The organism is Achromobacter sp. HZ01, from assembly GCF_003267925.1.
Classification (GTDB): Bacteria; Pseudomonadota; Gammaproteobacteria; order Burkholderiales; family Burkholderiaceae_B; genus Achromobacter; species Achromobacter pulmonis_A.
Genome location: NZ_LWKV01000001.1, coordinates 1,349,870 through 1,459,294 on the forward strand (window position 1 = coordinate 1,349,870; position 109,425 = coordinate 1,459,294).

113 protein-coding genes (2 of these 113 only partly in view) are annotated in these 109,425 nt (G+C 68.4%); 52 read left to right on the forward strand and 61 right to left on the reverse strand.

Features of this window, described 5'->3' with window-relative positions; genetic code table 11:
• The 3 genes in view from A6B37_RS06265 to A6B37_RS06275 are tightly spaced (at most 43 nt apart) and all read left to right on the forward strand, a layout consistent with a single transcriptional unit that may run on beyond the window.
• A protein-coding gene (locus A6B37_RS06265) for a cytochrome b/b6 domain-containing protein (RefSeq protein WP_210405776.1) crosses the window boundary here: on the forward strand, nt 1-260 show its 3' end. Its footprint begins 358 nt before the window's first position; the window shows 260 of its 618 coding nt (coding positions 359-618); the start codon falls outside the window, past its left edge; the stop codon is at nt 258-260.
• A 21-nt stretch (nt 261-281) separates the two neighbouring features.
• Nucleotides 282-1,085, forward strand: coding sequence for a molybdopterin-dependent oxidoreductase (locus A6B37_RS06270; protein ID WP_111825237.1), 804 nt, complete (start codon nt 282-284; stop codon nt 1,083-1,085).
• 43 nt (nt 1,086-1,128) lie between these two features.
• A complete protein-coding gene (locus tag A6B37_RS06275) occupies nt 1,129-1,443 on the forward strand; it encodes a pentapeptide MXKDX repeat protein (protein ID WP_102771024.1) in 315 nt (104 codons plus the stop codon).
• A 27-nt stretch (nt 1,444-1,470) separates the two neighbouring features.
• Here A6B37_RS06275 and A6B37_RS26200 read toward each other — a convergent pair whose 3' ends face one another.
• On the reverse strand, nt 1,471-2,415 hold the full coding sequence (locus A6B37_RS26200; RefSeq protein WP_246842387.1) for an AraC family transcriptional regulator: 945 nt from the start codon (nt 2,413-2,415) through the stop codon (nt 1,471-1,473).
• A 179-nt stretch (nt 2,416-2,594) separates the two neighbouring features.
• Here A6B37_RS26200 and A6B37_RS06285 point away from each other — a divergent pair, with 179 nt between their 5' ends.
• Entirely contained in the window at nt 2,595-4,775 is a 2,181-nt protein-coding gene (locus A6B37_RS06285; RefSeq protein ID WP_111825238.1) for a FepA family TonB-dependent siderophore receptor, read from the forward strand.
• 46 nt (nt 4,776-4,821) lie between these two features.
• Here the strand turns inward: A6B37_RS06285 and A6B37_RS06290 are convergent, their stop codons facing one another.
• Nucleotides 4,822-5,034: a YbdD/YjiX family protein gene (locus A6B37_RS06290; protein ID WP_102771022.1), complete on the reverse strand. Its 213-nt coding sequence runs from the start codon at nt 5,032-5,034 to the stop codon at nt 4,822-4,824.
• Between the two features lie 13 nt (nt 5,035-5,047).
• Nucleotides 5,048-7,129 carry a carbon starvation CstA family protein gene (locus A6B37_RS06295; RefSeq protein ID WP_102771021.1) on the reverse strand — a complete coding sequence of 694 codons (2,082 nt, stop codon included), beginning with the start codon at nt 7,127-7,129 and terminating at the stop codon, nt 5,048-5,050.
• A gap of 315 nt (nt 7,130-7,444) precedes the next feature.
• On the opposite strand from A6B37_RS06295, the gene A6B37_RS06300 reads away from it, so the two are divergent.
• From A6B37_RS06300 to folE, 3 genes are all read left to right on the forward strand, one after another.
• Nucleotides 7,445-8,863, forward strand: coding sequence for a cache domain-containing protein (locus tag A6B37_RS06300; protein WP_102771020.1), 1,419 nt, complete (start codon nt 7,445-7,447; stop codon nt 8,861-8,863).
• On the forward strand, nt 8,860-9,516 hold the full coding sequence (locus A6B37_RS06305) for a response regulator transcription factor (protein ID WP_102771019.1): 657 nt from the start codon (nt 8,860-8,862) through the stop codon (nt 9,514-9,516). The genes A6B37_RS06300 and A6B37_RS06305 overlap by 4 nt, the downstream gene beginning before the upstream one ends.
• 61 nt (nt 9,517-9,577) lie before the next feature.
• Nucleotides 9,578-10,123: a GTP cyclohydrolase I FolE gene (folE, locus tag A6B37_RS06310; protein WP_209166149.1), complete on the forward strand. Its 546-nt coding sequence runs from the start codon at nt 9,578-9,580 to the stop codon at nt 10,121-10,123.
• 80 nt (nt 10,124-10,203) lie between these two features.
• Here the strand turns inward: folE and A6B37_RS06315 are convergent, their stop codons facing one another.
• Complete coding sequence (locus A6B37_RS06315) at nt 10,204-11,307, reverse strand: mandelate racemase/muconate lactonizing enzyme family protein (protein WP_111825239.1); 1,104 nt, start codon at nt 11,305-11,307, stop codon at nt 10,204-10,206.
• Nucleotides 11,308-11,341: 34 nt separating this feature from the next.
• Entirely contained in the window at nt 11,342-12,235 is an 894-nt protein-coding gene (locus A6B37_RS06320) for an EamA family transporter (RefSeq protein WP_111825240.1), read from the reverse strand.
• Between the two features lie 129 nt (nt 12,236-12,364).
• Here A6B37_RS06320 and A6B37_RS06325 point away from each other — a divergent pair, with 129 nt between their 5' ends.
• The 5 genes from A6B37_RS06325 (at nt 12,365) to A6B37_RS06345 (ending at nt 17,781) form a co-directional block, all read left to right on the forward strand.
• Nucleotides 12,365-13,255, forward strand: coding sequence for a LysR family transcriptional regulator (locus tag A6B37_RS06325; protein ID WP_111825241.1), 891 nt, complete (start codon nt 12,365-12,367; stop codon nt 13,253-13,255).
• A gap of 139 nt (nt 13,256-13,394) precedes the next feature.
• Complete coding sequence (gene tauA, locus A6B37_RS06330; RefSeq protein ID WP_111825242.1) at nt 13,395-14,423, forward strand: taurine ABC transporter substrate-binding protein; 1,029 nt, start codon at nt 13,395-13,397, stop codon at nt 14,421-14,423.
• A gap of 29 nt (nt 14,424-14,452) precedes the next feature.
• A complete protein-coding gene (locus tag A6B37_RS06335) occupies nt 14,453-15,289 on the forward strand; it encodes a taurine ABC transporter ATP-binding protein (protein ID WP_111825243.1) in 837 nt (278 codons plus the stop codon).
• Entirely contained in the window at nt 15,282-16,100 is an 819-nt protein-coding gene (locus tag A6B37_RS06340; RefSeq protein ID WP_111825244.1) for an ABC transporter permease subunit, read from the forward strand. The genes A6B37_RS06335 and A6B37_RS06340 overlap by 8 nt, the downstream gene beginning before the upstream one ends.
• 109 nt (nt 16,101-16,209) lie before the next feature.
• A complete protein-coding gene (locus A6B37_RS06345; protein WP_102771011.1) occupies nt 16,210-17,781 on the forward strand; it encodes a PLP-dependent aminotransferase family protein in 1,572 nt (523 codons plus the stop codon).
• Here A6B37_RS06345 and A6B37_RS06350 read toward each other — a convergent pair.
• The 11 genes from A6B37_RS06350 to xsc form a co-directional block, all read right to left on the reverse strand.
• Nucleotides 17,761-19,164 carry an FAD-binding oxidoreductase gene (locus A6B37_RS06350; protein WP_246842388.1) on the reverse strand — a complete coding sequence of 468 codons (1,404 nt, stop codon included), beginning with the start codon at nt 19,162-19,164 and terminating at the stop codon, nt 17,761-17,763. The genes A6B37_RS06345 and A6B37_RS06350 overlap by 21 nt on opposite strands.
• Nucleotides 19,165-19,226: 62 nt before the next feature.
• Nucleotides 19,227-19,619 (reverse strand): nuclear transport factor 2 family protein, encoded by a 393-nt coding sequence (locus A6B37_RS06355; RefSeq protein WP_102771009.1) that lies wholly within the window; start codon nt 19,617-19,619, stop codon nt 19,227-19,229.
• A gap of 263 nt (nt 19,620-19,882) precedes the next feature.
• A complete protein-coding gene (locus A6B37_RS06360) occupies nt 19,883-20,839 on the reverse strand; it encodes a CobW family GTP-binding protein (RefSeq protein ID WP_111825245.1) in 957 nt (318 codons plus the stop codon).
• Nucleotides 20,839-22,479, reverse strand: a complete 1,641-nt coding sequence (locus tag A6B37_RS06365; protein ID WP_102771007.1) for an amidohydrolase — start codon at nt 22,477-22,479, stop codon at nt 20,839-20,841. The genes A6B37_RS06360 and A6B37_RS06365 overlap by 1 nt, the downstream gene beginning before the upstream one ends.
• A gap of 27 nt (nt 22,480-22,506) precedes the next feature.
• Nucleotides 22,507-23,529, reverse strand: a complete 1,023-nt coding sequence (locus A6B37_RS06370) for an oligopeptide/dipeptide ABC transporter ATP-binding protein (RefSeq protein WP_111825246.1) — start codon at nt 23,527-23,529, stop codon at nt 22,507-22,509.
• Complete coding sequence (locus A6B37_RS06375) at nt 23,526-24,527, reverse strand: ABC transporter ATP-binding protein (RefSeq protein WP_111825247.1); 1,002 nt, start codon at nt 24,525-24,527, stop codon at nt 23,526-23,528. The genes A6B37_RS06370 and A6B37_RS06375 overlap by 4 nt, the downstream gene beginning before the upstream one ends.
• The gene (locus A6B37_RS06380; protein ID WP_102771004.1) at nt 24,524-25,429 is read right to left on the reverse strand and encodes an ABC transporter permease; all 906 of its coding nucleotides are present in this window, start codon (nt 25,427-25,429) and stop codon (nt 24,524-24,526) included. Before A6B37_RS06380 ends, A6B37_RS06375 begins: the two co-directional genes overlap by 4 nt.
• Nucleotides 25,426-26,394, reverse strand: coding sequence for an ABC transporter permease (locus tag A6B37_RS06385; RefSeq protein ID WP_102771003.1), 969 nt, complete (start codon nt 26,392-26,394; stop codon nt 25,426-25,428). The genes A6B37_RS06380 and A6B37_RS06385 overlap by 4 nt, the downstream gene beginning before the upstream one ends.
• Nucleotides 26,395-26,404: 10 nt before the next feature.
• Nucleotides 26,405-27,982, reverse strand: a complete 1,578-nt coding sequence (locus tag A6B37_RS06390) for an ABC transporter substrate-binding protein (protein WP_102771002.1) — start codon at nt 27,980-27,982, stop codon at nt 26,405-26,407.
• A 136-nt stretch (nt 27,983-28,118) separates the two neighbouring features.
• Nucleotides 28,119-29,042 (reverse strand): bifunctional enoyl-CoA hydratase/phosphate acetyltransferase, encoded by a 924-nt coding sequence (locus tag A6B37_RS06395; RefSeq protein ID WP_111825248.1) that lies wholly within the window; start codon nt 29,040-29,042, stop codon nt 28,119-28,121.
• Between the two features lie 57 nt (nt 29,043-29,099).
• Complete coding sequence (xsc, locus tag A6B37_RS06400) at nt 29,100-30,911, reverse strand: sulfoacetaldehyde acetyltransferase (RefSeq protein ID WP_111825249.1); 1,812 nt, start codon at nt 30,909-30,911, stop codon at nt 29,100-29,102.
• 161 nt (nt 30,912-31,072) lie between these two features.
• On the opposite strand from xsc, the gene A6B37_RS06405 reads away from it, so the two are divergent.
• From A6B37_RS06405 to A6B37_RS06425, 6 genes are all read left to right on the forward strand, one after another.
• Nucleotides 31,073-31,831 (forward strand): IclR family transcriptional regulator, encoded by a 759-nt coding sequence (locus tag A6B37_RS06405; RefSeq protein ID WP_102770999.1) that lies wholly within the window; start codon nt 31,073-31,075, stop codon nt 31,829-31,831.
• A gap of 59 nt (nt 31,832-31,890) precedes the next feature.
• Complete coding sequence (gene dbpA / locus A6B37_RS06410) at nt 31,891-33,279, forward strand: ATP-dependent RNA helicase DbpA (RefSeq protein WP_102770998.1); 1,389 nt, start codon at nt 31,891-31,893, stop codon at nt 33,277-33,279.
• Nucleotides 33,280-33,452: 173 nt separating this feature from the next.
• Nucleotides 33,453-33,860, forward strand: a complete 408-nt coding sequence (locus A6B37_RS06415) for a DoxX family protein (protein WP_111825250.1) — start codon at nt 33,453-33,455, stop codon at nt 33,858-33,860.
• Between the two features lie 238 nt (nt 33,861-34,098).
• Complete coding sequence (locus tag A6B37_RS26040; protein WP_168202122.1) at nt 34,099-34,263, forward strand: hypothetical protein; 165 nt, start codon at nt 34,099-34,101, stop codon at nt 34,261-34,263.
• Between the two features lie 30 nt (nt 34,264-34,293).
• Nucleotides 34,294-35,586 carry a BcpO-related WXXGXW repeat protein gene (locus tag A6B37_RS06420; RefSeq protein WP_111825251.1) on the forward strand — a complete coding sequence of 431 codons (1,293 nt, stop codon included), beginning with the start codon at nt 34,294-34,296 and terminating at the stop codon, nt 35,584-35,586.
• 72 nt (nt 35,587-35,658) lie between these two features.
• Nucleotides 35,659-36,195 (forward strand): peroxiredoxin, encoded by a 537-nt coding sequence (locus A6B37_RS06425; RefSeq protein ID WP_102770995.1) that lies wholly within the window; start codon nt 35,659-35,661, stop codon nt 36,193-36,195.
• A gap of 6 nt (nt 36,196-36,201) precedes the next feature.
• On the opposite strand, the gene A6B37_RS06430 is transcribed toward A6B37_RS06425, so the two are convergent.
• Complete coding sequence (locus A6B37_RS06430) at nt 36,202-37,650, reverse strand: CoA transferase (RefSeq protein WP_102770994.1); 1,449 nt, start codon at nt 37,648-37,650, stop codon at nt 36,202-36,204.
• A 153-nt stretch (nt 37,651-37,803) separates the two neighbouring features.
• A complete protein-coding gene (locus tag A6B37_RS06435) occupies nt 37,804-38,136 on the reverse strand; it encodes a hypothetical protein (protein WP_111825252.1) in 333 nt (110 codons plus the stop codon).
• A gap of 232 nt (nt 38,137-38,368) precedes the next feature.
• Here A6B37_RS06435 and A6B37_RS06440 point away from each other — a divergent pair, with 232 nt between their 5' ends.
• The gene (locus A6B37_RS06440; RefSeq protein ID WP_111825560.1) at nt 38,369-39,571 is read left to right on the forward strand and encodes an MFS transporter; all 1,203 of its coding nucleotides are present in this window, start codon (nt 38,369-38,371) and stop codon (nt 39,569-39,571) included.
• Nucleotides 39,572-39,603: 32 nt separating this feature from the next.
• Nucleotides 39,604-40,095 (forward strand): glutathione peroxidase, encoded by a 492-nt coding sequence (locus A6B37_RS06445; protein ID WP_102770991.1) that lies wholly within the window; start codon nt 39,604-39,606, stop codon nt 40,093-40,095.
• A gap of 14 nt (nt 40,096-40,109) precedes the next feature.
• Here A6B37_RS06445 and A6B37_RS06450 read toward each other — a convergent pair whose 3' ends face one another.
• Nucleotides 40,110-40,589 carry an Lrp/AsnC family transcriptional regulator gene (locus A6B37_RS06450; protein WP_102770990.1) on the reverse strand — a complete coding sequence of 160 codons (480 nt, stop codon included), beginning with the start codon at nt 40,587-40,589 and terminating at the stop codon, nt 40,110-40,112.
• Nucleotides 40,590-40,712: 123 nt separating this feature from the next.
• Here A6B37_RS06450 and A6B37_RS06455 point away from each other — a divergent pair, with 123 nt between their 5' ends.
• From A6B37_RS06455 to A6B37_RS06480, 6 genes are all read left to right on the forward strand, one after another.
• The gene (locus A6B37_RS06455) at nt 40,713-41,618 is read left to right on the forward strand and encodes an EamA family transporter (RefSeq protein WP_102770989.1); all 906 of its coding nucleotides are present in this window, start codon (nt 40,713-40,715) and stop codon (nt 41,616-41,618) included.
• A 128-nt stretch (nt 41,619-41,746) separates the two neighbouring features.
• Nucleotides 41,747-42,448 carry a glutathione binding-like protein gene (locus A6B37_RS06460; RefSeq protein ID WP_102771808.1) on the forward strand — a complete coding sequence of 234 codons (702 nt, stop codon included), beginning with the start codon at nt 41,747-41,749 and terminating at the stop codon, nt 42,446-42,448.
• A gap of 11 nt (nt 42,449-42,459) precedes the next feature.
• On the forward strand, nt 42,460-42,924 hold the full coding sequence (locus A6B37_RS06465) for a GNAT family N-acetyltransferase (protein ID WP_111825253.1): 465 nt from the start codon (nt 42,460-42,462) through the stop codon (nt 42,922-42,924).
• A gap of 52 nt (nt 42,925-42,976) precedes the next feature.
• Nucleotides 42,977-43,252, forward strand: coding sequence for a lipoate protein ligase C-terminal domain-containing protein (locus tag A6B37_RS06470; RefSeq protein WP_102770987.1), 276 nt, complete (start codon nt 42,977-42,979; stop codon nt 43,250-43,252).
• The gene (locus tag A6B37_RS06475) at nt 43,249-44,025 is read left to right on the forward strand and encodes a biotin/lipoate A/B protein ligase family protein (protein ID WP_111825254.1); all 777 of its coding nucleotides are present in this window, start codon (nt 43,249-43,251) and stop codon (nt 44,023-44,025) included. The genes A6B37_RS06470 and A6B37_RS06475 overlap by 4 nt, the downstream gene beginning before the upstream one ends.
• Before the next feature lie 33 nt (nt 44,026-44,058).
• Nucleotides 44,059-44,877 (forward strand): RsiV family protein, encoded by an 819-nt coding sequence (locus A6B37_RS06480; RefSeq protein ID WP_102770985.1) that lies wholly within the window; start codon nt 44,059-44,061, stop codon nt 44,875-44,877.
• A gap of 182 nt (nt 44,878-45,059) precedes the next feature.
• Here A6B37_RS06480 and A6B37_RS06485 read toward each other — a convergent pair whose 3' ends face one another.
• From A6B37_RS06485 to mltG, 8 genes are all read right to left on the reverse strand, one after another.
• A complete protein-coding gene (locus A6B37_RS06485; protein WP_111825255.1) occupies nt 45,060-46,169 on the reverse strand; it encodes a porin in 1,110 nt (369 codons plus the stop codon).
• Between the two features lie 313 nt (nt 46,170-46,482).
• Nucleotides 46,483-47,772: a Glu/Leu/Phe/Val dehydrogenase gene (locus A6B37_RS06490; RefSeq protein WP_102770983.1), complete on the reverse strand. Its 1,290-nt coding sequence runs from the start codon at nt 47,770-47,772 to the stop codon at nt 46,483-46,485.
• A gap of 265 nt (nt 47,773-48,037) precedes the next feature.
• On the reverse strand, nt 48,038-48,988 hold the full coding sequence (gene hutG / locus A6B37_RS06495; protein WP_102770982.1) for a formimidoylglutamase: 951 nt from the start codon (nt 48,986-48,988) through the stop codon (nt 48,038-48,040).
• 25 nt (nt 48,989-49,013) lie between these two features.
• The gene (locus A6B37_RS06500; RefSeq protein WP_111825256.1) at nt 49,014-49,859 is read right to left on the reverse strand and encodes an ankyrin repeat domain-containing protein; all 846 of its coding nucleotides are present in this window, start codon (nt 49,857-49,859) and stop codon (nt 49,014-49,016) included.
• 38 nt (nt 49,860-49,897) lie between these two features.
• A complete protein-coding gene (locus tag A6B37_RS06505; RefSeq protein WP_111825257.1) occupies nt 49,898-50,668 on the reverse strand; it encodes a TatD family hydrolase in 771 nt (256 codons plus the stop codon).
• Between the two features lie 66 nt (nt 50,669-50,734).
• Nucleotides 50,735-51,754 carry a DNA polymerase III subunit delta' gene (holB, locus tag A6B37_RS06510; protein ID WP_111825561.1) on the reverse strand — a complete coding sequence of 340 codons (1,020 nt, stop codon included), beginning with the start codon at nt 51,752-51,754 and terminating at the stop codon, nt 50,735-50,737.
• 83 nt (nt 51,755-51,837) lie between these two features.
• Complete coding sequence (tmk, locus tag A6B37_RS06515; protein WP_102770979.1) at nt 51,838-52,461, reverse strand: dTMP kinase; 624 nt, start codon at nt 52,459-52,461, stop codon at nt 51,838-51,840.
• A complete protein-coding gene (gene mltG, locus A6B37_RS06520) occupies nt 52,458-53,552 on the reverse strand; it encodes an endolytic transglycosylase MltG (protein ID WP_111825258.1) in 1,095 nt (364 codons plus the stop codon). Before mltG ends, tmk begins: the two co-directional genes overlap by 4 nt.
• Before the next feature lie 153 nt (nt 53,553-53,705).
• Between mltG and A6B37_RS06525 the strand changes: the two genes are divergently transcribed.
• Entirely contained in the window at nt 53,706-54,701 is a 996-nt protein-coding gene (locus tag A6B37_RS06525; RefSeq protein WP_102770977.1) for a folate-binding protein YgfZ, read from the forward strand.
• Between the two features lie 159 nt (nt 54,702-54,860).
• Here the strand turns inward: A6B37_RS06525 and A6B37_RS06530 are convergent, their stop codons facing one another.
• The 7 genes from A6B37_RS06530 to A6B37_RS06560 all read right to left on the reverse strand — a co-directional run bounded on the left by A6B37_RS06530 (nt 54,861) and on the right by A6B37_RS06560 (nt 60,264).
• Nucleotides 54,861-55,550, reverse strand: a complete 690-nt coding sequence (locus A6B37_RS06530) for a VIT family protein (protein WP_111825259.1) — start codon at nt 55,548-55,550, stop codon at nt 54,861-54,863.
• Nucleotides 55,551-55,623: 73 nt separating this feature from the next.
• A complete protein-coding gene (locus tag A6B37_RS06535; protein ID WP_111825260.1) occupies nt 55,624-56,061 on the reverse strand; it encodes a PaaI family thioesterase in 438 nt (145 codons plus the stop codon).
• Nucleotide 56,062: 1 nt separating this feature from the next.
• The gene (gene mmsB / locus A6B37_RS06540; RefSeq protein ID WP_102770974.1) at nt 56,063-56,953 is read right to left on the reverse strand and encodes a 3-hydroxyisobutyrate dehydrogenase; all 891 of its coding nucleotides are present in this window, start codon (nt 56,951-56,953) and stop codon (nt 56,063-56,065) included.
• A gap of 87 nt (nt 56,954-57,040) precedes the next feature.
• Nucleotides 57,041-58,204 (reverse strand): enoyl-CoA hydratase/isomerase family protein, encoded by a 1,164-nt coding sequence (locus A6B37_RS06545; protein WP_111825261.1) that lies wholly within the window; start codon nt 58,202-58,204, stop codon nt 57,041-57,043.
• Nucleotides 58,201-59,355, reverse strand: a complete 1,155-nt coding sequence (locus A6B37_RS06550; protein WP_102770972.1) for an acyl-CoA dehydrogenase family protein — start codon at nt 59,353-59,355, stop codon at nt 58,201-58,203. The genes A6B37_RS06545 and A6B37_RS06550 overlap by 4 nt, the downstream gene beginning before the upstream one ends.
• 140 nt (nt 59,356-59,495) lie before the next feature.
• Nucleotides 59,496-59,840 carry an RnfH family protein gene (locus tag A6B37_RS06555; RefSeq protein WP_111825262.1) on the reverse strand — a complete coding sequence of 115 codons (345 nt, stop codon included), beginning with the start codon at nt 59,838-59,840 and terminating at the stop codon, nt 59,496-59,498.
• A complete protein-coding gene (locus A6B37_RS06560; RefSeq protein ID WP_102770970.1) occupies nt 59,830-60,264 on the reverse strand; it encodes a type II toxin-antitoxin system RatA family toxin in 435 nt (144 codons plus the stop codon). Before A6B37_RS06560 ends, A6B37_RS06555 begins: the two co-directional genes overlap by 11 nt.
• Before the next feature lie 102 nt (nt 60,265-60,366).
• Here A6B37_RS06560 and smpB point away from each other — a divergent pair, with 102 nt between their 5' ends.
• Nucleotides 60,367-60,840, forward strand: coding sequence for an SsrA-binding protein SmpB (smpB, locus tag A6B37_RS06565; RefSeq protein WP_102770969.1), 474 nt, complete (start codon nt 60,367-60,369; stop codon nt 60,838-60,840).
• Between the two features lies 1 nt (nt 60,841).
• Here the strand turns inward: smpB and A6B37_RS06570 are convergent, their stop codons facing one another.
• The 3 genes from A6B37_RS06570 to A6B37_RS06580 are packed head-to-tail and all read right to left on the reverse strand — an operon-like array spanning nt 60,842 to nt 63,463.
• The gene (locus tag A6B37_RS06570) at nt 60,842-62,029 is read right to left on the reverse strand and encodes a GGDEF domain-containing protein (protein ID WP_102770968.1); all 1,188 of its coding nucleotides are present in this window, start codon (nt 62,027-62,029) and stop codon (nt 60,842-60,844) included.
• Nucleotides 62,030-62,055: 26 nt separating this feature from the next.
• Complete coding sequence (locus A6B37_RS06575; protein WP_111825263.1) at nt 62,056-62,985, reverse strand: SPFH domain-containing protein; 930 nt, start codon at nt 62,983-62,985, stop codon at nt 62,056-62,058.
• A gap of 43 nt (nt 62,986-63,028) precedes the next feature.
• A complete protein-coding gene (locus A6B37_RS06580; protein ID WP_111825264.1) occupies nt 63,029-63,463 on the reverse strand; it encodes an NfeD family protein in 435 nt (144 codons plus the stop codon).
• A 179-nt stretch (nt 63,464-63,642) separates the two neighbouring features.
• On the opposite strand from A6B37_RS06580, the gene A6B37_RS06585 reads away from it, so the two are divergent.
• From A6B37_RS06585 to A6B37_RS06600, 4 genes are all read left to right on the forward strand, one after another.
• Nucleotides 63,643-64,374 carry a glutamine amidotransferase gene (locus tag A6B37_RS06585; RefSeq protein WP_111825265.1) on the forward strand — a complete coding sequence of 244 codons (732 nt, stop codon included), beginning with the start codon at nt 63,643-63,645 and terminating at the stop codon, nt 64,372-64,374.
• Nucleotides 64,375-64,468: 94 nt separating this feature from the next.
• On the forward strand, nt 64,469-65,323 hold the full coding sequence (locus A6B37_RS06590; RefSeq protein WP_102770964.1) for a methylated-DNA--[protein]-cysteine S-methyltransferase: 855 nt from the start codon (nt 64,469-64,471) through the stop codon (nt 65,321-65,323).
• 71 nt (nt 65,324-65,394) lie between these two features.
• Nucleotides 65,395-65,646, forward strand: coding sequence for an antitoxin MazE family protein (locus A6B37_RS06595; RefSeq protein ID WP_246842389.1), 252 nt, complete (start codon nt 65,395-65,397; stop codon nt 65,644-65,646).
• Nucleotides 65,646-65,972: a type II toxin-antitoxin system PemK/MazF family toxin gene (locus A6B37_RS06600; protein ID WP_111825266.1), complete on the forward strand. Its 327-nt coding sequence runs from the start codon at nt 65,646-65,648 to the stop codon at nt 65,970-65,972. Before A6B37_RS06595 ends, A6B37_RS06600 begins: the two co-directional genes overlap by 1 nt.
• 124 nt (nt 65,973-66,096) lie before the next feature.
• On the opposite strand, the gene ppsA is transcribed toward A6B37_RS06600, so the two are convergent.
• Nucleotides 66,097-68,463 carry a phosphoenolpyruvate synthase gene (gene ppsA / locus A6B37_RS06605; RefSeq protein ID WP_102770962.1) on the reverse strand — a complete coding sequence of 789 codons (2,367 nt, stop codon included), beginning with the start codon at nt 68,461-68,463 and terminating at the stop codon, nt 66,097-66,099.
• 192 nt (nt 68,464-68,655) lie between these two features.
• On the opposite strand from ppsA, the gene A6B37_RS06610 reads away from it, so the two are divergent.
• The gene (locus A6B37_RS06610) at nt 68,656-69,483 is read left to right on the forward strand and encodes a pyruvate, water dikinase regulatory protein (protein WP_102770961.1); all 828 of its coding nucleotides are present in this window, start codon (nt 68,656-68,658) and stop codon (nt 69,481-69,483) included.
• Nucleotides 69,484-69,503: 20 nt separating this feature from the next.
• Here the strand turns inward: A6B37_RS06610 and A6B37_RS06615 are convergent, their stop codons facing one another.
• The 16 genes from A6B37_RS06615 to rpsB all read right to left on the reverse strand — a co-directional run bounded on the left by A6B37_RS06615 (nt 69,504) and on the right by rpsB (nt 85,193).
• Nucleotides 69,504-70,292 (reverse strand): RNA methyltransferase, encoded by a 789-nt coding sequence (locus A6B37_RS06615; protein ID WP_102770960.1) that lies wholly within the window; start codon nt 70,290-70,292, stop codon nt 69,504-69,506.
• Nucleotides 70,289-70,897: a ribonuclease HII gene (gene rnhB, locus A6B37_RS06620; protein ID WP_102770959.1), complete on the reverse strand. Its 609-nt coding sequence runs from the start codon at nt 70,895-70,897 to the stop codon at nt 70,289-70,291. The genes A6B37_RS06615 and rnhB overlap by 4 nt, the downstream gene beginning before the upstream one ends.
• Nucleotides 70,884-72,080 carry a lipid-A-disaccharide synthase gene (lpxB, locus tag A6B37_RS06625; RefSeq protein WP_102770958.1) on the reverse strand — a complete coding sequence of 399 codons (1,197 nt, stop codon included), beginning with the start codon at nt 72,078-72,080 and terminating at the stop codon, nt 70,884-70,886. Before lpxB ends, rnhB begins: the two co-directional genes overlap by 14 nt.
• Nucleotides 72,077-72,871 carry an acyl-ACP--UDP-N-acetylglucosamine O-acyltransferase gene (gene lpxA, locus A6B37_RS06630; RefSeq protein WP_111825267.1) on the reverse strand — a complete coding sequence of 265 codons (795 nt, stop codon included), beginning with the start codon at nt 72,869-72,871 and terminating at the stop codon, nt 72,077-72,079. Before lpxA ends, lpxB begins: the two co-directional genes overlap by 4 nt.
• A complete protein-coding gene (gene fabZ, locus A6B37_RS06635) occupies nt 72,872-73,327 on the reverse strand; it encodes a 3-hydroxyacyl-ACP dehydratase FabZ (protein ID WP_102770956.1) in 456 nt (151 codons plus the stop codon).
• A gap of 66 nt (nt 73,328-73,393) precedes the next feature.
• Complete coding sequence (lpxD, locus tag A6B37_RS06640; protein ID WP_102770955.1) at nt 73,394-74,491, reverse strand: UDP-3-O-(3-hydroxymyristoyl)glucosamine N-acyltransferase; 1,098 nt, start codon at nt 74,489-74,491, stop codon at nt 73,394-73,396.
• 18 nt (nt 74,492-74,509) lie between these two features.
• Nucleotides 74,510-75,070: an OmpH family outer membrane protein gene (locus A6B37_RS06645; protein ID WP_102770954.1), complete on the reverse strand. Its 561-nt coding sequence runs from the start codon at nt 75,068-75,070 to the stop codon at nt 74,510-74,512.
• A gap of 107 nt (nt 75,071-75,177) precedes the next feature.
• Nucleotides 75,178-77,511: an outer membrane protein assembly factor BamA gene (bamA, locus tag A6B37_RS06650; protein ID WP_102770953.1), complete on the reverse strand. Its 2,334-nt coding sequence runs from the start codon at nt 77,509-77,511 to the stop codon at nt 75,178-75,180.
• Between the two features lie 53 nt (nt 77,512-77,564).
• The gene (gene rseP, locus A6B37_RS06655; protein ID WP_102770952.1) at nt 77,565-78,896 is read right to left on the reverse strand and encodes an RIP metalloprotease RseP; all 1,332 of its coding nucleotides are present in this window, start codon (nt 78,894-78,896) and stop codon (nt 77,565-77,567) included.
• Nucleotides 78,897-78,964: 68 nt separating this feature from the next.
• Nucleotides 78,965-80,164 carry a 1-deoxy-D-xylulose-5-phosphate reductoisomerase gene (locus tag A6B37_RS06660; protein WP_111825268.1) on the reverse strand — a complete coding sequence of 400 codons (1,200 nt, stop codon included), beginning with the start codon at nt 80,162-80,164 and terminating at the stop codon, nt 78,965-78,967.
• On the reverse strand, nt 80,161-81,018 hold the full coding sequence (locus tag A6B37_RS06665; RefSeq protein ID WP_102770950.1) for a phosphatidate cytidylyltransferase: 858 nt from the start codon (nt 81,016-81,018) through the stop codon (nt 80,161-80,163). The genes A6B37_RS06660 and A6B37_RS06665 overlap by 4 nt, the downstream gene beginning before the upstream one ends.
• Before the next feature lie 57 nt (nt 81,019-81,075).
• On the reverse strand, nt 81,076-81,840 hold the full coding sequence (gene uppS, locus A6B37_RS06670) for a polyprenyl diphosphate synthase (RefSeq protein ID WP_102770949.1): 765 nt from the start codon (nt 81,838-81,840) through the stop codon (nt 81,076-81,078).
• Between the two features lie 154 nt (nt 81,841-81,994).
• Nucleotides 81,995-82,555 carry a ribosome recycling factor gene (gene frr / locus A6B37_RS06675; RefSeq protein ID WP_102770948.1) on the reverse strand — a complete coding sequence of 187 codons (561 nt, stop codon included), beginning with the start codon at nt 82,553-82,555 and terminating at the stop codon, nt 81,995-81,997.
• Nucleotides 82,556-82,570: 15 nt separating this feature from the next.
• On the reverse strand, nt 82,571-83,287 hold the full coding sequence (gene pyrH / locus A6B37_RS06680) for a UMP kinase (RefSeq protein WP_102770947.1): 717 nt from the start codon (nt 83,285-83,287) through the stop codon (nt 82,571-82,573).
• Between the two features lie 94 nt (nt 83,288-83,381).
• The gene (gene tsf, locus A6B37_RS06685) at nt 83,382-84,260 is read right to left on the reverse strand and encodes a translation elongation factor Ts (RefSeq protein WP_102770946.1); all 879 of its coding nucleotides are present in this window, start codon (nt 84,258-84,260) and stop codon (nt 83,382-83,384) included.
• Between the two features lie 183 nt (nt 84,261-84,443).
• The gene (gene rpsB / locus A6B37_RS06690) at nt 84,444-85,193 is read right to left on the reverse strand and encodes a 30S ribosomal protein S2 (RefSeq protein WP_111825269.1); all 750 of its coding nucleotides are present in this window, start codon (nt 85,191-85,193) and stop codon (nt 84,444-84,446) included.
• A gap of 908 nt (nt 85,194-86,101) precedes the next feature.
• On the opposite strand from rpsB, the gene map reads away from it, so the two are divergent.
• The 6 genes from map to A6B37_RS06720 all read left to right on the forward strand — a co-directional run bounded on the left by map (nt 86,102) and on the right by A6B37_RS06720 (nt 92,009).
• Entirely contained in the window at nt 86,102-86,923 is an 822-nt protein-coding gene (gene map / locus A6B37_RS06695) for a type I methionyl aminopeptidase (RefSeq protein ID WP_111825270.1), read from the forward strand.
• Nucleotides 86,924-86,942: 19 nt separating this feature from the next.
• Nucleotides 86,943-89,549: a [protein-PII] uridylyltransferase gene (locus A6B37_RS06700; protein WP_102770944.1), complete on the forward strand. Its 2,607-nt coding sequence runs from the start codon at nt 86,943-86,945 to the stop codon at nt 89,547-89,549.
• Between the two features lie 81 nt (nt 89,550-89,630).
• The gene (locus tag A6B37_RS06705; RefSeq protein ID WP_111825271.1) at nt 89,631-90,344 is read left to right on the forward strand and encodes a MarC family protein; all 714 of its coding nucleotides are present in this window, start codon (nt 89,631-89,633) and stop codon (nt 90,342-90,344) included.
• A 33-nt stretch (nt 90,345-90,377) separates the two neighbouring features.
• A complete protein-coding gene (locus tag A6B37_RS06710; protein WP_102770942.1) occupies nt 90,378-90,860 on the forward strand; it encodes a disulfide bond formation protein B in 483 nt (160 codons plus the stop codon).
• A 19-nt stretch (nt 90,861-90,879) separates the two neighbouring features.
• Complete coding sequence (locus A6B37_RS06715; RefSeq protein WP_210405777.1) at nt 90,880-91,476, forward strand: nucleotidyltransferase family protein; 597 nt, start codon at nt 90,880-90,882, stop codon at nt 91,474-91,476.
• Nucleotides 91,473-92,009 (forward strand): YgjP-like metallopeptidase domain-containing protein, encoded by a 537-nt coding sequence (locus A6B37_RS06720; protein WP_111825272.1) that lies wholly within the window; start codon nt 91,473-91,475, stop codon nt 92,007-92,009. The genes A6B37_RS06715 and A6B37_RS06720 overlap by 4 nt, the downstream gene beginning before the upstream one ends.
• Here A6B37_RS06720 and A6B37_RS06725 read toward each other — a convergent pair.
• The 5 genes from A6B37_RS06725 to folC all read right to left on the reverse strand — a co-directional run bounded on the left by A6B37_RS06725 (nt 92,004) and on the right by folC (nt 96,946).
• Entirely contained in the window at nt 92,004-92,585 is a 582-nt protein-coding gene (locus tag A6B37_RS06725) for a TetR/AcrR family transcriptional regulator (protein ID WP_111825273.1), read from the reverse strand. The genes A6B37_RS06720 and A6B37_RS06725 overlap by 6 nt on opposite strands.
• 122 nt (nt 92,586-92,707) lie before the next feature.
• Entirely contained in the window at nt 92,708-94,228 is a 1,521-nt protein-coding gene (gene purF / locus A6B37_RS06730) for an amidophosphoribosyltransferase (RefSeq protein ID WP_111825274.1), read from the reverse strand.
• A gap of 30 nt (nt 94,229-94,258) precedes the next feature.
• Entirely contained in the window at nt 94,259-94,747 is a 489-nt protein-coding gene (locus A6B37_RS06735) for a CvpA family protein (RefSeq protein ID WP_102770938.1), read from the reverse strand.
• A complete protein-coding gene (locus tag A6B37_RS06740; RefSeq protein ID WP_102770937.1) occupies nt 94,747-95,544 on the reverse strand; it encodes an SPOR domain-containing protein in 798 nt (265 codons plus the stop codon). The genes A6B37_RS06735 and A6B37_RS06740 overlap by 1 nt, the downstream gene beginning before the upstream one ends.
• Before the next feature lie 91 nt (nt 95,545-95,635).
• Nucleotides 95,636-96,946: a bifunctional tetrahydrofolate synthase/dihydrofolate synthase gene (gene folC / locus A6B37_RS06745; RefSeq protein WP_102771806.1), complete on the reverse strand. Its 1,311-nt coding sequence runs from the start codon at nt 96,944-96,946 to the stop codon at nt 95,636-95,638.
• A gap of 174 nt (nt 96,947-97,120) precedes the next feature.
• Here folC and A6B37_RS06750 point away from each other — a divergent pair, with 174 nt between their 5' ends.
• The 4 genes from A6B37_RS06750 to A6B37_RS06765 all read left to right on the forward strand — a co-directional run bounded on the left by A6B37_RS06750 (nt 97,121) and on the right by A6B37_RS06765 (nt 100,967).
• Nucleotides 97,121-97,537, forward strand: a complete 417-nt coding sequence (locus A6B37_RS06750) for a cupin domain-containing protein (RefSeq protein WP_111825275.1) — start codon at nt 97,121-97,123, stop codon at nt 97,535-97,537.
• 69 nt (nt 97,538-97,606) lie between these two features.
• Nucleotides 97,607-98,578, forward strand: coding sequence for a tripartite tricarboxylate transporter substrate binding protein (locus A6B37_RS06755; RefSeq protein WP_181390866.1), 972 nt, complete (start codon nt 97,607-97,609; stop codon nt 98,576-98,578).
• The gene (locus A6B37_RS06760) at nt 98,575-99,801 is read left to right on the forward strand and encodes a CoA transferase (protein WP_111825276.1); all 1,227 of its coding nucleotides are present in this window, start codon (nt 98,575-98,577) and stop codon (nt 99,799-99,801) included. The genes A6B37_RS06755 and A6B37_RS06760 overlap by 4 nt, the downstream gene beginning before the upstream one ends.
• Nucleotides 99,801-100,967, forward strand: coding sequence for an acyl-CoA dehydrogenase family protein (locus A6B37_RS06765; protein ID WP_102770934.1), 1,167 nt, complete (start codon nt 99,801-99,803; stop codon nt 100,965-100,967). Before A6B37_RS06760 ends, A6B37_RS06765 begins: the two co-directional genes overlap by 1 nt.
• 10 nt (nt 100,968-100,977) lie before the next feature.
• On the opposite strand, the gene A6B37_RS06770 is transcribed toward A6B37_RS06765, so the two are convergent.
• The gene (locus A6B37_RS06770) at nt 100,978-101,715 is read right to left on the reverse strand and encodes an IclR family transcriptional regulator (RefSeq protein WP_102770933.1); all 738 of its coding nucleotides are present in this window, start codon (nt 101,713-101,715) and stop codon (nt 100,978-100,980) included.
• A 140-nt stretch (nt 101,716-101,855) separates the two neighbouring features.
• On the opposite strand from A6B37_RS06770, the gene A6B37_RS06775 reads away from it, so the two are divergent.
• The 7 genes from A6B37_RS06775 to A6B37_RS06805 all read left to right on the forward strand — a co-directional run bounded on the left by A6B37_RS06775 (nt 101,856) and on the right by A6B37_RS06805 (nt 107,060).
• The gene (locus A6B37_RS06775; protein ID WP_102770932.1) at nt 101,856-102,233 is read left to right on the forward strand and encodes a flagellar protein FlaG; all 378 of its coding nucleotides are present in this window, start codon (nt 101,856-101,858) and stop codon (nt 102,231-102,233) included.
• 142 nt (nt 102,234-102,375) lie between these two features.
• The gene (gene fliD / locus A6B37_RS06780) at nt 102,376-103,767 is read left to right on the forward strand and encodes a flagellar filament capping protein FliD (protein ID WP_111825277.1); all 1,392 of its coding nucleotides are present in this window, start codon (nt 102,376-102,378) and stop codon (nt 103,765-103,767) included.
• A gap of 18 nt (nt 103,768-103,785) precedes the next feature.
• Nucleotides 103,786-104,214, forward strand: coding sequence for a flagellar export chaperone FliS (gene fliS, locus A6B37_RS06785; protein ID WP_102770930.1), 429 nt, complete (start codon nt 103,786-103,788; stop codon nt 104,212-104,214).
• A gap of 47 nt (nt 104,215-104,261) precedes the next feature.
• Nucleotides 104,262-104,615 (forward strand): flagellar protein FliT, encoded by a 354-nt coding sequence (locus A6B37_RS06790; RefSeq protein ID WP_102770929.1) that lies wholly within the window; start codon nt 104,262-104,264, stop codon nt 104,613-104,615.
• Nucleotides 104,612-105,919 (forward strand): flagellar hook-length control protein FliK, encoded by a 1,308-nt coding sequence (locus A6B37_RS06795; RefSeq protein ID WP_111825278.1) that lies wholly within the window; start codon nt 104,612-104,614, stop codon nt 105,917-105,919. The genes A6B37_RS06790 and A6B37_RS06795 overlap by 4 nt, the downstream gene beginning before the upstream one ends.
• A complete protein-coding gene (locus A6B37_RS06800; RefSeq protein ID WP_111825279.1) occupies nt 105,919-106,239 on the forward strand; it encodes an EscU/YscU/HrcU family type III secretion system export apparatus switch protein in 321 nt (106 codons plus the stop codon). Before A6B37_RS06795 ends, A6B37_RS06800 begins: the two co-directional genes overlap by 1 nt.
• A gap of 23 nt (nt 106,240-106,262) precedes the next feature.
• A complete protein-coding gene (locus tag A6B37_RS06805) occupies nt 106,263-107,060 on the forward strand; it encodes a flagellar brake protein (protein ID WP_246842390.1) in 798 nt (265 codons plus the stop codon).
• Nucleotides 107,061-107,086: 26 nt separating this feature from the next.
• On the opposite strand, the gene fliE is transcribed toward A6B37_RS06805, so the two are convergent.
• Entirely contained in the window at nt 107,087-107,419 is a 333-nt protein-coding gene (fliE, locus tag A6B37_RS06810; protein WP_102770924.1) for a flagellar hook-basal body complex protein FliE, read from the reverse strand.
• 329 nt (nt 107,420-107,748) lie between these two features.
• On the opposite strand from fliE, the gene fliF reads away from it, so the two are divergent.
• Nucleotides 107,749-109,425, forward strand: coding sequence for a flagellar basal-body MS-ring/collar protein FliF (gene fliF, locus A6B37_RS06815; RefSeq protein WP_102770923.1), 1,677 nt, complete (start codon nt 107,749-107,751; stop codon nt 109,423-109,425).
• Nucleotides 109,415-109,425, forward strand: partial view of a flagellar motor switch protein FliG gene (fliG, locus tag A6B37_RS06820; RefSeq protein ID WP_102770922.1) — the 5' portion only. It continues 1,000 nt past the right edge of the window; 11 of the gene's 1,011 nt are visible here — the first part of the coding sequence; it begins with the start codon at nt 109,415-109,417; its stop codon lies off the right edge, out of view. Before fliF ends, fliG begins: the two co-directional genes overlap by 11 nt.

Sequence of the window (109,425 nt, forward strand, 5' to 3'; positions counted from 1 at the left end):
CCGACCCGCGCCGCTACAACCAGCTGCAGCGCCTGGCCTACCTGTTCGCGATGGCCGACATCGCGCTGCTGGTCGCCTCCGGCCTGGTGCTGTGGAAATCGGTGCAGTTCGAACTGCTGCGCGAACTGATGGGCGGATACGAAGGGGCGCGCCTGGTGCACTTCTACGCCATGGCCCTGCTCGCGGCCTTCGTCGCGGTGCACGTGCTGATGGTGGCCGTGGTGCCGCGCAGCCTGGCCGCCATGATCCGCGGGCGCTGAGCAAACGAACGGGAGCCACGAATGAATCCGCAATCCAAGCCGAAAAACCGTCTCGCCGCCGCCCGCCCGGACGCCGCGGAGATCCTGCGCGAAGCCGGCGGACTGTTGGAAAAGCGCCTGCCGCAGCCGGCGCGCCGCGCCTTCCTGCGCCGCGGGCTGACCCTGGGCGGGCTGGCCATGCTGTCGGGCTGCTCGCTGGCCGACGACGAAGGCGTGGAGCGCGCGCTGGCCGCGGTGTCGCGCTGGAACGACCGCGTCCAGGGCTGGCTGTTCGATCCGACCCAGCTGGCTCCCACTTATCCCGAATCCGTGATCGCGCGGCCGTTTCCGTTCAACGCCTATTACGGCATCGACCAGGCGCCGCGCGTGGACGAGGAATCGTTCCGGCTGGAAGTCAGCGGCCTGGTCGCCGACCGCCGCGCCTGGCGGCTCGAGGAGCTGCGCGCCATGGCCCAGGCCGAACAGGTGACCCGCCACATCTGCGTGGAAGGCTGGAGCGCCATCGGCAAATGGGGCGGCGTGCCGTTCGCGGATTTCCTCAAGCGCGTGGGCGCGGACCTGAGCGCCAGGTACGTGGGATTCAAGTGCGCCGACGACTACTACACCAGCATCGACATGCCCACCGCCCTGCATCCCCAGACCATCCTGGCGCTGACCTATGACGGCCGCACGCTGCCGCGCGAATACGGCTTTCCCATGAAGCTGCGCATGCCGACCAAGCTTGGCTACAAGAACCCCAAGCACGTCCAGGCGATCTTCGTCACCAACACCTATCCCGGCGGCTACTGGGAGGACCAGGGCTACAACTGGTTCGGCGGCAGCTAGGCCAAGATTTTTTCCCCCACCCCTGTTCTAAAAGGAACACACCATGAAGACTTACGCTACCGCAGCATTCGCTATCTGCCTGGCCTTCGGCGCCGCCACCACGGCGCTCGCGGCCGACGCCATGGACAAGAAAGCCGGCGACCACAGCGCCATGTCCAAGGACGGCATGGGCAAGGACCAGATGTCCAAGGACAAGATGGGCAAGGATGCGATGGGCAAGGACGGCATGTCCAAGGACGCCATGGGCAAGGACGCCATGGGCAAGGACCAGATGTCCAAGGACAAGATGGGCAAGGACGGCATGTCGCACGACGGCATGGCCAAGGATGGCATGTCCAAGGACGGCATGAAGCGCTGATCCCGCGCGCCGCGCCGCCCGGCTGCGTCAGCGGCGGCGCGCGCGCACCTGCCCCGGCGTCATGCCGAACCTGCGCCGGAACGCGGTGGCGAAATTGGCCGCGCTGTTATAGCCGGCCAGCCACGCCGCCTGCGTCACGCTGACGCCATCGACCTCCAGCGCCAGCCGCGCGCGCGCCAGCTTGCGCTCGCGCAGGTACTGGGCGACCGTGGTGCCCCACATCGCCCGGAAATGGCGTTGCAGCGTATTGACGCTGATGCACGCCCGGGCCGCGATCTGCGCCAGCGACAGCGCATCGGCGCCGCCCTCGTCCAGCAGTTCGCGCAGCGCCATCATGCGCAGGCGCTCGCGCTGGCCGAGTTCCGGCGTGTGTTCGGCCGCCCCGTCCTGTAGCCCTTCCAACGCGTCCACCAGAATGGCCAGCGCGCGCGACTGCTGGTAAAGACGCCACAGCGACGGCGCCATCACGGGCGGACGCAGCATCTGCTCCGCCGCCGCGACCGCCGGCCCCGAAGCCTGCCAGGTCCGCAACGCCATGTGGCGTTGCGCGAAATTGCGCAGCGCCGGCAGTCCGGCGCAAAGCCGCTGGCGGTCCATCCATTCGTGTTCCAGCCTCAGCAGCACCGTGCGCTCGATGTCGCCCAGGCACGATTCGCGCACGAAACCGTCCGGCTCCCGCACCGACAGCGCCACGCCCAGCACCTTGCCGTCGGGGCGCGGCCCCAGGGCCAGCCGCTGGCCGGCCAGCGTCACGTTCACGCGCCCGCCCACCACCAGGGCAATGTGCAGGCCCGGCCGCAGCGAGCCGCGCGCGCTCGCGCCCTGCAGATCGCGCACGTCCAGGCGCCTCAGCACCAAGCCCGGCGCCAGTTCCGTCAGGTCGGACCAGCCCTCCAGCATGGCGCGCGGACGCGCCGCGGCCGTCCGGCCATACCCGTCCGGGCGCGCCGGCAGCAGTTGCGGCCCGCCCACGCCGCCTGCTTTCTCTTGGTCCGATTCTGGGGAGTTGGCGCTGCCGCAAAGTTTTGTGGTGGCGCCGCAAACCCCGGCGCGTGTAGCCGCTGACATAATTTCGCCGAAATTCAAATAGCAATCGTTCTCAATTAAAACATGGCCGCCCGCTTCCGGGTTGCCTTTCTGCTCTTGGAGAAATGTCAGTGCACCGTCTGAACTACGCCGCCCTGCTGCTTTGCGGCCTGCATGGAACCATCGCCGCCGCGCAGGCCGTCCCGGAACTGCCGACCGTGCAGGTGCTGGGCACCGCCGAAGAAGAAGTCAAGGAAGCGCTCGGCGTCTCGGTGATCACGGCCGACGAGATCGCCCGTCGCCCGCCCGTCAACGATCTGTCGGACATCGTGCGCCGCGAACCCGGCGTGAACCTCACCGGCAACAGCGCCAGCGGCTCGCGCGGCAACAGCCGCCAGATCGACATCCGCGGCATGGGCCCCGAGAACACGCTGATCCTGATCGACGGCCGGCCCGCCACGTCGCGCAATGCGGTGCGCTACGGCTGGAACGGCGACCGCGACACCCGCGGCGACAGCAATTGGGTGCCGGCCGAGGAAGTCGAGCGCATCGAGGTGCTGCGCGGACCGGCCGCCGCGCGCTATGGCTCGGGCGCGATGGGCGGCGTGGTGAACATCGTCACCAAGCGTCCCGCGGACCGGTTCGGCGGGTCGCTCACCTACTACCTGAACCAGCCCGAGGACAGCGACGAAGGCAATACCAACCGCGTCGGCATCCGCCTGAGCGGCCCGATCAGCGACACCCTGAGCCTGCGGCTTTACGGCAACTACAACAAAACCAATCCCGACGCGCGCAACATCAACGCCGCGCGCTCGCAGCTCAACGCCGACGGCCTGGCGGAATCGGCCGGCCGCGAAGGCGTGGTCAACCAGGACCTGAACGCGCTGTTCTCGTGGCGCCCGGATGCCCGCAACACGGTGGACCTGGAGGCCGCGTTCAGCCGCCAGGGCAATCTGTACGCCGGCGACACCATGCTCAACAGCACCTCGTCCTTCTCCGACAGCCTGTACGGCAAGGAAACCAGCGCGCTCTACCGCGAAAGCCTGGGCCTGACCCACCGCGGCGTCTGGGACTGGGGCACATCGCGCGCCGCGCTGGGCTACGACTACACGCGCAATGCGCGCCAGAACGAGGGCCTGGCCGGCGGCGGCGAAGGCATGCCGGTGGACCTGGGCCGGGCCACGTCGCGGCTGCGCAACTGGAGCGCCGTGGGCGAAGTGAACCTGCCGTTCGAGCTGGGCTTCGAGCAGGTCGCCACGATAGGCGTGGAATGGCTGCGCGAATCGCTGGAAGACGCCGCCAGCCTGCGCCAGACCTATACCGGAGGCGCCATCGGCGGCGTGGCCATGGACGGCCGCGACCCGAAAACCGCCCAGAACAGCTATGCGCTCTTCCTGGAGGACAACATCCAGGCCGGCGCGCGCGCCACGCTGACGCCGGGCCTGCGGTTCGACCGCAACGACAAGTTCGGCAGCAACTGGAGCCCCAGCCTGAACGCCGCCTACGAGCTCACCGCGGCGCTGCGCCTGAAAGGCGGCGTCGCGCGCGCCTACAAGGCGCCCAACCTGTACCAGTCCAACCCCAACTACCTGATGTACAGCCGCGGCTACGGCTGCCCGGTATCGCAGGCCAACCGCAACGGCTGCTATCTCGTCGGCAACCGCGATCTGGCGCCCGAGACCAGCGTCAACAAGGAAATCGGCTTCGAGTACGACCCGGGCGGCTGGCGCGCGAGCGCGGCCTATTTCCGCAACGACTACCGCAACAAGATCGTCGCCGGCACCGACATCGCCTACCGCCTGGCCAACGGCGCGCGCGTGCTGCAATGGAGCAACGCCGGCAAGGCGGTGGTCGAGGGCGTGGAAGGCAATCTGTTCATCGCCCTGGCGCCGGACCTGGACTGGAACACCAACTTCACCTACATGATCCGCAGCGAAAGCAAGGACGACGGCCAGCCGCTGAGCGTGATCCCGAAATACACCGTCAATTCCACGCTGGACTGGTACGCCACCGAACGGCTTTCGCTGCAGGCCAACCTGACCTACTACGGCCGGCAGCAAGGCCCGACCCTGAACCCGCGCCGCGGCGAGGCGATCACGGACCGCGGGCTGCAAGGCGTCAGCCCCTACGCCCTGGTGGGCCTGAGCGCCGGCTACGCGTTCAACCGCAACCTGCGGCTGCGCGTGGGCGTGAGCAACCTGCTGGACAAGAAGCGCTACCGCGAAGGCAACGCGGTCGAGGCCGGCGCGGCCACCTACAACGAACCCGGCCGCGCCTATTACGCCAGCCTCACGGCCTCGTTCTGAGTGCCAAGAAAAAAGGCCTCGCCGGGGGTGGCGAGGCCTTTTGGCGTCAGCAGCAGCCGATGCGTTTCTTGCCGCCGTAGCGCGCGTCCTGGCGCTCGCGGAAGAACTCTTCGTAGCTCATCGGCTCCCGGTCGGGATGGGTGCGCCGCACGTGCTCGACGTAGGTCTCGTAGTCGGGCACCCCCACCATCAGCCGGAGCGTCTGCCCCAGGTAGCGGCCGGCCGCGCCGGCGGCCGAGCTCATGTTGGCGAACAGCATGCGGCTCTCCTGCTCAATCCGCGCCGGCGCCGGCGGGCAGCGTCTCGTACGGGGTTTCGCGGGCGGTGGGCTTGTTCTCGTTGCGCGCGCGCTGCACCGAACGCAGGCCGAACACCAGAATGCTCACCACGACGAAGATGAAGATACCGCACAGGCCGGCGTTGATGTAGTCGTTGAACACCACGCGGGACATCTCCGCCAGCGACTTGGCCGGGGCCAGGACCTTGCCTTCGGCGATCGCCGCGTTGTATTTGGCGGCGTGCGCCAGGAAGCTGACGCGCGGATCGGCGTCGAAGATCTTCTGCCAGCCGGCCGTCAGCGTGCACGCCAGCAGCCAGATCGTCGGCAGCACGGTGACCCACGCATAGCGGTCGCGCTTCATCTTGAACAGCACCACGGTGCCCAGCGTCAGCGCCACCGCGGCCAGCATCTGGTTGGCGATGCCGAACAGCGGCCACAGCGTGTTGATGCCGCCCAGCGGATCGACCACGCCCTGGTACAGGAAGTAGCCCCAGGCCAGTACGCACAGGCCGGTGGCGATCAGGTTGGCGGGCAGCGAGTCGGTGCGCTTGAGCGAGGGCGCGAAGGTGCCCAGCAGGTCCTGCAGCATGAAGCGGCCCGCGCGCGTGCCGGCGTCGACGGCCGTCAGGATGAACAAGGCTTCGAACAGGATGGCGAAGTGATACCAGAACGCCATCATGCTCGGGCCGCCCAGGGCCTGGTGCAGGATGTGCGCCATGCCGACGGCCAGCGTGGGCGCGCCGCCGGCGCGCGAGATGATGGTGCTTTCGCCCACGTCCTTGGCGGTCTGCACCAGGTCGGCCGGCGTCACCACGAAGCCCCAGCTCGAAACCACCTGGGCGACCTGGTCCGGCGTGGTGCCGATGACCGCGGCCGGGCTGTTCATGGCGTAGTAGATGCCCGGCTCGATCACGCAGGCCGCCACCAGGGCCATGATGGCCACGAAGGATTCCATCAGCATGCCGCCGTAGCCGATGTAGCGGGCCTGGGTTTCGTTCTCGATCAGCTTGGGCGTGGTGCCCGAGGAGATCAGGGCGTGGAAGCCCGACACGGCGCCGCAGGCGATCGTGATGAAGAGGAACGGGAACAGGTTGCCCGACCACACCGGACCGGTGCCGTCGACGAACTGCGTCAGCGCGGGCATCTTCAGTTCGGGCGCAACCACCACGATGCCGATGGCCAGGCCGACGATGGTGCCGATCTTCAGGAAGGTCGACAGGTAGTCGCGCGGCGCCAGCAGCAGCCACACCGGCAGCACCGAGGCGATGAAGCCGTAGATGATCAGGATCCAGGTCAGGCCCTTGCCGTCGAAGTCGAACATCGGGCCGATCACCGGGTGCGCGGCCACGTCCTGGCCGAAGGTGATGGCGGCCATCAGGCCCACGAAGCCGATGATGGAGACTTCGCCGATCTTGCCCGGACGGATATAGCGCAGGTACACGCCCATGAACAGCGCGATGGGGATGGTCGCGGCCACGGTGAACGTGCCCCAGGGCGAGTGCGTCAGGGCCTTGACCACGATCAGCGCCAGCACCGCCAGGATGATGACCATGATCATGAAGGCGCCGAACAGCGCGATCACGCCCGGGACCTTGCCCAGTTCGGACTTGACCAGGTCGCCCAGCGAGCGGCCGTCACGGCGGGTCGAGATGAAGAGGATGGTGAAATCCTGCACCGCGCCGGCGAACACCACGCCGGCCAGGATCCACAGCATGCCCGGCAGATAACCCATCTGCGCGGCCAGCACCGGGCCGACCAGCGGACCGGCGCCGGCGATCGCGGCGAAGTGGTGGCCGAACAGCACGTGCTTGTTGGTCGGCACGTAGTCCAGGCCGTCGTTGTACTTCCAGGCCGGGGTCATGCGCGTGGGGTCCAGCTGGAAGACCTTGTTGGCGATGAATCGGCTGTAGTAGCGATACGCGATCAGATAGACGCAGACGGCGGCGATCACCACCCATAGCGCGTTGATGGTCTCCCCTCTGGCCAGCGCCACGGTGCCCAGCGCGAACGCGCCCAGCACCGCAACCGCCAGCCAGACCAGGTGTTGACCCAGTCCTTTACTGCTGGTTTGCATAACTGCTCCTCTTGCCTCCCGCCATGCTCTTGGCGTGGAAACGCTGTTGTCGTCCCGCGGAAGGCAGACTCATTGTTGTGGGGTGGCGGACGCACGCGTCCACACTGCGCCCGGTAAGCGCGGACGCTAGTATTTCGTTTTGCCCCGGCAGCAACAAGCGCGGAACTACGCAAGCCCGCTACGTATTACTACGCAATGCGCCGCAACATAATTTTCCGGAAATCGTAAAATCTGCGGCATGCCCCGAACGTTCCTCCATCGGGGCCCACGCGATATTGCATCGCAACAAGCGAATCCGCGCTGATACAAATCCCTATGAAGCTGCGCCTGAAAATCCTGCTGCTGGCGGCCGTGCCCCTGCTGGTGGCGCTGGCCGCCATCACGGTCGCCGTCTACGTGCAGGGCCTGCAACTGGCCCAGCGCGAGAAACAGGTGGTCGAGAACGCCTGGCTGGCGAGCAAGGAAGGCGAGTTGCGCCACTACGTGAACCTGGCCTATAGCGCCATCGCCCCGCTGCAGGCCCTGTCCGACGACGAGGCCACGCGCCAGCGCGCGCTGGACCTGCTGGCGCAGATGGAATTCGGCCACGACGGCTATTTCTTCGTCTATGACCTGCACGGCCGCAACCTGATGCACCCGCGCCAGCCGGAACTGGTGGGCCAGGACCTGTGGAACCTGCGCGACACCCACGGCCAGCCCGTGATCCAGAACCTGCTGACCGCCGCCCGCCGCAGCGGCCAGGAAGGCGAGGCGGTGCGCTATCTGTGGGAAAAGCCCTCCACCCACCAGACCGAGGAAAAGCTGGGCTACGTCGTGGTGCTGGAGCGCTGGGGCTGGATGCTGGGCACCGGCATCTACCTGGACGACGTGGAACAGGCGCTGGAGCGCATCGACGCGGCGGCGCAGGCCAACATCATCAATATGTTCACCTGGGTGGCCGGCATCGCCGCCGTCTCCATCCTGGGCGTGGCCGCCTGCGGCCTGGCCCTGAACATCAGCGACCACCGCCAGTCCGACGCCAAGCTGCGCCTGATGGCGCGGCAGCTGGTGCGCACCCAGGAGGACGAACGCGCCCGCCTGTCGCGCGAGCTGCATGACGGCATCAGCCAGGTGCTGGTGTCGAGCAAGCTGTCGCTGGAAGCCGCGCGCGAACGGCTGCGCCAGTCGCTGCCGGCCGACGCCGGCGCGCTGGCCCACATCGACGGTCCGCTGGGCGGCGCGCTGGAGCGCCTGAACACCGCCGTGGGCGAAGTGCGCCGGATTTCGCACAACCTGCGCCCCACCCTGCTCGACGACCTGGGCCTGCCGGCCGCGCTCGAACACCTGGGCCGCGAGTTCGCCATCCCCAGCCCGGACGGCGCGCCGCCGCTGGCCGTGCGCCTGCACACCACCGGCCGTCCGGTCAAGCTGCCCGAAGCCTACGCCACCGCCCTGTTCCGCGTGACCCAGGAAGCGCTGACCAACGTCATCCGCCACGCCGGCGCGACCCGTGCCGACATGACCCTGGCCTATTCCGAACGCGACCTGCGCCTGACCATCGCCGACGACGGCCGCGGCTTCGACTACGACGAAGTGCAGCAGGACCCGCGCCGCGGCATCGGCCTGCGCAACATGCGCGAACGCATGAATGCGCTATCGGGTAACCTGACTTTCCGATCCACCGCCCACGGCACGATCCTGCAGGCCTGGCTGCCCCTGCCGCCTGCCGTCTCCGCTCCGGAGCCCCAAGCATGACCGCCAAGCCCGCCCCTGTCCGACTCCTGCTGATCGACGACCATCCGCTGGTGCGCGACGGACTGCGCCTGCGCCTGGAGACCGTGCCGCACCTGCGCGTGGTCGGCGAGGCCGGCAACGCCGCCGCGGCCCGCGCCTTCCTGGGCGCCTGTATGGCCGAGGACCCGCAGGGCGGCACGCTGCCGCACCTGGCGCTGATGGACCTGAACATGCCCGGCGTCGGCGGCCTGGAACTGACCGCCGAACTGCACGAGCGCTACCCGCAGATCGCCGTGCTGGTGCTGTCGATGCACGACAACCCCGAATACATGGTGCAGGCCGTCAAGGCGGGCGCGCGCGGCTATCTGCTCAAGGACGAGCCGGCGCACGAAATCGTCACCGCCATCGAGGCCGTCATGGCCGGGCGCAGCTACTTCAGCGCCGCCGTCGCGCTGCGCCTGTCCCAGGCCAGCGCGCCGGCCACCCTGCTGACCCAGCGCGAACGCGACGTGCTGCGCCACATCGCCAGCGGCCACGCCAACAAGCAGATCGCCCACGACCTCGGCCTGTCGGTGCGCACGGTGGAAACGCACCGGCTGAACATCAAGCGCAAACTCGGCATAGACGGTCAGGCCGAGCTCATCAAATACGCCGTAGAGAACCGAGGGGTCTGACCCTGAGGTAGACTTGCGTCCCAGAGCAACAGCAAAACGCCGCAGCATCCAGGAGTCCCCCATGTCATTGGAACAACACTACACCGCCATACTCGAACAGCTGGGGGAAGATCCGTCCCGCGAAGGGCTGGCCGATACGCCGGCGCGTGCCGCCAAGGCCATGCGCCACCTGTGCCGCGGCTACGGCCAGAACCTGGAAGAGATCGTCAACGGCGCGCTGTTCACCTCCGACACGCGCGAGATCGTGCTGGTCAAGAACATCGAGCTGTATTCGCTGTGCGAGCACCACATGCTGCCCTTCATCGGCAAGGCGCACGTGGCCTACCTGCCCAACGGCAAGGTGCTGGGCCTGTCCAAGGTGGCGCGCATCGTCGAGATGTACGCGCGCCGCCTGCAGATCCAGGAAAACCTCAGCCGCCAGGTGGCCGAGGCCGTACAGTCGGTCACCGGCGCCGCCGGCGTGGCCGTGGTGATCGAGGCCCAGCACATGTGCATGATGATGCGCGGGGTCGAAAAACAGAATTCGTCCATGGTCACGTCCGTGATGCTGGGCGAGTTCCACGACAACCCCTCGACCCGCGCGGAATTCCTCAGCCTGATCCGGTAGGATGGGTGCAGCGCGAGAAACCATAGGCAAGAAAGAGAACCGCGAGCGCGCGCAACCCATCGGGCGGCCCCGGCCGCCAATCACCCGTGCCGGCTGCGAGACCCCGCCAGCCGCTCGATCGCGGCCCAGTCCCACGCAATCCCCAGCCCCGGCTCCTGCGACGGCAGCGCGTGGCCGTCCTCGATCCGCAGGCGCGACTCGGTAATCAGGTCCAGCTGCGGGATGTATTCCAGCCAGCGGCTGTTGGGCACGGCGCAACACAGCGCCACGTGGATTTCCATCAGGAAGTGCGGGCAGACCGGCACGTTGTAGGCTTCGGCCAGGTGCGCCACTTTCAGCCACGGCGTAATGCCGCCGATCCGTCCCACGTCCACCTGCACCACCGAGCACGCGCCGCTATGCAGATAGTCCTTGAACTGCGACAGGCTGTAGAGCGACTCGCCCACCGCGATGGGCAGGCCGGTGGACTCCGACAGGCGCCGATGCGCGTGCACGTCGTCGGCATGTATCGGTTCTTCCAGCCAGGCCAGGTCCAGCGCTTCGAAGGCGCGCGCCCGGCGTATCGCCTCGGGCAGCGAAAAGCCCTGGTTGGCGTCCACCATTATCTCCCAGCCCTCTCCCATCGCCTCGCGCACCGCCGCGATGCGCGCCACGTCCTCGGATACGTGAGGCCGTCCGACCTTGAGCTTGGCGCCGCGCAGGCCATCGGCCCGCGCCTGCTGGCAGCCCTCGACCAGGGCCTGCGCGGGCAGGTGCAGCCAGCCGCTCTCGGTGGTGTAGAGCGCGATGCGATCCTTGGCCCCGCCGGCCAGCCGGTGCAGCGGCAGGCCGGCGCGGCGCGCCCGCAAATCCCATAGCGCGGTGTCGATGGCGGCCAGCGCGATGGAAGTCAGCGCGCCCACCGTGGTCGCATGGACCCGGTACATCAGGTCCCGCCACAGGCCTTCGATGTCTTCGGCCTCGCGGCCGGGCAGCATGGGCGCCAGGTGTTCGTCCAGCAGGCGCGCCACCGCCGAGCCGCCCGTGCCGATGGTGTAGCTGTAGCCCACTCCCACCGCGCCGTCGCTGTCGGTGATGCGCACGATTGGGGTTTCCTGCCGTTCGAAACTCTGCACGGCGTCGGTGCGCACGGTCTTGGGCGGCAGGTCGACCAGGAAAATGTCTACGGACTCGATGCGGGCCATGGGGGATGCCTCCGTTCAGTGGACGGCATCGAGCTTAACGTCGTTCCGGCTGCTGCGCAGCCATCCCTCCAGTCTGGTTCCGGACGCCGGCGCGCTGGCCGAACCAGATGCTGCCGATGACGAGGGCCACGCCGATGCGCTGAACCGGGGTCAGCGTCTGGCCCAGGAACAGCCAACCGAGCAGCACCGCGGTGACCGGGCTGAGAAAGCCCAGCGAGGACACGACGGCCGATTCCAGCCGCGCGATGCCGCGGAACCAGAGCATATAGGTCAGGGCCGCGCCGATCAGCCCCAGCCATGCCAGTCCGATCAGGTTGCGTCCGGTCGGCAGCCCCATGGACGGATCGAACAGCAGCGCCACCGGAACCAGCAGCAGGCCGCCCGCCGTCAATTGCCACGCGGTGAAGGTGAGCAGCGACACCGGCGGCCGCCACTTGCGGCTCAGCACCGTTCCGAACGCCATCGACACCGCCCCGGCCAGGCCGGCCGCGACGCCGACGGCATCGAGCGAGGCGCCCGGCGTCAGCACCAGCAGCGCCACGCCGAAGGCGCCGGCGATGGCCGCCACGACCGTTATCGCGCGCAGCGCGCTGCCCAGCAGAACGGCGGCCAGCAACACCACGATCAGCGGCTGGACCGCGCCCACGGTTGCGGCGACGCCGCCCGGAAGGCGGTACGCCGAGATGAACAGCATGCTCCAGAAGATGGAGAAATTGAGCGCGCCCAGGACGAAGATGCGCAGCCACCATATGCCGGCAGGCAGGCGCCGCACGATCAGGAGCAGCAGCAACCCGGCCGGCAGCGCGCGCAGCATGGCCACCGTCATCGGCGCAAAGCCGGGCAGGAATTCGGTCGTGACGATATACGTGCTGCCCCATATGGCGGGGGCCACGGCCGTCAGCAGCAGATCGGCGCCGCGCGTGCTCATGCGATTTCCAGGACGTCGATCATCATTTCGTTCTGCTCTTGAGGGGCTTACGGAAAAATATACATAGTTCACCCAATAAAGATAATATTCGATAATACAAATTCATTATTTACCAAAAGAATATTATCCATGGACCGCCTGACCGCCTTGCAGGTATTCCGCCAGGTGGCGGAACGCAACAGCTTCGCCGAGGCCGGGCGCCGGCTCGGACTCTCGCCCGCGGCCGTCAGCAAGAACATCGCCGAACTGGAAGCGCACGTGGGCGTGCGGCTCATCAACCGGACCACGCGGCGCATGGCCCTGACCGAAGAAGGCAGGATCTACCTGGAGCACGTGACGCGCGGGCTCGACGCGCTGGTCGAAGCGGACCAGGCCCTCTGCCCGGTCAAGGCGGCGCCCAGCGGCACGCTGCGCGTCAGCGCGCCCATGACCGTGACCCTGACGCGCCTGTCGGCCGCCATCCCCGGATTCCTGGCGCGCCATCCCGACCTCAGGCTCGACCTGCATCTGGACGACAGGCGGGTCGACCTCATCCGCGAGGGTGTCGACCTCGCCGTCCGCGGCAGCGACAAGCTCGAAGACTCCAGCCTGATCGCCAGAAAGCTGGCGGTCATGCCGCACGTGCTGTGCGCGGCGCCATCCTATTTCAAGACGCATGGAAAGCCGCAAGCGCCCGCCGACCTGAAGGCGCTGAACTGCATCCGGTTCAGCCTTTCGGGGCATGCGGACGCATGGGAGTTCAGCAAGAACGGCCACACCGAAAGCATCGCGGTCAAAGGGCAATACTCCGTGTCATCCAGCCTGGCCGTGCGCGATGCGCTGCGCGGCGGGCTGGGCCTGAGCCTGATGCCTCGTCCTTACGTCGAGGACGATTTGAAAGCGGGGCGGCTGCAGGCGGCGCTCGAAGACTGGGCCACGGTCGAAACCACGCTCTATGCGGTCTATCCGTCCAGACAGCATGTCGCCCCGAAGCTGCGCGCCTTTCTCGATTTCCTGGTCGAGCAATTCAGCCGGACCTGAACGCACCGTCTCTTTGGCACCTACTGATCTCCCCATCTGGTCCTAGCGTTCCGAATCCATCCGGGCAAACTGACATCAAACCGCAGCAACGCGGCGTAGCCGGACGCGCCGGAACGCGGTCTCACCCACGGAGATCACCATGAACGCGATATCCCGCCTCATCCGCCGCTGCGCCCTGGCCGGCCTGGCCGCCGCGCTGCTGGCCGCTCCCGCATACGCCCAGACCAAGCTCGTGGTCGGATACCAGCTGATCGTCGGCCCATTCCTGTCCGCCATCGCCGACGGCAGCTTCGACGCCGCGCTCAAGCAGGCGGGCTACCAGGTGGACTGGCGCCAGTTCACGTCCGGCGGCGACATCTCCACCGCGCTGGCCTCGGGCAACGTGCCGGTCGGCGTGCTGGGCTCGACCGGCATCACCGCGGCTTCCACGCGCGGCGTGGACATGGAGCTCTTCTGGGTGCTGGACAACATCGGCAAGTCCGAAGCGCTGGTGGCGCGCAACGGCTCCGGCATCAACGGCACGGCCGACCTGAAGGGCAAGCGCATCGCCACGCCGTTCGTCTCCACCTCGCACTTCCACCTGCTGGTGGGGCTGGAGCAGGTCTGGAAGATCAACCCGCGCGAGGTGCGCCTCTTGAACATGCAGCCGCCGCAGATCGTCGCCGCCTGGCAGCGCGGCGACATCGACGCCGCCTACGTCTGGCCGCCGGCGCTCACCGAGATCGCCAAGACCGGCAAGATCATTGCGGACTCGGAACAGATCGGCAAGGCCAGCGTGCCCACCTTCGACGGCATCGTGGCCGACCGGGCCTGGGCCGCCAAGCATCCCAAGTTCATGGCGGCGTTCACCGCCGTGCTGGCCAAGTCCTACGCCGACTATCGCGCCAACGGCGCCAAATGGACGGCCGATTCGCCGCAGGTCAAGGGCATGGTCAAGCTGATCGGCGGCAAGCCCGAAGACGTGGTCGAGGCGCTCAAGCTGCTGGTGTTTCCCACCGCGCAGGAGCAGGCTTCCAACGAGTGGCTGGGCGGCGGCAAGGAATCGGGCGCGGCGCGCGCGTTCGCGGCCAGCGCCAAGTTCCTCAAGGACCAGAAGCAGATCGACCGCAGCCTGGACGACTACAGCGCCCACGTCAACGGCCAGTACGCCAAGGCGGCGGCCAAGTAGCCATCCCCGCCGTTCAACCAGGAGCCGGCATGACCCAGCCATCCCCCAGCGCCGCGCAGCGCCTGTGCGCGGAAAGCGTCAGCGTCACCTACCCCGGCCTGCACGACAGCGGCCCGGTGATCGCGCTGCAGAACGTCAACCTCACCATCCAGCCGGGCGAGTTCGTGGTCGCGCTGGGCGCCTCCGGCTGCGGCAAGACCACCCTGCTCAGCCTGCTGGCGGGGTTTCTTTCGCCGACCGAGGGCGAGATCACGCTGGGCGGCAAGCCCATCGTCGGCCCCGGCGCGGACCGTGGCGTGGTGTTCCAGAAGCACGCCCTGCTGCCCTGGCTGAACGTGCTGGAGAACACCGAGTTCGGCCTGATGCTGCAGGGCGTGGACAAGCAGACCCGCCGCGCGCGGGCGCGCCGCAACCTGGAACTGGTCGGGCTGCAGGACTTCCACCGCCACATGATCTACCAGCTGTCCGGCGGCATGCAGCAGCGCGTGGGCATCGCGCGCGCCCTGACCTGCGACCCCGCCATGCTGCTGATGGACGAGCCCATGGCGGCGCTGGACGCGCTGACGCGCGAAACCATCCAGGAGCTGCTGCTGGACATCTGGCGTCAGACCGGCAAGATGTTCTTTTTCATCACGCACAGCGTGGAAGAGGCGCTGTTCCTGGGCTCGCGGCTGATCGTCATGTCGCCGCGCCCGGGCCGGATCACGCACACCTTTACGCCGGACTTCAACCGACGCTACCTGGAGACCCGAGATGGCCGCGGCATCAAATCCAGTCCAGACTTCATCGACATGCGCGAGCAGGTCCTCGGCATCATCTATGGCGACGAGCGCGCCGTCGCCTCGTCGCCGGGCCTCCATGCCTAAGGGCCACAAACCCGCGACGCCGGGCATGGTGTACGGCGCGCCGGGCGCGGGTTACAGCGGCCACATCAGCCTGCTGACCAGCCTGGCGCTGATCGCGCTGTGGTTCCTGGTGACGGCCGCCGGCTGGGTGCGGCCGCTGTTCCTGCCCTCGCCCCTGGCGGTCTACGACAAGTTCGTCTTCGCCATGACCGAAGGCGTGGCCAACTCCACCCTGGCCGAGCACGCGCTGGCCAGCCTGTCGCGGGTCTTCGGCGCCTTTTTCCTGGCCTGCGCCACCGCCATCCCGGTCGGCATCCTGATGGGCGTGAACCGCTACGCCCGCGGCATATTCGACCCGCCCATCGAGTTCTACCGCCCGCTGCCGCCGCTGGCCTACCTGCCGCTGATCATCATCTGGTTCGGCATCGGCGAATTCCCCAAGATCCTGCTGATCTACCTGGCCATCTTCGCGCCCATGGCGATCGCCGCGCGCGCCGGCGTGCGCTCGGTGTCCATCGAGCAGATCCACGCGGCCTACGCCATGGGCGGCTCGCGCGCGCAGATCGTCCGGCACGTGATCCTGAAGGCCGCCATGCCCGAAATCTTCACCGGCATGCGCATCGGCATCGGGGTGGGCTGGACCACGCTGGTCGCCGCCGAAATGGTGGCCGCCGATCGCGGCCTGGGCTTCATGGTGCTCAACGCCGCCCAGTTCCTGGCCAGCGACACGGTCATCATGGGCATCATCGTGATCGGGGTGTTCGCCTTCGCCTTCGACCTGCTGGTGCGCTACCTCGAAAAGTTCGCCATACCCTGGAAGGGACGGGTCTGATCGCCGCCCGGGCAATCCCTCATTCCTTCGCCAACCCCGCTCCTCTATTCTCAGTGGCAGCCCCGGGGACGCAGCGCCGTCCCCGCGGTCCACCCAAGGGGGAGCCCTCATGTCCAGCCAGGCCTCGATGCTCAAGCCCGTGTTGTGGGAGCGCCTGTTCGAACGCGAAAGCGCGCCCAACCTCAGCCTGCAAGGCTGCGTGCGCCAGATGCTAGTGTCCGCCATCCTCAGCGGCCACCTGCCGCCCGGCACGCCGGTGCCGTCCAGCCGCCATCTCGCCGACCAGTTGCGGATCGCGCGCAACACCGTCGTCTTCGCCTACCAGCAGCTGGTCAGCGAAGGCTACCTCGTCTCGCGCGAGCGCAGCGGCCATTTCGTCAGCGAGACCGTCATGCAGGGGCATTCCGGCCCCGCCTCCGATCCCGCGCCGCCGGCCGGCGGCGCGCCCGCCGTGCGCTGGAACGAACGGCTGCGCTTCCGCCCCTCGCGCCAGCGCAACATCAGCAAGCCGCGCGACTGGCAGAAGCAGCCCTACCCTTTCGTCTACGCGCAATTCGACCAGGACCTGTTCCCCACCGCCGAATGGCGCGAATGCTGCATCAAGGCCCTGTCGGTCCTGGACATCCGCAGCTGGGCGCCCGACCTCATCACCCATGACGACCCGGCGCTGATCGAGCAGATCCGCACCCAGGTGCTGCCGCGCCGCGGCGTATGGGCCGACGCCGAGGAAATCGTCATCACCGTGGGCGCGCAGCACGCGCTCTACCTGCTGGCCGACCTGCTGGTCAACGAGGACACGGTGGTCGGCATGGAAGATCCCGGCTACCCCGACGCCCGCAACATCTTCGCCAGCCACACGCGCCACCTGCTGCCCATGCCGGTGGACGAACAGGGCCTGCGCACCGGCACGCACCTGCTGGGCTGCGACTACCTGTTCGTCACGCCCGGCCACCAGTGCCCCACCACGGTCACGCTCGCGCCCGAACGCCGGCAGGCCCTGCTGGCGCTGGCGCGCCAGGCCGACAGCCTGATCATCGAGGACGACTTCGAAAGCGAGACCCGCTGGGGCGAAGGCGCCATCCCGGCGCTCAAGAGCCTGGACCGCGACGGCCGCGTGATCTACGTGGGCAGCCTGGCCAAGTCCTTCGCGCCCGGCCTGCGCATCGGCTATATCGTGGCCCCGCGCGAACTCACGGCCGAGCTGCGCGCGCTGCGCCGGCTGATGCTGCGCCACCCGTCGGCCTATATCCAGCGGGCGTTCTCGCTGTTCATCTCGCTGGGCCATCACCACGCGCTGCTGCGCCGGCAGTCCCAGGCCTACCAGAAGCGCGGCCAGGAGCTGGCGCGCGCGCTGGCGCAGCACCTGCCCGACTTCAAGGCCATCCCCATCACCGGATCGTCCTCGTGCTGGCTGCAAGGCCCGCCCTGGCTGGACGCCGCCGAGCTGTCCGAGGCGGCGCTGGCCGAAGGCGTGGTGGTCGAGCCGGGCGACGTGTTCTTCATGGACGGCGCCAGCGCGCCGCGCAACTTCCTGCGCGTGGGGTTCACGTCCATCCGCCCGGAACACATCGAGCCGGGCATCGCCAGGCTGGCCAGGGTGGTGGCCCGCTACCGCGCGCAGGCCGAAAGCCGGCAACCGGCCGGCCCCGCCCTCAGCGCCCTAGAGCAGTTCGTCTCGTAAGTAGTACCACCGGTACAGCAGCCCCTGGCCCAGCCGCCGGAACGGCGCGAACGGATGTCCCGGCAAGGGAGTGTCGTAGATGGGCAGGTTCCAGGCCTGGTCGTCATGGCCCATCATGCGCTGCGCCAGCCGCCGGCCGGCCTGCGCCGAGAACGCCACGCCATTGCCGCCATAGCCGAACGCGTAATACACCGGCTGGGCCGGATCGGGCTGCGTGACCCGCGGCATCATGTCGTGGCTGACGTCCACCCAGCCCCACCACGAATACGCCACCTCTATCCCTTTGAGCGCGGGAAACTTGCGCGCCAGCCCCTCGCGCAGCAAGGCCAGGTGGCGGGGATGCTGCGCATCCGCGCCGCGCAGCGCGCTGCGGCTGCCTATCTGCATGCGGCCGTCCGGCAGCAGGCGGTAATAGAAACGCAGCGTGCGCGTGTCGGTGATGAACACCGTGCTCTTCAGGCCGGCGGCCTCGCGCTCGGCGGGCGACAACACGCGCGTGACCAGCGAGTTCGACAGCACCGGCATGATGCGGTTGTCCAGCAGCCGGTTGACGCCCTGCGCGGTGTAGCCGCCGGTGGCGAACGCCACCCGCCGCGCGCGCACCACGCCGCCCGGCGTCTGCAGCCGCACCCGGCCGTTTTCCGCGCGCCAGCCCAGCACCGGGCTGCCCGGATGAACGCGCACGCCCAGCGCGCGCGCCTGCCGCAGATAACCGTAGGCGAGCTTGAGCGGATGCACGCCCACGCCGTCGGGCTCGTGCATGGCGCCCACCGCCTCGTGGTCGTCGATGTAGCGCTCGCGCAGTTCCGCCTTGCCCAGCATCTTCGTGTCGTAGCCGAACACTTCGCGCATCACGCGCGCCTCGTTCTGCAGGAACGCCATTTTCTTCTGGCGGTGCGCGGTGTACAGGTGCCCGCCCGGCTGCGCGTCGCAATCGACCTGCGCGACCAGGCTCTTCCAGTACTCGAAGCCGTCGCGGATCTCGGCGTCCAGGCGCTTGGCGGTGTCCAGGCCCCAGCGCGCGATCCACTGCGAGCGGTACAGCCGGCCCGAGGCGTTCTGGCCCTGGCCGCCGTTGCGGCTGGTGCAGCCCCAGACCACGCGGTTGGCCTCCAGCACCACCGCCTTGACGCCGAAGTCGCGCGCCAGCGTCAGCGCCGCGGACAGGCCCGTGAAGCCCGAACCGACGATGACCACGTCGGCCTCCATATCGCCGTCGACCGGGCCGTCGTCGGCGGGCGGCTCGCCCGCCGTCGCGACCCAGTAGGTGGGCGCGTAGTCCTGCCCGCGCCCCGGCGGCGAGACCAGCGGATCGTAGGCCGGGTTATAGGCGTTGATGGCCGCGCCGCCCGGGCGGGCCGGACCTGCGGATTCGAAGGACATTTGGGTATCCATGCTGCGGCTTCCGGTTGTTGGATGCATGGCTGACGGATGCGAGCCGACGGTCAGGAACGCGCCGGCAGGGCCGGCCGCTGCTTGCGGAACGCGTTCTTCACGCGGATCTTGCCGTCCTGGAAGGTGAAGACGTCGACCATGTCCGCCTCCACCCGCGACCCGTCGGCCGCGGTGCCGGTGAAGGTCGATTCGGACACGCCGCGATCCCCCGCGACCCAGTGCCTGCCGTTGCGCCATTGCGCGTCGGGAAAGGCGGCCCAGGCCGCGGCGAAGGCGGCGCGCACCGCCTCGCGCCCCGAATGCCGCGTGCCCCACTGCTCGGGCCCGCCCACGGTTTCGAACACGCAGTCCTCGCTCATGAAGGACATCAGGGCGTCGATATCGTGGCGGTTCCAGGCAGCCGCGAAGTCGGCCAGCATTTCCTCGGTGACGGTGTTGTGCATTGCGACCCTCCGGTATGCGCCGGCGCACGGCGCGCCAGTGCTCATGAGCCAAGGTAAGTGAGCGCCGGGACAGGGTCTAGAACCAGAAACGGAAAATCGCTTGCACCAGAATCTGGGGCGGACCGATGGGTTTCGCGCGCGCTATAGCCGAATGCTTGCGCAAGGAATCTCGCGCTGCACCCATCCGACGTTGCCGGGTCGTAGGATGGGTGCAGCGCGCGATCCCTTATGCAAGAGCTCAAATATCGAACGCGCGAAACCCATCACCTCCCCACACCCGCCGCAGCCAGCCACGCCGCCAACGCGTCCCGGTCGAGCGCCCCGCACAGCCCTATCATCACCAGCCCCTGCGGCGGCGCCTCTGTCGGCGGACTCGCCCGCGTGTCGTAGCGCACCCGGCGCCCCGCCAGCTGCACCAGCACCAGTCCGTGCCGGTCCGTGCGCACCCAGCCCTTGGCGCGCAGCAGCTGGCGCGGCGTCTGCCTGAGCCGTTCGGCCAGCCGGTCGGCGTTCAGCAAGGCCGGCGCGGGCCACAGCCAGCTTTCGAACGGATGCGCCGGGTCCTCGTGATGGTGCGCCGGATGGCTGCAGCCCGAGCCCGCGCAGGCATGGCCCTGCGCCGGCGCGGCGGCGCTATCGCCCAGCAGATAGCGCAGGTCCACGCGTCCTTCGCAGGCCTCGATGAGCGGGGCGCCGCCCGTCATGCGGTCCAGCCAGGCGCGCAGCGCCTCGCGTTCCCGCGGCGGCGCCAGGTCGGTCTTGTTCAGCACCAGCAGGTCGGCGGCGCGCAGCTGGCGTTCCAGCGTGTCTGCCAGCAGCGGATCGGCGGCCAGCGTCCGCACGTGGGCGGCGTCGGCCACCACCACCACGCTTTCGAGCTGCAGCATCGGATCGCTCATGCCGACCTGGGCGATGCGGGCCGGGTCGGACACGCCGCTGGCCTCGATCACGATCCATTCGGGCAAGGGGTCCAGCGCCAGCACGCGCGCCAGCGCGTCGTCCAGCCCGCCGGCCATCGAACAGCAGACGCAGCCGTTGGCCAGCCGGATGACCTCGTCGGCGCGCTGGGCGATCAGGCCCGCGTCGATGTCGACCGGGCCGAAGTCATTGACCAGCACCGCCGCGCGCCGGCGGCTGTCGGCCAGCACGTGGTTGAGCAGCGTGGTCTTGCCCGCGCCCAGGAAGCCGCCCACCACCGTGAGCGCGATGCGCGCGGCCATCAGCCTTCCTGCAAGGCCAGCGGCACCCCGCCAATGACGGTGCCCGCCACCTTCAGGTCCTTCAGGCCGTCGGCCGGCACGCTCAGCGGATCGTCCTCCAGCACGCAGAAATCGGCGTACTTGCCGACTTCGATCGAACCGACCAGATGATCCAGGTGCAGGGTGTAGGCCGCGCCCAGCGTCACCGCATGCAGCGCCGCGTCCACGCCGATGCGTTCGGATTCGCCCAGCACCCGGCCGGAGGCGGTCTGCCGGTTGACGGCGCACCACGCGGTGAACAGCGGCCCCAGCGGCGTGATCGGCGCGTCCGAGTGGATCGCGAACGGCACGCCGGCGCGCGCCGCGGTGGCGCAGGCGTCCATGCGGTTGGCGCGGTCCGGGCCCATGGTCAGCGCGTAGTGGGCGTCGCCCCAGTAGTAGATGTGATTGGCGAAGAGGTTGGCGCACATGCCCAGGCTGGCCATGCGCCGGAACTGCGCGGCGTCGGCCATCTGGCAGTGCTGCAGCGTGTGGCGGTGGTCGCGCCGCGGATTGCGGCGCAGCGCCCGGTCCACCGCCTCGATGGCCAGCTGCGTGGCCTCGTCGCCGTTGGTATGGATGTGCAGCTGCGCGCCGGCGTCGTGATAGGTCTGCACCAGCGCGTCCAGTTCCGCCGGCGCGGTGACCCAGATGCCATTGGGCGCGCCGTTGTAATAGCCCGGCCAGCGCACCCGGGCGGTAAAGCCCTGGATCGAGCCGTCCACCACCAGCTTGACCATGCCGAAATGCAGCTTGTCGTGGTTCTGCGCGCGCGCCCGCTCCAGCCGGGCCAGGCAGCCCGCCGGATCGCCGGCGTAGGTCAGGGCCGAGGCCGCCGGCACGATGCGCACCGGATAGTCCGGCTCCGCGGTCACGCGCGCCAGCGCCGCGGCGCCCTCCTCGGTCAGCTCGTTGACGAGGTCGGTGGCGGTGGTCACGCCGGCCCATTTCGCCACCTGGCCGAACATGCGCAGCCCCTCTTCCGACACGCCCAGCGTGCGAAACGGGCTGCCGATCAGGCGCATCACCGGGAACATGGCGGCGAATTCGCACAGCTCGCCGCTGGGCTGGCCGTCGTCCATGCGGGTGATGCCTTCGATGTCGGTGTCGCGGTCGATGCCGGCGCGCGCCAGCATGGGCGTGTTGACGTTCATCAGGTGCATGCTGGCGTGCATGACCACGACCGGCCGTTGCGCCGAAACGGCGTCCAGGTCGCGCACGTCCATGCGCCGGCCTTCGAAGAAGATGGGATCGAAGCCCCAGCCGATCAGCGTGGCGTCCGGGGCCAGCGCGCGCTCGGCCTCGCGCAGCCGCGCGGCGACCGCCTCGAAGCTCTTGAGCCCTTCCCACAGCCGACCGTCGGGCCCGCGCCGGTCATAGAAGCCGACGTAGACGAACTTCCACATGCCGCCTTCGGGCAGGTGGCAATGGCCTTCCACCAGCCCCGGCATGAGCACCTGGCCGGCATAGCGCTCGTCCAGCCGGGCCGGCCCCCAGCCGGCCAGCGACTCCTTGGTGCCCACCCCGAGGATGCGGCCGTCGCGCACGGCGACGTGGGTGGCGCGCGGCTGCGCCGGGTTCATCGTCAGGATGCTGCGTGCGGCATAGATCGTGGTGTTCATCCGGCTCTCTCCTCTGGCTATCCGGGGTCAGCCCTGCAGCGGCGAAGTCAGCACGCCGTTGCGGGTTTCGACGAAATGGCAGGCCACGCGGTGGCCCGGCGCGACCTCGCGCAGCGCCGGCTCCTGCGCGGCGCACATGGGCTGGGCGGCCGGGCAGCGCCCGGCAAAGCGGCAGCCCGGCGGCGGGTCCACCGGGCTGGGCGGGTCGCCGGCCAGCCGCACGCGGCGCGCGGCCAGCTCGCGTCCGCCCTTGACGGTAGGCACCGCCGACATCAGGGCCACGCTGTAGGGATGCAGCGGGCGCGAGAAGAACGCTTCGCGCGTGGTCTGTTCGATGATCTTGCCCAGGTACATGACCGCGATGTCGTCGCAAATGTGCTCGACCACCGCCATGTCGTGGGAAATGAACAGAAAGGACTGGCCCTGCTCGCGCTGGATGCGGCGCAGCAGGTTCAGGATCTGCGCGCGGATGGCGATGTCCAGCGCCGACACGGGTTCGTCGCAGACGATCAGGTCGGGCGCGCTGGCCAGCGCCCGCGCCACGTTCAGGCGCTGGCGCTGGCCGCCCGAGAACTGGTGCGGAAACAGCTGGCGCTGCTCGGGCCGCAGGCCGACCAGCTCGAACATGCGGGCAACGCGCGCCTCGCGCCCGCCGGGCGGATCGATGCCCATCAGGTCCAGCGGCGAACGCACGATGTCGCCCGCGCGCTGGCGCGGGTTGAGCGAGGAATACGGGTCCTGGAACACCAGCTGCAGGCGCCGCCGCATGCGCCGCAGGGCCTGGCCGCGCAAGGCCGTCAGGTCGGCGCCGTCGAAGTGGATGGAACCGGCGGTCGGGTCGGCCAGCCGCAGCACCGACAGCGCCGTGGTGGTCTTGCCCGAGCCCGACTCGCCCACGATCGCCAGCGTGCGGCCGCGCGCCAGGTCGAACGACACGCCGTCCACGGCCTTGACCACCGCGGGCCTGCCGTCGCGGCCGCGCCCGCCGATGGGAAAATGCACCGCCAGGTCGCGCACGGACAGCAAGGCGGGAGCGTGCGGCGTCGTCATGGCGCTGCCTCCGGATAGAGCCAACAGGCCACTTCATGGGCGGCGCCCACCTGGGTGAGCGGCGGAAAGGCCTCGGCGCAGCGCGCCATCGCCTGGCTGCAGCGGTCGCGGAACGGACAGCCCGCGCCGCGCTCCCAGACCGAGGGCACCACGCCGGGAATCTCCGGCAGGTCGGGCCGGATGTCGGTAGGCTGGCGGTCCAGTTCGGGCAGGCAGGCGATCAGCCCGCGGGTGTAGGGATGGCGCGGCTCGGCCAGGATTTCGCGCACGCCGCCCTGCTCCACCACGCGCCCGCCATACATCACGACCACCCGGTCGGCCATTTCCGAGACCGCGCCCATGTCGTGCGTGATCAGCAGCACGGCGGTGCCGCGGCGCGCCTGCTGCTCGCGCAGCAGGTCGAAGATCTGGGCCTGCACCGTCACGTCCAGCGCAGTGGTGGGCTCGTCGGCGATCAGCACGTCCGGGTCGCAGGCCAGCGCGATGGCGATCATGACGCGCTGGCGCATGCCGCCGGACATCTGGTGAGGATAGTCGTCCACGCGCCGCTCGGGCAGCGGAATGCCGACGGACTTCAGCATCTCGATGGCGCGCTCGCGCGCCTGGGCCTTGCTCAGGCCCTGGTGCAGGCGCAGCGGCTCGGCGATCTGGTCGCCCACGGTGTAGACCGGGTTGAGCGCCGTCATGGGTTCCTGGAAGATCATCGAGATCTTGTTGCCGCGCACCTCGCGCATGGCCGCTTCGTCGTGCGCGGCCAGGTCGGCGCCGCGCAGGCGCACGCTGCCCGCGCCGATCCGGCCCAGCGGCGGGATCAGCCGCATGATGGCCAGCGCCGTCATGCTCTTGCCGCAGCCCGACTCGCCCACCAGGCACAGCGTTTCGCCGGCGCGCATGTCGAAGCTCACCGCGCTCAGCACCTCGGCCACGCGCGAGCGCGTGCGGAATTCCAGGCTCAGGCCGTCGACTTCGAGCACCGGGGTCTGGTCGGCGGCCGTCATGCGCGCCCCCGCGAGTTGGGGTTGAGCGCGTCGTTCAACCCGTCGCCGATCAGGCTCACGGCCAGCACCGTCAGGAAAATGGCGGCGCCGGGCAGCGTCACGGCCCACCACGCGGTCAGGATGTAGGGCCGGTTGCTGCCTATCATGAGGCCCCAGCTCATCACGTTCGGATCGCCCAGGCCCAGGAACGACAGCCCGGCCTCGAACAGGATCGCCGTGCCGATGGCCAGCGTGGCCGACACGATCAGCGGCGCCAGCGCGTTGGGCAGGATCACCTTCCAGATGATGCGCGCGTCCGACGCGCCGATGACCCTCTCGGCCAGCACGTACTCGCGGCGCTTGAGCCGCAGGAACTCGCCGCGCGCCAGCCGCGCCGTGCCGGTCCAGCTGACCACGCCGATGGCCACCGCGATGGTGGCCAGCGATGGCGAGAACAGCGTCACCAGCACCATCGCGAACAGCAAGGTGGGCAGCACCTGGAAGAACTCGGTGATGCGCATCAGGATCTCGTCGATCCAGCCGCCGTAATAGCCGGCAAGCGCGCCCACCGTCAGGCCGATGGCCATGGACAGCACGGCGGCCACCAGGCCCACCAGCAAGGTGGCGCGCCCGCCGTAGACCATGCCGGTCAGCACGTCGCGTCCCAGGTAGTCGGTGCCCAAGAGCGCGTCCTCGCCCGGCGGGGTCATGGGCGCCCAGGCGATCTCGAAAGGATCGGCCTGCATGACCATCGGCCCGAAGATCGTCACGCCCAGGATGGCGGCCAGCAGCAGCGCGCCGGCCACCGCCGAGGGATTGCGCGCGAACACGCGCAGCGCTTCGTAGGAAGGCCGGGCCGGCGGACGGGCCGCCGCCGTGTCGGCGGGCGCGATAACAGGCATGGCGGAGGGAGCTTGGCTCATGTCGTCTTGATCCGGGGATCGATCAGGCGGTAGGCCAGATCGGTTAGCTGGTTCATCACCACCACCAGGAGCGATGCGAACAGCAGAATGCCCAGCAGCGTGGGATAGTCGCGCCTGAGCACGGAATCGAATGCCAGCCGCCCCAGCCCGGGCCAGTTGAATACCGTCTCGACCAGGATGGCGCCGGCCAGCACGTTGCCGAACTGCAGGCCCAGCATGGTCACCACCGGCAGCACGCCGTTGCGCAGCGCGTGCTTGTACAGCACCGAGCGCTCGGGCAGGCCCTTGGCGCGCGCGGTGCGGATGTAGTCGGCCGCCAGCGCCTCCATGACGCTGGCGCGCGCCAGCCGGCTGTACTGCGCCAGGTACACGAAGGCCAGCGTGAAGGCCGGCAGCACCAGGTGGTGCAGCACGTCCAGCACGCCCGCCCAGCCCTCCTGCGGGCCGCCCGCCGAGCGCATGTCCGACACCGGAAACAGCGGCAGCACCGAGGCGAACAGCAGGATCAGGATGATGCCGGTCCAGAACACCGGCGCCGAATAGCCCACCACCGACAGCAGCGTGATGCCCTGCGACAGCGGCCCGTTGGGCTTGCGCGCGGCCAGCGTGCCCAGCAGCGTGCCGACCAGAAAGGCGCTGAGCACCGAGGTCACCACCAGCAGCAGCGTGGCCGGCACCCGCTCCCAGATCAGCTGCGCCACCGGCACGTTGAAGAAGTACGAATAGCCGAGGTCGCCGCGCAGCACCTGCGACAGGTAGATGCCCAGCTGCGCCAGGAACGGCTTGTCCAGCCCGTACTGGGCGCGCAGCTGCGCGCTCAGTTCGGCGCTGATGCCGCCCATCGAGCCGGCGATGGTCTCGACCGGATCGCCCGGCGCGATGTGGATGAGCAGGAAATTCAGCGTCACCACCGCCAGCAGCAGCACCAGGGCATAGGCGAGACGGCGCACGAGATAGCGCATCATGGCCGCGCTCCTACTGCAGATAGGTGTCGTCCATGGGGGACATGACGCCCCAGATTCCGTTGGGCAAGGCGTGCACCTTCTTGGAAGCCAGGGTGTGGTACGGGACGACCGTCAGGAACTCGATGGGCAGGTCCTCGGTGACGATGCGCTGGAATTCGGCGTACAGCGCGCGGCGCTTGTCCACGTCGGTCTCGGTGCCGGCCTGCTCCAGCAGCGCGTCGACCTTGGGATTGGCGTAGGACTGCGTATTGGTCCAGATGATGTCGCGGATATTGGTGGACAGGTAGGTCCGGTGCACGCCGATCACCGGGTCGCCCCAGTTGAAGACAATGTCGTTGGTGAGGTCGAAATCGTGGCTGGACACGCGCTTGGCCCAGGTCGCGAAGTCGGGCGAGGCGCGCACCTGGATGGCGATGCCCACTTTCTTGAGCTGGCTGCGCAGGTACTCCGCCACGTTCTTGCCCTGCACGTCCGAGCCCGGTATGGAGTCCACCGTGAGCGTCAGGCGCACGCCGTTGGCGTCCTTCTTGAGGCCGGCCGCCTCCAGCAGTTCTTCGGACTTCTTCAGATCCAGCGGATACTTCTTGACGTCCGGAGACGCGAACGGGCTGGTGGCGACGATGGGGCCGTCGGCGGCCTTGGCGAAACCGCCATTGAGCGCCTTGGTGATGAAGCGCTTGTCGATCGCGTAGGCGATGGCCTGGCGCACGCGCACGTCGTCCAGCGGCTTGCGCGCCGTGTTGAAGGCCAGCCAGCTGAGCGCGCCTATGCCTTCATAGCCCTGGTTGGTCATGGTGAGCGCCGCGTTGTCCTTGGCGCGCCGCAGAATGGTCGGCTCGGTCATGTAGGGCAAGACGTTGATGTCGCCGCGCTCCAGCCCGATCAGCAGATTGGTGGCGTCCGGGTTGAACTTCATGACGATGCGGTCCAGGTAGGGCTTGCCCGGCAGGAAGAACTTGTCGAACTTCTCCAGCACGATTTCCTGGCCCGGCTTGAATTCCTTGAATACAAACGGCCCCGAGCCGACCACATTGGCCGAATTGCGCGGATGCGTCTTGAGGTCCTGGCCGTCGCCGTAGATGTGCTTGGGCAGCACCGGCATCAGGGCCGGCGACAGCGCCAGCAGGATCGCCGGGTGCGGCTTGCTCATGCGCAGCACCACGGTATAGGGGTCGGGCGTGTCGACGGCCTCGACCGGCGCGAACATGGTCTGGAACGGGTGGTTCTTCTTGACCGCCATGATGGAGAACGCCACGTCTTCCGAGGTGACCGGCTTGCCGTCATGGAACAGCGCGTCCTTGCGCAGGTGCATCGTCAGCGACTTGCCGTCCTCGGCCAGCTCCCAGGTTTGCGCCAGATAGGGTTGCGGCTTCCAGTCGGCGTCGTAGCGCAGCAGGCTGGCGAACAGCTGGGTGCTGGGCAGCGCGGTCGCGGTGCCGGACTGCACCGCGCCGTTCAGGTGCCGCGGCACCTGCGTCGAGCCGATGACCAGCGTGCCTCCGGATTTGGGCGCATCGGCCGCCGCGGCGGTTCCGGCCAGCGCCAGCGCGGCCAGTATGGTGGTCAGGTAGTGTCTTGCGCTGCGCATGTCGAACCCCTTTATGTTCCGGCTTATGAACCATGCATCGGATGATGGTCTTTGGGGGTAGCGTAGCCAGCATGCGGGTCCGGGCTTAGTACCAAACCGCCGGACTTGTTGGAACCAGCGCGCCCCGCCCCGGTGCTCACGAGGCGGCCAGCGCGCGCGCGTACAACACGGCCACCGCGCAGCTGTTGACGCGGGCCGGCATGGAGTCGGAACGGCTGGTCAGCAGCACCGGCACGCGCGTGCCCAGCACCAGCCCCGCGGTGCCCGCCCCGGCCAGCCAGGTGAGTTCCTTGTAAAGCATGTTGCCGGCCTCGATGTCCGGTACCAGCAGGATGTCGGCGTCCCCGGCCACGGCCGACACGATGCCTTTCTGTTCGGCCGCGGCGCGCGAGATCGCGTTGTCGAAGGCCAGCGGGCCGTCGACTTCGGCGCCGCGGATCTGCTGGCGGTCGGCCATTTTCGACAGGGCCGCCGCGTCCAGCGTGGCGGGCATGGACGGGTTGACCGATTCGGTGGCGCACAGCACCGCCAGCTTGGGACGCGCCACGCCCAGCGCGCGCGCCAGGTCGATGGCGTTCTGGGCGATATCGGCCTTTTCCTGCAGCGTGGGCGCGATGTTGACCGCCGCATCGGTCAAGATGAACAGCTTGGGATAGGCCGCCACCGCCATCACGAAGGCGTGGCTGATGCGCCGGGCGCCGCGCAGCCCGGCCTCGCGCGCAACCACGGCCGACATGAAATGATCCGTGTGCAGGCTGCCCTTCATCAGCATGCGCACGGCCCCGTCGCGCGCCAGGGCGGCGGCCGCGCCGGCCGCCAGCCTTTCGTCGTCCGGCGTGTCCACCACCTCCAGCGCGTCCTCGGCCAGCCCGGTCTCGGCCATCAGCGCGCGCAGCCGCGCCGCCGGACCCACCAGCACCGGTTCGATGAAGCCGGCCTCGCGCGCCTGCACCGCGGCGCCCAGGCTGGTGGGGCACAGCGGATAGGCCACCGCCGTGCGCAGGCGTCCGGCCTCGAGCGCGGCGCGGCGCAGCGGCTCGAACATTCGATCGCTTTCCATTCTGTGTGCTCCTGCCAGCGGGCCGGGCGCGGCGGGCGCCGCGCCGCACGGGTCGCGTCAGCTGCCGACCGGATCGATGGGCAGCGCCACCTCGCCAGGGCGGAACGGCTGGTTCACGTAGCGCTTGTACTTGTCGAGCAGGCGCACGGGTTGCTTGAGCGCGTCGCGCCGGAACGGGTCGCCCAGCTCCTGGCTGACCATCATCTCCAGCACCGTGGTCTTGCCCTCGGACTGCGCGCGGCACGCCGCGGCGAGCGCCGCGCCGACCTGGTCCTCGTGCTCGACCCGTATGCCCTCGGCGCCCATGGCCCGCGCCAGCTCGGCGAAGTTGGGATTCTTCAGGTTGCTGCCGACGAAGCGGCGCCCGTAGAAATCCACCTGGTTCTTCTTCTCCGCGCCCCACTGGCCGTTGTGGAACACCACGGCCGTCACCGGGATCTGCTCGCGCACGCAGGTCAGCAGTTCCTGGAAGCTCATGCACCAGGCGCCGTCGCCCACGTAGGCCACGGCCGGACGGTCGGGCCGGCCCAGCTTGGCGCCGATCAGCGCCGGCAAGGCGTAGCCGCAATTGCCGAAGCTCATCGCGGCCAGCATGGAGTTGGGCTCGTCGAAGCGCAGGTAGCTGTTGGACACGGAGCAGATATTGCCGATGTCGGTGGACACCATCACGTGCTTGGGCATGGCGCGCTCCAGTTCGCGCAGCATGCGGCGCGGGTGCATGCGCCCGCCCCCGCGCTCGATCACGTCCAGGCTCCAGTCGTCGCGCTCGTGCGCCCAGCTGTCGAGTTCCTTTTCCCATTCGGCCTTCTGCGCCGCGATCTGCCTGGCGCGCTCGGCCTTGGTGCGGGCGCTGGCGACTTCCCGTTGCTGCAGCCTCGCCGTGAGCGCGGCGGCGGCCGGCTTGGCGTCGCCGCAGATGCCGACCGAGACCGGCCGCACCAGACCCAGCATGCGGTGGTCGGCGTCGACCTGGATGATGCGCGCGTTCTGCGGCCAGTAGTCCAGCCCGTGCTGCGGCAAGGTGCCGAACGGGCCCAGGCGCGTGCCCAGCGCCAGCACCACGTCGGCCTGCGACAGCAGCAGCATGGCGGCCTTGGCGCCCTGGTAGCCCAGCGGCCCGCACCACAGCGGATGGCTGGCCGGGAAGGCGTCGTTGTGCAGGTAGCTGGTGACGACCGGCGCGCCCAGCAGTTCGGCCAGCGCCACGCATTCGGCCTGGCCGTCCGAAAACAGCACGCCGCCGCCGGCCACGATGACCGGAAACTTGGCCTGCGCCAGCATCGCGGCCGCCGCTTCCAGGTCCTCGTCGGAACCGGGGCCGCGGCGCACGCGGCGCGGCTCGGGGATGGCCACGTCGATCTCGCCGTAGAAGTAGTCGCGCGGGATGTTCAGCTGGCTCGGACCGCGCTCGGCCATGGCGTTGTCGAACGCCTTGGCGGTGAATTCGGCCATGCGGTCGGGCCGGTTGACGTGCGCCTGGTACTTGGTGATGCGCGAGAAGATCGGCAGCTGCTCGGTTTCCTGGAAGCCGCCCAGGCCCATGCCCGAGGTGCCGGTCTCGGGGGTGATCGCCACCACCGGGCTGTGCGCCCAGTAGGCGGCGGCCACGCCGGTCACGAAGTTGGTGATGCCGGGGCCGTTCTGCGCGATGCACACGCCGTGGCGGCCGGTCACGCGCGAATAGCCGTCGGCCATGTGCGCGGCGCCCTGCTCGTGCACGGTGGGCACGAAGCGGATGCCCGCCGCCGGGAACAGGTCCAGCGCGTCCATGAAGGCCGAGCCGACGATGCCGAATACATCCTTTACGCCCTGGGCGACCAGCGTCTCGACGAAGGCTTCGCTGGGCGTCATGTGTTGCTTGCTGCTCATGGTGTCTCTCCTGGCAGGCCGGCGCGGGTCGGGTTGCATCTAGGCCGGCGTGCCTTGATACTGCAGCAGAACGTCCGCCTATCCCAGCCCGCCGCGTTTCATTTTCTGCAAAATCCGTGCGAGCATAGGCATCACCGCGCCGAATCTTCAATTATTGAAAGATGAAAGACGAATCCTCCGCCGCGCTGCGCGCGCTGGCCTTGCTGGAACAGGTTGCGCGCGCCGCACATCCGGTGTCGCTGGCCGCGCTCACCGAGGCCACCGGCCTGCCCAAGCCTTCGGTGCTGCGCATCCTCTCGCGGCTGGTCGACGCCGGCATGCTGCTGCGCGAGCCGGCCGCCAAGAGCTACGTCAGCGGGCCGCGGCTCAGCGCGCTGGCGCGCGACACGCTGATCAATTCCCCGCTGCGCGGCGAACGCCACCGCATCCTCGACAGCCTGGTCGACGAAATCGGCGAGACCTGCAACTGCACCATGTTCGACGGCGACGAAGTCATCTACCTGGACCGCGTCGAGACCGCGTGGCCGCTGCGCGTCAACCTGCAGCCGGGCTCGCGCGTGCCGCTGCACTGCTCGGCCAGCGGCAAGCTGTTCCTGGCCCATATGCGGCGCGAGGCGCGCCAGCGCCTGCTGGCCGCCGCGCCGCTGCCGCGCTACACGCCCAACACCTTGTGCGACGTGGCGGCGCTGGAACGCGAACTGCGCGCCATCAAGGCCGAGGGCGCCAGTTTCGACCGCGAGGAATACCTGCTCGGCATCGTCTGCATGGCGGTGCCCATCCTGCACGGCAAGCGCGCCATCGCCGCCGTGGCGCTGCATGCGCCGGTGGCGCGGCTGTCCATCGACGGCGCGCGCGCGTGGCTGCCGCGCATGCAGGAGGCCGCCCGCGCGCTGGCCGGCACCTACGAAGCGCGGGCCTAGCGGTACACTCTCGGACGTAACGGACATTCCGTCCCCGCCGCGCTTTTTCCCCTGTTACCGTGACCGACAACGCCTTTACCACCCTGCCTCTTCTGCCCGCCCTGCTCGGCAACCTGCAAAGCCTGGGCTTCGAGCAGATGACGCCGATCCAGGCCCAGAGCCTGCCGCTGATCCTGGAGGGCCGCGATCTCATCGCGCAGGCCAAGACCGGCAGCGGCAAGACCGCGGCCTTCGGCCTGGGCGTGCTGCAGAAGCTGGACCCGGCCCGCCTGGCGCCGCAGGCGCTGGTGCTGTGCCCCACGCGCGAGCTGGCCGACCAGGTCGCGCAGGAACTGCGCCGCCTGGCCCGGCAGATCGCCAACGTCAAGGTGCTGACCCTGTGCGGCGGCGCCGCGGCCCGTCCCCAGGCCGAATCGCTGGCGCGCGGCGCGCACCTCGTGGTGGGCACGCCCGGCCGCATCCAGGACCATCTGGCGCGCGGCAGCCTGGACCTCTCGGGCCTGAACACGCTGGTGCTGGACGAGGCCGACCGCATGGTCGACATGGGCTTCTACGACGACATCGTCGCCATCGCCTCGCATTGCCCGCCGCGCCGGCAGACTCTTCTTTTCTCGGCCACCTATCCCGACAACATCCGCAAGCTGGCCGCGCGCTTCCTGCGCAATCCCGCCGAGGTCAAGGTGGAAACGCAGCATGACGCCAGCCGCATCGAACAGATCTTCTACGAGATCGACGAGCGCGACCGGCTGGACGCCGTGGCGCGCCTGCTGGCGCATTTCCGGCCGGCCTCCACGCTGGCCTTCTGCAACACCAAGATTCGCAGCCACGACCTGGTCGAGCGACTGCAGGCCGAAGGCATCAGCGCCCAGGCGCTCAATGGCGACCTGGAACAGCGCGAGCGCGACGAGATCCTGATCCAGTTCGCCAACCAGAGCTGCGCCGTGCTGGTCGCCACCGACGTGGCCGCGCGCGGCCTGGACATACAGAACCTGGGCGCGGTCATCAACGTGGACGTCACCAAGGACACCGAGGTGCACGTGCACCGCATCGGCCGCAGCGGCCGCGGCGAACAGAAAGGCCTGGCGCTGAGCCTGTGCTCGCCCGACGAAATGCGCTGGGCCAACCTGATCGAGCAATACCAGGGCGCGCCGCTGGTCTGGGCCGACATCAAGTCGCTGCGTCCCAAGGCGGACCGCCCGCTGCGCGCGCCCATGATCACCCTGTGCATCCAGGGCGGCAAGAAAGACAAGCTGCGTCCCGGCGACCTGCTGGGCGCGCTGACGGGCGACGGCGGCCTGGCGTTCGAGCAGGTCGGCAAGATCAATATCGGCGAATTCGCCTCCTACGTGGCGCTGGACCGCCAGATCGCCAAGCAGGCGTTCTCGCGGCTGTCCAACAGCAATATCAAGGGACGGCGTTTCCGCATGCGCTTCCTGGAAGCGTTCTGAACCGGCCTGCCTTCGTTGCAAAACGTCGCGGCGCCGCCACAAACGGTTGATGGTTTCACTACGCTCTTGCCATAATGAGTCGGTCCGTCCCCGGTTCGCGGGGCGCGGAACCAAAGGCTCGCAACCTGCTCCAACGGCCGCAGTCCCTTTCAACCATTAGAAGAGAACCCACCATGATCAAGTCCGATGACACCGGCAAACTGATCCTGCGTCTAGCCCTCGGTATCCTGATACTCCTGCACGGCTTGTTCAAACTCACCGGCGGCGGCGTCGGCGGCATCGGCGGCATGCTGTCGTCGCACGGCCTGCCCGGTTTTCTCGCCTATGGCGTCTACGTCGGCGAAATCATCGCCCCTGTCCTCCTCATCATCGGTATCTACACCCGCCTGGGCGGCCTGCTGGTCGCGATCAACATGCTCGTCGCCATCCTGCTGGCCCACACCGGGCAGATCGGCAGCCTGACCAGCAACGGCGGCTGGGCCCTGGAACTGCAAGGCATGTTCCTCTTCGCCGGCCTGGCCATCGCCTTCATGGGCGCCGGCCGCTTCAGCCTCGCCGGCAACGGCGGACGCTGGAACTGAACGCCGCGCCGCCGGCTGTTCCGCGCCATGGGGGCCGCTCGCAAGAGCGGCCCTTTTTCATGGCTTCCGGAATCATTGATACGAACGACATCAACCGTCACGCAAACGCAAACATCCGTCACCTGAAAGCTGTTTCGGAACGATTACAGTCCAGAACTGCAAGCGCCGGCCTATGGCCTAATCCTTACAAGCGCAATCGGGGCGCACGCCGCGCCTGGCGCTTGGCAGGAGTCGCACAATGAAAAAAAGTCTGTTGCTGATGCTGGCGGTGTCCAGCGCCCTTACCGGATGCGTGGTGGTGCCGGCCCGGCCGGCCCATTACCGCCCGGCCCCGGTCTACTACACGCCGCAGTACTACTACCCGGCCTACCCTGCGCCGCATTACTACTATCGTGGCCACTGATCCGCGCATCCGTCGCGTAAAGGAAAAACCATGATCGCCCCTACCCGGATTCTTACCGCGCGGCCGCTGGCCGCGGCCGTGCTGCTGGCGGCCAGCGCCGGCGCGGTCGCGCAAGTCTATGAAGCGCCGCCGCCCGCGCCCGCCGCTCCCGTGTACGAGGGCGGCGATCCGGCCGACGCCAACCTGGCGCTGGTGGACCGCAGTCCCGAGCCGCCGCCGCCCCTGCCCGTCTACACGCAGCCGCCCGCTCCGGCCGACGGTTATCTCTGGGTTCCCGGGTACTGGAGCCGCAACCACTACGGCTTTTTCTGGGTGCCGGGCGCCTGGGTGCTGGCGCCCTACGTGGGCGCGCTGTGGACGCCGGGCTACTGGGGCTTCGCCAATGGCGTGTACATCTGGACCGCCGGCTACTGGGGGCCGCACGTGGGCTTCTATGGCGGCATCAACTACGGCTTCGGCTACACCGGCATGGGCTATGTGGGCGGCTACTGGAAGCGCGACCGCTTCTACTACAACCGCTCGGTCACCAACGTCAACATCACGCGCGTGACCAACGTCTATCAGCACAACGTGGTGGTCAAGAACGTGGACCAGCGCCGCGTCAGCTACCACGGCGGACCGTCGGGCATCCAGCGCCGCGCCGATCCCCGCGAACTGGCCGCGCGCAAGGAACGCCACACGCCTCCCACCCAGATGCAGCACGGCTACGTGCGCGACGCCAGCCGCGACCGCAACCAGTCCTACGAACGCAACCGCGGCCGCCCGCCCCAGGCCTACGTCAACCACGCGTCCGACCCGCGGCGCCCGGACAATGGCGCGCGGCCCGGCAACGGGCCGGACCGTCAACGCGGCGGTCCAGACCGCGGCCAGGACGGACGCAGGGACGCGCCGCCGCCGCAACAGCAGCGCGAGCAGCAGGTGCGCCAGCAGCAGCAACGCGACCAGCAGGCCCAGCAGCAGGATCGCCAGCAACAGCAGCGCGAACAGCAGATGCGCCAGCAACAGCAGCGCGAACAGCAGATGCGCCAGCAACAGCAACGCGACCAACAGGCCCAGCAGCAGGCCCGCCAGCAACAGCAGCGCGAGCAGCAGATGCGCCAGCAACAACAGCGCGACCAACAGGCCCAGCAGCAGGCCCGCCAGCAACAGCAGCGCGAGCAGCAGATGCGCCAGCAACAACAACGCGACCAACAGGCCCAGCAGCAGGCCCGCCAGCAACAGCAGCGCGAGCAGCAGGCTCGTCCGCAGGGCGGCGGCCGCGACCAACCGCGGGGCGAAGGCAACGGCAATGGCAATGGCCGCGGCCAGTCGGGGCGCGACTAGCCGGCCTGGACCCCGGCCCGGCGCGGGACTACAGTAGTAGACCCACCGACGCCCCGACCGAAGGAGATTCCGATGAAACGCACCGCCACCTGCCTGTTGCTATGCGGCCTGCTGGCCGGCGGGTCCGCCCAGGCCGCGCTCACGGTCGGCGCCCCCGCGCCCGACTTCAACGCCCAGGCTTCGCTGGGCGGCGACGTGTTCACGTTCAAGCTCGCCGAGGCGCTCAAGCAGGGTCCGGTCGTGCTGTATTTCTTTCCGGCGGCCTTCACCCAGGGCTGCACCATAGAGGCGCGCAATTTCGCCGAAGCCACGGATGAATACAAATCGCTGGGCGCCACAGTGATCGGCGTCTCGACCGACGACATCGGCACGTTGAAGAAATTCTCGGTCAGCGAATGCCGCAGCAAGTTCGCGGTGGCCGCCGACAGCGACGGCAAGATCATGAAGGCCTATGACGCGGTGCACGACAAGCGCCCGGAATACGCGCAGCGCGTGTCCTACGTGATCTCGCCGCAGGGCAAGATCCTCTATGAATTCACGGACATGAGCCCTGAATCGCACGTCGCCAACACCATGCGCGCACTGCGGGCGTGGAAGACCCGCCAATAAGCGCCGCTAATTGAACGGCCACACCGGCGGGTGCGTGCCCGGCGGGCTCGACGGGCGCGTCCAGCGCGCCGGCGTGGACGAGAAATGCGCCGCATGGCGCAGGCTGACCAGTTCGCCGAAGCCGGAGGGCTCGGTTTCCAGCAGGCCTTCGAAGCCCGGCATCGGACAGGCCAGCCCGCCTTCCACCCGCCCCAGGCTGCGCAGCCAGTGCGCGGTCTGGGCCAGCGATACCTGCACGTGCCAGCTGCCGCCTTCGGTCGCCTGGCGCGCCAGCGCCGCCTGCGCGCCGAACGCCATCAGATAGCCCGAGGCATGGTCCAGGATCTGCATGGGCAGCGGCTTGGGCGCGTCCTGGCCGGCCGCCTGGGCCTCGGCGTGGTTGAAGCCCGTGGCCATCTGCACCAGCGAATCGAAGCCGCGGCGGCCGGCCCAAGGCCCCTTGGGACCGTAGGCCGACAGCGACACATAGACGATGCCGGGGCGGATGCGCGCCGCGTCCTGCGGGCCGAAGCCCAGCGCGGCCAGGCCGCCGGGACGGTAGCCCTGCACGAACACGTGCGCGCTGCGCAGCAGATTGCCCAGCGCGATGCGGCCGTCGGCCGTGTCCAGGTCGGCCAGCACCGACAGCTTGCCGCGACTGGTTTCGATGATGTTGTCGATGTTGGGCAGCTGCGGCGAATTCACCAGCATCACGTCGGCGCCGTAGGCGGCCAGCGCGCGGCCGCAGACCGGCCCCGCGATGATGCGGGTCAGGTCGAGCACGCGGATGTCGCTCAGCGGCCGCGCGTCTTCGCCGTACTTGGGCAAGGGCCGGGCGTCGGCCTCGCCGATGCGTTCTATGGTCAGGAGCGGCTGCGCGGCCAGCGCCTGGCCCTGGGGATGGTGGTCCCATTCGTCGAAACTGCGCATGGCCGCCACGGGCAGGCCGGCGTCGGCCGCCACCTGCTCGAAATCCAGCGCTTTCCAGCGGCTCAGGGCGCTCTCGACGGCGGCGCGCGTGGCGCCGTCGCCCTGCGGGCAGCCCAATAGCGCCAGCGCGCCATCGCGGTGATGGGCGAAATTGGCGTGGATGCGCACCCAGCCGCCGTCGCCGCAACGATACATGCCGGTGAGCGGGTCGCGCGGGTCCAGCGCCACGCCGTTGATCTTGAAGTAGCTGCGGCACTCCTGCGCCGCGTGCAGCATGTCCACGCCCACCTGCTGGCGCGCGCCGCCGCGCAGGTGCCAGAGTTCGGCGGCCGCCAGCGCGGCCGCGGCCATGCTGGTCTGCGCCGCCGTGCCGACGGCGAAGGACGAGGGAAGGACCGGATCGGCGCCCGTCAGCACGACGTGGCTCAGGGACTCGGCCGGCATGTCGACCGAGCGCCAGAGTTCCTGCAACACGTCCTGCGGCGCCTTGGCGGCACGCGGGCGACCCTTTAAAAAGGACGGGCGTAGGTCCATCAGATTTCCCATAGCATTCTCTAGTCGTTTATTGGGATTACATGGCGCGGCTCCCATCCGCGTCAATATGCGTGGATCCCTGGCGTGTTTCATGGTTTGACCGCCGCGCGGCCCGCCCGCGCCCGGACGGACACATCTACTCTTAGTTTTTACATCGGCTCGCGCTCAGGCACCGGCCGCGGCCTGCTTGTCCAGGCGCTTGATGAACACCTGCAGTTCCTTGACCACCTGCTGGTCGCCGCGCGCCTGCGCCGCCTTCAGGCCCGACTCCCAGGCCTCGCGCGCGCCGGCCGTGTCGCCGCGTCCCAGGCGGGCCTTGCCCAGCCACTTCCAGCCCACGGAATAGGCCGGATCGAAGGCCAGCGCCACGCGCAGGTGTTCCTCGGCCTGGTCGAACCGTTCGCGTTCGGCGTAGGCCTTGCCCAGCGAAAAGCGCAGCAGCATGTTGTCCGTGCCCTTGGCCAGCATCGCCTCGAGGCGTTCGATCATTCCATCCATAGCCGCTCTCCTTCAGCCGCTTGACGATTTCGTTGCCGTACATGATAGGACGGCGCCCGCGCGGCCCGCACAATGGCCCCGCGCCGCGCAAGGAATCGGCGCAGGCCCGCCCGACCTACGGGTATACCCTTAACGACGGCAGGGCTTTGTCCGGGCGACGCGGCCGCCCTGCCCTAGAATCGCGCCCTTGCCCTTTCCATGCCGCCGCCGCGGCCCACCGTTGTTTTCCTCCATGCCCCTGCACCTCATCGCGCTGGCCGCCGCCGCTTTCGGCATCGGCACCAGCGAGTTCGTCATCATGGGCCTGCTGCCCAACGTCGCCGACGACCTGCACGTCGGCATCGACATCGCCGGCCTGCTGATCACCGGCTACGCCATGGGCGTGGTGGTCGGCGCCCCCATCATGGCCATCGTCACCGCCCGCCTGCCGCGCAAGGCCGCGCTGATCGGCCTGGCCAGCACCTTCGTGCTGGGCAATCTGCTCTGTGCGCTGGCGCCCGGCTATGCCCTGCTGATGGCCGCGCGCGTGTTCACCGCGTTCTGCCACGGCGCGTTCTTCGGCCTGGGCGCGGTGGTGGCCGCCGACCTGGTGCCGCGCAACCAGCGCGCCAGCGCCATCGCGCTCATGTTCACCGGACTGACGCTGGCCAACGTGCTGGGCGTGCCGCTGGGCACGGCGCTGGGCCAGGTGGCGGGCTGGCGTTCCACGTTCTGGGTGGTCAGCGCCATCGGACTGGCGGCCGTGGCCGCGCTGTCGGCATGGCTGCCGGCCCGCATCCCGATGCAGCCCGGCAATATCCTGCGCGAATTCAAGGTGCTGCGCGACGTGCACGTGGTGTGGCCGCTGGCCGCCAGCGTGCTGGCCTCGGCCGCGCTGTTCTGCGTGCTGACGTATATCGCGCCGCTGCTGCGCGAGGCGACCGGCGTGTCCGAACGCGGCGTCACCGGCGTACTGCTGCTGTTCGGCGTGGCGCTGACCGTGGGCAGCACGCTGGGCGGCAAGCTCGGGGACCGCAATCTGGAGGCCTCGCTGCGCCGCATCTTCGTGGGCCTGCTGCTGGTGTTCCTGGCGCTGAGCCAGGCGGTGTATGCGCTGGCGCCCATGCTGCTGACGGTGTTCGTCTGGGGCGTGCTGGGTTTCGCCGTGGTGCCGCTCTTGCAGACGCTGATCGTGGACCAGGCGGCCGAGGCGCCCAACCTCGCCTCCACCTTGAACCAGGGCGCGTTCAACCTGGGCAACGCCACCGGCGCCTGGCTCGGCAGCCTGGCGCTGGGCCACGGCCTGCCGCTGACCGACCTGCCCTGGATCTCGGCCGGCATCACGCTGGCCGTGCTGCTGCTGACGCTGTGGGGCACGCGCTACTACGGCCGCCACGCCGCGGCTACACTGGACGCACCGGCCGGCGTGCTGGCGCCCTCGCGTTCCGACGCCTGAGCGCGCAGACCCGGCAGCACAAAGGTGGCCCGATGAGCACGATCTACGATTTCTCCGCCCGCGGCATCGATGGCGCGGAACGCCCCCTGGACGCGTACCGCGGCCGCGTGCTGCTGGTCGTGAACGTGGCTTCCAAGTGCGGCTTCACGCCGCAGTACGCGGGCCTGGAGGCGCTGTACCGCAAGTACCGCGAGGCCGGGCTGACGGTGCTGGGCTTTCCCTGCGACCAGTTCGGCCACCAGGAACCCGGCGACGAAGCCGCGATCCGCGAATTCTGCAGCACGCAGTACGACGTCAGCTTCCCGCTCTACGCCAAGATCGAGGTCAACGGCGACGCGGCCCATCCCCTCTACCGCTGGCTCAAACAGGAAAAGCCGGGCCTGCTCGGCACCGGCCGGATCAAATGGAACTTCACCAAGTTCCTGGTCGGGCGCGACGGCCGTCCGATCAAGCGCTACGCGCCCACCGACACGCCCGCAAGCCTGACCGGCGCCATCGAGAAAGCGCTGGCCGCGTCCGCCTGAAGGCGCGGCACTGATTAGCGCAGCGGCGGCAGCCGGCGGCGCACGGTGTGCGCCTTGACGATGGCCGTATTGGTTTCGGCGAATTCGGTCACGCGTTCCAGGATGCCGTCCAGGTGCGAGATCGAGCGCAGCACCACCCGGGCGATGAAACAGTCGTCGCCCGTGACCTTGTCGCATTCCACGAACTCCGGGATCTCCTGGATCAGCCCTTCGACGTGGCGCAGTTGTCCCGGCAAGGGCCGGATGCGCACGACGGCCTGCAGCGTGTAGCCCAGCGCCACGGGATCGAGGTCCACCGTGTAGGCGCGCAGCACGCCGGATTCCTCCAGCCGCCGCAGGCGGTCGGCCACGCTGGGCGCGGACATGCCGACCTGGCGCGCGAGGTCGGCGGTGGTGGTGCGCGCGTTGGCGTCCAGCATCTCCACGAGGCGGCGGTCGATACCGTCCAGCACCGGGCCTTCATTGGTATTTTCGTTTTTTAGGTCGTTGCGCATAAATTTCACCTAAACAAAGGTTCTATGAACGATTGACCGCAGCAACATCATATAACCAGCTTGATCCGCCTGGGATAATTTTTCCATCGCATACCGAGGCCGCGCGCCTCCTGGAGAAATCTCATGGCTCCCTCATCGGAACGCATCGGCCTGGCGCAAATGACGGCCGCAATGACGCTGTCGGGCACGCTGGGCGTGTTCGTGCTGGAATCCGGGCAGAGCGCCTGGAACGTGGTGTTCTTCCGCTGCGTCTTCGGCGCGGCGTCGCTGTTTCTGTACTGCTGGCTGCGCGGGCTACTGCGGCCCGGGCTGTTCACGCGCAAGACGCTGGCGCTGGCGCTGGCGGCCGGCGCGGCGCTGGTGCTCAATTGGGTGCTGCTGTTTTCGGCCTACCGGCTGGCGTCCATTTCGCTGGCCACCGCGGTCTACAACGTGCAGCCCTTCTTTCTGATCGGCCTGGGCGTGCTGTTCCTGGGCGAACGGCCCACGCGCGGCAAGCTGGCCTGGTCGGTCATCGCGTTCGCCGGGCTGATGCTGGTGCTGCGATTGTCCGAGGCGGGCAGCGCGGGCGACGGCTATCTGGCGGGACTGCTGCTGGGCCTGGGCGCGGCCGCGCTCTATGGCGTGACCGCCTTCATCGTCAAGCGCCTGACGGGCATCCCGCCGCAGGTGCTGGCGCTGGTGCAGGTCGCGCTCGGCGCGCTCATGCTGCTGCCGATGGCGGACTTCGGCGCGCTGCCCGCCGCGCCCCTGCAATGGGGCTGCCTGGTGGCCCTGGGACTGGTGCATACCTGCCTCATGTATATCCTGATGTACTCGGCCATCCAGAAGCTGCCCACGACCTCGACCGCCGCGCTCAGCTTCATCTATCCCGCGGTTGCCATCATGCTTGATTTCCTGGTCTACGGACACCGCATGGACGGCTCGCAGATCGTGGGCGTGGCGATGATTTTCATGGCGGCCGCCGGCGTCAGCCTGAACTGGAGCTGGCGCCTGCCGCGCCGGGCGCGGCCGGGCGCGGCCTGTTAGGCGGGTGGCGGCGCCGCCGGCCAAACCCGTATCCAGTCCCCGGTTATTCAGGGCGCGGCCGGCGGCGGCCCGCTATCATGGGCGTTCCGCCCGGCCGCCGCCGCCGGCGCCACGAACAGGACACCCCCATGATCGATCTCTATTACTGGACCACGCCCAACGGCCACAAGATCACGCTGTTCCTCGAAGAAACCGGCCTGCCCTACAACATCCACCCGGTCAACATCAGCCGGGGCGACCAGTTCAAGCCCGAGTTCCTCGCCATCGCGCCCAACAACCGCATCCCCGCCATCGTCGACCAGGCCCCGGCCGACGGCGGCGCGCCGCTGTCGCTGTTCGAATCCGGCGCGATCCTGCTCTACCTGGCCGAAAAGACCGGCCGCTTCCTGCCCGCCGACCTGCGCGGCCGCGCCGAAGTGTCCCAATGGCTGTTCTGGCAGATGGGCGGGCTGGGCCCCATGGCCGGCCAGAACCACCATTTTTCGGGCTATGCGCCCGAGCGCATCCCCTACGCCATCGACCGCTACGTCCGCGAAACCAACCGCCTGTATGGCGTGCTGAACAAGCGCCTGGCCGACCGCGAGTTCGTGGCCGGCGACTACTCTATCGCCGACATGGCCGCCTATCCCTGGATCGTGCCGCACGCCAAGCAGGGCCAGGATCTCAACGAATTCCCGCACCTCAAGCGCTGGTTCGAAACCATCGCGGCAAGGCCCGCCACCGTGCGCGCCTACGCGCTGGCCGACACCGTCAACACCGCGCCGTCGGTCAGCGACGAGGCCTCGCGCCGCATCCTGTTCGGCCAGACCGCCCAGAACGTCACCCGCTGACAGGAGCCGCCATGCCCGATCCGCAACTGGTGTTCCGCCGCGCGCGCCTGGCCGATCTTCCCGCCATCGTCGCGATGCTGGCCGACGACGAACTCGGCGCGGCCCGCGAAAATCCGTCGCTGCCCCTGGACCCGCGCTACACCGCCGCCTTCGGCGCCATCGCGCAGGACTGCAACCAGTTCCTGGCGGTGCTGGAGCGCGATGGAAGCGTGGTCGGCTGTTTGCAGTTATCGTTCATCCCCGGCCTGTCGCGGCTGGGCCAGTGGCGCGGCCAGATCGAGAGCGTGCGCATCGCCTCCTCGGCGCGCGGCGCCGGCCTGGGCCGCGCCATGTTCGAGTGGGCGATCGAGCAGTGCCGGGTGCAGGGTTGCAGCCTGGTGCAGCTCACCACCGACCGCGCGCGTCCCGACGCGCGCCGGTTCTACGAAAGCCTGGGCTTCAAGGCCAGCCACGACGGCATGAAGCTCAGCCTGTAGCCACTGTTTTTCTGTTTGTTCATTACCGATCTGGAATCAGCAAGGAGCGCCCATGCATGGCGAATACAAAGTCCCCGGCGGCAAACTGGTGGTCGCTGACCTGGAAGTGCGCGACGGCCGCCTGGCCGACGTGCGCATCAGCGGCGACTTTTTTCTCGAGCCCCCCGAAGCGCTCGAAGCCATCAACCGCGGCCTGAACGGCCTGCCGGCCGACGCCGGCGAACTCGAACTGGCGCTGGCCGTGCAGTCGGCGCTGCCGCCCGGCGCGGAGATGTTCGGCTTTTCGGCCGAGGCCGTCGCCGTGGTGCTGCGGAGGGCGCTGGCATGACGCGCACCGACTGGAACGATTACGACTGGGAGCTGGTCCACGAAGGCCCGCAGCCGCCCGCGCTGCACATGGCGCTGGACGCCATCATCACCGACGAGGTCGGCGCCGGCCGCCGCCCGCCGACGCTGCGCATCTGGGAATGGTCCGCGCCGGCCGTGGTGATCGGCCGCTTCCAATCGCTCAAGAACGAGGTCGATCCCGAAGGCGCGCGCCGCCACGGCATCGAAGTCGTGCGCCGCGTCAGCGGCGGCGGCGCCATGTTCATCGAGCCGGGCAACTCCATCACCTATTCGCTCAGCGTGCCGCAGGCGCTGGTGCACGGCATGAGCTTCCAGGAATCCTATGCCTTCCTCGACGCCTGGGTGCTGGACGCGCTGCAGGGGTTGGGCATCAAGGCCTGGTACCAGCCGCTCAACGACATCGCCTCGGAGATCGGCAAGATCGGCGGCGCCGCGCAGGCGCGCCGTTCCGGCGCGGTGCTGCACCACGTGACCATGTCCTACGACATCGACGCCGATAAAATGGTGGAGGTCCTGCGCATCGGCCGCGAAAAACTGTCGGACAAAGGCACCACCAGCGCGAAAAAGCGCGTCGACCCGCTGCGCACCCAGACCGGGCTGGCGCGCGAAGCCATCATCGACCGCATGGTGGAAACTTTTGCCGCGCGCCATCGTCTGAGCCCTGGGCAGGTCGGCGAGGCCACCCTGGCGCAGGCGCAGGCGCAGGCCCTGGAAAAGTTCTCCACGCCGCAGTGGACGGGCGTCGTCCCCTGAGCTGCCGTGTCCTGATTCTCTGGAGGTAATTCAATGCGTCGCATGTACACGCCGCGAGGCGCGACCAGCGGTCTCATCCTGGGCGCCGCCATCCTGGCGCTGGCCGGCTGCAGCAGCGCGCCGCCGGCCGACATCACCCTGGCCTCGCCGGCGCCGTCGGCGCAATCCACGCCGCAGCAGCTGGGCGACCTGGCCACCGAACGCATCCAGTGGGCCTCGAACAAGCCCGGCTGCGAAGGCGACTGCCCGCGCATCGAAATCGACAGCGTGGCCTTTCCCGGCATCCCCAAGCTGACGGCGCTGGTCGATCACGTGCTGGCCTACATGACCGGCACCGACGCCAACCGCCGCGGCCCCTACGACACGCTGTCCGAATACACGCAGTACTTCTGGTCCACCGCGCGCCCGCGCGACGCCACCTATTTCAAGGCCAGCGTCAAGGACACCGTCGGCGACGTGATCGCCATCGAGCTGCACACCGAGCAGTACCTGACCGGGGCCGCGCACGGCATTCCCGCCACGCAGTACCTGAACTGGGAACGCAGCCGCGGCCGCGTGATGAGCCTGGACGAAGCCCTGATACCGGGCCGGCGCGCGCAATACGTCGCCGCGCTGCAGCGCGCGCACGCCAAGTGGCTGGAACAGAATCCCGACGCGCGCCGCGATCCGGCAACGTACAACCGCATGTGGCCGTTCCAGGAAAGCGACAATTTCGCGCTCACGCGCGACGGCATCGTGGTCAAGTACGACGCGTATTCGATCGCGCCGTATTCGCATGGCGAGCCCGAACTGAGCATCGCCTATCCCGATCTGCGCGGGATACTCAAGCCCGAACTGCTGCCGCAGTCCTGAACGCCTGTGGCAGGCGCCAGGCTGCGGCGTGGCCGGGGTTCGGGTGAGCGGACTGAGAGTGGAGCTAGGGAGGTGGCCGCTTTTTTCGCGTCTGTGGCCGGGTAAGACGCCCAGTCCGCTCAGTGCAACCGCGGCTCGGCGCAAGGGGCGGCGCATGCGCGCCGCCCGCTCATGGCCGCGCCTTAGAAGCGGTGGCGGATACCCACGATACCCACGGTGCTCTTGACGCCGTCGATGAAGGCGTAGTCGGTGGCGTACGAGGCCAAGGCGTACAGATTGGTGCGCTTGGACAGGTTGTAGGTATAGCCCAGGCTGTAGACGTTCATGGTCGCGTCGTCGCCGGTCAGCGCATCGCTGTCCGGATCGGCGCGCTGCCACGAGGCCAACAGGTTGCTGGCGCCGCCCAGCGGCACGCTCAGGCCGACCAGGTAGGAATTGGCCTTGAAGCCGGACGCGGCCACGTTGCTGCTGAAGCCCTTGGCTTCGGGGCTGCCGCTGCCGAAGGCGTTGATGCCCTGGCCGGTGAACCAGCCGTCGCGCGTCTGGCCGTAGGCCAGCGCCAGCTTCAGCACTTCGAAGTCATACGAGCCGCCCACGATCCACGACTTCGGCGTGGCGTCGGTGTTCAGCTGGTTGGCCGGATTGAGCTGGTCGTAGGTCACGGCCAGGTTCAGCGGGCCGCTGACGTAGCGCAGGCCGGTGGTGATGGCGCGCGTGTTGTCGGCGGTCTTGAAGCCGGTCTGGGCGCTGGTCGTGTCCGAGGCGTTGAACGAGTAGCCGACGCCGAACTGCAGGCCGCTGAACGACGGGGTCGAGTACTGCACCATGTTGTCGTAGCGGACCGTGTTGGCGGCGCTGAAGGCCACGCCCACGTTGGCCTGGCCGTAGCTGGCGCCGAACGGATCGATCGCGCCGAAGTACTTCGAAGCGATGTTGGTCTGGCGGCCCAGTTCCAGCTTGCCCCACGAATCGCTTTGCAGGCCGATGGTGGCCTGGCGGCCGAACAGGCGGCCGCTCTGGCCCGACAGCCCGTTGCCCGAGTTGAAGCCGCTTTCCAGCGTGAACACGGCGCGCAGGCCGTCGCCCAGGTCTTCGCTGCCGCGCAGGCCCCAGCGCGAGCCGCTGGACACGCCGTTGACCATGCCGACCTTGGATTCGTGGTAGTTGTCGCCCTTGATGCGCTGGTAGCCCAGGCCCGTGTCGATCAGGCCGTACAACGTCACCGAGGTTTCCGCCTGTGCCGTTGCGCCGAACGCGCCCAGGATGGCGGCGGCGAACAAAGTCTTTTTCATTGCAAATTCCCGTTGATTGAACAGACCATGAGCAGGTTGCTTCGCATCGCGGGCGACGTCCCCGGCACATGGTTGCAGCGAATTCTAGGGACGCAATGTGTCAATTCGTTATGCGCAAGCCCGGATTTGCCCTGAGCGACACAAATCGGGACATATTGTGGCCGGCAGCCCACACCGCCAAAAAAATGGGGCCCGTACACATGGCTGCAACGCGGACGTGCATGCCGCAATGAAAATCGCCCCTTGCGGGGCGATCGGGTTTGTCTCCTTGCCTCCTCGGGGCGCGTCCGGGGACGCGCCGCCGAAGCCGGTATCAGGGATAGAGGCCGCGCACCTGGCGCGCCTGCAGGATGCGCGTGCAGGCGACGATGAACGCCGCCGTGCGCAGCGTGACCTTGTGCTCGCGCGCCACCTGCGACACGGCCGCGTAGGCCTCGCGCATGATGCGTTCGAGACGCAGGTTGATCTCGTCCTCGCTCCAGAAGAAGCTGGAGAAGTCCTGCACCCATTCGAAGTAGCTGACGGTCACGCCGCCGGCGTTGGCCAGCACGTCCGGCACCACGTACACGCCATGTTCGGCCAGGATGTCGTCGGCCTCCGGCGTGGTCGGGCCGTTGGCGCCTTCGACCACGATCTTGGCGCGAACCTTGGGCGCGTTTTCGGCGGTGATCTGGCTTTCCAGGGCGGCCGGGATCAGGAATTCGGTTTCCAGCGTCCAGAATTCGTCCTTGTCCATGGCCTGGCCGCCGGAGAAGCCGCCCACGCCGCCGTGCTGCGACACGTGCGAGAGCAGCTTGTGCACGTCCAGGCCTTCGGCGTTGTGCACCGTGCCGGTGTGGTCCTGCGCGGCGATGACCTTGGCGCCGGCTTCATGGAACAGGCGGGCGGCGGTGCCGCCCACGTTGCCGAAGCCCTGCACCACCACGCGCGCCTTGGAGACGTCGATGTTCAGGTCGCGGGCGGCTTCGCAGCCCACCACGAACACGCCGCGGCCCGTGGCTTCGACCCGGCCCAGGCTGCCGCCCAGCGCGATCGGCTTGCCGGTGACCACGCCGGTGGCGGTGGCGCCTTCGTTCATGGAGTACGTGTCCATCATCCAGGCCATGGTCTGGGCGTTGGTGTTCACGTCGGGCGCGGGAATGTCCTTGGACGGCCCGATGATGACGCCGATCTCGGAGGTGTAGCGGCGCGTGATGCGCTCGAGCTCGGATTGCGACAGTTTGCGCGGATCGACGCGCACGCCGCCCTTGGCGCCGCCGTACGGCAGGTTGACCGCGGCGTTCTTGATCGACATCCAGGCCGCCAGCGCCATCACCTCGGACAGCGTCACGTCCTGGTGGAAACGCACGCCGCCCTTGCCCGGGCCGCGCGAGGTGTTGTGCTGGACGCGGTAGCCCTCGAAGTGGGCGACGCTGCCGTTGTCGAGCTCGATGGGCACGTCGACGATCAGCGAACGCTTCGGGCGCTTCAGGGTTTCGACCCACCGCGCCAGAGAACCGAGATACGGGGTGACCCGATCGACTTGTTGCAGGTAATTACCCCAGGGGCCGAGGTCATCGGCATTCAGGTACGACGGCAAGGCGTGGGTGGGAGTTTGAGACATGAGCATGCTCTCCTGACTGAGTTGCGCCATTTTATCCACGAAAAATATAGCGTCCCCAATTTAATATGAAAAATATTTAATGGGGACATATTTGTGTTGCGGATGTCGAACGGGTCGCAAGCCCGGACCTGATCTGGTCCTATCCTAAGCCGCCGCACTGCGCCCGTCCAGCCCGATGCCCTGCCCGCCGCGACCCCGGGGCGCCAATGCAAAAAGGCGGCTTTCCCGAAAGAAAGCCGCCTCCCGAAGCGAGCCCGCCCGGCCGTCAGTCCGCAAGCAGCTGCCAGGCCAGCCGCGCGGCCGCGCGCGCGCCATGGCCGTCGATGTCGAAGGCCGGGTTGTATTCGGCCATGTCGGCCAGGCGCAGCTTGCCGCTGGCCTTGACCCGCAGCGCGATTTCCTCGACCACCGGCAGCGGCACGCCATAGGGCGCGGGCGCGGAGACGCCCGGCATGACGGCGGCCGGCAGCACGTCCAGGTCTATGGTCAGGTAGACGTGGGCAGCCCCGCGCAGCAGGCCGTCCACGTCGGCCAGCCTGGCCTCCAGGTGCCGCTCCTGCATCTCGCGGTCCTCGACCCAGAAGGCCCCGGTCTCGGCGGCCCGGGCATACAGCGCCGGCGTGTTGGCCAGCCGCGAAACGCCCAGGCAGGCGTATTGCAGCGGCTGGCCGCGCGCCTCGCAGTCGCGCAGGATCTGGTCGAAAGGCGTGCCCGAACTGCCCGGCCGTCCGGTGCGCAGGTCGAAATGCGCGTCCAGGTTCAGCACCAGCACCGGGCCGGCATCGGCGCGCGCCTGCAGCCAGCGGGCCAGGCCCTGGAAGCTGCCCCAGGCGATCTCGTGGCCGCCGCCCAGCACCACCGGACGCGCCCCCTGCCCCAGCAGCTCCGCCACGCGCAGACCCAGACGCTCCTGGGCCTCTTCCAGGCGGTCGCCCTTGCACACCACGTCGCCGGCGTCCAGCAGGCGCGCCAGCCCGTGCGCGGGCAGCCCAGCCAGGAACTTGCGGATGCCGGCCGGCCCGCCGGCGGCGCCGACGCGGCCCTGGTTGCGCGCCACGCCGGCGTCGCAGGCAAAGCCCAGCAGCACCGCTTCGCCGTCGCGGACTTCCTGCCCGGCGGCCGGCGCCACGATGTGCGCCAGGCGCCGCGTATCGCCCTGTTCGGCGCTGTCGTCGCGCGCCTTCCACAGGCTTTTGTCGAATTCTCCGGTGGTCATGTCTCGCGCTCCCGGCGACGCGGCGTCAAGGCGCTGCGGGCTCGTCGTAATTGTTCAGCTTCAGGCCCGAGACGCCTTGGACGGCGCCCGACGATGCCGCGGGAGCCTGCGCTTCGGCCGCCGGCGCGGGCGCGGCTGGAGCCTCGGCGGCAGGCGCGGCCTCCCCCCCCGCGCGGCGCTTGCTGCGGGCTTCGTCCTGCTGCGCGATCAGCTTGTCCAGCTGCGCGGCCAGCGCGGTGGATTTGCCGGTACGGGCCCAGTCGGCCGCGGTCTGGCCCTTGGTGTCGCGGGTGCCCACGTCGGCGCCGGATTTCAGCAGCAGCTCGACCATGGGCCTGCGGCCCGACAGCGCGGCCATCATCAGCGGCGTCTCGCCGTTGGGCGCGGGCGCGTTGGGCATGGCGTGCTGCGCCAGCAGCAGGCGCGCCATCTCCATCTGACCCTTGGAGGCCGCGTAATGCAGCGGCGTCCAGCCCAGGCGGTTGACCTTGGCGCCGCGCGCGATGAGCTTTTTGGCCCGGTCGGTCTGCCCGACGATGGCCAGGTACATCAGCGGCGTCTCGCCCGCGGGGTTCTCCGCGTTCACGTCGGTGCGCTTGTCGGCCGCCAGCACGTCGAACACCTTCCAGGCGCCGTCGACCACCGCGCGCATCAGCGCCGGCTGGCCGTTCTTGTAGCGCACGTTGGGATCGGCGCCCTGCTTGAGCAGGTCGCGGATATCGTCGGGATAGTCGTTGGCGACATAGACCCACCAGTCGCCGGGATTGGCCGCCTGCGCGCCCGGCGCGGCCAGCCCGAGCGCCAGCGCCAGCAGCGCGGCGCGGCTGCACGTCAACACGGTCCGATGAGCGGAAGCGACACTGATAGCCATGGATATCCTAGAATTTACTTTAAATAAAATAGATTCAATTATTTCTTTATCTTATTGAAAAGACGGAAGAAATTATCGGTCGATGCACGCGCCACCTCGGCCACCGGTATGCCTCGCAGGTCCGCGATCTTCTCGGCCACGTGAATGACCTTGGACGGATCGTTGAGCTTGCCGCGGTACGGCACCGGCGCCAGGTACGGCGAATCGGTTTCGATCAGCAGGCGGTCCAGCGGCACCTTGGCGGCAACTTCATGCACCACCTGGGCGTTCTTGAACGTGACGATGCCCGACAGCGAAATATAGAAGTTCTGGTCCAGCGCGGCCTGGGCCACTTCCCAGTTCTCGGTGAAGCAGTGCATCACCCCGCCCACCTCGGCCGCCTGCTCTTCGCGCAGCACGCGCACCGTGTCCTCGGCCGAGGCCCGGGTATGCACGATGAGCGGCAGGCCGGTCTCGCGCGCGGCCCGGATATGGCAGCGGAAACGCTCGCGCTGCCAGTCCAGCGGCTCCGACAGGCGGTAGTAGTCGAGTCCGGTCTCGCCGATGGCCACGACCTTGGGATTCGCCGACAGGCGCACCAGTTCGTCCACGGACGGGTCCGGCGTGTCTTCGTAATCGGGGTGCACGCCCACCGAGGCCCACAAATTGGGCTGCGGTTCGACCAGCGACATCAGCGAGGGCCATTCGGGCATGTTGACGCTGACGACCAGCGCATGGGTCACCTGGTTGGCGGCCATGCGCTCGAGGATGGCGGGCAGATCGGCGGCGAGCTCCGGAAAGTTCAGATGGCAGTGAGAATCGACGTACATGGTGAATCGGATAAAGGACCGCGGCGCCCCGCCCGCAGCCGGGCAAAGCGCCGCCGGATCAAGGGCTTACGCCTGGCAGGATAGCACCACGCGCTGCAGGGCGGCGTGGGCGAACAGCTTGGCGTTCAAGGGATGGGTGGCCAGGGCGCGCTGACGCGTGAGCCAGCGCGCGCCCTCGGCCACCTTGACCGGGTTCATGCGTTTTGCGACCTGCGCGACGCCTTCGGCCAGCGACGGGAAATACCGGGCGGGCGCGCCCGCGCCGGCCAGCATCAGGTCGGTGTACAGGCGCTGCAAGGCGTCGATCCATTCGCTGGCCGCCACCTTCTCCAGGGACTCGGCCAGGGTGCCCACGTCGGGCGCCTGGCCGCTGGCCAGCGGCGCGACCAGCTGCCCCAGCCAGGCCGGGCAGGCGGTGGCGCCCGACTGCGCCAGGCGCAGCGCGGCCAGCGGGGCGCCGCCGGCGGCCGCCAGCCATTCGCGCGCCGGCTCGACGTTCTGCCCGCGCAGCCATTGCAGGGCCGTATCCGGATCGGGCGCCGGCAGCGGCAGGCGCCGGCAGCGCGACACCAGCGTGGGCAGCAGGCGGTCCGGCGCGTCGGCCACGAGCAGGAAAACCGTGTGCGGCGGCGGCTCTTCCAGCACCTTGAGCAAGGCGTTGGACGACACCACGTTGAGCGCGTGGGCCGGATACAGCAGCGCCACGCGCCAGCCGCCGCGGTGCGTGGCGGTGTTGAACCAGGACTCCAGCGAGCGGATCTGGTCGATGCGGATTTCCTTGGACGGCGCGCGCTTGCTGGCGCCGGCGGCCGGCTCCGCGTCTTCGGCGGGCTCGGCGGCGTCGGCACCCTCCTCCAGCGCGATGGCCTCGGGCCGGATGCGGCGCAGGTCGGGATGGTTGCCGCTGGCGAACCAGGCGCACGCGGCGCAGCGTCCGCAGGCCAGGCCGTGCTCGGGCGCCTCGCACAGCAGGCTGGCGGCCGCGGCCACCGCGAAGTCCAGCTTGCCGATGCCGGCCAGGCCATGCACCAGCCAGGCATGGGCGAAACGGTCGCGGTCGCCCAGCCAGGCGCGCGCCGTGTCCATCTGCCACGGCAGGAACTGCGGCGCGTTGGAGACCGCGCCGTCGCCGCCCTGCGCGGCCGCGTCCTGAGCGTTGCGGGCGGCGTTCATGCCGCCTGCTCCAGCAGTTCGCGCAGCCCGGCCTCGAGCCGGGCGCGTACCTCGGCGATCGGGCGGGTCGAATCGACGATGCGGATGCGGTCCGGTTCGGCGGCCGCGCGCGCATGGTAGGCCGCGCGGGTGCGTTCGAAAAAGGCCGCGCCCTCGCGCTCGAAACGGTCCGGCTCGCGCGAGTCGGCCAGCCGCGCCCGCGCCACTTCCAGCGGCACGTCGAACAGCCAGGTGCGGTCGGGCCGGCCCGCCTGCATCCAGTCTTCCAGCGCGGCCACGCGCCCGGCGCCCAGGCCGCGCCCGCCGCCCTGGTAGGCGTAGCTGGCGTCGGTGTAGCGGTCGCACACGACCCAGGCCCCGCGCGCCAGCGCCGGCTCGATCACCTGGCGCAGGTGCTCGCAGCGGGCCGCGAACATCAGCAGGGTCTCGGTGTCCAGCCCCATGGGATCGGCCAGCAGCAAGGCGCGCAGCTTCTCGCCCAGCGGCGTGCCGCCCGGTTCGCGCGTGGACACCACCTCCAGGCCCTGCGCGCGCAGGAAGTCGGCGATCCAGACGGTATGCGTGCTCTTGCCCGCGCCGTCGACGCCCTCCAGCGTAATGAAGCGTCCACGCGAGGTCATTGGTCTGGTCCTTGTTCGGGTTCTGGTGCGGGGGGTTGTGCGGCTTGCTGCGCGGCCGGTTCGGGGCCGGGCGCGGCATTGCGGCCCTGGCCCAGGACGTAGCGCGAGACATTGCGGTTGTGCTCGGACAGGCTGGCCGAGAATTCGCTGGTCCCGTTGCCGCGCGACACGAAGTACAGGAATTTGTGCTGCTCGGGCTGCACCGCGGCCAGCAGCGCCGCCCGGCCGGCCGCCGCGATGGGCGTGGGCGGCAGGCCCGGGCGCGTATAGGTGTTCCACGGCGTGTCGGTCTGCAGGTCGCGCTTGCGGATGCGGCCCTGATAGGCCTCGCCCATGCCGTAGATCACGGTCGGATCGGTCTGCAGCAGCATTCCGACCTTCAGGCGGTTGGTGAACACGCCGGCCACGCGGCGGCGGTCCGGACCGTGGCCGGTTTCCTTTTCGACGATGGAGGCCAGCACCAGCGCCTCGTAGGCGGTCTTGACCGGCAGGTCGGGCTGGCGCTGGGCCCAGGTGTCCTGCAGGATGCGCTGGCCTTCCTCGTACGCGCGGCGCAGCAGGTCGAAGTCGGTGCTGCCCGGCGTGAAGATGTAGGTGTCGGGAAAGAACAGCCCTTCCGGATGCTTGATGGAAGAGCCCAGGCGCTCCATCAGCGCCTCGTCGGAGACGCCGTCCAGCGTCTGCTTGACGTCGGGATTGGCGCGCAGCGCCTGGCGGATCTGGCGATAGGTCCAGCCTTCCACGAAGGTGATCTGGCGCTGTGTCATGTCGCCGCGGGCCAGGCGCTGCAGCAGGCGCCACGGCGAGTCGCCATTATGGGCCTGGTAGCCGCCGGCCTTCATCTGCTTGTCCAGTTCGGACAGCCGCGCCATCCAGACGAAACCCGGCTCCCACACTGGCACGCCGGCCTGGTTCAGCGTGCGCGCGACGGTGCGCGGGCTGCTGCCCGGATCCACCACGAAATCGATCTTGTCGGCCGCCAGCGGGATGGGGCGGTGCATCCAGTACCAGGCCGAGCCGACCGCGCCCGCGGCGGCCAGCACGACCAGCAGGAAGAACCACAAGACGTAAAAAAAGAGTCGCTTCTTCATAAGTCCCGGAAGTTTAATTGATCGCGCGGCCCTGTCGCACCAAAAGCGGGGCCGGAGCGCGCCGTCCGTCCCTGCGCGCGGCGCGGGCATGGCCCTGCCCCGAGGGGAAGGCGGCTATCATCTGCACTTTGATGATGCGATAACGCCGCCGCCATGCATGCTTTCTATTCTTCGATTCCCGCGCGCGCCGAAGGTTGCGCGCAATGCGCGCCGCTCGATGATTTCCAGGTCTTCGCCGCCTCCGGCGCCGACGCCCTCACCTTCCTGCACGGCCAGCTGACCCAGGACGTCACCGGCCTGCCCGCCGACGCCGCCCGCCTGGCCGGCTACTGCACGGCCAAGGGCCGGTTGCTGGCCACGCTGGTGATGTGGCTGGCGCCCGCCGCGCAAACCGACGACGCCCCCCGGCTCTACGGCCTGGTGCGCCAGGACCTGGCCCAGGCCCTCCTCAAGCGCCTGTCGATGTTCGTGCTGCGCGCCAAGGTCAAGCTGGCGCCCGCGCCGCTGTCCGTGGCCGGCGTGCTGGCCACGGCCGAACAGGCCGCCGCGCTGGAAGCCGCCGCCGGCGCGCTGCCGCGCACGCCGTGGCAGCGCGCGGAACTCCCCTCCGGCACCTGGATCGCCGCGCCCTCGGCCGACGCGCGGCTGCGCTGGTGGTGGATCGCCTCTGACGAGCAGCTGCAGCAGTCGGGCGCGCTGGCCGAGGTCCTCGGACTGGCGCCGGCCGCGCAATGGCATGCCGCCGACCTGGCCGCGGGCATCCCGTGGATCACCGCCGCCACGCAGGACGTTTTCATTCCGCAGACGGTCAATCTGGACCTGATCGAAGGCGTCAGCTTCACCAAGGGCTGTTATCCCGGCCAGGAAGTGGTGGCGCGCAGCCATTACCGCGGCACGGTCAAGCGGCGCATGGCGTACGGCACCGTCGCCGGTGCCGAGGGCGCGTCGCTGGCCGGCCAGGACGTCTACGACGCCAGCCAGCCCGGCGAGCCCACCGGCCGCATCGTCGATGCCGCCAGCGCGCAGGGCGTGGTCTCGGTGCTGTTCGAAACCACGCTGGCGGCGCTGCCGCAAGGCGACCTGCGCCTGGGCGCGGCCGACGGCCCGCGCATCGCGCCCGCCGACCTGCCTTATTCCATCACGCCCTAGTGTGCTGTCCCGTAGATACGCCCGCACGAAATTCCCCTCTTGACGCCAAGGCGTCGTTGCAAATCCTCGCGATACCTACGGGTATCGCTGCGGTTTGCGCCTAGCCCTGACGCCAAGAGGAAAAATTTCGTCATGCGGACGCATCTACGGGGCAGCACACTAGACCGCCACCCCGAACAGCGCGCCGACCCCCGCGGTCGCCGCCATCGCCAGGGCGCCCAGGATCGTCACCCGCAGCGCGGCCGGTCCCTTGGGCGCGCCCCCGGCGCCGGCGGCCAGCGCCCCCAATCCGGCCAGACAGGCCACCGACGCGCCTATGACCCAGCCCACCAGCTGCGGCAGGGGCGCCACCGCCGCCACCACCAGCGGCAGCGCCGCGCCGCCGGCGAACGACACGGCCGAAGCCAACGCGGCCTGCACCGGCCGCGCGCGGTTGTGCACGGAGATCCCCAGTTCGTCGCGCGCGTGCGCGTCGAGCGCGTCGTGGCTGGTCAGCTGGCCGGCCACCTGCGCCGCCAGGTCGCGGGTCAGCCCGCGCGAGACATAGATATCGATCAGTTCGGCCAGTTCCTCGCTGGAATTGCGCTTGAGCGAGCGCTGCTCCAGCCGCAGGTCGGCGGCCTCGGTGTCGGCCTGGGACCGCACCGACACGTATTCGCCGGCGGCCATGGACAGCGCCCCGGCCACCAGGCCGGCCAGCCCGGAAGTCAGGATGGCGCCGTGCGAGGCCTGCGCGGCCGCGACGCCGGAGATCAGGCTGGCCGTGGAAACGATGCCGTCGTTGGCGCCCAGCACCGCGGCGCGCAGCCAGTTGGCGCGGAAAATCCGATGATGTTCTCTAGGAGGCATTGCCAGATACCCATGCTACGCGCGACAAACCTTGCGGCGGCCCTCGTGTGGACGGGTCCGCCGCAAGCAGGATTCAGCGCGGCGTCACGCGCACCGCGGTAAGCAAGCCTATCACGCAAAGCGTGGCCTGCTCGCCTTCGTAGGCATGCACTTCGACCTGGCAGATCGACAGGCGCTTGCCGGGCTTGACCACGCGGCCGCTGGCCACGTAGCGATCGCCCTTCGCGGGCGCCAGGAAGTTCATCTTGAACTCCGAGGTCAGCACGTCCTCGCCGGGTTCGAACAGCGTGTAGGCGGCGTAGCCGCCGGCGCTGTCGGCGATGGTGGTGGAGATGCCCGCGTGCAGGAAGCCGTTCTGCTGGCACAGATCGGCCCGGTACGGCAGGACGATGTCGACCCGCCCCGGCTCCACCACGTCCAGGTCCGCGCCCAGCAGCGCCATGATGCTCTGCCGGGCGAAGCTGGCCTGGACCCGCGAGGCCGGGCAGTCCGATGCCTGGGGCTGCGCCATGTCAGTCCGGCTCGCGCTTGAGCAGGTTGACGATGCTGGAGAAGTCCAGCCGGCCCGAGCCGCCGGCGCTGTGCAGCGAATACAGGTTGCGCGCCAGTTCGCCCAGCGGGATCGAGGCGCGCGCCGACAGCGCCGCCTCGGCCGCCAGGCCCAGGTCCTTGAGCATCAGGTCCACGCCGAAGCCGCCGGCATAGCCCTTGGACGCCGGGGCGTGATCCATCACGCCGGGCCAGGGGTTGTAGAGCTCGGTGGCCCAGTTGCGGCCCGAGCTCTTGGCGATGATGTCCGACAGCACCTTCGGGTCCAGCCCGTTGGCCACGCCCAGCGCCAGCGCTTCGGACGTGCCGGCCATGAGGATGCCCAACAGCATGTTGTTGCAGATCTTGGCCACCTGGCCGGCGCCCGCCGGACCCGCGTGGAAGATGTTCTTGCCCATCTTCTCCAGAATCGGACGGGCGCGCTCCAGCGCCGCGGCCTGGCCGCCGACGATGAAGGTCAGCGTGCCCGCGGCCGCCCCGCCGGTGCCGCCGGACACCGGCGCGTCGATCATCGCCACGCCGCGCGCCTCGGCGGCCTGGGCCACCTTGCGCGCCGAGTCCGGCGCGATGGTGCTGCATTCGATGACCAGCGCGCTGGAGGAAATCTTGCCCAGCAGGTCGCCGTCCAGATACAGCCCTTCGACGTGCTTGCTGGCCGGCAGCATCGAGATCACCACCTCGGCGCCCTGCACCGCCTCGGCGGCGGAAGCGGCGGCCTTGGCGCCGGCGTCGGTCAGCGCCTTGACGGCCGCCGGCACCAGGTCGAAGACCGTCAGGCTGTGGCCGGCCTTGACCAGGTTCAATGCCATGGGCGCGCCCATATTGCCCAATCCGATAAACGCGATACTGCTCATGATGTCTTGTCTCCTGTTGCTGCTGCTATAGGTGTGAAATCATCGTGTGCTGCGTGGCGGGCCGGCCGGCGCCGGGACGGGACGCGACTAGCGCCCTTGCTGTCCCAGGTCCGCCAGCGGATGCGGCTCGCCTTCGGGCCAGGGGTCTTCGAAGAACTTCTCGACCCAGGCCTCGCTGGCCTCCTGCAGCGTGGCCGGATTCCAGCGCGGCTTCTTGTCCTTGTCGATCAGCAGCGCGCGTATACCTTCGGCGAAATCGCCGTGCGCGGTGCAGGCCAGCGCCGCGATGTATTCGGCGCGCAGCACGTCTTCCAGCGAACGCGCCCGCATGCGCTGCTGCAGCGCGAACGACAGGCGCACCGAGCCCGGCGAGCCCGCCAGCATCGTCGCCGCGGCGCGCGCCAGCCAGGGGTCCTCGTGGTCTTTCAGCGCGGCCAGCTCCTCGTGGATGTCGTCGAGCCGGTTGCCGCTGCACAGGCTGTTGATCAGGAACGAATGCTGGCGCAGCGGGCCCGGTTCGAGCGGGGTCTGCGGCTCCAGCGCGGCCAGCGCGCGGCGCAGCAGGCCGTCGTTGATGGAGCGCGGCGCCAGGCCGTCGTCGGCCGCGCCGGCCCAGGGCTGTTCCTGCAGCGATTCCAGCAGCCTGGGCCAGTCGGCGTGGTTCAGGCGGAAGTCCGCCAGCCCCGCGAAAAAGGCGTCGGACGTGTTCATGTTGGCGCCGGTCAGCGCCAGGAACAGGCCGGTGCGCCCCGGCATGCGGTTCAGCAGCCAGCTGCCGCCCACGTCCGGGAACAGGCCGATGGTGACTTCCGGCATCGCCAGCCGCGAGGTCTCGCTGACCACGCGGTGGCTGGCGCCCATCATCAGGCCGATGCCGCCGCCCATGACGATGCCATGGCCCCAGCACAGCACCGGCTTGGGGTACGTGTGGATGCGGTAGTCAAGCCGGTACTCGTGCTCGAAGAAGCGCCGCGCGTAGGCGTTGTCGGAACCGGGCCGGCCCGCGTTCTCGCGCATGCTGCGGTACAGCCCGTGCAGGTCGCCGCCGGCGCAGAAGGCCTTTTCGCCGGCGCCCTGCAGCACCACCAGGACCACGCCCGGATCATTGGCCCAGGCATCGAGCTGCGCGGCCAGCGCATCCACCATCTCCAGCGACAGGCCGTTGAGGGTCTGCGGCGAATTCAGCGTCGCGATTCCGAAACGCGTTCCATTGGCAGCGGTTTTTTCTTCGAACAGCACCGGTGCGTTCATCTTATGTCGGCTCCTTTTTCCAACAATTGGCGGGCGACGATCACGCGCATGATCTCGTTGGTCCCTTCCAGAATCTGATGAACGCGAGTATCGCGCACCAGACGCTCCAAGGGATAGTCCCGCAGGTATCCGTAGCCGCCATGGATCTGCTGCGCGTCCAGGCAGATCTGGAAGCCCATGTCGGTGGCGAACCGCTTGGCCATGGCGCAGTAGGTGGCCGCATCGGGCGCGCCCGCGTCCAGCTTGCATGCGGCCAGGCGCACCATCTGGCGGGCCGCCACCAGGTGCGTGGCCATGTCGGCCAGCTTGAACTGCAGCGCCTGAAATTCGGCCAGGCGGCGGTTGAACTGGCGGCGCTCGTCCATGTAGCGGCGGGCGGCGTCCAGCGCGCCCTGGGCCGCGCCCACCGAGCAGGTGCCGATGTTGATGCGCCCGCCGTCCAGGCCCTTCATGGCGATCTTGAAGCCGTCGCCCTCCTGGCCCAGCATGTTGGCGGCCGGCACGCGCACGTTCTCGAACGTGATGGGACGCGTGGACTGGCTGTTCCAGCCCATTTTTTCTTCCTTGCGCCCGTAGCTGATGCCCTCGCTGTCGGCGGGGATGGCGAAGGCGCTGATGCCGCCGGCGCCCTCGCCGCCGGTGCGCGCCATCACCACCAGCAGGTCGGTGTCGCCGCCGCCGGAAATGAAGGCCTTGGCGCCGTTGACGATGTAGTCATCCCCCTGGCGCTGGGCGCGGGTCGACAGCGACGCGGCGTCCGAGCCCGCGCCGGGTTCGGTCAGGCAGTACGAGGCGAGCTTCTGGCCGCTGGCCAGCAGCGGCCCCCAGGCCTCGCGCAGGGCCGGCTGGCCCCAGTTGCCCACCATCCAGGTGGCCATGTTGTGTATGGTCAGGAAGGCCGTGGTGGACGGGTCGACCGCCGCCATTTCCTCGAACACGAGCGTGGCGTCCAGGCGCGGCAGCCCCAGGCCGCCGATGTCCTCGCTGGCGTAGATCGCGCAAAAGCCCATTTCGCCGGCCCGGGCGAAGGCCTCGCGCGGGAAGATGCCCTCGGCGTCCCAGCGCGCCGCGTTGGGGGCGAGTTCGCCCTCCGCGTAATCGCGCGCGGCCTGCGCGAAGGCCCGCTGTTCGTCGCTCAGTTCCAAATCCACAGCCTGTCTCCTGTAGTCGGTATTGTCTGCCGGCATTGCTGGCGGCGCCGGCCCCGGTATGTCGATTTTGACATGACGTTAACGTAAACGTAAGTCCGTAGCAACGCTAACTTGCGCTTCAGGGCGCCGGCCGCCGTTCCCTACAGCAGGCCGGCCGGGCGGATGCGTCCGTTCCTGGCGGTCTTGGCGCGCCGGTGCTCGGCGCGGCGGCGGCGCGATTCCTTGGGATCGAAGCTCAGGCCGCGGTAGATCTCGACGCGGTCGCCGTCGGCCAGCCGGGCCTGGGGCTCGGTGGCGCGGCCGAAGATGCCCACGCCGCGTTCCCAGGGCTGGACCACCGGAAAGGCCGCGGCGAAGCCGCTGGCCGCCAGCGCGTCGGCCACGGTGGCGCCGGCCGGCAGGCGCAGCTCCCGCATCCAGACGTGGCCCGGCAAGGCGTAGCAGACGCTGACGCTCAGACAGGCGGCGGCCGGCTCATTCGCCATACTTGGCCTGCGCGCGCTTGGTGAAGGAATCGATGAAGCTGGTGGCGATGCGGTTGAACACCGGCCCCACCACCATCTCCAGCGCCCGGTTCGAGAACGCGTACTCCAACGTGAACAGCACCTTGCAGGCGTCGTCGGCCAGCGGCTGGAACACCCAGTGCCCCACCAAGCTGGAGAACGGACCGTCCACCAGCTCCAGGTCGATGCGGTCGGGATAGGCATGGGTATTGCGCGTGGTGAAGCGCTGCTTCATGCCCGCGAAGCTGATCAGGATGGAAGCCTGCATGCCATGCTCGTCCCGCGTCTGCACCTCGGCGCCGCCGCACCAGGGCATGAACTCGGGGTACTTCTCCACGTCGGCGACCAGGTCGAACATCTGGGCGGCGCTGTAAGGTACCAGGACGGATCGTTGTACTTTGTGCATCGGCTATCGCAAATGGCTAGAATGGCGGGATTTTACCGGCACCGCCGGCACCCCGGCTAATCGAGGGCTACCCCGGTCGGCCAAACGCGCCCCCAAGGCATTATGAGCATTATCGACAATCGCAAGGCCACGCACGACTATTTCATCGAAGACCGCTACGAGGCCGGCCTGGTGCTGCAAGGCTGGGAAGTCAAGGCGATCCGCGATGGCCGCGTGCAGCTCAAGGAAAGCTATGTCATCGTGCGCGACGGCGAGCTCTACCTCTTGGGCATGCACGTCAGTCCGCTGCCCACGGCCTCCACGCACATTCACCCCGACGCCATGCGCACGCGCAAGCTGCTGCTCAAGGCCGAGGAAATCAGCAAGCTGATCGGCAAGGTCGAGCAGCGCGGCTACACGCTGGTGCCGCTCAACCTGCATTACAAGAACGGGCGCATCAAGCTCGATTTCGCGCTGGGCCGCGGCAAGAAGCTCTACGACAAGCGCGACACCGCGCGCGAAAAAGACTGGCAGCGCGAGAAAGAGCGCATGATGAAGCACGACACCCGCGCCCCGCGCCGCGGCAAGGACGACTGATTCAGGCGGCCGCGGGCAGCGGCGCCGGCTCGCCCTCGCCCGCCGGCCCCACGATGCGGTTGCGCCCCGCCGCCTTCGCGGCATAGAGCTTGCCGTCGGCGCGCTCGAAGAACGCCTGCAGGCCTTCGCCCGGCATCCATTCCGCCACGCCGGCGCTGAACGTATACGAAATCGAACTGCCGCCGTGCGCGCACGGCGTGCGCCGCACCGATTCCAGCAGGCGCGCCGCCACCTCCATCACCGCCTCGCTGCGCAGGTCGGGAAACAGCACCGCGAACTCCTCTCCGCCGACCCGGCCCACGTGATCGCCGGTGCGCAGCGTGGCCGTGGCCAGCAGGCCGAAATGGCGCAGCACGGCGTCGCCGGCCGCATGGCCGCGCGTGTCGTTGATGCGCTTGAAATGATCGATGTCCAGCAACAGCAGCGACAGCGGACGGCGCGTGCGCAGCGCCTGCGCGCAATAGCGCTCGGCCTGCAGCCACCACGCCTTGCGCGACATCAGCCCGGTCAGGAAATCGGTGTTGGCCTCCTGCTCGCGCTCGGCCAGCATGCGGTCGTGGATGATCATGATGGTGCCCAGCGTCAGGCAAGGCATGGTCAGCACGCCCAGCGTCATGAACACGATATTCCAGGCGGTGGGCACCAGCAGCGCCTGCGGCTCGGCGATGTCCAGCAGGTACACCACGGCGCGCGCGGCGCACACCAGGGCGGACGCCAGCGCGACCACGCGCACGAAGTGGTAGCTGTAGCGCGACCGGTTCGACGGCATGCCGCGTCCGACCGTCACGGCGATGGCCAGCATGAAGCCCGCCATCAGGATCGACATCGCCACCATGCGGGCCCCGATCTGCGGCTCGATATACGTGTAGGCGGCCAGCACCAGCAGCGTGGCGCCGGCGCCCAGCGCCATGCGGCGCCTGGGCACCGGTTGCCCGACCAGCCGGCACAGGCCCGCGTAATAGGCGCAAAGCGCCAGGGCCACGGCCGCGTTGGCCAGGATCACCGATATGAACAGGGGGCCGCCGACGGCCTGCAGCGAGAACGCGCCGAACGCCAGCAGCGTCAGCAGGCTGCTGCCTATGGTTTGCTTGATGCCGGCCATGCCGCTGCGCGCCAGCGAGCCGAGCACGCACAGCGCCAGCAGTCCCGCCAGCGCCGCCACCAATAGCAGGTTGACGGGAGCGATCATCGTCCGGGCGCCGGCAGGCGCGGTTCTCAGCCGTTGCGGTTGGCGGACTTCACGATGGTCATGGCCGAGGCGATCATGCCGCCCACGTCCGACAGGTTGGACGGCAGGATCAGCGTATTGCCTTCCTTGGCCACGTTGCCGAACGCCTCCACGTAGCGCTCGGCCACCTTGAGGTTCACGGCCTCCATGCCGCCGGGCTGCTGCACCGCCCCGGCCACCTGGGTAATGGCCTTGGCGGTGGCCTCGGCGATCGCCAGCACCGCCGCGGCCTCGCCCTGCGCCTGGTTGATCTGCGCCTGCTTCTCGCCCTCGGAGCGGGCGATCGCGGCCTCGCGCTCGCCGGTGGCGATGTTGATCTGTTCCTGGCGGCGGCCCTCGGATGCCGCGATCAGCGCGCGTTTTTCGCGCTCGGCGGTGATCTGCGCCTGCATGGCGCGCAGGATCTCGTTGGGCGGGGTCAGGTCCTTGATCTCGTAGCGCAGCACCTTCACGCCCCAGTTCAGCGCGGCCTCGTCCAGCGAGGACACGATATTGCTGTTGATCGCGTCGCGCTCCTCGAACGTGCGGTCCAGCTCCATCTTGCCGATGACCGAACGCAGCGTGGTCTGCGCCAGCTGCGTGATGGCCGAAATATAGTTCGACGAACCATAGGACGCCCGCATCGGGTCGGTCACCTGGAAGTACAGCACGCCGTCCACCTGCAGCTGGGTATTGTCGCGCGTGATGCAGATCTGGCTGGGCACGTCCAGCGGGATTTCCTTGAGCGAGTGCTTGTACGACACGCGCTCGATGAACGGGATCACGAAGCCCGCGCCCGGCGACAGGACCCGGTCGAACTTGCCCAGGCGCTCGACCACCCAGGCGTGCTGCTGGGGCACGATGGCGATCGCCTTGATGACGATCAGTATCGCCAGCGCGACGATGACGACGAGGACGATGGTGGACGTGTCGATCATGATTCGAAAGCCTCTCTCTGTAAGTACGTATGCCGCGCCGGCCTCAGGCCGGCCCGCCGGTGTGCTTGGGGGTCAGCACCAGGATGGAGCCGCGCATTTCGGTGATGATCTGTTCGCCGGCCCGGGGCGCCTGGCCGCGGGCCAGTTCGGCCTGCCAGTGCGCGCCGCGGTACCAGACGCGCGCCGTGCCGTTATCGGACCAGCTCTCAACCACCACCGTCTGGCCGATATCCAGATTGACGTCGGCGTTGCGCGCCGCGTCCAGCCCGCGCTGCTTCAGCACACGGGTCTTGCGCAGCACCAGCAGGCCCGCCAGCAGCACCACGCCGCAGGCCACCAGCTGCCATTGCAGGGCGGCGCCGAACCATGCGGCCACCCCGCCCGCCGCCAGCCCCAGGGCCACCAGCAGCAAGTAGAACGTTCCGGTCGCCAATTCTCCGATCAGGGCCAGCGCGGCCAGTCCCAGCCATATCCACATAGTTTCGTACGCCCAAAAGAACGAGCCCCCAAGGAGGAGTCCCTGCGCGGGATTGTACGTATTTCCGAGACGTAACGGCAGAGGCGTCGGGCATCGGGAACAATTGCGCTGGATTATGATGTGTGCTGGCGGCGCGGACCCAGCGGGGCCCGTGATCCGCACCACTTACGCAAAGCCCAATGACCGCCGCAATGCCTTCCTCTCTTCCCGTCCTGATCCTGCACACCGGCGATCCGGACGACACGCTCAAAAGCCAGTTCGGCGGCTATGCCGACCAGCTCGCGCAGGCCGCCGGCCTGACCCCCGACACGATGGAAATCGTGGCCGTGCATGAAGGCCGGCAGCCGCGCGCGCCGGCCAGCTACCGCGCCGCCCTCATCACCGGCTCGCCCGCGATGGTGACCGACCTGGAACCCTGGAGCGAAGACACCGCCGCCTGGCTGCGCGCGGCCGCCGCGGCCGGACTGCCCATGTTCGGCGTGTGCTACGGCCACCAGCTGCTGGCCCATGCGCTGGGCGGCAAGGTGGGCTACAACCCGGCCGGCCGCGAGGTCGGCACGCAGACCGTCGAACTGCTGCCGCCGGCCGCCGGCGACCGCCTGCTGGCCGGCCTGCCCTCCACCTTCCCGGCCCAGATGCTGCATGCGCAGACCGTGCTGCAACCGCCGCCCGGCGCCGCCGTGCTGGCGCGCTCGGACCTGGACGGCCACCAGATGATCCGGATCGGCCGCAACGTGTTCTCCACCCAGTTCCACCCGGAATTCGGCCCGGAGTTCGTGCGCGCCCACCTCGAGCGTTTCGGCCGCCGCTATGCGGCCGAAAACCTGGACGTGCCCGGCCTGTCGGCCAACGTGCGCGCCACGCCCGTGGCCGGCGGGCTGCTGCGCCGCTTCCTGGAGGTCTACGCCTAGGCGCCGGTCCGCGCAACAACCGGAGTGCGGCGCGGCGCGGGTCTTGAGACGATACGTTCAAGCGCGCGATCCGCGCATCCGTCAGGAGTTCCAGATGAACCAAGCCGCGAACCAAGCCGCCTCCCTGGGCACCCAGCACGCCGCCGCCATCGAGCGCGCCTGCCGCGCGCTCGAATCGGAGCAGCCGCCGGACCTGGCCACGCTGGCCGAACAGGCCGGCATGAGCCGCTTTCACTTCCACCGCGTATTCAAGGCGGCCACCGGCGTCACCCCCAAGGCCTACGCCACGGCGCTGCGCGCCAGCCGCGCCCGCCGGCAGCTGGAGCAAAGCGCCAGCGTCACCGACGCCATGTACGAGGCCGGCTTCAATTCCAGCGGCCGCTTCTACGAAGCCGCGCCCGCCATCCTCGGCATGACGCCCACCGCCTTTCGCAACAACGGCGCGGGCGTGGACATCCGCTTCGCGGTCGCGCAGTGCGCGCTCGGCGCCCTGCTGGTGGCCGCCAGCGATACCGGCATCTGCGAAATCGCCCTGCACGACGATCCCGAACAACTGGTGCGCAACCTGCAGGACCGCTTCAAGGCCGCGCGCCTGATCGGCGCCGACGCCGAATTCGAACGCTGGGTGGCGGCCGTCGTGGGCTTCGTCGAAGACCCCTCGCGCGGGCTGGACCTGCCGCTGGACGTGCGCGGCACCGCCTTCCAGCGCCGCGTGTGGGAGGCGCTGCGCGAGATCCCCGTGGGCGAAACCGCCACCTACACCGACATCGCCCGGCGCATCGGCTCGCCGCAAGCCGTGCGCGCCGTGGCCCGCGCCTGCGCGACCAACAACATCGCCCTGGCCATCCCCTGCCATCGCGTGGTGCGCACCGACGGCTCCCTGGCCGGCTACCGCTGGGGCATAGACCGCAAGCGCGAACTGATCGCGCGCGAAGCGCAGGCGGCGTAGGCGGGCAGCCAATCGACCTATATTTGCCCTGCCCTGAAGCCCGGTGTTGCATGCCGCGCAGATCCGGCCCTATGCTTTCAGGCAACAGGGAGATCATCATGCCGACGACCGATGCAAGCGCCCGCGTCAACAAGCGCCGCGCGGCGCTGCGCGCCGCCGGGCTGCGGCCCGTCCAGATCTGGGTGCCCGACACGCGGCGGCCCGATTTCGCGCAAGAATGTCGGCGGCAGTCCATCGCGGCTGCCGCGGCCGACGCCAAGGACGCAGACACACAGCGCTTTCTGGACGAAGCCGTATCCGATCTGGATGGCTGGAAGGCTTGATGCACCGGGGAGATCTTGTGCCGGTCGCCATCCAGGGGGACTTCGGCAAGCCCCGTCCGGCTTTGATCGTTCAGTCCGACCTCTTCAACGCCCATGAAAGCGTAACCGTGCTACCCGTAACCAGCAGCACGGTCGACGCCCCGCTGCTTCGCGTCACGGTCACGCCGAGCCCGCAGAACGGCCTTCGACAAGCTTCTCAAATCATGGTGGACAAGGCCGTGACGGTGCGCCGCGACAAGCTCGGACGGGTCTTTGGCCATATTGAGGCCGACACACTGCTGGAAGTCGAGAGTTGCATGGCGGTGTTCCTAGGCATCGCCAAATAAAAAACCACACCCGTTCCGGGATCACGCGGCGGGCAAATCCATGCTCAGCCTCAGCCGGCAGCATCCAAAAAAAACCCCGCGCCCCCCAAAGGGGGACGCGGGGTTTCTCAAACCGGCGATCCGATCAGTTCTTGGCCAGGCGCTGCCAGGTGTCCACAACCGTGTCCGGGTTGAGCGACATCGACAGGATGCCTTCGTCCTTCAGCCACTGCGCGAAGTCGGGGTGGTCGCTGGGGCCCTGGCCGCAGATACCCACGTACTTGTTGGCGGCCAGGCAGGCCTTGATCGCGCGGCGCAGCATGAACTTCACGGCGTCGTCGCGCTCGTCGAAATCGGCGGCCAGCAGTTCCATGCCGGAATCGCGGTCCAGGCCCAGGGTCAACTGGGTCATGTCGTTCGAGCCGATCGAGAAGCCGTCGAAGTACTGCAGGAACTCGTCGGCCAGGATCGCGTTGGACGGGACTTCGCACATCATAATGAGCTTCAGGCCGTTCTCGCCGCGGGCCAGGCCATGCTTGGCCAGCAGGTTGACCACGCGCTCGGCCTGTCCCAGCGTGCGCACGAAGGGCACCATGATCTCGACGTTGGTCAGGCCCATTTCGTCGCGCACCTTCTTGAGCGCCTCGCATTCCATGCGGAAGCACTCGGCGAAGTCGTCGGCGATGTAGCGCGACGCGCCGCGGAAGCCCAGCATGGGGTTCTCTTCCTCGGGCTCGTAGCGCGAACCGCCGACCAGCTTGCGGTACTCGTTGGACTTGAAGTCCGACATGCGCACGATGACGGGCTTCGGATAGAAGGCCGCGGCGATGGTGGCCACGCCTTCGGCCATCTTCTCGACGAAGAACGCGCGCGGGCTGGCGTGCCCGCGGGCCGCCGATTCCACGGCCTTCTTCAGTTCGCCGTCGACGTTCGGGTAGTCCAGCACCGCCTTCGGGTGGATGCCGATGTTGTTGTTGATGATGAATTCCAGGCGCGCCAGGCCGACGCCGCCGTTGGGGATCTGGGCGAAGTCGAAGGCCAGTTGCGGGTTGCCCACGTTCATCATGATCTTCAGGTCGATGGCGGGCATTTCGCCGCGGCGCACTTCCTCGACCTCGGTCTCGATCAGGCCGTCGTAGATCCGGCCTTCGTCGCCTTCGGCGCAGGAGACGGTCACGGCCTGGCCTTCCTTCAGCACGTCGGTCGCGTTGCCGCAGCCGACCACGGCCGGAATGCCGAGCTCGCGCGCGATGATGGCCGCGTGGCAGGTGCGGCCGCCGCGGTTGGTCACGATCGCGGAGGCGCGCTTCATCACGGGCTCCCAGTTGGGGTCCGTCATGTCGGTGACCAGCACGTCGCCCGGCTGGACCTTGTCCATGTCGGAGATGTCGCCGACCACGCGCACCGGACCCGAACCGATCTTCTGGCCGATCGCGCGGCCGGTGATCAGGACCTGGCCGGTGGCCTTCAGGCGGTAGCGCTGCTGCACGTCGGCGGCGCCCTGTTGCGACTTCACGGTTTCCGGACGCGCCTGCAGGATGTAGATCTTGCCGTCGACGCCGTCGCGGCCCCATTCGATGTCCATGGGGCGGCCGTAGTGCTTCTCGATGATGACGGCGTAGCGGGCCAGTTCATTGACCTCGTCGTCGGTCAGCGAATAGCGGTTGCGCTCGGACACCGGCACGTCGACGGTGCGCACGGCGCGGCCTTCGGGACGCTCGGGGTCGAACTCCATCTTGATGAGCTTGGAGCCGATGCGGCGGCCGACGATGGGGAAATGGCCCTGGGCCAGCGTGGGCTTGAAGACGTAGAACTCGTCGGGGTTGACGGCGCCCTGCACCACGGTCTCGCCCAGGCCGTACGACGAGGTGATGAACACCACGTCCTGGAAGCCCGATTCGGTGTCGATGGTGAACATCACGCCGGCGCTGCCCTTGTCGGAGCGCACCATGCGCTGGATGCCGGCCGACAGCGCGACGTCGGCGTGGGCGTAGCCCTTGTGCACGCGATAGGAAATGGCGCGGTCGTTGTACAGCGAGGCGAACACGTGGCGGATCTTGTCCAGCACGTCATCGATGCCGACCACGTTGAGGAAGGTTTCCTGCTGGCCGGCGAAGGACGCATCGGGCAGGTCTTCGGCGGTGGCGGACGAACGCACGGCGAACGAGCCCTTGCCGTCGGCGTCGAGCTTGGCGAAGGCGTCGCGGATCTGCTTTTCGAATTCGGCCGAGAACGGCGCTTCGACGATCCATTGCCGGATCTGCGCGCCGGCGTTGGCCAGCTCGCGGACGTCTTCGGGGTTCAGCGTGCTCAGGCGCTCAGCGATGCGCTTGTCCAGGCCCGAAGCCTTGAGGAAGTCGCGGAAGGCGTCCGCGGTCGTGGCGAAGCCGCCCGGCACGCGCACGCCCGCGCCGGACAGCTGACTGATCATTTCGCCTAGTGATGCGTTCTTGCCTCCTACCGAGTCCACGTCCGTCATGCGGAGCTGCTCGAACAAAACAACATACGACATTGAAGTCACCTTTTACAATGGAATGAAAGCGAGTTTGGTCAATGCGTAGAAAGCGAACGCGGCAACCCTGCCCTGCCGTGTTTTTACGCGCTGACCAAACTGGCCTTGGACCGCCCTTGGGGTGACTTATAGGGGCCTGATTGTACTCGGTCGAGTACATCCGGCCATCGGCCTGGTTGGAATTTTTTACACATGACATCTACCTCGATCGTACGCACGGTTTACATCGTTTCCGACAGCACCGGCATCACCGCAGAAACCTTCAGCCAGTCGGTGCTTTCGCAATTCGAGGGCGTCGAATTCAAGCCGGTGCGGCTGCCCTTCGTCGACACGCTGGAAAAAGCCGCAGAAGTCGCCATGCGGATCGACCGCAGCGCCCAGGAAGCGGGCGTCCCGCCCATCGTGTTCAGCACCCTGGTCAACCCGGACATGCTGGCCCGTGTTCGCCAGGCGAACGGCGTGTTCCTGGACTTGTTCGGCACCTTCGTCAGCCATATCGAGCAGGCCCTCGGCCTGAAATCCAGCCATTCCATCGGCCGCTCGCACATGCTGGCCAATTCGGAAAAATACCGCAACCGGATCGATGCAATCAACTTCAGCCTGGCGCACGACGACGGCCAGTTCGTCAACCAGCTGGATCAGGCCGACGTGATCCTGGTGGGCGTATCGCGCTGCGGCAAGACGCCTACCAGCCTGTACCTGGCCATGCAATACGCCATCAAGGCGGCCAATTTCCCGCTCACGCCCGACGATTTCGAGCGCGGCACCCTGCCCTCGACCATCACGCCGCACCGCGCCAAGCTGTTCGGCCTGTCGATCCAGCCCGAGCGGCTGGCCGAGGTGCGCAACGAACGCCGTCCCAACAGCCGCTACGCCCAGCTGGAGCAATGCCGCTACGAAGTGGCCGAGGCCGAGCGCATGATGCGCCGCGAGGGGATTTCGTGGCTGTCCAGCACCACCAAGTCGATCGAGGAGATCGCGACCACGGTGCTGCAGGAAGTGGGGCTGGACCGCGGCTGAGACCGGGCCCCAGGCGCGGCTCAGCCCGCGCCGCCGGCCAGCGCCTGGCGGCGCTGCTCGAACAGGCAGATGGCGGCCGCCGCGCCCACGTTGAGCGATTCCACGGCGGCCTCGTCATGCGGGATGCGCAGCTTGAGGCGGGCCGCGGCCAGCAGGGCCGGCGCCACGCCCTGGCCCTCGTGGCCGAAGACCCAGGCGCAGCGCGCCGGCAGTTGCCCGGCGTACAGGTCCCGGGCGCCTTCCAGCGCGGTGGCCACCAGCGGCACCCGCAGCCGCGGCAGCAGCGCGGCCAGATCGACGTGTTCATGGATCGCCAGGGCGAAATGCGCGCCCTGGCCGCTGCGCAGCACCTTGGGAGACCAGGCCGCGGCCGTGCCGGTCGCCAGGAACACCCGCTTCACGCCGGCCGCCGCGCAGGTGCGCAGCAAGGTGCCTACGTTGCCCGGGTCCTGGATACGGTCGAACAGCACGCAATTCTCGGCGATGGCGTCGGGCGGCTCGACGGCCGGCGGCGTGACCAGGAAAGCCACGCCCTGCCCGCTTTCGACGCTGGCCAGCGACTGCATCAGCCGCGCGTCCAGGGCCAGCGAGCGGGCCTCGGGCACGGCCGCGGCCAGCGCGGCGATGTCGGGCTGCGACAGGCGCTCGACGTCGAACACCGCCCGGTCCGGCGCGCCGTAGTGCTGCAGCCAGGCCTGGCACAGGTGCACGCCGTCCAGCAGCACGGGCGCGCCGCGCTTGCCGGCGGTGCCGGCCAGCCTGGCCAGCGCCTTGACCGCGGGGTTGTCGCGGGAACTGATGTGCTTCATGGCGTCAGGCCGAAGGCCTTGATGGGCGCGAAGCTGCGGCGGTGCTCGGCGCAGGGGCCGTGTTCGCGCAGCATCTGCAGGTGCAGCGGCGTGCCGTAGCCCTTGTGCTGGTCGAACGCATACTGGGGATACAGCGCGTGCAGCCGCAGCAGGTCCGCGTCGCGCGCGGTCTTGGCCAGGATGGAAGCGGCCGAAATCGCCGGGACCAGCGCGTCGCCCTTGATGACGGTCTGCACCGTGCAGCCCAGCTTGGGCGCCTGGTTGCCGTCGACCAGCGCCAGCTGCGGCAGCACCGACAGGCCCTGGACCGCGCGCTGCATGGCCAGCATGGTGGCGCGCAGGATGTTCAGGCTGTCGATTTCGGCGACGCTGGCGCTGGCCACGAACCAGGCCAGCGCGCATTCGCGGATCTCCAGCGCCAGCGCCTCGCGCGTCTCGGGCTTGAGCACCTTGGAGTCCGCCAGCCCGGCGATGGGGCGGGCGGGATCGAGTATCACGGCGGCGGCGTAGACGGCGCCAGCCAGCGGGCCGCGGCCGGCCTCGTCGACGCCGGCCGTCACCAGCGGCGGCTGCTCGGGCGCGGCGAACAGGTCAGGCTGCTCCACCGGCCACCTCCAGGATCGCCTGAGCGGCCAGCGCCGGCGTATCGCGCAACAAATCCTGATGCAAGGCCGTGAAGCGGGCCTCGATGCGGGCCGCCAGCGCCTCGTCGCTGAGCGCCGTCCAGGTGGCCTCGGCCAGCTTTTCGGGCGTGGCGTCGTCCTGCAGCAGTTCGGGCACGGCGAAATCGCGCAGCAGCACGTTGGGCAGACCCACCCACGGCAGATAAGGCCGCTGCTGGCCGGATTTCCAGGCCATGATGCGCCGCATCCAGGGCGACAGCACGTAGGAGATCACCATGGGACGCTTGTACAGCGCCGTCTCCAGCGTGGCCGTGCCGCTGGCCACCAGCACCGCGGTGGCGGCCTCCATGACCGACCAGGCCACCGGCGCCTGGCGTTCGCCGCCCTCGCCGTGCAGATCCTGCGCGGTCACGCAGCGCAGCCCGGGCACCGGATACTGGGCCAGGATGGCCTGGAATTCGGCGCGCCGCTGGTCGTTGACCATGGGCACCACGCATTGCAGGGCCGGGTCCTTCTTCTGCAGCAGCTGCGCGGCCTGCAGGAAGCGCGGCGCCAACAGGCGGATTTCGGACGAGCGGCTGCCCGGCAGGATGGCCAGCACGCGCGCGTTCTGGTCTATGCCCAGGCGCTCGCGCGCGGCGGCGCGGTCGGGTTTCATCGGCACCGCGCCGGCCAGCGGATGGCCCACGTAAGTGACCGGAATGCCTTCCTTGCGGTAGATCTCTTCCTCGAACGGGAACAGCACCAGCATGTGCGACACCGATTCGCGGATCTTGTGGATGCGTTCGTAGCGCCAGGCCCAGATCGACGGACCGACGAAATGCACGGTGGGCGTGCCGGCCTGGCGCAGCTGGTGCTCCAGGCGCAGGTTGAAGTCCGGCGCGTCGATGCCGACGAAGACCGCGGGCGGCTCGGCCAGCCAGCGGCGCTTGACGTCGCGGTAGGTGCCCAGGAGGCTGGGCAGGCGCTTGAGCGCGTCGACGTAGCCGAACACGGTCAGCGCGTGCATGGGATGCCAGGCGTCGAATTCGCGGGCCTGCATCTGCGGCCCCCCTATGCCCTCGCAGCGCACGCCGGCATCGCGGGCCTGCAGACCGGCAATGATGCGGCCGGCCAGCAGGTCGCCCGAAGGCTCGCCGGCCACCATGCCGATCCGGTAGCTCATGGCCGGATGATGCCGCGGCTGGCGACGTCCAGGAAGTCGAGCATCGTCTGCAGGTGCTCGGCGACTTCCGGTTCGGCCTGCTGGCGGGCGCGCAGCTCGGCGCGCGCCGCGTCCAGGGACAGCCCGCGGCGGTAGATGATCTTGTAGGCGTCGCGCAGCGCCGAGATCTGGGCGGCGGTGAAACCGCGGCGCTTCAGGCCCTCGACGTTCACGCCTACCGGCCGGCACGGATTGCCGGCGGCCAGCACGAAAGGCGGCGTGTCCTGCATCAGCGAGCTGTTGCCGCCAGTCATGCTGTGCGCGCCGATGCGGGCGAACTGGTGCACGCCGGTCAGGCCGCCCACGATGGCCCAGTCGCCGACATGGACGTGGCCGCCCAGCTGCACCGAATTGGCCAGGATGGTGTTGCTGCCGATGTGGCAGTCGTGCGCCACGTGCACGTAGGCCATGATCCAGTTGTCGTCGCCCAGCGTGGTGACGCCGCCGTCCTGCACGGTGCCCGTGTTGAGCGTGACGAATTCGCGCACCGTGTTGCGGTCGCCGATCTCGAGGCGGGTGGGCTCGCCCTTGTACTTCTTGTCCTGCGGCATGCCGCCGATGGAACAATAGCGGTAGAAGCGGTTGTCGCGCCCGATGGTCGTCACCCCGTCCACCATGCAGTACGGGCCGATTTCGGTGCCCGCGCCGATGGTCACGTCGGGACCGATCGTGGCATAGGCGCCGACCACCACGCTAGGATCGAGCTTGGCCGCCGGATCGACGACGGCGGTGGGGTGAATGTTTCCTGCCATTTAGTCTTCCAGGCTGCGGATCGCGCACATCAGCTTGGCCGAGGCGACTTCCTGGCCGTCCACCGTGGCGCGCGCATTGTATTTACAGATGCTGCGGCTCAAACGCTCGGCCTGCGCCTCGATGCGCAGCTGGTCGCCCGGCACCACGGGGCGGCGGAAACGCGCGCCGTCGATGCCGACCAGGTAGTACGCCGTCTTGGCGCCTTCGCACTTGAGCCCGCCGTCCTCGTCGGTGAACGAGAACAGCGCCGCGGCCTGCGCCATGGCTTCCACGATGAGCACGCCGGGCATCACCGGATGATGCGGAAAGTGGCCGTTGAAAAACGGTTCATTGATCGAGACATTCTTGATGGCCACGATGGACTTGCCAGGCACCATTTCGACGACGCGATCAATCAGCAGCATCGGGTAACGATGCGGCAACCTCTCCATGATCCCCTTGATGTCGAGTTCCATTTTTCTGTGCTTTCCTGCAAAGTGAAATAATTTCGCGGCGCGGACGCGCCGGGGCGGCGATGCGCCCTACTCTTTTTCCAGCGTCCGCACGCGGCGGCGCAATTGCGCCAACTGCTGTATCACGGCGGCGTTGCGCTGCCAGTCGCCGTGCTCCGCATACGGGAACACGCCGGTATAGCGGCCGGGCTTCGAAATGCTGGAGGTGACCGCGGTGCCGCCCGAGATGTGGACGTCGTCGCCCAGCGTCAGGTGGCCCGACAGCATGGCGGCTCCGCCGATGGTGCAGCGCTCGCCTATCGTGGTCGAGCCGGCCACGCCGACGCAGGCCGCCATCGCGGTATGCGCGCCGATGCGGCAGTTGTGCCCGATCATGATCTGGTTGTCCAGCTTCACGCCGTCGGCCACGATGGTGTCTTCCAGCGCGCCACGGTCGACCGTGGTGTTGGCGCCGATCTCGACGTCATCGCCGATGGTCACGCCGCCCAGCTGCGGAATCTTGCCCCAGGCGCCCTGGCCCAGCGTCGGGTCCGGCGCGAAGCCGAAGCCGTCCGCGCCCAGCACGGCGCCGCTGTGGATGATGGCGCGCGCGCCCACTTTGACGCCTTCGTACAGCGTGACGTGGGCATGCAGCAGGCTGCCCGGGCCCACGGACGAGCCGGCGCCGATGACGCAACCGGGGCCCAGCACCGCGCCGCGGCCGATTCGGGCGCCGGCCTCGACCACGCAATGCGGGCCGATGCGCGCGCCCTCTTCGATGACGGCGTCTTCGGCCACCACCGCGGACGGATGCGTGCTGCCGGGCAGCTCGGGCCGGCGGGCGGCGTCGAACCACTGCGCCACGCGGGCGTAAAGCAGATAGGGATGCTTGCAGACGACCAGCGCGAAAGGCGGCCGGGCGCTGCCCTCGGCCTCCAGGGCCTCGGCCACGTCGGGGGAGACGATGACCGCGGCGGCGCGCGTGGCGCCGAGCTGGCTCTGGTAGCGGGGATTGGCCAGGAAAGCGATTTCCTGGGGGCCCGCCGATGACAGGGTGCCGATGCCGCAGACCCGCAACGGGTCTGCGCCAGGCTGCGCGCTGATACGCCAGTCCAGACCCTGGGTATTGGCGGCGCTCAACAGTGCTTCAAGCGTCGGCGCGCGGACAAGATCCAGTAAAACCGGCATGGTGCGACAGCTGCTGTTTTACTTGCCCAGGCTCTGGATCACCTTGTCGGTGATGTCGATGCGCGGGTTGACCGTCACGGCGTCCTGAATGATCAGGTCGTAGCTTTCCTGCTCGGCGATGCGCTTGATGGCCTCGTTGGCCTTGGTCACGATGCCCGAGAATTCCTCGTTGCGGCGGCGGTTGAAGTCTTCCTGGAACTCGCGGCGCTTGCGCTGCAGGTCGGTATCCAGGTTGGACAGTTCACGCTGGCGCTTGACGCGGTCGGATTCCGACAGGACGGGCGCGTCCTTGTCGAACTTCTCGGCCTGCGAACGCAGGTTGTTGTTCAAGCGCTGGAGTTCATCGTCGCGCTTCTTGAATTCGGCTTCGATCTTGCTTTGGGCGGCCTTGGCCGGACCCGACTCGCGCAGGATCCGCTCGGTGTTGACGAAACCGATCTTGGTGCCTTGCGCCTGCGCGGGAATCGCTGCAGCCGAACCGAGAATGAGCGCACCCACCAGGGCGATGGAACCCCCCAGCTTGCCGCGGCGCTTGGCGCGCAGCGAATTCGATGTTTTAAGTGCGGAATCAGACATCATGAAAATCTCACCTTCCAGTAAGGCAAAGCCAAAGTGTGTATTGTGCCACTAAACGGCAAGGGAGCCGGCCAGCCGGCCTCCTGCCTTGTTTTCAAGCGTAACGGCGCTCAGAACCCGGTCCCGATCTGGAACTGGAAGCTCTGCTTGTCGTCGCCCTGCTTGGCGTTGAGCGGACGCGCGTACGACAACTGCAACGGCCCCATCGGCGACTGCCACGACAGGCCGATACCGGCCGAGAACCGCCAGCCGCAAGGATCTTCCACCTCGCTGCCCGGCTTGCCGTTGGTGCAAGACAGGCCGCTGCCGGCCGAAACCTGGCCCGCATCCGAGAAGATGAACCAGCGCAGGGTGCGGTCTTTCGAGGCCCCCGGGAACGGCAGGTACAGCTGGGCGTTGGCCACGATGCGGCGCGTGCCGCCCAGGTAGTCGCCCGTCTTGGTGTCGCGCGGGCCCAGCGAGGAGCCTTCGTAGCCGCGCACGGTGCCGATGCCGCCGGCGTAGACGTTCTTGATGACCGGGTAGTCCTTGCTGCCGTAGCTCTGGCCCCAGTCCACCAGACCGTTCAGGGCCAGGGTGTACGAACCGCCCAGCGGCACGTAGTACTGCTGCTGGGCCGTCAGCATCGTGTACTGCAGGTCGATGGTGGAAACGTCGGCCTTCAGGCGGGTGTACGAACCCTTGGTCGGCGCCAGCGCGCTGTCGCGCGTGTCCTTGGACCAGCCCGCGCTCAGGATCACCGAGTTGGTCGAATCGCCGTAGTCGTCGACGAACTTCTCGTAGGCGGCCGGCGAGTTGTTGTACAGCTCGATCTGGTTGCGTTCGAAGTTGGCGCCCAGGAAGATGCGGTCGTATTCCGAGATCGGCACGCCGAAGTTCATGCCCAGGCCCATGGCCTTGACGCGATAGTCGCCGTCGTTGTTGTTCCAGGGCTCGGTCACGCGGTAGTAGGCCGACGACGTGCGGCTGATGCCGTCCTTGGTCCAGTACGGATCGGTGTGCGAGAGCACGATCGCGCGGTTGGTCTTGCTGGTGTTCAGCTGCAGGGTCAGGTTGGTGCCGCTGCCGAACACGTTGTCTTCGCTGATGCCGGCCGACAGGATCGCCTTTTCCGACGAACCGTAGCCCACGCCCAGGTTGATCATGCCGGTGGGCTTTTCCTTGACGTCGACGTTGACGTCGACCTGGTCGGGCGAGCCCGGCACCGGGTCGGTCTTGACGTTGACGTCGCTGAAATAGCCCAGGCGGTCGATACGGTCGCGCGAGGTCTTGATGTCTTTGGCGTCGTACCAGGCCGCTTCCTGCTGGCGCATCTCGCGGCGCACCACCTCGTCGCGGGTGCGGGTGTTGCCGCCGATCTGGATGCGGCGCACGTACACGCGGCGGCTCGGGTCGACGTAGAACGTCAGGTCGGCCTCGTGCTTGGCGCGATCCAGCTGCGGGTTGGGGTTGACGTTGGCGAAGGCGTAGCCCAGTTCGCCCAGGTAGTCGGTGATGGCCTTGGCCGAGTCGTTGGCCTTGGCCGCCGAGAAGGTCTCGTCAGGCTTGACCTGCAGCAGCGCGTTGATTTCCTTGTCCAGGCCCAGCAGGTTGCCCGCCAGCTTCACGCTGCGCACCTTGTAGGGCTCGCCCTCGTGCACGGTGATGGTGATGCGGATGTCCTTGCGGTCCGGCGAGATCGTGACCTGCGGCGGCTCGACCGAGAATTCCAGGTAGCCCTGGTCCAGGTAGAACGAGCGCAGGCGTTCCAGGTCGCCTTCGAGCTTCTCGCGCGAGTATTTGTCGGTGTCGGTGTACCAGGTCAGCCAGCCGGGCGTGGTCAGCTGGAACACGTCCAGCAGATCGCCTTCGGAGAACGCCTTGTTGCCGACGAAGCGGATTTCCTGGATGCGCGCGACCGAGCCTTCGAACACGTCGAAGCTCACGCCCACGCGGTTGCGCGGCAGCGGCGTGACGGTGGCGGTGACCTCGACGCCGTACTTGCCCTTGGACAGGTACTGCTGCTTGAGTTCGTATTCGGCGCGTTCGAGCATGGAGCGGTCGAAGATGCGGCCCTCGGCAAAGCCCACCTGCGCCAGCGACGTGGTGATGGCCTTGGAGTCGAACTCGCGCATGCCGTTGAAGTTGACCGAGGCGATGGTGGGGCGCTCCTGCACCACCACCACGACGACGTTATTGTCGGTCTGGATCTGCACGTCGGAGAAAAAGCCCGTGCCGTACAGGCGCCGGATGGCCTCGGTGGCCTCTTGCTCGGTGAACTGTTCGCCAACCTTGACGGGCAGATAGCCGAAGACGGTGCCGGCGTCGGTGCGTTGGATCCCTTCTACGCGGATATCCCGCACGACAAAAGGGTCGAAGGCGTGGGCCATGGCCGGTACTAGCAGTGCGGCGATCAGACCCGGCAGTACACCCTTTTTGTGATGAAACATCCGGCGAAAAGACATCCTTGAGTATCCTCGGTCGTGCAAATGGCGGGGGATTTTATGCTAAATCGCGCTCAGGTGAACAAACGCGTGAAATCGTTGAACAGCGCCAGCCCCATCAGGCCTGCCAACAAACCTATGCCGGCGCGCTGTCCGATATCGATCCACCTCGCGGGCGGCGGGCTGCCCCGCACAATTTCGACGAGATAGTACAGCAGATGGCCGCCGTCCAGCATAGGAATGGGTAGCAAATTTAGAACGCCCAGGCTGATGCTGATCAAGGCGATATACGCGATATAAGCAACAATTCCGATTCTCGCGGTCTGGCCGGCGTAGTCGGCGATGGTCACGGGGCCGCTGACGTTGCGCCAGGACACGTCGCCGGTCACCATGCGGCCCATCATGCGCAGCGAGAACCACGCTGTGTCCCAGGTGCGGACCGCGCCGCGCCACAGACTTTCGAACACACCGTAGCGGACCGTCACCATCGGGACGTCGCCGCCCAGCTGCACGCCCAGCCGGCCGATCTCGCGGCCGTCCACCGTTTCGACGCGCGGGGTGACGTTCAGGGAGATCTCGGCGCCGTCGCGCACCAGCGTCAGCGCCAGGGTCTTGCCGGCGCTTTCCTGGATCTGCCGGACCAGGGCGCCGGTGTCGGGCGTGGGCGCGCCATCGACCGCCACCACCAGGTCGCCCGGCCGCAGGCCGGCGGCCTGCCCTTCCCCGCCGTCGATCACGGCGCGCACCGCGGGCCGGGGCTGGGCCAGCCGGATGCCGGCGGCCGCCAGCGGGTCTCCGCCGGAGGGGTCCATGGAATTGGAGGGCAGCGCCAGTTCGCGCAGGTGCACGGAGCCGCTGGCGTTGCGGACCTCGATCTGGGTGGTGCCGCCGGTGGCCATCACGTCCATCAGGCGCCAGCGCGCGTCCGACCAGGAGGCGATCTGCTCGCCGTCGATGGCCAGGATGCGGTCGCCCGGCAGCAGGCCGGCCCGGGCGGCGGGGGTCTCGGCCGCGGGCTGGGCGATGACGGCCACGGGCTCCTCGGTGCCGGCCATGTTCAGGCCGGCATAAAGGAATACCGCGAGGATCAGGTTGAAGATGGGGCCGGCCGCGACGATGGCGATGCGCTGGCCGACCGGCTTGCGGCTGAAGGCGGCCGCCGCTTCCTCGGCGCTGGCGCCGGGAGGGGGATCGTCCTGCATCTTGACGTAGCCGCCCAGCGGCCAGGCCGACAGCGCCCACTCGGTGCCGTGGCGGTCGTAGCGGCTGGCGACGACCTTGCCGAAACCTACCGAGAACCGCAGGATCTTGACGCCGCACAGCCGGGCCACCCAATAGTGCCCCAGCTCATGAAAGACGATCAGGGTGCCAAGCGCAACCGCGAAGGCCAGCAGCGTAAAAAGCATGAAATTCTTAAAAATCCGGGGAGTCGGTGGCGGGCGGGTCTGAATTCAACCGGACCTTGCCCTGCCTTTCAGGCCAGCCCCAGGTTGCCCGCGTACGCGCGCGTGGCGGCGTCCAGGGCAAGCACGTCGTCAAGACTACCGAGCGTAACAGAACCCTGTCGCGCCTGCCACTCCAGGGAAGCCTCGATCACCCGCGCGATCCAGGTATAGGGAAGCCGGCCCGCCAGGAAGGCCTCGACGGCCACTTCGTTGGCGGCGTTCAGGGCCACGCAGGCGCCCTGCCCGGCGCGCAGCGCCGCGAACGACAGCGCCAGGCACGGGAACCGGGCCAGATCGGGTTTTTCGAAGTCCAGCCGTCCCAGGCGCGTCAGGTCCAGCGGCCCCACGCCGCTTTCCAGCCGCTCGGGAAAGCCCAGGCCGTAGGCGATCGGCGTGCGCATGTCGGGCTGGCCCAGCTGCGCCAGCACCGAACCGTCGTTGTACTCGACCATGGAATGCACCACGCTCTGCGGATGCACCACGACCTCGATGCGTTCGGCCGGCATGGCGAACAGCCAGTGCGCCTCGATTACCTCCAGGCCCTTGTTGAGCATGGTGGCGGAATCCACCGAGATCTTGCGGCCCATGCTCCAGTTGGGGTGGGCGCAGGCCTGGGCCGGCGTGACGTCGTGCAGGTCTTCCAGGTCGCGGCCGCGAAACGGCCCGCCCGAGGCCGTCAGCAGCAGGCGCCGCACGCCGGGCGCCGGCGCATCCGGCGCCAGGGCGCGCCCGCCGGTGGGCATGCATTGGAAGATCGCGTTGTGTTCGCTGTCGATAGGCAGGAGTTCGGCGCCGTTGTCGCGTATGGCCTGCATAAACAGGGAGCCGGCGGCTACCAGCGCCTCTTTGTTGGCCAGCAGCACGCGCTTGCCGCTGCGCGCGGCCGCCAGCGCGGCGGGCAGGCCCGCGGCGCCGACGATGGCCGCCATGACCGAATCGCACTGCGGGTCGGCCGCGGTATCGGCCAGCGCCTGCGCGCCGACCCGGATCTCGGGCATGGGCCGCGCGCCGCTCCAGGCGGCGGCGAACCGGCGGCGGGCGGCCTCGTCGGGCACCACCACCACCGCCGCGCCGCTGGCTTCGGCCTGTTCCGCCAGGCGCTGCATCCGGCTGTAGGCGGACAAGGCATACACCGCCAGCCGCTCGGGGTGGCGGGCGATCACATCCAGCGTGCTTTCACCGATCGAACCGGTCGATCCCAGCACCACGACGCGTTGAAAAGCCGTCAAAACAACACTCCAGACAAAAGTAGCGCGAACGGCGCGACCGGCAGGATCGCGTCGATGCGGTCGTAGACGCCGCCATGGCCGGGCAGCAGCGAGCTGGAATCCTTGCGGCCGGCGCGGCGCTTGAGCAACGATTCGAACAGGTCGCCGACGATGGACAGCACGCCCAGCAGCGCGGCGATCGGCAGCGCCAGCCACAGCGTCCAGCGCTCGACCAGGGCGTGGCCGAAGGTGCCGGCCCACAGGCTGGACAGGCCGATCCAGACGACCGCGCCGAGCACGCCGGCGATGGCGCCCTCGATGGTCTTGCCCGGACTGACCCGCGGAGCCAGTTTACGCCTGCCGAACGCACGGCCGGCAAAATAGGCGGCGATGTCGGCCACCCACACCAGCGCCAGCAGCGACACCACGAAACCGGCGCCGCGCGCCATGAACATCTGCGCCAGCACGGCCCAGGCGGCGAATGCCGCCGGCACCGAAAACAGCGACCAGCCCGCGCTGGCCGGCGGCGCGTCGGCGCGCCCGCGCACCACTGCCGTGACGCCGCCGAACAGCCATACGGCGCACACCGCGGGCACCACATAGCGCAGCACCCAGGCCGGATCGGCCACGCCGCTGCGCTGGCCCGCCAGCCACGCGGACGCGAGCGCCAGCATGCCGGCCAGCAGCAGCGCGGCCACGCCGACGGAAATCAGGGGGGAAGGCGGTTGCGGCAGCGTCAGGCGCAGCCACTCCCAATTGGCGCAGGCGGCCGCCAGGGCCAGCAAGGCGACGAACCACCAAGGATTCGCACTGACCATCGTGGCGGCCAGAATGGCCAACAGGATGACGGCGGTAACGATACGCTGGCCCAACATGTGACGGTCTCCTCGTGTACGGCTCTGGAAAGACGCGCTAGTCGCCGTCCGCTTGAATTACTTCGCGCCGTCTTCGTGGAGTTGCGCACTGGTGCGGCCGAAGCGGCGCTCGCGCGTGCGGTACCAGTCGAAGGCGGCCTGCAGCTCGGCCGCGCCGAAATCCGGCCAGTAGCGGTCGGTGAAGTAGAACTCCGCGTAGGCCATCTGCCAGATCAGGAAATTGGAAATGCGCTGTTCTCCGCCGGTGCGGATGAACAGGTCGGGCTCGGGCGCCCAGGCCATGGACAGGTGGCGCGACAGGCGCGCTTCGTCCACCAGCTGGGGCTGCGTCGCCAGCGACGGCTCGGCGGCCAGCATGGCGCGGGTGGCCTGCAGGATGTCCCAGCGTCCGCCGTAATTGGCGGCGACGGTCAGGTGCAGGCGGTCGTTGTGCGCGGTGCGTTCCTGCGCCGCGAAGATGAGTTCCTGCAGCCGCGGCTCGAACGCGCTCAGGTCGCCGATGACGTGCAGGCGCACGCCCTGCTCTTCCAGTTTGCCGACCTCGCGCTCCAGCGCCTGCACGAACAGGCGCATCAGCAGCGACACTTCTTCGGCGGGACGGCGCCAGTTCTCCGAACTGAAGGCGAACAGCGTCAGGTAGCGCACGCCGGCGCGCCCGCAGGCCTCGACCACGCGCCGCACCGCCTGCACGCCCTTGGCATGGCCCGCGGTGCGCGGCAGCAGGCGCCGCGTGGCCCACCGGCCATTGCCATCCATGATGATGGCCACATGCTCGGGAACGTCGCGAGTCTCGGGAACCGCCTGGGTCGAACTGGTTGCCATGGGTTGATTACTGCGCGTTGAGCGGTGCAAACGGAATACGGGAAAAGCCTGCGCCGTCGTTCCACCGTTGCGTAGAAAAGCCGCGAAACAATGGAAAAGACGGCGCGCGAAGAACAGACGCGGCCATGCCGGCCGCGTCCGGAACGTGCCGAAATTATACGGTCATGATTTCCGCTTCTTTCTGCGCGACCATCTTGTCGATGTCGGCCACGCTGCGGTCGGTCAGCTTCTGGACCTCGTCCTGCGAACGGCGTTCGTCGTCCTCGGAGATCTCCTTGTCCTTGACCAGGCGCTTGAGCGCTTCGTTGGCTTCGCGGCGCAGGTTGCGCACGGCCACCTTGGCGTCCTCGCCTTCGCTGCGCACCACCTTGGTCAGGTCGCGCCGGCGCTCTTCGGTCAGGGCCGGCATCGGCACGCGGATGGTGTCGCCCATGGAGATGGGGTTGAGGCCCAGGTCCGATTCGCGGATGGCCTTCTCGATCGGGCCGGCCATCTGTTTCTCGTAAGGCTGCACGCTGATGGTGCGGGCGTCGACCAGGTTCACGTTGCCGACCTGGCTGATCGGCACGGGCGAGCCGTAGTACTCGACCTGCACGTGGTCCAGGATGCCGGTATGGGCGCGGCCCGTACGGATCTTGGCCAGGTTGGTCTTGAGCGTGTCAAGCGACTTGGCCATCCTGGCTTCGGCGGATTTACGGATTTCTGCGACGCTCATGGAATTTCCTTTTCTTTAAACGTGTACCAAGGTGCCTTCGTCTTCGCCGCTGACCACCCGCTTGAGGGCGCCGGACTTATTGATCGAAAACACTTTGATCGGCAGTTTCTGGTCGCGGCACAGCGCGAAGGCGGTGGCGTCCATCACTTCCAGACGGCGCACGATCGCTTCGTCGAAGCTGATGCGCGCGTAACGCGTAGCGGTGGGATCCTTGTTGGGGTCCGCGCTATAGATGCCGTCCACCTTGGTGGCCTTCAGCACGATCTCCGCGCCGATCTCGGCGCCACGCAGGGCGGCGGCGGTGTCGGTGGTGAAGAACGGATTGCCGGTGCCGGCCGCGAAAATGACGACCTTGCCCTCTTCGAGGTAGCGCAGGGCCTTGGGACGGATATAAGGCTCGACGACCTGATCGATGTTCAGGGCCGATTGTACGCGGGTGTCGATACCCTTGTGCTTGAGCGCGTCCTGCAGCGCAAGCGCGTTCATGATGGTGGCCATCATGCCCATGTAGTCGGCGGTCGCGCGGTCCATGCCCTGCGCGCCCGGGGCGACGCCACGGAAGATGTTGCCCCCGCCGATGACGATGGCCAACTCGACGCCTGCGGCGGCGACTTCGGCGATCTCATCGGTCATGCGGACGATGGTGGAACGATTGATGCCGAAGGCATCCTCGCCCATCAGCGCCTCGCCGGAAAGTTTGAGAAGAACCCGTTTGTATGATCTGCTGCTCATAGGTGATATCCCGAAGAACAATCCGACGAAAGTGTAAGACAAGAAATAGGCCGGCCTGATTTTAGTCAGTGCCGGCCTGTAAGCAAACTACCGTTTAGGCGCGGCCGGCGGCGGCGGCGGCAACCTCAGCGGCGAAATCGCTGGTCTTCTTCTCGATACCTTCGCCGACGACGAACAGCACGAACTTGCTGATCGAAGCGCCCTTGGCCTTCAGCATCTGCTCGACGGTGGCCTTGTCGTCCTTGACGAACGGCTGCGACAGCAGGGTGACTTCCTTCAGGAACTTCTGGACCGAGCCTTCGACCATCTTGGCGACGATTTCAGCCGGCTTGCCCGATTCGGCGGCCTTCTGCTCGGCGACCGAGCGTTCGGCGGCGATGTCGGCCGGGTTCACGCCTTCGGCGTTCAGGGCCTTGGGCTTGGTGGCGGCGATGTGCATCGCCAGGTCCTTGCCCACTTCTTCGGCGCCGGTGTACTCGACCAGCACGCCGATGCGGCCGCCGTGCACGTAGCTGGCCAGCGCGTTGGGGGTCTCGATGCGCTCGAAGCGGCGGATCGACATGTTTTCGCCGATCTTGCCGATCAGGGCGGTGCGGGTCGTTTCGACCGTGCCTTCGCCGTACGGCAGCGCCGACAGCGCGGCCACGTCGGCCGGGTTCTGCGTGGCGACCAGTTCGGCCAGCTTGTTCACGAAGGCGACGAAGTCGTCGTTCTTGGCGACGAAGTCGGTTTCGCAGTTGACTTCGATGACGGCGCCTTGCTTGGCGTCGGCGGAGATGAACAGACCGATCAGGCCTTCAGCGGTGACGCGGGCGGCGGCCTTGCTGGCCTTGTTGCCCAGCTTGACGCGCAGGATTTCCTCGGCGCGGGCCAGATCGCCTTCGGCTTCCGTCAAGGCCTTCTTGCACTCCATCATGGGGGCGTCGGTCTTTTCGCGCAGTTCCTTGACCAGGGCAGCGGTAATTTCAGCCATGTTTGCTCCAATTTTGCTAGGGACTTGTCCCGGCGGGCCGGGACAGTGGTGTGATTCGATGGGACATCCGCGCCAGGCGGATCGGGAAGATGGGAGCCCACCTTCGCTGTGCCGGCGAGGCGGGAGCGGATCGGAATGCCGGGCCGCTCCCGGACGCTAAGCGCCGGACATGACAACTATGGCTTAGGCCTGGTGGTCCTGGACTTCGACGAACTCTTCCTGGCCTTCGCCCAGCTCTTCGACCAGACCGTTCAGGTTCTGCTCGCGGCCTTCCAGCACGGCGTCGGCGATGCCCTTGGCGTACAGCGCGATGGCCTTGGCCGAGTCGTCGTTGCCGGGGATGACGTAGTCGATGCCGTCGGGCGAGTGGTTGGTGTCAACCACGGCCACGACCGGAATGCCCAGCGTCTTGGCTTCGGCGATGGCGATCTTGTGATAGCCGACGTCGATCACGAACATGGCGTCGGGCAGGCCGTTCATGTCCTTGATGCCGCCGATCGACTTGTTCAGCTTTTCCAGTTCGCGCTGGAACAGCAGGCCTTCCTTCTTGATCATGCGCTCGGCGCCGCCTTCGGCGACCACGGCTTCCATGTCCTTCAGGCGCTTGACCGAGGTCTTGACCGTCTTGAAGTTGGTCAGCATGCCGCCGAGCCAGCGGGCGTCGACGTAGGGCATGCCGCAACGGGCAGCTTCGGCGGCGACCAGCTCGCGCGCAGCGCGCTTGGTGCCGACGAACAGGATGTTGCCGCCGCGAGCAGCCAGCTGCTTCACGAACTTGGTGGCTTCCTGGTACTTGTCAACCGTCTTTTCGAGGTTGATGATGTGAATCTTGTTGCGATGGCCGAAGATATAGGGGGCCATCTTGGGGTTCCAGTAACGGGTCTGGTGACCGAAGTGGACACCCGCTTCCAGCATTTCGCGCATCAAAGACATAACTTTCTCCAAGGGTTGTTTCTTGCGCCGCACCTGCATCAGCCTCTGGCTGACACCCTGGGTGGTGTTGCGCGCGATTTCCCGCAACGGCGGGATGACAAAATTCTAACCGGGCCGGCCGATCACTGCCGCAATAATGCCGGCGCCCACGGCGCCTGGCGCCTCGAATGCCGCTTACTACGCTGCCGCGATAAACCCAGACGGCCGCCACGACGAAAAACCTGCGCCGCGCTCCTGCATTGCGTCTCCCGACCCGCCAGGAATTTCCTGGAAGTTTCTTCGAGACGCGCCCGACCCGGTTTTGTCGGCGGCGAAATCCGGCTCTGGAATATCCTGCTCTTCGCGCCCGGACTTGAACTTCCATCCAGCCGCGCATCAGACCATCGGGGCATCTCTTAAGAAAACAATAATGTTTTCAAGAGCTTAATCCGACATCCACACCGAGCACAGACCCTGAACCTGCATCGCCGCTCAAAAACCTGACCAGGCCTGCAAGCGCACCGCGCCCCGGCCGCGCCAGCCGCGCAATTGCCGCCGTCCGCACCCGCCCGGCCCGCATCCGTCATGTCCGCATCCCGCCACCGGCACCCGCGGCCTGCCCGAATTCGCTCCACAACCTTCGCTTGCGGTGAAACTTCAGGGCGCGCCGACGATCCCAATGTATGGACCCGCACCAACCAATACGGCCGGGGTCGCGCAAAACCCGCGTCAACCCACCTTGCCAACATCCGCCGGGTTCGGCTCTTGCCGCTACCCAGTTATAGAATCGGACAGTCATGCCGCAGGCGCTTTTGCTCCGCCCCGGTATGTCCTACCAGACCCTAATGCATCCCCAAAAATTTAGGGAAGCCTATAATTCTACTATTCTTTCAAGCAGACATTCAAGCGACAGATAGCCAAGCTACTCCATGGGCACCATTACCAATCAAGCCGATCTGGCCAAGATGCGCGCGGCCTGCCAGGACGCCGCCAAAGTTCTCGATTTCATCACCCCCTACGTCAAGCCGGGCGTCACCACCGGCGAGCTGGACCGGTTGTGCCTGGAGTACCTGACCGACAAGCTGGGCGTGAAGTCGGCCACCGTGGGCTACGCGCCGCCCGGCTATCCGCCCTTCCCCGGCGCCATCTGCACCTCGGTCAACCATCAGGTCTGCCATGGCATCCCGGGCGACAAGGTGCTGAAAAATGGGGACTCATTGAATATCGACGTCACCATCATCAAGGACGGCTGGTTCGGCGACACCAGCCGCATGTACGCGGTGGGCGAACAGTCCATTCTTTCCCGCCGCCTCAGCGAAATCACCTTCGAGTGCATGTGGAAGGGAATCCAGCAGGTCAAGAATGGCGCCACGCTGGGCGACGTCGGCCACGCGATCCAGAAGCACGCCGAAGCCAACGGCTTTTCCGTGGTGCGCGAGTTCTGCGGCCACGGCATCGGCCAGCGCTTCCATGAAGACCCGCAGGTGCTGCACTACGGCAAGCCGGGCACCGGCGTGCCGCTGACCACCGGCATGCTGTTCACCATCGAGCCCATGATCAACGCCGGCCGCCGCGAGATCCGCCAGCTGTCCGACGGCTGGACCGTGGTCACCCGCGACCACAGCCTGTCGGCCCAGTGGGAGCATGCCGTATGCGTGACCGAAACCGGCTACGAAGTGCTGACCCTGTCGCCCGGCATGCCCCAGCCGCCGGCCTTCATCACCGAACCCCTCGTCATTCCCGCCGTCTGACGCCCCGACGCCCGCCGCCATGACCGCCGACACCCTCAGCGCCCTGCGCGCCCGCATCCAGGAAGCCCGGCAGGCGGCGGTGGCCCAGTTCCGCAGCCACGAAAGGCCGGACCCGCTGCTGACCGAACTGCGCCGCATCGTCGACGCCGCCCTGCGCGACCTGGTCAAGCACTGCCCCCTGCCCGCCGGCGCCACGCTGGCGGCCGTGGGCGGATACGGCCGCGGCGAGCTCTACCCCCATTCGGACGTCGATCTGCTGATCCTGCTGCCGCACGCCCCCACGCGCGAGGACGAGGCCGCCATCGGGCGGCTGGTGGCCGCGCTCTGGGACCTGGGGCTGGAGCCCGGCCACAGCGTGCGCACCATCGAGGACTGCGAGCGCGAGGCCGAGGCGGACATCACGGTGGAGACGGCGCTGCTGGAATCGCGCTGGCTGGCCGGCAGCCGCGCGCTGATGAAGAAGTTCGAGGCCGCCACGCAGTCGCGCCTGGACCCGCGCGCCTTCTTTCGCGCCAAGCGCGTCGAGATGCAGCAGCGCCACGCCCGCTACCACGACACGCCCTACGCGCTGGAGCCCAACTGCAAGGAATCGCCCGGCGGGCTGCGCGACCTGCAGGTGATCCTGTGGATGGCGCGGGCGGCCGGCTTCGGCGACAGCTGGCGCTCGGTGGCGCAGGCCGGCCTGCTGACCTCCTCGGAGGCGCGCGACCTGCGCCGCGCGGAACAGGCCTTCAAGCGCCTGCGCATCGAGCTGCACCTGCTGGCCAACCGGCGCGAGGACCGCGTGCTGTTCGACCTGCAGCCGGCGCTGGCCGAGGTCTACCGCATCCACGCCACCGCCACGCGCCGCGGCAGCGAACTGCTGATGCAGCGCTATTACTGGGCCGCGCGCCTGGTGACGCAGCTGAACGGCATCCTGGTGCAGAACATCGAGGAACGGCTGTTCCCGCGCCCCGACAGCGACGCGCGCGAAATCGACGACGATTTCCGCAACCTGCGCGACCGGCTGGACATCATCCGCGACGACGGTTTCGAGCGTAACCCCACCCTGCTGCTGCGCGCCTTCCTGGTGATGCAGCAGCATCCGGAACTGACCGGCATGTCGGCCCGCACGCTGCGGGCCATCTGGCATTCCCGCCACCGCATCGACGCGCAGTTCCGCCGCAATCCGGTCAACCGCAAGCTGTTCCTGCAGATCCTGCAGCAGCCGCGCGGCATCGTGCACGAGCTGCGGCGCATGACCATGCTGAACATCCTGCCGCGCTACCTGCCGGTGTTCCGCCGCATCGTCGGCCAGATGCAGCACGACCTGTTCCACGCCTATACCGTGGACCAGCACACCCTGGCCGTGGTGCGCAACCTGCGCCGCTTCACCATGCCGGAGCACGCGCAGGAATATCCGCTGGCCAGCCAGCTGATCGCCGGGCTGGACCGGCACTGGCTGCTGTACGTGGCGGCGCTGTTCCACGACATCGCCAAGGGCCGCGGCGGCGACCACTCCGAACTCGGCGCGCGCGAGGTGCGCAAGTTCGCGCAGGACCACGGCATGGAGGCCGAGGACACCGCCCTGGTCGAATTCCTGGTGCGCCAGCACCTGCTGATGTCGGCCGTGGCGCAAAAGCGCGACCTGTCCGACCCGGCCGTGGTGCAGGACTTCGCGGCCATCGTGCAGAACGAGCGCCGCCTGACCGCGCTGTACCTGCTGACCGTGGCCGACATCCGCGGCACCAGTCCCAAGGTCTGGAACGCCTGGAAAGGCAAGCTGCTCGAAGACCTGTACAAGCTCACGCTGGCCGCGCTGGGCGGCGCGCACGCCGACGCCCACACCGTGCTGGCCGAGCGCAAGGAAGAGGCAGCCCGCCTGACGCGGCGGGCGGGGCTGCGCGACGACGCCCGCGAGGCCTTCTGGAACCAGCTGGACGTGGCGTATTTCCTGCGCCACGACGCCTCCGACATCGCCTGGCACACGCGCCACCTGTACCACCAGGTCGAGCCGGCGCAGGCCGTGGTCCGGGCCCGCCCCACCGAACACGGCGAGGGCCTGCAGATCATGGTGTACACCCGCGACGCGCCCGACCTGTTCGTGGCGATCTGCGGCTATTTCGACGCCAAGTCGCTCTCCATCCAGGACGCCCGCATCCACACCACGCGCCACGGCTGGGCGCTGGACAGCTTCATCGTGCTGCTGCCCGAAGGCGCCAGCGACCTGCGCGCCCAGGCCACCCTGGTCGAGCACGAGCTGGCCGAACGCCTCAAGGACCCGCATGCCGCGGCGCAGCGGCATGGCACCGGCGGCGGCTATTACGGCCGCGGCCGCCAGTCCCGCGTGTCGCGGGTGTTCCCCATCATGCCGCAGGCCGAGCTGCAGCCCGACGAGCGCAGCACGTCCTGGCGACTGTCCGTCATCGCCACCGACCGCCCCGGCCTGCTGCACGCGCTGGCGCGCGTCTTCGCCGAACACGAGGTCAACCTGGTCATGGCCAAGATCATGACACTGGGCGACCGGGTCGAAGACGTGTTCATCGTAGACGGCGCGGCGCTGACCCGCCCGCGCAGCCAGATGCAGTTCGAGCGCGACGTCCTGGACGCGCTGGCCGGCGAGGAAGCCGGCCGCCGCGCCGCCTGAATCCGCCCGTCCGGCCGGCATCGCCAGCGCCGGCCGGACGGCATACAATCCCGGTTTTCGGCCACGCGGCGTCCGCCATCCATGCAGCTCAATGACTACCTACGCGTCTTCGGGAGCAGCTTTTTCTTCGCGCTGGCCACGCTGCTGCCGTTTCTCAATCCGCCCGCGATCGCGCCCATCTTCCTGTCGCTGACGGAAGGCGCTTCTTCCGCGACCCGGATGGTGCTGGCCAAGCGCGTCGCCATCAACGTCTGCCTGATGCTGATCGTGGCCATGGTGGCCGGCAACGTGCTGCTGATTTTTTTCGGGATTTCGCTGTCCATCGTGCGGGTCGGCGGCGGCATGCTGGTGATCGCCAGCGCCTGGCGCCTGGTGAACTCGCCCGACGCCGACACCGAACGCGTGGCGCGCATGGCCGAATCCTTCACCCCCGAAATGGCCAAGGCCCGCGCCTTCTATCCGCTTACCTTCCCGATCAGCTGCGGCCCGGGCTCGATCGCCGCGGCCATCACGGTCGGGGTCTCGCTGCGCGACCAGAACCACGTGCTCAGCCTGGTGCGCCTGGGCGGCTCGATCCCGGGCATTATCGTCGTGTCCGTGACGCTCTACATCTGCCTGCGCTTCGCCGCGCAGATGCTGCACCGGCTCGGCGATAATGGCACCGCCGTATTCATGCGGCTGTCGGCCTTCATCATGCTGTGCCTGGGCGTGCAGATCTTTTGGGAAGGCTCGCGCGAACTGCTGCTTGGCGTCCTGCAGCAGGTGATGCAACCAATTCCGATTCCCAAGGCCTAAGCCCCTGCCTTTCGCAACCACTACCGCAGAACAATGACCTCACGCTCCGAACGCCTGCTCCGCCTCATCGCCCTTTTCTGCTTCGGCGCGGTCGGCATCGCCCTGATATCCCAGCACGTCTTCGACATGCCGCCCTGCGCCTGGTGCGTCATGCAGCGCCTGATCTACCTGGCGATCGGCATCGTCGCGCTGGTGGGCGGGTTCGGCGGCGGACGCGCGCTGACCCGCGTCTGCGGCGCGCTGTCCGCGCTACTGGCGGCCGCCGGCGTCGTCGCCGCCTGGTACCAATACAGCGTGGCGGCCAAGATGCTGTCCTGCGACCAGACCTTCGCCGACCGCTTCATGAGCGGCACGGGGCTGGACGGCGCGGTGCCATGGCTGTTCGGCATCTACGCCACCTGCATGGACGCCGTGGTGTCGGTGCTGGGCATCGAATACGCCCTCTGGAGCCTGGCGCTCTTCGTCATCGTGTTCTTCATGGCGCTGCCGGTCGTGTTCGGGCGCGGGCGCGCGTGACGCCCCGCATCGCAAGGCAGTGCACACCTCCCCTGCAGACCCGCACGCGGACAGACTGCGCGCACTGGTGGCCGCGCATGCGCCGCTGATGCGCTGGCTGCATGCCGCGCGCGACCACGGGCCGGCCGACGGCTGCATCGCCGCCGCCGCGATCCGTTCGCTGGTCTGGAACCATCTGCACGGATATCCCGCGGCCAGCCATGCGCCCGCGGACCTGGATTTCGTGTATTACGACGCCTCCGACCTGTCCGCCAGGCACGAAGCCGAGGCCGCCATTCGCTTGCGGGCGGCGGCTCCCGATGCGCCGTGGGAAGTCGTGAACCAGGCGCGCGTGCATCTCTGGCGTCGCGATGGCGCAGGTCGCGCGCCGCGTCCGGCGACCTCGCTGGCCGACGGCATGGCGGCCTGGCCCGAAACGGCGACCTGCGTGGGGGTGAGCCTGACCCGCGACGGCCAACTGCGCATCGTTGCACCGCACGGGCTGGACGACCTGTTCGCGCTCGTGCTGCGGCCCAGCCCCAACGCCGACCCCGCCGCCTATGCGCAGCGCCTTGCCGCCAAGCGCCATCCGGAAATCTGGCCTCGCCTGACCGTCATCCCCGCGGTTCCCGCATGACTGAACCCACCTTGAAATACCTCACCGGCTACCCCGAACACCTGTTGCTCCAGGCGCGCAAGCTGCTGGACCAGGGCAAGCTGGGCGCGGCGCTGCGGTCGCGCTATCCGGCGGGCGCGCACGGCGTGCGAACGGACCGCGCGCTGTACCAGTACGTAACGGACCTGAAGAATACGCACATGCGCAACGGCGACCAGATCAACAAGGTCGCCTTCGACAGCAAGATCCACGTGATCCAGCACGCGCTGGGCCAGCATACCTACGTGTCGCGCGTGCAGGGCGGCAAGCTCAAGGCCAAGCATGAGATCCGCGTGGCGACGCTGTTCAAGACGGTGCCGGCGGAATTCCTGAAGATGATCGCGGTCCATGAGCTGGCCCACCTGAAGGAGAAGGACCACAACCGGGCCTTCTACAACCTGTGCCTGCACATGGAGCCGCAGTACCACCAGTACGAGTTCGACCTGCGGCTGTACCTGACCCACCTGGACCATGTCGGCGAAGCGCTCTGGCCGGCCGCTGGCGCGGGCCTATAAGGCGGCCAGCGCCACCTCGATCACATCCAGCAGGCATTGGCGCCGCTGCGGCGCGGGGCTGCCTTTGGCCAGCACCCGCAGCCCCTGGACGGTGCCGACGAAGAACCGCGCCAGCGCCCGCGGGCTTGTCGTGGCGGCGATCTCGCCCGATTGCTGTCCGCGCCGGATCAGTTGCTCCAGGGCTTTTTGCAGGCTCAGGAAGTTGTGCGCCACCAGTTCGGCGACCGCGACGTCCTGCCCCGCCAGTTCCAGCGAGGCGTTGGCGGCCAGGCAGCCGCGCCGCTGCGGATCGCGCAACTCGTCCTCGGCCACGCGCATCAGCAGCTGCCGGATCAGCGCCTTGGGCGAGCCAGGCCCGGACAGCAGCGCCACGTTGGACGCGGTGACGGCCTGGTAGCGGCGCAGGGCCTGCCGGTACAGGCCCTGTTTGTTCTCGAACGCGTTGTACAGGCTGCTGCGCGACAGGCCGGTGCCGTCGACCAGGTCCTGCACCGACGTCGCGGCATAGCCGCGCCGCCAGAACACCTGCATGGCGGCGTCGGCGATGTCGTCCGGCTCGAACGCTTTGGTGCGCATGGCAATCCGCCTGACTGGAATGATCGTTCCGGCCAATTTACGATGCAGGCCCGGCAGCGTCAACGGCCCAAAACAAAGAACCCTCCGGTTCAAGGGAGGGTTCTTCGCAAGGCCCGCGGGATTCAGGCGTCGTTGGCGGCGTAGCCCATGTTGAACTGCAGGCCGCTGGCGCCGCCCTCGTCGCCGGGCTCGCCGCGCGACTGGCCCAGGCGCGCCAGGTACTCGGCGGTGATGTCGCCGGTGACGTACTCGCCGTCGAAGCACGAGGCCTCGAAGCGCGACAGCCTGGGATTGATGTCGCGCACCGCCTGCTGCATGTCCTGCAGATCCTGGTAGACCAGGTTGTCGGCGCCGATCGCGCGGGCGATTTCCTCGTCGCTGCGGCCGGTGGCGATCAGCTCGCTCTGCGTGGGCATGTCGATGCCGTAGACGTTGGGGAAGCGCACCGGAGGCGCGGCCGAGGCGAAATACACCTTGTTGGCGCCGGCGGCGCGGGCCATGTCCACGATTTCGCGACTGGTGGTGCCGCGCACGATGGAGTCATCGACCAGCAGCACGTTCTTGCCCTTGAACTCCATGCCGATGGCGTTGAGCTTCTGGCGCACGGATTTGCGGCGCACCGCCTGGCCCGGCATGATGAAGGTGCGGCCGACGTAGCGGTTCTTGATCAGGCCTTCGCGGTAGTCCAGGTTCAGGCGCGCGGCCAGCTGCATGGCGGCCGGACGCGAGGAATCGGGAATCGGCATGACCACGTCGATGTCGCCCAGGCGCATGTTGCGCGCCACCTTGTCGGCCAGGTATTCGCCCATGCGCAGGCGCGCGTCATACACCGACACGCCGTCGATCAGCGAATCGGGACGCGCGAAGTACACGTATTCGAAAATGCAGGGCACCAGCTGCGGGTTCTCGGCGCACTGGCGGCTGACGAAGCGGCCGTCCAGGTCGATGAACACGGCCTCGCCCGGCTCGACGTCGCGCACGAAGGCGAAGCCGCTGCCTTCCAGCGCCACCGATTCCGAGGCGACCATCCATTCCACGCCCTCTTCGGTTTCCTGGCGGCCGATGCACAGCGGCCGGATGCCGTTGGGATCGCGGAAGGCCAGCAGGCCGTAGCCGGAAATCTGGGCCACCACCGCGTAGGCGCCACGCACGCGCTTGTGCACGGCCGCCACGGCGCGGAACATCGCGTCGTCGTCCAGCGACACGCCATTGGCCGCCGACTGCAGTTCGTGGGCCAGCACGTTCAGCAGCACTTCCGAATCGGAATTGGTGTTGATGTGGCGACGGTCGACGCGGTAGAGCGATTCGCGCAGTTCGCGCCAGTTGGTCAGGTTGCCGTTGTGGGCGAACATGATGCCGAACGGCGCGTTGACGTAGAACGGCTGGGCCTCTTCCTCGCTGGCGCTGGAGCCGGCGGTGGGATAGCGCACCTGACCGATGCCCGAGGTGCCCGGCAGCGCGCGCATGTTGCGCGTGCGGAAGACGTCACGCACCAGGCCGTGGGCCTTGTACATATTGAACTGGTTGCCTTGCGACGTCGCGATGCCCGCTGCGTCCTGCCCGCGGTGCTGCAACAGCAGCAAGCTGTCATAGAGCAACTGGTTGACCGGCCCGCGCCCGATGACCCCTACGATTCCACACATGGTGAGATTTCCTGGTTGATTTGAAGCAGATCAATACGGCAGCCACGTCGCCAGGGACGGCGGCAGCCAGGTCTTGATATGTTTGATGGCCTCGATGGCCGAATGCGAAAACATGGCGTCCTGCCACCACGGCTCCTGCGGCAGCGGCGTATAGCCGGCCGCGGCGACCAGCGCCAGCACGATCAGCAGGCCGCGCGCCAGCCCGAACATGCCGCCCAGGCCGTGGTCGGCGGGGCTCAGGCCGGTGCTGCGGATCAAGGCGGAAAGCGTCATGTTGACCAATCCCACGCCGAGCAGCACGATGATGAACACCGCCGCGTACGAAACTCCCATGCGCAACAGCGTTGTTTCAATATAGGGCTCCAGCCAGGCGTAGACCGTGGGCCCCCACCATATCGCCGCCACGAAGGCCAGCAGATAGGCGACCAGCGACAGCACCTCTTTCAGCAGGCCGCGCACCAGTCCCAGCACACCCGAAACCACCAGGATGGCCAGCACGACGAAGTCGAAGCCGGTCACTATTGCGCGGCGATGAAACCATTGTCATAGCCCAGGGTGCGCAACCGCGCCTGGGCCGCCTGCGCCGCCTCGCGCGAGGGGAACGGCCCCACCCGCAGACGGTACTGCTGCTTGCCGTTGATCGTGGCCTGTTCGACGAAGGCGTTGGTCACGCCCGCCTGGTGCAGCTTGCTGCGGCGCGACTGCGCATCCTCGGAGGTCGTGTAGGCGGCGATCTGGAGTACGAAATTACCCTTGGTGGCCGCGGGCTTGGCGGCCGGCTTGGGCGCCGGTTCGGCGCGGCCTTCGAGCAGCGCCAGCGCGCGCGCGCCGTCGTCGGAGCGCGAGTCCTGCTTGGGCGGCGTGGCCGGCTTGGGCTCGGGCTTGGCTTCCGGCTTGGGCGGCGTCACGGGCTTGGGCGGCGTGGCCGGCGGCGTCGCCGGCTGCGCGGCCGGCGGGGTCGCCGTGGCGGGCGGCTGCACGGACGCGACCGCGGGCGGCTCGGGCACCGGCTCGGCCGGCGCGGCGTCGGCGGGGGCCGGCGTTTCCGGCGCGGCGACCTGCGGTTCGCTTACTTGCGGCTGGAACGGCGTATTGCGTTCCGGCACGCGGATGGGGATGTTGTCGGCCACGGGCTCGGGCTGGGAATCGAGCACCATGGGCAGGATGATGACAGCGGCCAGCACCAGCGCGACCGCGCCTGCCAGCCGGCGCCGCGCGCGCCCGCGCAGCTCCGCAGCCTGCACTTCGCTAGGCACTGCCGCCCTTCTGGAGGACTGCGCCTGGTCGGCAGGATCTTTGCGTTTGAAAAAACCCATGGGGGAGAATTCCTTGCGGCTATAGGGCGGGCGGCGAGCCGCCTGTGAGCCCGCCTGGGAGCGTTTGACCCGTTCTTGACCCGATCTTGCCTTAGGCCTTGCGGCCCAGCGCCTGCAAAACCGAGGCTACCGTCAGAAACGATCCGAACACCACGATTCTATCATTCTCGCCCACCCGTTCACGCGCCGCCGCAAAGGCCTGGGCCGGGTCGGCGTAGGCGCTCACGCCGGGGCTTTCGCCGCCCGCGGGCACCGGCGGCAAGGCGGCCGCGACCTGCTCGGCCAGCGCCTCGCCGGTGGCGCCGCGCGGCCCGGGCAGCCCGGCGCAATACCAGTAGTCGACGCGCGTGCCGAGCTTGGCGACGACGCCGGCCAGGTCCTTGTCGTTGAGCATGCCGAACACCGCGTGGGTATACGGGTGGAAGCTCATGTTGTCCAGGTTCTGGGCCAGCACGGCCGCGGCGTGCGGGTTGTGCGCCACGTCCAGGATGATGGTGGGCTGGCCGGGCAGGATCTGGAAGCGGCCGGGCAGCGAGGCCTGCAGCAGCCCCAGGCGCACGGCCTGCTGCGGCACCGGCAGGCGGTCGCGCACCGATTCCAGCGCAGCCAGCGCGGCCGAGGCGTTGAGCAGCTGGTTGGCGCCGCGCAGCGCCGGATAGGCCAGCGAGTTGCGGCGCTGGCCGCGCCCGCCGTAGGCCCATTGCTGGCGATCGCCGGAATAGTTGAAGTCGCGGCCGAACAGCCACAGGTCGGCGCCGATTTCCGCGACGTAGTCGAGCAGCGACTGCGGAGGCGCGGGATCGCTGCAGATGGCGGGACGGCCGGCGCGGTAGATGTGGGCCTTTTCGAAGCCGATCTTCTCGCGCGTGTCGCCCAGCCAGTCGGTGTGGTCCAGGTCGACGCTGGTGACGATGGCGCAATCGGCGTCGACGATGTTGACGGCGTCCAGGCGGCCGCCCAGCCCCACTTCCAGCACCACGGCGTCCAGGCGCGACTGCGAGAACAGGCGCAGGATGGCCAGCGTGGTGAATTCGAAGTACGTGAGGGAGACGTCGCCGCGCGCCGCCTCGACCGCCTGGAACTGCTCGATCAGGGCCTCGTCGGTGGCGATCTGGCCGTTGATGCGGGCGCGCTCGTTGAAGTCGATCAGGTGCGGCGAGGAGTACAGGCCGACCTTGTAGCCGGCCGCCAGCAGGATGGATTCCAGCATGGCACAGGTCGAGCCCTTGCCGTTGGTGCCGCCGACCACGAACTTCATGGCGTTCAGCTCCAGCCCCAGGCGCGCGGCCACCTCGCGCACCCGGTCCAGGCCCATGTCGATCGCGGTGGCGTGGATGGATTCCAGGTACTGCAGCCAATCGGACAGGCTGGCGGAAGCATCAGGCGTGCGGACAGAAGACATGGCGGGGCCGTAAAGTGGCATCAGAGTGGAACCAGCCGCGGATTTTAACAGTCCGGGCCCGGTGTTTTCCCTAATCCCCCAGGGCGCGAAGCGGTATCCGGGCCGAAAAACCGCTTGCCGATTCTTTTCTCATACATAAAAATAAATTCACATATGAAAATTTGAGGGAAAAACATGACCACTGGCAAGACGCCCCGCTGGCTGGTCCGGGAAGCCGACGTCCCGGGCTACCACCCCGCCAACCACACCGGCACCCTGAACCGCCGCCTCATCGGCCCGGACACCGTCGGCGCCCGCGGCGTGGAGGTGCTGCTGGGCGTCATCGAAAAGGGCAAAGGCGCGCTGCCCCACGCCCATCCGGGCATCGAACAGGTCTGCTACCTGATTTCCGGCACCGCGCGCGCCCAGGTGCAGGACGAAGCGGCCGACATGGGCCCGGGCGACTGCTGCTACTTCCCGCCCGACGTGCCGCACGTGTTCACGGTCACCAGCGACGAGCCGGCGCGGCTGCTGGTGATCTACACGCCCCCTTATGAAGAATCCCCGGATCGCGTGATCCGGGACTTTCCGGCGCCCCCCTCCGCCGCCTGAAGCGGCGGCAGCCCCCGCGACCGCGGCCGCAGAAGCCGCGCCGCGGGCCGACAACACAGGAGACAAACCATGAAATTCCTGAACCTGCTGAAGGCCGTGCTGGTCGGCGGCGCGGCCCTCGCGGCCGCCCCGCAGGCCCAGGCGGCCGACTATCCGGTCAAGCCCATCACACTGATCGTGCCGTTTCCGGCCGGCTCCGGCACGGACGCCGTGGGCCGCATTTTCGGTTCCGAGCTGTCGGCCATCCTGGGCCAGCAGATCGTGGTGGAGAACAAGCCCGGGGCCAACGCCACCATCGCGGCCGCCTACGTGGCGCGCGCCAAGCCGGACGGCTACACGCTGTTCGTCACCACCAACACCTCGCACTCGGCCGCCCCCTGGCTGATGAAGAACGTGCCCTACGACCCGGTCAAGGACTTCACGCCGATCGCGCGCGGCGGCAACCTGCCCTTCATTCTGGTGGTCAACCCCAAGCGTCCGTGGAAGAACGTCGGCGAGCTGGTGGCCGACGCGCGCCAGCGCCCGGGCCGCATCACCTACGCCAGCGGCAACAGCACCGGCATCGTCGCCGGCGCAACCCTGGCCAACCGCGCCAAGATCGACATCCTGCACGTGCCCTACAAAGGCACGCCGCAGGCCCTGACCGACGTGGTCGGCGGCCAGGTGGACTTCATGTTCACCGACCTGGCCTCCGGCCTGCCCTTCGTGCAGTCGGGCCAGTTGCGGGCGCTGGCCGTGTCCACCGCCGAGCGCAGCGCCATCGTGCCGGAACTGCCCTCCATGGCCGAGGCCGGCGTGCGGGACTTCGACCTGAACTCCTGGAACGGCTATTTCGGCCCGGCCGGCCTGCCGCCGGAGATCGTCGCCAAGCTGAACGCGGCGATCAACCAGGTGGTGTCCAAGCCCGAGGTCAAGCAGCGCCTGGCCGGCCTGGGCTTCGACGCTTTCTCCGGCACGCCGCAGGACTTCGGCCGGTTCGTCGGAGAGCAGCGCGACCTGTGGGGCAAGCTGATCCGCGACGCGGGCATCCAGCAGCAATGAGCGCCCAGCCCACCCCCACCGCCGCCGGACCGCTCGCCGGCGTGCGCATCCTGGACCTGAGCTCGGTCGTCATGGGCCCCTACGCCACCCAGGTCCTGGGCGACCTGGGCGCCGACGTCATCAAGGTGGAGCCTCCCGCCGGCGACAACCTGCGCGCCGTCGGTCCCATGCGCAACCCCGGCATGGGCCACCTGTACCTGCACCTGAACCGCAACAAGCGCTCGGTGGTGCTGGACCTGAAAACGCCCGAGGGCCTGGAGGCCTGCCTCAAGCTGGCCGAAAGCTGCGACGCCCTGCTCTACAACATCCGCCCCCAGGCCATGGCGCGGCTGGGCCTGTCCTATGAGGCGGTGGCCGCGCGCAACCCGCGCATCGTGTACCTGGGCGCCTACGGCTTCAGCGAGGCCGGCCCCTACGCCGGACGGCCCGCCTACGACGACCTGATCCAGGGCCAGACCGGCATCGCCGCCCTCGCCGCCCAGCAAAGCGGCGAGCTGCCGCGCTACGCGCCGCTGACGCTGGCCGACCGCGCCGTCGGCCTGCACGTAGCCATCGCGCTGGTGTCGGCGGTGCTGCACGCCCGCGGCAGCGGGCGCGGCCAGCAGGTGGAGATCCCCATGTTCGAGGGCATGGCGCACATGATGCTGGGCGACCACCTGGGCGGCGCCACCTTCGAGCCGACGCTGGGCCCCACCGGCTACGCCCGCCTGCTCGCGCCGCACCGCCGTCCCTACGCCACGGCCGACGGCTATATCTGCCTGCTGATCTACAACGACAAGCACTGGCGCAATTTCTTCGACCTGATCGGGCGGCCGGAATTGTGCGTGGACCCGCGCTTTTGCAGCCACGGCGCGCGCGCCGCCCATATCGACGAGGTCTATGCCTTCGTCGCCGACGTGATCGCGACGCGCGCCAGCCAGGAATGGCTGACCGAGCTGGCGCGGGCCGATATCCCGGCCTCGCAGCTCTACACGATCGACGGCCTGCTGCAGGACGAGCACCTGGCGGCCACCGGCTTCATCCGCCACGTGGACCACCCCAGCGAAGGCCCGATCCGCACGCCCGCCCCGCTGGGCCGTTACGAAGGCACCCCGACCGCCCTGCGCCGGCCCGCCCCGCGGCTGGGCCAGCACAGCCGCGAAGTACTGGAGCAGGCCGGCTACGACCGCGCCAGCATCAACGCCATGGCAGACCGTGGCATCACCCAGGATGGAAACGACTGATGGACTTTGAATTCACGCCCGAGCAACTGGCCCTGCGCGACGCCGTCGCCCGCATCTGCGAACGCTATCCCGACGAATACTGGCAGGAACGCGATCGCGAAGGCGGCTTTCCCGAGCCGCTGCACGCCGACCTGGCGCGCGACGGCTGGCTGGGCATCGCCATGCCGCCGGAATACGGCGGCGCCGGCCTGGGCATGACCGAGGCCGCGCTGATGATGCAGACCATCGCCGCTTCCGGCGCGGGCTTTACCGGCGCCTCGGCCGTGCACATGAACATCTTCGGGCTCAACCCCGTGGTGGTGTTCGGCAGCGACGAGCAGCGCCGCCGCTGGCTGGAGCCGCTCATCGCCGGCCGCGAGAAGGCGTGCTTCGCGGTGACCGAGCCCGACGCCGGCCTGGACACCACCAAGCTGGGCACGCGAGCCGTGCGCCAGGGCGACGAATACGTGGTGCACGGCCGCAAGATCTGGATCTCGACCGCCCAGGTCGCCCACAAGATGCTGCTGCTGGCGCGCACCACCCCGCTGTCGGAGGTGGAAAAGCCCACCCAGGGCTTGTCGCTCTTCTATACCGACCTGGACCGCGAGCGCGTCGAGGTCCGCGAGATCGAGAAAATGGGCCGCAAGGCCGTGGATTCCAACATGCTGTTCATCGACGGCCTGCGGATTCCGGTAGCCGACCGCATCGGCGAGGAAGGCCGCGGCTTCGAATACATCCTGCACGGCCTGAACCCCGAGCGCATCCTGATCGCCGCCGAAGCCGTGGGTATCGGCCGCGCCGCGCTGGAACGGGCGGTGAAATACGCCGGCGAGCGCGTCGTGTTCGGCCGCCCGATAGGCCAGAACCAGGGCATCCAGCACCCGCTGGCCCAGGCCTGGATGCAGCTGGAGGCGGCCGACCTGATGGTGTACAAGGCCGCCAGCCTGTACGACGCCGGCAAGCCCTGCGGGCCCTATGCCAACAGCGCCAAATACCTGGCGGCCGAGGCCGGCTACAACGCCTGCCAGACCGCGGTGATGACGCTGGGCGGCATGGGCTACGCCAAGGAATACACGGTGGAACGCCTGCTGCGCGAGAGCTTCATCCCGCGCATCGCCCCGGTCAGCCCCCAGCTGATCATGTGCTTCATCGCCGAAAAAGTGCTGGGGCTGCCCAAGTCGTATTGAGCGCCAGGCACTACGCCTGCTGCTCCAGCGCCGTGCAGGCCGAGCGCAGGATGCGGGCGTAGTTCTCCTGCTGGGGCTCGATGCGGTAGATCGGCCCGCCCACCGAGATGGCGTAGCGCTCGCCCGAGAGCGTGACCGGCCAGGCGATGGCGCCCACGTCGGCGATGGATTCGCCGCTGTTCATGAACCAGCCGCGCTCGCGCGAGCGCTCCAGGTCGGCCAGCAGCGCCTCGGGCGTGATCAGCGTGCGTTCGTTGTGGCGGGTCATGGGCATGCCGGCCAGCAGCGCGTCGCGGGCCGGCGCGTCCAGCACCGACAGCAGCGCCTTGCCCAGCGAATTGGCGTGTATGTCCTTGAACTCGCCGGCGACCGGCGCGTAGCGGATGGTGTGCGGCGAATCCAGCACGTCCAGGTACACCACCCGCCCGTCCTGGGTCAGCTTGGCGAAAACCACGGTTTCGCGGGTCGCGTCGCGCAGCTCGGTCAGGCTGGGATACACCCGGTCCAGCACCGGATCGGCGCGCGCGATGCGCTGCGCCATGGCCAGCAGCCGGCCGGTGGGGTAATAGCCCTGGCGCCGCCCGGTTTCATATAGATAGCCCAGCCCGGTCAGGGTGCGGATCAGCGCCAGGCAGCTCGATACCGGGACGTCGAGCAGCCGGGCCAGCTCCGACAGCGGCAGCGCGCGCTTTTCGCGGGCGTAGGTTTCGATGATTTCAATGACTCGCAGCGCCGTCTTGACACTCATTGCCCCGTCCGAACCTTTACGTGTGAAACATCTGGCCCGCCGGACACTAAAGTTCCCCGCGGGCCTGCCGTAATGGTAGCTGAGAATTCCCTGAAACCCGCGCGTTCCACCCGGACGCCCGCAACGCAGTTGGAGTCATGATGGCCGTAACCCCGTTAGCCCCTGCATCGTTCGTTCCCTTGCAGGCCGCGCCCGCCCCCGTGGCGGCTGACCCGGCCGTCAGCGTCACGCCCCCCGCCGCCTCCGCCAATGGCGGCGGCGCCGGCAACGCAACCTCCGAGCAGGCCGACTCGAACAAGCTGCCCCTGGAAAAGGCCCTGGAGGAAATCAACCTCCAGATGAAGGCGTGGTCCACCCGCCTGCAGTTCGAAATCGATCCGGACGTGCACCAGGTGGTGGTGTCGGTCGTGGACGCGGAATCGGGCGACGTGGTGCGCACGATACCCAGCGAGGCGGTGCTGAGGATCGCCAAGATGATCGTGAACATGCAGGGCAACGGCATCAAGACGAGTGCCTGAACACAGAATTAAAACGGCGTTTGACGCATGTTCAGCGCCAATCCGCCGCAGAAGCGTCGAATTAGGGTTGCCTTTTGCCCTTACACGCCAGATCGCCGGCCCCGTATTTTTGACAGAATCGCATTGCTAGGAAGGATTTCACATGGCTTCTATCACCAATCTCGGCTCGACCACCGGACTGCCCCTGGAGGAGATCCTCTCGAAACTGCAGGCCGCAGAAGACAAAAAGCTGAGCCTGTACACCAACCGTCAGGCCAGCTATGAGGCGCGCGTGAGCGCCTTCGGCCAGATCCAGAGCGCCGTGGAAGCCCTGCAGAAAGCCGCCGAGGCGCTGGGCAAGTCGTCCACGCTGGACGCCGTCAAGGCCAACGTCGTGGGCGACGGCCTGACCGCCACCGTCGGCGCAGACGGCGCGACCATGGGCGAGTACGCCATCAAGGTCAAGAACCTGGCGGCCGCCCAGACCCTGCAGTCCGGCAACGTCGGCGACCGCACCGCCTCCAACGGCGCCGACGGCTCGTTCGAGATCGAGCTCACCAACGGCGAGAAGCACACCGTCAACCTGAACGGCGACACCTCGCTCAACGGCATCGCCAAGGCCATCAACAGCGATGACAAGGCCGGCGTGCGCGCCACCATCATCACCAACGAAAACGGCAGCTACCTGATGCTGAGCGCCAAGGACACCGGCGTGCAGGCCTCGGTCAAGTCCATCACCGTGACCGGCGACCAGAAGCTGCAGGACATCCTGAGCTACAACTCCGGCACCGGCGCCCAGCTCACGCAGCAGACCGCCGCCGCCGACTCCGAGATCGAAATCAACGGCATCACCGTCAAGAGCGGCAGCAACAACGTCTCCACCGCCATCGACGGCATCACGCTGAACCTCACCGCCCTGACCGGCAAGGACAGCGTCACCGGGGCCGACAAGGTCGTCACCCTGAAGCTCGAAGGCGACACCACCGTGGCCAGCAAGGCGGTCAAGGATTTCGTCGACGCCTACAACGCGCTGCAAACCACGATCGGCAAGCACACGGCCTTCGACGTCGCCGCCCAGACCAACCAGGCCCTGACCGGCGACAGCACCGCCCGCGGCATCCAGTCGTCCATGTCCGGCGCGCTGCAGGTGGTCACCACCGAAGGGTCGCTGCGTTCGCTGGCCGACCTCGGCATCACCATGGACCCCAAGACCGGCCAGCTCAAGCTGGACCAGAAGGAACTGGACAAGGCCCTGGCCGAGAACCCCGCCGACGTCAAGCGCATCATGACCGCGCCCGACGGCCTCGCCGCCCGCTTCGACGCCGCCACCAAGGCGGTGCTGGGCAGCAACGGCTCCATCAAGATCAGCCAGGACGGCCTGAACGAGTCCATCAAGGACGTCAAGGACCAGCTGGCCCGCGCCAAGGCTTCCAGCACCGCGGCCATGGACGCGATGCGCGCCCAATTCATCGCTCTGGACAAGTTCGTCTCGCAGCAGACCGTGACGGCGAGCTACCTCGAGAAGCAGTTCGCGGCCATGAGCAAATCCAAGTAATTTATAGAAGATGCATTCATGACTTACGCCGCCCGCCGCCCCACCGGCTCCTACTCGGTGCGTTCCTATGCCGACATCGGCCTGGAGACCCAGGTCCTGGGCGCCAGCCCGGAAAGGCTGATTTCACTGCTGTACATGGGCGCCCGGGCGGCGATCGGGCAGGCCCGCCTTCACCTCCAGGAAGGCCGGGCGACGGAACGCGGGGCGGCCATCTCGAAGGCGATCAAGATCGTCGACGAAGGCCTGAAGACCGGACTGAACATGGACGCGGGCGGCGAAATCGCCGCCAATCTGGCCCGTCTCTACGATTACATCGTCCGCACGCTGCTGCTGGCGAACCTGCGCGCCGACGCCGCCGCGCTCGACACCGCCGACCGCCTGCTGGGGGATCTGGCCGAAGCCTGGCAGACGTCCATCGACCGCTCCGCCGTCGGCTTGCAGACCTGAAGGGCAGCTTACGCTCACCGCCCAGCCCTCGAACGCCCGAGATTTCCATGACGTCCATTACCCAGTACACCTCGCCCATCCTGGAGCACTACCAGGAGATCGCTCTCATCACGGGAGAAATGCTTGCGGCCGCCCAGGTGGGCGACTGGGACGGAGCCATGCAACATGGCCAGCAGTACTGCGAACGGGTCGAGCGCCTGCGCCTGCTGGAATCCAGGACGCCGCTGGACGAATCCGGCCGCGCCATCAAGTACGACCTGCTGGTGCGCATCCTGGAAAACGACGCGCAGACGCGCGACCTGGCGTTGCCGCAGCTGGCGCGGCTGGGCGAACTGCTGGGCCGCATGAAGCGCCAGCAGACCCTGCTTTCCGCCTACGGCCACCAGGCGCCTGAAGAATGAGCGTAGGCCCCGCCGCACTCGGCAACGTCCTGGTGCAGCGGCTGGACGCCGTGCTCGGCACGACGATGTCCGCCGCCAACGCGAACCTGGCTTCCGGCGCGCGGCCGGACGCGGTCAGCCAGCCCGGCAGCCTGGACCGATCCGGCTCCGCCGACGGCTCGGCGCGCGATCCGCGCCAGGGCGTGCAAGGCGGCGGCGCCCGCGGCGAACGCCAGAATCCGGTCGTGGACGCCAAGACGGCCGCCGCGCTGGCCCTGGCGGCCCGCGGGCTGGTCACCAGCAGCGACACCACGGCCTCGGCCCCGACCACGCTGGGCACGACCGCGCGCACCATACTCGCCCTGCTGGCCCAATATCCCGAGGCCGCGCCCGCGCTGCAGGGTCGCGCGCCGCTGTGGACCGCCGGCGCGCCCGCCGGGCAGGCCAGCGGCCAGGCCCCGGGCGCACCTGCCCAGGCGCCCGCGGGCCAGCCGGCGCAACCCGCCCAAGCCGCCCCATCGGGACAGCCGGCGCCGCCCGCGGCCCAGGTTCCCGCTCCCGCCGCCGGCAAGCCCGAGCTGCCCGCCGTGCCAACCGCCGCGCTGCGCGGCGCCGATGCCGCGGTCCAGGCGCATGCGGCCGCCGCCCCCAGCGCGCGCGTGCTGGGCCAGGCCTTGCGCCAGGCGCTGCAGACCAGCGGCCTCTTCTATGAATCGCACTTGACCGACATGGTCTACGGCCGGACCTCTCCCGCGCAGTTGCGCGAAGAGCCGCAAGCCCGGCTGGACCCGAACGCGGCGGCGAACAGCACCGAGAACGCCCCGGCGCCGGCGCGTGCGCGCGGCGAAACGCCCGCCCCGGCGCGCGCCGGCGGCGCGGACCCCGCGTCCCCGGCCCCCGCCGGCGGCTCGTCCTCCGCGCCGGGCGCGCCCATCGCCGGCATCCACCAGGACCTCACCGTGCTGGTTCGCCAGCAGCTCGACGTGCTGGCCAACCAGGCGCTGGCCTGGCAGGGCGAGGCCTGGCCCGGCACGCCCATGGAATGGGAAGTCGAACGCGAGCCCTATGGCGGCGACCCCGAAGCTGCCACGTCCACCTGGGCCACCCGGGTGAAGCTGGACCTGCCGCGCCTGGGCCTGGTCGACGCCCGCCTGAACCTGGCCGGCGACCAGCTGGTGCTGCAGCTCGTCGCGCCTCACAGCGCGTCCGAACTCCAGGACGACTCGGACACGCTGCGTTCGCGCCTGCTGGCCGCGGGCCTGACCCTGAGCAATCTGTCGGTGAGCGTGGTCGAGCCGCGCCCCGTGATTCCGGCTGATATCTGATGCGCACGCCCGCCGATCCCGGCTCCAATCCCGATCCGAACGCCAACCGCAACGCCGCGGTCGCCATTTCCTACGAGGAAAAGGACGGCGCGCCGCGCGTGGTGGCCAAGGGCTACGGCCAGCTGGCCGACACCATCGTCCGCGCCGCGCGCGACAACGGCCTTTATGTCCACGAGTCGCGCGAACTCGTCGGCCTGCTGATGCAGGTGGACCTGGACGCCCAGATTCCGCCCCAACTCTACGTAGCAGTGGCAGAATTGCTGGCCTGGCTGTATCGCCTGGAATCGCGCGACATGCCCGAGACCGCGCCCACGGCCTGACCCTCAAATCAAGGACGATCATCGTGTTGGACGCCAGCGATCCGGAATTCCTGCTGACCCGCCCGGAAGACATGCGCGCAGCCCTGTTCGAGCTGACGCACCCCGACAGCCACATCCTGGTGCGCGACGCCGCGGATCGCGAAATCGCCGTGCTCATCCTCGGCGCGGACAAGCAGAGCCTGCAGTTCTTCTGGCGGCCGCGCGACTACGCCGGCGCCGATTTCCAGCAGTCCGACAGCATGGGCCTGTTGAGCGGCACCAATTTCTATTTCCACGCCACGGCCTACGGCGGCGTGCAGATCCGCTTCCGCGTGGCGCGGCCCGACGTGATCCAGTTCGACGACGGCAGCGCCGCCCTGGTGTCGCCGTTTCCCGAGCGCCTGGCCCGCATCCAGCGCCGCAAGATGTTCCGCGCCTCGCTGATCGCCAACGCCGCCATGTGCCATGCGAGCTGGCAGGCCGAACCCGGCAGGCCCGCCTGTCGCTTCACGGTGCGCGACATCTCCGTCGATGGCGTGGGCCTGCGCGCCGTCATGGAAGTCGGCGCCCTGCCCGCGCGCGGCACGGTGATGAAGAACGTGGAACTGGATTTCGGCCAGCTCGGCAAGATCAGCGCCGACCTGGAAGTGCGCAATGTGTATCCGGTGTCGGGACAGCCCATGGCGCAGGACGCCGACGGCGCCGCGCCGCGCCATGTGTCGCTGACCGGGGAACCGGCCGTCAGCCACCTGGGCGCCATGTTCCTGGACCTGAGCGCGCGCCAGGAGAACTGGCTGCAGCAGGTCGTGTGGCGCCTGGAGCGAGGCGCGCAGCGCACTTGAAACCGGGGCCGCCCGGCCCCGCGGAATCAGACGGACATCGAGGAGATTTCCTTGTAGGCCGCAACCAGCTTGTTGCGCACCTGCACCGCCGTCTGGAAGCCGATGCTGGCTTTCTGCATGTCGATGATGACGTCGTTGAGCGAGATGTCGGGCGCGCCCAGCTCGAAGGCCTTGGCCTGGGCCGTGGCCGCGTTCTGCGCGCCCGTGACGCGGCGGATGGAGCGCTGCAGCTCGGCGGCGAAGCCGTCCGGCTGGGCGACGCTTTCGCCGGCGGAGAGATTGCCGGTCTGCGCCTTGCTGACGACCGCGCGCATCTGCTGGAGCATGCTTTCGATGCCGGACAAGCCTGATACAGCCATTACTGGTTCCTTGCTGGTGGGGATTACGCCGAATATGCGCACAGCGTAACGCCGGACGCGCGCGGCCATAGCCCACAAGAAGCGCCAAAAACCCCGACATTTCCGCGAATGCGCCCGACTCGGTCCGGCGGCGCGGCCGGCCTGCGCGCCCGGCCGCCGACATAGGGGATAAGTAACGCCAAAAACCCGTCGTTTTCGACGATTGGGATTGCCGTCTCAGGGGCAATAATCCACGCTCTCCCCAGACCAGAAGCACGTTGCATGTGTAATCTGCCCTACCAAGACATGAAGCTCCATTCCCAGCTCCGCGTAGCCAGCGGGAGCCGTCGATGACCCAGCAGGCCACCCTGAGCTCGTCGCTGCTGACCCGGTTTCCCGTGCTGGAAAAGGTGCGCGCGCTGCCCAAGCCCCTCCTGCTCGGCGCGGCGGCCGGCCTCGTCGCAGTCGTCGTCGCCGTGGCGATGTGGAGCAGCGAGCCCAATTACAAAGTCCTGTTCTCCAACCTGGACGACCGCGACGGCGGCGCCATCGTGACGGCGCTGGGCGCGATGAACGTGCCCTACCGCTATAACGACGCCGGCACCGCCGTGCTGGTGCCGGCCGACCGCGTCTACGACGCCCGCCTGCAGCTGGCCTCGCAGGGGCTGCCGCGCGGCGGCAACGTCGGCTTCGAACTGATGGACAACGCCCGCTTCGGCGCCAGCCAGTTCGCCGAGCAGATCAACTACCAGCGCGGCCTCGAAGGCGAGCTGGCGCGCTCGATCGAAGCCATGCACACCGTGCAGCAGGCCCGCGTGCACCTGGCCATGCCGCGCCAGTCGCTGTTCGTGCGCGAGCGCCAGGCGCCCACCGCCTCGGTGCTGCTCAACGTCTACCCCGGCCGCAGCCTGAGCGACGCCCAGGTCTCCGCGATCTCCTGGCTGGTGGCCTCCAGCGTTCCCGAACTGACCGCCGAGAACGTCTCCATCGTCGACCAGAACGGCCGCCTGCTGTCGGCTCCGCTGGGCGAAGGCCGCGGCATGGACGCCGACCAGATGCGCTTCGTGCGCGAATTGGAACAGCGCACGGTCGAACGCATCCTCACCATCCTGAATCCGCTGGTCGGCCCGGGCAACGTGCACGCGCAGGCCAGCGCCGACGTCGACTTCGCGCGCCGCGAGGAAACCTCGGAGGTCTACCGCCCCAACCAGGAGCCCGGCCAGGCCGCCGTGCGCAGCCAGCAGACCAGCGACTCCACCCAGCGCGGCGTCAACCCCGCCCAGGGCGTGCCCGGCGCGCTGTCGAACCAGGCCCCGGCCAACGCCCAGGCGCCCATCGTCAACCCGCCCCAGCCGCAGCGTCCGGGCCAGCCGCCGCAGCAAGCGGCCAACGCCCAGGGCCAGGCGCAGGGCGCGCAGCAGACCGGCACGCAGACGGCCGCCGCCAACCTCAACGAACGCCGCGACGCGACCACCAACTACGAAGTCGATCGCACCATCAGCCACATCAAGCAGCCGGTGGGCATGCTCAAGCGCCTGTCGGTCGCCGTGGTCGTCAACTACATCCGCGACAAGGACGGCGAGCCGCAGGCCCTGCCGCCCGAAGAGCTCACCAAGCTCACCAACCTGGTGCGCGAAGCCATGGGCTACTCCGAAGCGCGCGGCGATTCGCTGAACCTGGTCAACAGCCAGTTCAACGACGGCCCGCCGCCGGTGCCGGTGTGGCGCGATCCGGAAATGATCGCCCTGTTCAAGACGATCCTGGCCTGGCTGGTCGGCGGCGTGCTGGCGCTGTGGCTGTACCGCGTGCTGCGCCGCACGGTGGGCAACTACCTGTACCCGCCGGTCGATCCCGAGCAGGCCGAGGCCGAACGCATCGAGGCGGCCCGCGAGGCCCAGGAAACGGCCCGCGCCAAGGAAGTCGACCGCTACCAGGACAACCTGCAGCGCGCCCGCACGATGGCCGAGAAAGACCCGCGCGCCGTCGCGATGGTGCTGCGCACTTGGATAAGCAAAGATGAAAAATGA

Bases quoted from the DNA above. Each gene is read 5' to 3' on its own strand.
- fliE (WP_102770924.1), bottom strand. From the start codon at position 107,419: ATGGCTGTATCAGGCTTGTCCGGCATCGAAAGCATGCTCCAGCAGATG.
- A6B37_RS06595 (WP_246842389.1), top strand. From the start codon at position 65,395: ATGCTTTCAGGCAACAGGGAGATCATCATGCCGACGACCGATGCAAGC.
- A6B37_RS06275 (WP_102771024.1), top strand. From the start codon at position 1,129: ATGAAGACTTACGCTACCGCAGCATTCGCTATCTGCCTGGCCTTCGGC.
- holB (WP_111825561.1), bottom strand. From the start codon at position 51,754: ATGGACACGGCGCGCGCCTGGCTGGGCGACCGCGACCGTTTCGCCCAT.
- A6B37_RS06535 (WP_111825260.1), bottom strand. From the start codon at position 56,061: ATGGCGCAGCCCCAGGCATCGGACTGCCCGGCCTCGCGGGTCCAGGCC.
- tauA (WP_111825242.1), top strand. From the start codon at position 13,395: ATGAACGCGATATCCCGCCTCATCCGCCGCTGCGCCCTGGCCGGCCTG.
- A6B37_RS06405 (WP_102770999.1), top strand. From the start codon at position 31,073: ATGAAAGACGAATCCTCCGCCGCGCTGCGCGCGCTGGCCTTGCTGGAA.
- uppS (WP_102770949.1), bottom strand. From the start codon at position 81,840: ATGGCAACCAGTTCGACCCAGGCGGTTCCCGAGACTCGCGACGTTCCC.
- A6B37_RS06370 (WP_111825246.1), bottom strand. From the start codon at position 23,529: ATGACGACGCCGCACGCTCCCGCCTTGCTGTCCGTGCGCGACCTGGCG.
- A6B37_RS06585 (WP_111825265.1), top strand. From the start codon at position 63,643: ATGACCGCCGCAATGCCTTCCTCTCTTCCCGTCCTGATCCTGCACACC.
- A6B37_RS06325 (WP_111825241.1), top strand. From the start codon at position 12,365: ATGGACCGCCTGACCGCCTTGCAGGTATTCCGCCAGGTGGCGGAACGC.
- A6B37_RS06305 (WP_102771019.1), top strand. From the start codon at position 8,860: ATGACCGCCAAGCCCGCCCCTGTCCGACTCCTGCTGATCGACGACCAT.
- bamA (WP_102770953.1), bottom strand. From the start codon at position 77,511: ATGTCTTTTCGCCGGATGTTTCATCACAAAAAGGGTGTACTGCCGGGT.
- A6B37_RS06790 (WP_102770929.1), top strand. From the start codon at position 104,262: ATGACGTCCATTACCCAGTACACCTCGCCCATCCTGGAGCACTACCAG.
- A6B37_RS06365 (WP_102771007.1), bottom strand. From the start codon at position 22,479: ATGAACACCACGATCTATGCCGCACGCAGCATCCTGACGATGAACCCG.
- A6B37_RS06465 (WP_111825253.1), top strand. From the start codon at position 42,460: ATGCCCGATCCGCAACTGGTGTTCCGCCGCGCGCGCCTGGCCGATCTT.
- A6B37_RS06530 (WP_111825259.1), bottom strand. From the start codon at position 55,550: ATGCCTCCTAGAGAACATCATCGGATTTTCCGCGCCAACTGGCTGCGC.
- A6B37_RS06705 (WP_111825271.1), top strand. From the start codon at position 89,631: ATGCAGCTCAATGACTACCTACGCGTCTTCGGGAGCAGCTTTTTCTTC.
- A6B37_RS06500 (WP_111825256.1), bottom strand. From the start codon at position 49,859: ATGGCTATCAGTGTCGCTTCCGCTCATCGGACCGTGTTGACGTGCAGC.
- A6B37_RS06575 (WP_111825263.1), bottom strand. From the start codon at position 62,985: ATGATCGACACGTCCACCATCGTCCTCGTCGTCATCGTCGCGCTGGCG.
- A6B37_RS06740 (WP_102770937.1), bottom strand. From the start codon at position 95,544: ATGGGTTTTTTCAAACGCAAAGATCCTGCCGACCAGGCGCAGTCCTCC.
- A6B37_RS06800 (WP_111825279.1), top strand. From the start codon at position 105,919: ATGCGCACGCCCGCCGATCCCGGCTCCAATCCCGATCCGAACGCCAAC.
- lpxD (WP_102770955.1), bottom strand. From the start codon at position 74,491: ATGCCGGTTTTACTGGATCTTGTCCGCGCGCCGACGCTTGAAGCACTG.
- A6B37_RS06350 (WP_246842388.1), bottom strand. From the start codon at position 19,164: ATGTCCTTCGAATCCGCAGGTCCGGCCCGCCCGGGCGGCGCGGCCATC.
- A6B37_RS06665 (WP_102770950.1), bottom strand. From the start codon at position 81,018: ATGTTGGGCCAGCGTATCGTTACCGCCGTCATCCTGTTGGCCATTCTG.
- A6B37_RS06295 (WP_102771021.1), bottom strand. From the start codon at position 7,129: ATGCAAACCAGCAGTAAAGGACTGGGTCAACACCTGGTCTGGCTGGCG.
- rseP (WP_102770952.1), bottom strand. From the start codon at position 78,896: ATGCTTTTTACGCTGCTGGCCTTCGCGGTTGCGCTTGGCACCCTGATC.
- xsc (WP_111825249.1), bottom strand. From the start codon at position 30,911: ATGAGCAGCAAGCAACACATGACGCCCAGCGAAGCCTTCGTCGAGACG.
- fliS (WP_102770930.1), top strand. From the start codon at position 103,786: ATGACTTACGCCGCCCGCCGCCCCACCGGCTCCTACTCGGTGCGTTCC.
- A6B37_RS06610 (WP_102770961.1), top strand. From the start codon at position 68,656: ATGACATCTACCTCGATCGTACGCACGGTTTACATCGTTTCCGACAGC.
- A6B37_RS06560 (WP_102770970.1), bottom strand. From the start codon at position 60,264: ATGCACAAAGTACAACGATCCGTCCTGGTACCTTACAGCGCCGCCCAG.
- A6B37_RS06720 (WP_111825272.1), top strand. From the start codon at position 91,473: ATGACTGAACCCACCTTGAAATACCTCACCGGCTACCCCGAACACCTG.
- A6B37_RS06615 (WP_102770960.1), bottom strand. From the start codon at position 70,292: ATGAAGCACATCAGTTCCCGCGACAACCCCGCGGTCAAGGCGCTGGCC.
- A6B37_RS06355 (WP_102771009.1), bottom strand. From the start codon at position 19,619: ATGCACAACACCGTCACCGAGGAAATGCTGGCCGACTTCGCGGCTGCC.
- A6B37_RS06285 (WP_111825238.1), top strand. From the start codon at position 2,595: ATGTCAGTGCACCGTCTGAACTACGCCGCCCTGCTGCTTTGCGGCCTG.
- A6B37_RS26040 (WP_168202122.1), top strand. From the start codon at position 34,099: ATGAAAAAAAGTCTGTTGCTGATGCTGGCGGTGTCCAGCGCCCTTACC.
- A6B37_RS06765 (WP_102770934.1), top strand. From the start codon at position 99,801: ATGGACTTTGAATTCACGCCCGAGCAACTGGCCCTGCGCGACGCCGTC.
- A6B37_RS06460 (WP_102771808.1), top strand. From the start codon at position 41,747: ATGATCGATCTCTATTACTGGACCACGCCCAACGGCCACAAGATCACG.
- A6B37_RS06470 (WP_102770987.1), top strand. From the start codon at position 42,977: ATGCATGGCGAATACAAAGTCCCCGGCGGCAAACTGGTGGTCGCTGAC.
- A6B37_RS06385 (WP_102771003.1), bottom strand. From the start codon at position 26,394: ATGATGCGCTATCTCGTGCGCCGTCTCGCCTATGCCCTGGTGCTGCTG.
- A6B37_RS06300 (WP_102771020.1), top strand. From the start codon at position 7,445: ATGAAGCTGCGCCTGAAAATCCTGCTGCTGGCGGCCGTGCCCCTGCTG.
- smpB (WP_102770969.1), top strand. From the start codon at position 60,367: ATGAGCATTATCGACAATCGCAAGGCCACGCACGACTATTTCATCGAA.
- A6B37_RS06775 (WP_102770932.1), top strand. From the start codon at position 101,856: ATGGCCGTAACCCCGTTAGCCCCTGCATCGTTCGTTCCCTTGCAGGCC.
- lpxA (WP_111825267.1), bottom strand. From the start codon at position 72,871: ATGGCAGGAAACATTCACCCCACCGCCGTCGTCGATCCGGCGGCCAAG.
- mmsB (WP_102770974.1), bottom strand. From the start codon at position 56,953: ATGAGCAGTATCGCGTTTATCGGATTGGGCAATATGGGCGCGCCCATG.
- tmk (WP_102770979.1), bottom strand. From the start codon at position 52,461: ATGACCTCGCGTGGACGCTTCATTACGCTGGAGGGCGTCGACGGCGCG.
- folC (WP_102771806.1), bottom strand. From the start codon at position 96,946: ATGTCTTCTGTCCGCACGCCTGATGCTTCCGCCAGCCTGTCCGATTGG.
- A6B37_RS06445 (WP_102770991.1), top strand. From the start codon at position 39,604: ATGAGCACGATCTACGATTTCTCCGCCCGCGGCATCGATGGCGCGGAA.
- rpsB (WP_111825269.1), bottom strand. From the start codon at position 85,193: ATGTCTTTGATGCGCGAAATGCTGGAAGCGGGTGTCCACTTCGGTCAC.
- A6B37_RS06435 (WP_111825252.1), bottom strand. From the start codon at position 38,136: ATGGATGGAATGATCGAACGCCTCGAGGCGATGCTGGCCAAGGGCACG.
- lpxB (WP_102770958.1), bottom strand. From the start codon at position 72,080: ATGAGCTACCGGATCGGCATGGTGGCCGGCGAGCCTTCGGGCGACCTG.
- A6B37_RS06570 (WP_102770968.1), bottom strand. From the start codon at position 62,029: ATGATCGCTCCCGTCAACCTGCTATTGGTGGCGGCGCTGGCGGGACTG.
- A6B37_RS06525 (WP_102770977.1), top strand. From the start codon at position 53,706: ATGCATGCTTTCTATTCTTCGATTCCCGCGCGCGCCGAAGGTTGCGCG.
- A6B37_RS06700 (WP_102770944.1), top strand. From the start codon at position 86,943: ATGACCGCCGACACCCTCAGCGCCCTGCGCGCCCGCATCCAGGAAGCC.
- A6B37_RS06580 (WP_111825264.1), bottom strand. From the start codon at position 63,463: ATGTGGATATGGCTGGGACTGGCCGCGCTGGCCCTGATCGGAGAATTG.
- A6B37_RS06750 (WP_111825275.1), top strand. From the start codon at position 97,121: ATGACCACTGGCAAGACGCCCCGCTGGCTGGTCCGGGAAGCCGACGTC.
- A6B37_RS06475 (WP_111825254.1), top strand. From the start codon at position 43,249: ATGACGCGCACCGACTGGAACGATTACGACTGGGAGCTGGTCCACGAA.
- A6B37_RS06380 (WP_102771004.1), bottom strand. From the start codon at position 25,429: ATGAGCCAAGCTCCCTCCGCCATGCCTGTTATCGCGCCCGCCGACACG.
- A6B37_RS06415 (WP_111825250.1), top strand. From the start codon at position 33,453: ATGATCAAGTCCGATGACACCGGCAAACTGATCCTGCGTCTAGCCCTC.
- map (WP_111825270.1), top strand. From the start codon at position 86,102: ATGGGCACCATTACCAATCAAGCCGATCTGGCCAAGATGCGCGCGGCC.
- A6B37_RS06755 (WP_181390866.1), top strand. From the start codon at position 97,607: ATGAAATTCCTGAACCTGCTGAAGGCCGTGCTGGTCGGCGGCGCGGCC.
- frr (WP_102770948.1), bottom strand. From the start codon at position 82,555: ATGAGCGTCGCAGAAATCCGTAAATCCGCCGAAGCCAGGATGGCCAAG.
- A6B37_RS06450 (WP_102770990.1), bottom strand. From the start codon at position 40,589: ATGCGCAACGACCTAAAAAACGAAAATACCAATGAAGGCCCGGTGCTG.
- fliF (WP_102770923.1), top strand. From the start codon at position 107,749: ATGACCCAGCAGGCCACCCTGAGCTCGTCGCTGCTGACCCGGTTTCCC.
- A6B37_RS06490 (WP_102770983.1), bottom strand. From the start codon at position 47,772: ATGTCTCAAACTCCCACCCACGCCTTGCCGTCGTACCTGAATGCCGAT.
- A6B37_RS06600 (WP_111825266.1), top strand. From the start codon at position 65,646: ATGCACCGGGGAGATCTTGTGCCGGTCGCCATCCAGGGGGACTTCGGC.
- mltG (WP_111825258.1), bottom strand. From the start codon at position 53,552: ATGAAGAAGCGACTCTTTTTTTACGTCTTGTGGTTCTTCCTGCTGGTC.
- A6B37_RS06555 (WP_111825262.1), bottom strand. From the start codon at position 59,840: ATGGCGAATGAGCCGGCCGCCGCCTGTCTGAGCGTCAGCGTCTGCTAC.
- folE (WP_209166149.1), top strand. From the start codon at position 9,578: ATGTCATTGGAACAACACTACACCGCCATACTCGAACAGCTGGGGGAA.
- A6B37_RS06375 (WP_111825247.1), bottom strand. From the start codon at position 24,527: ATGACGGCCGCCGACCAGACCCCGGTGCTCGAAGTCGACGGCCTGAGC.
- A6B37_RS06590 (WP_102770964.1), top strand. From the start codon at position 64,469: ATGAACCAAGCCGCGAACCAAGCCGCCTCCCTGGGCACCCAGCACGCC.
- A6B37_RS06290 (WP_102771022.1), bottom strand. From the start codon at position 5,034: ATGCTGTTCGCCAACATGAGCTCGGCCGCCGGCGCGGCCGGCCGCTAC.
- A6B37_RS06480 (WP_102770985.1), top strand. From the start codon at position 44,059: ATGCGTCGCATGTACACGCCGCGAGGCGCGACCAGCGGTCTCATCCTG.
- A6B37_RS06645 (WP_102770954.1), bottom strand. From the start codon at position 75,070: ATGATGTCTGATTCCGCACTTAAAACATCGAATTCGCTGCGCGCCAAG.
- A6B37_RS06270 (WP_111825237.1), top strand. From the start codon at position 282: ATGAATCCGCAATCCAAGCCGAAAAACCGTCTCGCCGCCGCCCGCCCG.
- A6B37_RS06425 (WP_102770995.1), top strand. From the start codon at position 35,659: ATGAAACGCACCGCCACCTGCCTGTTGCTATGCGGCCTGCTGGCCGGC.
- A6B37_RS06335 (WP_111825243.1), top strand. From the start codon at position 14,453: ATGACCCAGCCATCCCCCAGCGCCGCGCAGCGCCTGTGCGCGGAAAGC.
- A6B37_RS06505 (WP_111825257.1), bottom strand. From the start codon at position 50,668: ATGTACGTCGATTCTCACTGCCATCTGAACTTTCCGGAGCTCGCCGCC.
- A6B37_RS06345 (WP_102771011.1), top strand. From the start codon at position 16,210: ATGTCCAGCCAGGCCTCGATGCTCAAGCCCGTGTTGTGGGAGCGCCTG.
- hutG (WP_102770982.1), bottom strand. From the start codon at position 48,988: ATGACCACCGGAGAATTCGACAAAAGCCTGTGGAAGGCGCGCGACGAC.
- A6B37_RS06395 (WP_111825248.1), bottom strand. From the start codon at position 29,042: ATGGAAAGCGATCGAATGTTCGAGCCGCTGCGCCGCGCCGCGCTCGAG.
- A6B37_RS06430 (WP_102770994.1), bottom strand. From the start codon at position 37,650: ATGGGAAATCTGATGGACCTACGCCCGTCCTTTTTAAAGGGTCGCCCG.
- A6B37_RS06455 (WP_102770989.1), top strand. From the start codon at position 40,713: ATGGCTCCCTCATCGGAACGCATCGGCCTGGCGCAAATGACGGCCGCA.
- A6B37_RS06390 (WP_102771002.1), bottom strand. From the start codon at position 27,982: ATGCGCAGCGCAAGACACTACCTGACCACCATACTGGCCGCGCTGGCG.
- A6B37_RS06725 (WP_111825273.1), bottom strand. From the start codon at position 92,585: ATGCGCACCAAAGCGTTCGAGCCGGACGACATCGCCGACGCCGCCATG.
- fliD (WP_111825277.1), top strand. From the start codon at position 102,376: ATGGCTTCTATCACCAATCTCGGCTCGACCACCGGACTGCCCCTGGAG.
- A6B37_RS06545 (WP_111825261.1), bottom strand. From the start codon at position 58,204: ATGAACGCACCGGTGCTGTTCGAAGAAAAAACCGCTGCCAATGGAACG.
- A6B37_RS06315 (WP_111825239.1), bottom strand. From the start codon at position 11,307: ATGGCCCGCATCGAGTCCGTAGACATTTTCCTGGTCGACCTGCCGCCC.
- purF (WP_111825274.1), bottom strand. From the start codon at position 94,228: ATGTGTGGAATCGTAGGGGTCATCGGGCGCGGGCCGGTCAACCAGTTG.
- A6B37_RS06795 (WP_111825278.1), top strand. From the start codon at position 104,612: ATGAGCGTAGGCCCCGCCGCACTCGGCAACGTCCTGGTGCAGCGGCTG.
- A6B37_RS06710 (WP_102770942.1), top strand. From the start codon at position 90,378: ATGACCTCACGCTCCGAACGCCTGCTCCGCCTCATCGCCCTTTTCTGC.
- A6B37_RS06440 (WP_111825560.1), top strand. From the start codon at position 38,369: ATGCCCCTGCACCTCATCGCGCTGGCCGCCGCCGCTTTCGGCATCGGC.
- A6B37_RS06340 (WP_111825244.1), top strand. From the start codon at position 15,282: ATGCCTAAGGGCCACAAACCCGCGACGCCGGGCATGGTGTACGGCGCG.
- A6B37_RS06420 (WP_111825251.1), top strand. From the start codon at position 34,294: ATGATCGCCCCTACCCGGATTCTTACCGCGCGGCCGCTGGCCGCGGCC.
- A6B37_RS06760 (WP_111825276.1), top strand. From the start codon at position 98,575: ATGAGCGCCCAGCCCACCCCCACCGCCGCCGGACCGCTCGCCGGCGTG.
- ppsA (WP_102770962.1), bottom strand. From the start codon at position 68,463: ATGTCGTATGTTGTTTTGTTCGAGCAGCTCCGCATGACGGACGTGGAC.
- A6B37_RS06360 (WP_111825245.1), bottom strand. From the start codon at position 20,839: ATGGCCGCGCGCATCGCGCTCACGGTGGTGGGCGGCTTCCTGGGCGCG.
- A6B37_RS06320 (WP_111825240.1), bottom strand. From the start codon at position 12,235: ATGAGCACGCGCGGCGCCGATCTGCTGCTGACGGCCGTGGCCCCCGCC.
- fabZ (WP_102770956.1), bottom strand. From the start codon at position 73,327: ATGGAACTCGACATCAAGGGGATCATGGAGAGGTTGCCGCATCGTTAC.
- A6B37_RS06485 (WP_111825255.1), bottom strand. From the start codon at position 46,169: ATGAAAAAGACTTTGTTCGCCGCCGCCATCCTGGGCGCGTTCGGCGCA.
- pyrH (WP_102770947.1), bottom strand. From the start codon at position 83,287: ATGAGCAGCAGATCATACAAACGGGTTCTTCTCAAACTTTCCGGCGAG.
- tsf (WP_102770946.1), bottom strand. From the start codon at position 84,260: ATGGCTGAAATTACCGCTGCCCTGGTCAAGGAACTGCGCGAAAAGACC.
- A6B37_RS06770 (WP_102770933.1), bottom strand. From the start codon at position 101,715: ATGAGTGTCAAGACGGCGCTGCGAGTCATTGAAATCATCGAAACCTAC.